The organism is Aliiglaciecola sp., assembly GCF_039982535.1.
Classification (GTDB): domain Bacteria; phylum Pseudomonadota; class Gammaproteobacteria; order Enterobacterales; family Alteromonadaceae; genus Aliiglaciecola.
On the sequence record NZ_JBDWYG010000046.1, the window covers coordinates 57,672 to 152,266 of the forward strand.

General features: G+C 41.3%; 83 protein-coding genes and 4 tRNA genes (1 of these 87 only partly in view). 29 read left to right on the forward strand and 58 right to left on the reverse strand.

Annotation, left to right across the window (positions count from 1 at the left end; translation table 11 throughout):
- Positions 1-1,834: the 3' portion of a sigma 54-interacting transcriptional regulator gene (locus ABJV04_RS15575; protein ID WP_348492497.1), read on the forward strand. The gene continues 1,106 nt to the left of window position 1, outside the view; only the last 1,834 of its 2,940 coding nucleotides appear in the window; its start codon lies off the left edge, out of view; the stop codon is at positions 1,832-1,834.
- A 116-nt stretch (positions 1,835-1,950) separates the two neighbouring features.
- Here ABJV04_RS15575 and ABJV04_RS15580 read toward each other — a convergent pair whose 3' ends face one another.
- Positions 1,951-5,232 (reverse strand): two-component regulator propeller domain-containing protein, encoded by a 3,282-nt coding sequence (locus ABJV04_RS15580; RefSeq protein WP_348492498.1) that lies wholly within the window; start codon positions 5,230-5,232, stop codon positions 1,951-1,953.
- A gap of 145 nt (positions 5,233-5,377) precedes the next feature.
- Positions 5,378-7,465 carry a S8 family serine peptidase gene (locus ABJV04_RS15585; RefSeq protein WP_348492499.1) on the reverse strand — a complete coding sequence of 696 codons (2,088 nt, stop codon included), beginning with the start codon at positions 7,463-7,465 and terminating at the stop codon, positions 5,378-5,380.
- A gap of 364 nt (positions 7,466-7,829) precedes the next feature.
- Between ABJV04_RS15585 and ABJV04_RS15590 the strand changes: the two genes are divergently transcribed.
- A complete protein-coding gene (locus ABJV04_RS15590; RefSeq protein ID WP_348492500.1) occupies positions 7,830-8,759 on the forward strand; it encodes a type II secretion system protein N in 930 nt (309 codons plus the stop codon).
- A gap of 119 nt (positions 8,760-8,878) precedes the next feature.
- On the opposite strand, the gene ABJV04_RS15595 is transcribed toward ABJV04_RS15590, so the two are convergent.
- The 6 genes from ABJV04_RS15595 to ABJV04_RS15620 all read right to left on the reverse strand — a co-directional run bounded on the left by ABJV04_RS15595 (position 8,879) and on the right by ABJV04_RS15620 (position 10,499).
- Positions 8,879-8,963 (reverse strand) — tRNA-Leu (locus ABJV04_RS15595).
- A 3-nt stretch (positions 8,964-8,966) separates the two neighbouring features.
- Positions 8,967-9,042, reverse strand: a tRNA-His gene (locus tag ABJV04_RS15600).
- A 136-nt stretch (positions 9,043-9,178) separates the two neighbouring features.
- Positions 9,179-9,255, reverse strand: a tRNA-Arg gene (locus ABJV04_RS15605).
- 26 nt (positions 9,256-9,281) lie between these two features.
- Positions 9,282-9,358 (reverse strand) — tRNA-Pro (locus ABJV04_RS15610).
- Positions 9,359-9,545: 187 nt separating this feature from the next.
- The gene (locus tag ABJV04_RS15615) at positions 9,546-9,806 is read right to left on the reverse strand and encodes a DUF5062 family protein (protein ID WP_303474429.1); all 261 of its coding nucleotides are present in this window, start codon (positions 9,804-9,806) and stop codon (positions 9,546-9,548) included.
- A 51-nt stretch (positions 9,807-9,857) separates the two neighbouring features.
- The gene (locus tag ABJV04_RS15620) at positions 9,858-10,499 is read right to left on the reverse strand and encodes a hypothetical protein (RefSeq protein ID WP_348492501.1); all 642 of its coding nucleotides are present in this window, start codon (positions 10,497-10,499) and stop codon (positions 9,858-9,860) included.
- 208 nt (positions 10,500-10,707) lie between these two features.
- Here ABJV04_RS15620 and folD point away from each other — a divergent pair, with 208 nt between their 5' ends.
- On the forward strand, positions 10,708-11,562 hold the full coding sequence (gene folD, locus ABJV04_RS15625) for a bifunctional methylenetetrahydrofolate dehydrogenase/methenyltetrahydrofolate cyclohydrolase FolD (protein ID WP_348492502.1): 855 nt from the start codon (positions 10,708-10,710) through the stop codon (positions 11,560-11,562).
- The gene (locus ABJV04_RS15630) at positions 11,562-12,125 is read left to right on the forward strand and encodes a DUF1415 domain-containing protein (protein WP_348492503.1); all 564 of its coding nucleotides are present in this window, start codon (positions 11,562-11,564) and stop codon (positions 12,123-12,125) included. Before folD ends, ABJV04_RS15630 begins: the two co-directional genes overlap by 1 nt.
- A gap of 117 nt (positions 12,126-12,242) precedes the next feature.
- On the opposite strand, the gene ABJV04_RS15635 is transcribed toward ABJV04_RS15630, so the two are convergent.
- From ABJV04_RS15635 to ABJV04_RS15650, 4 genes are read right to left on the reverse strand one after another with little or no spacing between them, the layout of a single operon-like run.
- A complete protein-coding gene (locus tag ABJV04_RS15635) occupies positions 12,243-13,265 on the reverse strand; it encodes a DUF4340 domain-containing protein (RefSeq protein WP_348492504.1) in 1,023 nt (340 codons plus the stop codon).
- Entirely contained in the window at positions 13,258-15,123 is a 1,866-nt protein-coding gene (locus ABJV04_RS15640; protein ID WP_348492505.1) for a Gldg family protein, read from the reverse strand. Before ABJV04_RS15640 ends, ABJV04_RS15635 begins: the two co-directional genes overlap by 8 nt.
- Positions 15,124-15,127: 4 nt before the next feature.
- Positions 15,128-15,856, reverse strand: coding sequence for an ABC transporter permease subunit (locus tag ABJV04_RS15645; protein WP_348492507.1), 729 nt, complete (start codon positions 15,854-15,856; stop codon positions 15,128-15,130).
- 5 nt (positions 15,857-15,861) lie between these two features.
- Entirely contained in the window at positions 15,862-16,785 is a 924-nt protein-coding gene (locus tag ABJV04_RS15650; protein ID WP_348492509.1) for an ABC transporter ATP-binding protein, read from the reverse strand.
- Positions 16,786-17,171: 386 nt separating this feature from the next.
- Here ABJV04_RS15650 and tsaA point away from each other — a divergent pair, with 386 nt between their 5' ends.
- The 3 genes from tsaA to ABJV04_RS15665 all read left to right on the forward strand — a co-directional run bounded on the left by tsaA (position 17,172) and on the right by ABJV04_RS15665 (position 20,789).
- Positions 17,172-17,876 carry a tRNA (N6-threonylcarbamoyladenosine(37)-N6)-methyltransferase TrmO gene (gene tsaA, locus ABJV04_RS15655; RefSeq protein ID WP_348492511.1) on the forward strand — a complete coding sequence of 235 codons (705 nt, stop codon included), beginning with the start codon at positions 17,172-17,174 and terminating at the stop codon, positions 17,874-17,876.
- Positions 17,877-18,053: 177 nt separating this feature from the next.
- Positions 18,054-19,769 carry a proline--tRNA ligase gene (locus tag ABJV04_RS15660; protein ID WP_348492512.1) on the forward strand — a complete coding sequence of 572 codons (1,716 nt, stop codon included), beginning with the start codon at positions 18,054-18,056 and terminating at the stop codon, positions 19,767-19,769.
- 180 nt (positions 19,770-19,949) lie between these two features.
- Complete coding sequence (locus ABJV04_RS15665) at positions 19,950-20,789, forward strand: MBL fold metallo-hydrolase (protein WP_348492513.1); 840 nt, start codon at positions 19,950-19,952, stop codon at positions 20,787-20,789.
- Positions 20,790-20,792: 3 nt separating this feature from the next.
- Here ABJV04_RS15665 and ABJV04_RS15670 read toward each other — a convergent pair whose 3' ends face one another.
- Complete coding sequence (locus ABJV04_RS15670; protein ID WP_348492514.1) at positions 20,793-21,821, reverse strand: GGDEF domain-containing protein; 1,029 nt, start codon at positions 21,819-21,821, stop codon at positions 20,793-20,795.
- Between the two features lie 217 nt (positions 21,822-22,038).
- Complete coding sequence (locus ABJV04_RS15675) at positions 22,039-22,923, reverse strand: GGDEF domain-containing protein (protein ID WP_348492582.1); 885 nt, start codon at positions 22,921-22,923, stop codon at positions 22,039-22,041.
- Positions 22,924-23,145: 222 nt separating this feature from the next.
- On the opposite strand from ABJV04_RS15675, the gene ABJV04_RS15680 reads away from it, so the two are divergent.
- On the forward strand, positions 23,146-25,116 hold the full coding sequence (locus tag ABJV04_RS15680; RefSeq protein WP_348492515.1) for a monovalent cation:proton antiporter-2 (CPA2) family protein: 1,971 nt from the start codon (positions 23,146-23,148) through the stop codon (positions 25,114-25,116).
- A 161-nt stretch (positions 25,117-25,277) separates the two neighbouring features.
- On the opposite strand, the gene ABJV04_RS15685 is transcribed toward ABJV04_RS15680, so the two are convergent.
- From ABJV04_RS15685 to rpsB, 19 genes are all read right to left on the reverse strand, one after another.
- Positions 25,278-26,273, reverse strand: coding sequence for a branched-chain amino acid aminotransferase (locus ABJV04_RS15685; protein ID WP_348492516.1), 996 nt, complete (start codon positions 26,271-26,273; stop codon positions 25,278-25,280).
- 195 nt (positions 26,274-26,468) lie between these two features.
- Positions 26,469-27,776, reverse strand: a complete 1,308-nt coding sequence (gene tilS / locus ABJV04_RS15690; RefSeq protein WP_348492517.1) for a tRNA lysidine(34) synthetase TilS — start codon at positions 27,774-27,776, stop codon at positions 26,469-26,471.
- A gap of 57 nt (positions 27,777-27,833) precedes the next feature.
- Positions 27,834-28,790, reverse strand: a complete 957-nt coding sequence (gene accA, locus ABJV04_RS15695) for an acetyl-CoA carboxylase carboxyl transferase subunit alpha (RefSeq protein ID WP_348492518.1) — start codon at positions 28,788-28,790, stop codon at positions 27,834-27,836.
- 38 nt (positions 28,791-28,828) lie between these two features.
- Positions 28,829-32,314 carry a DNA polymerase III subunit alpha gene (gene dnaE, locus ABJV04_RS15700; protein WP_348492519.1) on the reverse strand — a complete coding sequence of 1,162 codons (3,486 nt, stop codon included), beginning with the start codon at positions 32,312-32,314 and terminating at the stop codon, positions 28,829-28,831.
- On the reverse strand, positions 32,304-32,903 hold the full coding sequence (gene rnhB / locus ABJV04_RS15705) for a ribonuclease HII (RefSeq protein ID WP_348492521.1): 600 nt from the start codon (positions 32,901-32,903) through the stop codon (positions 32,304-32,306). Before rnhB ends, dnaE begins: the two co-directional genes overlap by 11 nt.
- Positions 32,896-34,074, reverse strand: a complete 1,179-nt coding sequence (gene lpxB / locus ABJV04_RS15710; protein ID WP_348492522.1) for a lipid-A-disaccharide synthase — start codon at positions 34,072-34,074, stop codon at positions 32,896-32,898. The genes rnhB and lpxB overlap by 8 nt, the downstream gene beginning before the upstream one ends.
- A gap of 54 nt (positions 34,075-34,128) precedes the next feature.
- Positions 34,129-34,899: an acyl-ACP--UDP-N-acetylglucosamine O-acyltransferase gene (gene lpxA / locus ABJV04_RS15715; protein ID WP_348492523.1), complete on the reverse strand. Its 771-nt coding sequence runs from the start codon at positions 34,897-34,899 to the stop codon at positions 34,129-34,131.
- A 3-nt stretch (positions 34,900-34,902) separates the two neighbouring features.
- Positions 34,903-35,349 (reverse strand): 3-hydroxyacyl-ACP dehydratase FabZ, encoded by a 447-nt coding sequence (gene fabZ, locus ABJV04_RS15720; RefSeq protein WP_348492524.1) that lies wholly within the window; start codon positions 35,347-35,349, stop codon positions 34,903-34,905.
- A 39-nt stretch (positions 35,350-35,388) separates the two neighbouring features.
- A complete protein-coding gene (lpxD, locus tag ABJV04_RS15725; RefSeq protein ID WP_348492525.1) occupies positions 35,389-36,423 on the reverse strand; it encodes a UDP-3-O-(3-hydroxymyristoyl)glucosamine N-acyltransferase in 1,035 nt (344 codons plus the stop codon).
- A gap of 14 nt (positions 36,424-36,437) precedes the next feature.
- A complete protein-coding gene (locus ABJV04_RS15730) occupies positions 36,438-36,953 on the reverse strand; it encodes an OmpH family outer membrane protein (RefSeq protein WP_348492526.1) in 516 nt (171 codons plus the stop codon).
- 67 nt (positions 36,954-37,020) lie between these two features.
- Positions 37,021-39,486 carry an outer membrane protein assembly factor BamA gene (gene bamA, locus ABJV04_RS15735; protein WP_348492527.1) on the reverse strand — a complete coding sequence of 822 codons (2,466 nt, stop codon included), beginning with the start codon at positions 39,484-39,486 and terminating at the stop codon, positions 37,021-37,023.
- A 62-nt stretch (positions 39,487-39,548) separates the two neighbouring features.
- Positions 39,549-40,895, reverse strand: coding sequence for a sigma E protease regulator RseP (gene rseP, locus ABJV04_RS15740; protein WP_348492584.1), 1,347 nt, complete (start codon positions 40,893-40,895; stop codon positions 39,549-39,551).
- Entirely contained in the window at positions 40,895-42,076 is a 1,182-nt protein-coding gene (gene ispC / locus ABJV04_RS15745) for a 1-deoxy-D-xylulose-5-phosphate reductoisomerase (protein WP_348492528.1), read from the reverse strand. The genes rseP and ispC overlap by 1 nt, the downstream gene beginning before the upstream one ends.
- A complete protein-coding gene (locus ABJV04_RS15750; protein ID WP_348492529.1) occupies positions 42,076-42,939 on the reverse strand; it encodes a phosphatidate cytidylyltransferase in 864 nt (287 codons plus the stop codon). Before ABJV04_RS15750 ends, ispC begins: the two co-directional genes overlap by 1 nt.
- Positions 42,940-42,970: 31 nt before the next feature.
- A complete protein-coding gene (gene uppS, locus ABJV04_RS15755) occupies positions 42,971-43,699 on the reverse strand; it encodes a polyprenyl diphosphate synthase (protein ID WP_348492530.1) in 729 nt (242 codons plus the stop codon).
- Positions 43,700-43,726: 27 nt separating this feature from the next.
- Positions 43,727-44,284: a ribosome recycling factor gene (gene frr / locus ABJV04_RS15760; RefSeq protein WP_348492531.1), complete on the reverse strand. Its 558-nt coding sequence runs from the start codon at positions 44,282-44,284 to the stop codon at positions 43,727-43,729.
- Between the two features lie 47 nt (positions 44,285-44,331).
- A complete protein-coding gene (pyrH, locus tag ABJV04_RS15765) occupies positions 44,332-45,075 on the reverse strand; it encodes a UMP kinase (RefSeq protein ID WP_303474457.1) in 744 nt (247 codons plus the stop codon).
- Positions 45,076-45,219: 144 nt separating this feature from the next.
- Entirely contained in the window at positions 45,220-46,092 is an 873-nt protein-coding gene (gene tsf / locus ABJV04_RS15770) for a translation elongation factor Ts (RefSeq protein WP_348492532.1), read from the reverse strand.
- A gap of 149 nt (positions 46,093-46,241) precedes the next feature.
- Complete coding sequence (gene rpsB / locus ABJV04_RS15775) at positions 46,242-46,973, reverse strand: 30S ribosomal protein S2 (RefSeq protein WP_303474459.1); 732 nt, start codon at positions 46,971-46,973, stop codon at positions 46,242-46,244.
- A gap of 338 nt (positions 46,974-47,311) precedes the next feature.
- Here rpsB and map point away from each other — a divergent pair, with 338 nt between their 5' ends.
- The 3 genes from map (at position 47,312) to dapD (ending at position 51,724) form a co-directional block, all read left to right on the forward strand.
- Positions 47,312-48,103, forward strand: coding sequence for a type I methionyl aminopeptidase (gene map / locus ABJV04_RS15780; RefSeq protein WP_348492533.1), 792 nt, complete (start codon positions 47,312-47,314; stop codon positions 48,101-48,103).
- Between the two features lie 163 nt (positions 48,104-48,266).
- On the forward strand, positions 48,267-50,912 hold the full coding sequence (gene glnD, locus ABJV04_RS15785) for a [protein-PII] uridylyltransferase (RefSeq protein WP_348492534.1): 2,646 nt from the start codon (positions 48,267-48,269) through the stop codon (positions 50,910-50,912).
- Positions 50,900-51,724, forward strand: coding sequence for a 2,3,4,5-tetrahydropyridine-2,6-dicarboxylate N-succinyltransferase (dapD, locus tag ABJV04_RS15790; RefSeq protein WP_348492535.1), 825 nt, complete (start codon positions 50,900-50,902; stop codon positions 51,722-51,724). The genes glnD and dapD overlap by 13 nt, the downstream gene beginning before the upstream one ends.
- A gap of 325 nt (positions 51,725-52,049) precedes the next feature.
- On the opposite strand, the gene ABJV04_RS15795 is transcribed toward dapD, so the two are convergent.
- The 4 genes from ABJV04_RS15795 to ABJV04_RS15810 form a co-directional block, all read right to left on the reverse strand.
- Positions 52,050-52,559: an HD domain-containing protein gene (locus tag ABJV04_RS15795; protein WP_348492536.1), complete on the reverse strand. Its 510-nt coding sequence runs from the start codon at positions 52,557-52,559 to the stop codon at positions 52,050-52,052.
- A 244-nt stretch (positions 52,560-52,803) separates the two neighbouring features.
- The gene (locus ABJV04_RS15800; RefSeq protein ID WP_348492537.1) at positions 52,804-53,253 is read right to left on the reverse strand and encodes a flavodoxin domain-containing protein; all 450 of its coding nucleotides are present in this window, start codon (positions 53,251-53,253) and stop codon (positions 52,804-52,806) included.
- A 22-nt stretch (positions 53,254-53,275) separates the two neighbouring features.
- Positions 53,276-54,031, reverse strand: coding sequence for a tRNA pseudouridine(65) synthase TruC (gene truC / locus ABJV04_RS15805; protein WP_348492538.1), 756 nt, complete (start codon positions 54,029-54,031; stop codon positions 53,276-53,278).
- Positions 54,028-54,360, reverse strand: a complete 333-nt coding sequence (locus ABJV04_RS15810) for a YqcC family protein (RefSeq protein WP_348492539.1) — start codon at positions 54,358-54,360, stop codon at positions 54,028-54,030. The genes truC and ABJV04_RS15810 overlap by 4 nt, the downstream gene beginning before the upstream one ends.
- A gap of 141 nt (positions 54,361-54,501) precedes the next feature.
- Here ABJV04_RS15810 and ABJV04_RS15815 point away from each other — a divergent pair, with 141 nt between their 5' ends.
- On the forward strand, positions 54,502-55,548 hold the full coding sequence (locus ABJV04_RS15815) for a DUF3549 family protein (RefSeq protein ID WP_348492540.1): 1,047 nt from the start codon (positions 54,502-54,504) through the stop codon (positions 55,546-55,548).
- On the forward strand, positions 55,549-55,860 hold the full coding sequence (locus ABJV04_RS15820) for a DUF3301 domain-containing protein (RefSeq protein ID WP_348492541.1): 312 nt from the start codon (positions 55,549-55,551) through the stop codon (positions 55,858-55,860). It begins immediately after the preceding gene.
- A 12-nt stretch (positions 55,861-55,872) separates the two neighbouring features.
- Here the strand turns inward: ABJV04_RS15820 and ABJV04_RS15825 are convergent, their stop codons facing one another.
- Entirely contained in the window at positions 55,873-57,021 is a 1,149-nt protein-coding gene (locus tag ABJV04_RS15825; RefSeq protein ID WP_348492542.1) for a DNA alkylation repair protein, read from the reverse strand.
- A gap of 20 nt (positions 57,022-57,041) precedes the next feature.
- On the reverse strand, positions 57,042-57,911 hold the full coding sequence (locus ABJV04_RS15830) for a LysR family transcriptional regulator (RefSeq protein WP_348492543.1): 870 nt from the start codon (positions 57,909-57,911) through the stop codon (positions 57,042-57,044).
- 183 nt (positions 57,912-58,094) lie between these two features.
- Here ABJV04_RS15830 and ABJV04_RS15835 point away from each other — a divergent pair, with 183 nt between their 5' ends.
- The 3 genes from ABJV04_RS15835 to ABJV04_RS15845 all read left to right on the forward strand — a co-directional run bounded on the left by ABJV04_RS15835 (position 58,095) and on the right by ABJV04_RS15845 (position 60,922).
- Positions 58,095-59,321: an acyl-CoA dehydrogenase family protein gene (locus tag ABJV04_RS15835; protein WP_348492544.1), complete on the forward strand. Its 1,227-nt coding sequence runs from the start codon at positions 58,095-58,097 to the stop codon at positions 59,319-59,321.
- Between the two features lie 112 nt (positions 59,322-59,433).
- Positions 59,434-60,135: a histidine phosphatase family protein gene (locus ABJV04_RS15840; protein ID WP_348492545.1), complete on the forward strand. Its 702-nt coding sequence runs from the start codon at positions 59,434-59,436 to the stop codon at positions 60,133-60,135.
- Positions 60,136-60,172: 37 nt separating this feature from the next.
- Positions 60,173-60,922 (forward strand): SDR family oxidoreductase, encoded by a 750-nt coding sequence (locus ABJV04_RS15845; protein ID WP_348492546.1) that lies wholly within the window; start codon positions 60,173-60,175, stop codon positions 60,920-60,922.
- Between the two features lie 133 nt (positions 60,923-61,055).
- Here the strand turns inward: ABJV04_RS15845 and ABJV04_RS15850 are convergent, their stop codons facing one another.
- The gene (locus ABJV04_RS15850; RefSeq protein WP_348492547.1) at positions 61,056-64,997 is read right to left on the reverse strand and encodes a DUF4157 domain-containing protein; all 3,942 of its coding nucleotides are present in this window, start codon (positions 64,995-64,997) and stop codon (positions 61,056-61,058) included.
- A 329-nt stretch (positions 64,998-65,326) separates the two neighbouring features.
- Between ABJV04_RS15850 and frdA the strand changes: the two genes are divergently transcribed.
- From frdA to frdD, 4 genes are read left to right on the forward strand one after another with little or no spacing between them, the layout of a single operon-like run.
- On the forward strand, positions 65,327-67,120 hold the full coding sequence (gene frdA / locus ABJV04_RS15855) for a fumarate reductase (quinol) flavoprotein subunit (protein WP_348492548.1): 1,794 nt from the start codon (positions 65,327-65,329) through the stop codon (positions 67,118-67,120).
- Positions 67,107-67,826, forward strand: a complete 720-nt coding sequence (locus tag ABJV04_RS15860) for a succinate dehydrogenase/fumarate reductase iron-sulfur subunit (protein WP_348492549.1) — start codon at positions 67,107-67,109, stop codon at positions 67,824-67,826. Before frdA ends, ABJV04_RS15860 begins: the two co-directional genes overlap by 14 nt.
- Complete coding sequence (locus ABJV04_RS15865; RefSeq protein ID WP_348492550.1) at positions 67,823-68,206, forward strand: fumarate reductase subunit C; 384 nt, start codon at positions 67,823-67,825, stop codon at positions 68,204-68,206. Before ABJV04_RS15860 ends, ABJV04_RS15865 begins: the two co-directional genes overlap by 4 nt.
- Positions 68,203-68,595, forward strand: coding sequence for a fumarate reductase subunit FrdD (frdD, locus tag ABJV04_RS15870; RefSeq protein WP_348492551.1), 393 nt, complete (start codon positions 68,203-68,205; stop codon positions 68,593-68,595). Before ABJV04_RS15865 ends, frdD begins: the two co-directional genes overlap by 4 nt.
- A gap of 22 nt (positions 68,596-68,617) precedes the next feature.
- Here the strand turns inward: frdD and ABJV04_RS15875 are convergent, their stop codons facing one another.
- Together ABJV04_RS15875 and ABJV04_RS15880 are read right to left on the reverse strand one after the other, a co-directional pair.
- Complete coding sequence (locus ABJV04_RS15875) at positions 68,618-69,619, reverse strand: prenyltransferase (protein ID WP_348492553.1); 1,002 nt, start codon at positions 69,617-69,619, stop codon at positions 68,618-68,620.
- 149 nt (positions 69,620-69,768) lie between these two features.
- Positions 69,769-70,506 carry a dienelactone hydrolase family protein gene (locus ABJV04_RS15880; RefSeq protein WP_348492554.1) on the reverse strand — a complete coding sequence of 246 codons (738 nt, stop codon included), beginning with the start codon at positions 70,504-70,506 and terminating at the stop codon, positions 69,769-69,771.
- Between the two features lie 227 nt (positions 70,507-70,733).
- Between ABJV04_RS15880 and ABJV04_RS15885 the strand changes: the two genes are divergently transcribed.
- Together ABJV04_RS15885 and ABJV04_RS15890 are read left to right on the forward strand one after the other, a co-directional pair.
- The gene (locus ABJV04_RS15885; protein WP_348492555.1) at positions 70,734-71,903 is read left to right on the forward strand and encodes a benzoate/H(+) symporter BenE family transporter; all 1,170 of its coding nucleotides are present in this window, start codon (positions 70,734-70,736) and stop codon (positions 71,901-71,903) included.
- Positions 71,904-71,908: 5 nt separating this feature from the next.
- A complete protein-coding gene (locus ABJV04_RS15890) occupies positions 71,909-72,586 on the forward strand; it encodes a GntR family transcriptional regulator (protein ID WP_348492556.1) in 678 nt (225 codons plus the stop codon).
- Positions 72,587-72,718: 132 nt separating this feature from the next.
- On the opposite strand, the gene ABJV04_RS15895 is transcribed toward ABJV04_RS15890, so the two are convergent.
- From ABJV04_RS15895 to ABJV04_RS15910, 4 genes are all read right to left on the reverse strand, one after another.
- Positions 72,719-73,012, reverse strand: a complete 294-nt coding sequence (locus tag ABJV04_RS15895; protein WP_348492557.1) for a HigA family addiction module antitoxin — start codon at positions 73,010-73,012, stop codon at positions 72,719-72,721.
- Entirely contained in the window at positions 73,012-73,290 is a 279-nt protein-coding gene (locus ABJV04_RS15900) for a type II toxin-antitoxin system RelE/ParE family toxin (protein WP_348492585.1), read from the reverse strand. Before ABJV04_RS15900 ends, ABJV04_RS15895 begins: the two co-directional genes overlap by 1 nt.
- A gap of 272 nt (positions 73,291-73,562) precedes the next feature.
- A complete protein-coding gene (locus tag ABJV04_RS15905; RefSeq protein WP_348492558.1) occupies positions 73,563-74,228 on the reverse strand; it encodes a hypothetical protein in 666 nt (221 codons plus the stop codon).
- A 102-nt stretch (positions 74,229-74,330) separates the two neighbouring features.
- Complete coding sequence (locus tag ABJV04_RS15910; protein ID WP_348492559.1) at positions 74,331-74,747, reverse strand: hypothetical protein; 417 nt, start codon at positions 74,745-74,747, stop codon at positions 74,331-74,333.
- A 377-nt stretch (positions 74,748-75,124) separates the two neighbouring features.
- On the opposite strand from ABJV04_RS15910, the gene ABJV04_RS15915 reads away from it, so the two are divergent.
- On the forward strand, positions 75,125-76,117 hold the full coding sequence (locus ABJV04_RS15915) for an alpha/beta hydrolase (protein WP_348492560.1): 993 nt from the start codon (positions 75,125-75,127) through the stop codon (positions 76,115-76,117).
- 74 nt (positions 76,118-76,191) lie between these two features.
- Here ABJV04_RS15915 and ABJV04_RS15920 read toward each other — a convergent pair whose 3' ends face one another.
- Positions 76,192-76,710, reverse strand: coding sequence for a TetR/AcrR family transcriptional regulator (locus ABJV04_RS15920; RefSeq protein ID WP_348492562.1), 519 nt, complete (start codon positions 76,708-76,710; stop codon positions 76,192-76,194).
- Between the two features lie 434 nt (positions 76,711-77,144).
- On the opposite strand from ABJV04_RS15920, the gene ABJV04_RS15925 reads away from it, so the two are divergent.
- Complete coding sequence (locus ABJV04_RS15925) at positions 77,145-77,513, forward strand: VOC family protein (protein WP_348492564.1); 369 nt, start codon at positions 77,145-77,147, stop codon at positions 77,511-77,513.
- Positions 77,514-77,641: 128 nt separating this feature from the next.
- A complete protein-coding gene (locus tag ABJV04_RS15930) occupies positions 77,642-78,349 on the forward strand; it encodes a cupin domain-containing protein (protein ID WP_348492566.1) in 708 nt (235 codons plus the stop codon).
- 234 nt (positions 78,350-78,583) lie between these two features.
- Here ABJV04_RS15930 and ABJV04_RS15935 read toward each other — a convergent pair whose 3' ends face one another.
- Together ABJV04_RS15935 and ABJV04_RS15940 are read right to left on the reverse strand one after the other, a co-directional pair.
- Positions 78,584-78,820, reverse strand: coding sequence for a PEP-CTERM sorting domain-containing protein (locus ABJV04_RS15935; RefSeq protein WP_348492567.1), 237 nt, complete (start codon positions 78,818-78,820; stop codon positions 78,584-78,586).
- Between the two features lie 390 nt (positions 78,821-79,210).
- Positions 79,211-79,393 (reverse strand): hypothetical protein, encoded by a 183-nt coding sequence (locus ABJV04_RS15940; RefSeq protein ID WP_348492568.1) that lies wholly within the window; start codon positions 79,391-79,393, stop codon positions 79,211-79,213.
- A 543-nt stretch (positions 79,394-79,936) separates the two neighbouring features.
- On the opposite strand from ABJV04_RS15940, the gene ABJV04_RS15945 reads away from it, so the two are divergent.
- Together ABJV04_RS15945 and ABJV04_RS15950 are read left to right on the forward strand one after the other, a co-directional pair.
- On the forward strand, positions 79,937-80,233 hold the full coding sequence (locus ABJV04_RS15945; RefSeq protein ID WP_348492569.1) for a hypothetical protein: 297 nt from the start codon (positions 79,937-79,939) through the stop codon (positions 80,231-80,233).
- A gap of 112 nt (positions 80,234-80,345) precedes the next feature.
- Complete coding sequence (locus tag ABJV04_RS15950) at positions 80,346-81,023, forward strand: hypothetical protein (RefSeq protein WP_348492570.1); 678 nt, start codon at positions 80,346-80,348, stop codon at positions 81,021-81,023.
- Between the two features lie 138 nt (positions 81,024-81,161).
- Here ABJV04_RS15950 and ABJV04_RS15955 read toward each other — a convergent pair whose 3' ends face one another.
- Both ABJV04_RS15955 and ABJV04_RS15960 read right to left on the reverse strand, forming a co-directional pair.
- Positions 81,162-82,664, reverse strand: a complete 1,503-nt coding sequence (locus ABJV04_RS15955) for a methyl-accepting chemotaxis protein (RefSeq protein ID WP_348492571.1) — start codon at positions 82,662-82,664, stop codon at positions 81,162-81,164.
- A 347-nt stretch (positions 82,665-83,011) separates the two neighbouring features.
- Entirely contained in the window at positions 83,012-84,775 is a 1,764-nt protein-coding gene (locus tag ABJV04_RS15960) for a monovalent cation:proton antiporter-2 (CPA2) family protein (RefSeq protein WP_348492572.1), read from the reverse strand.
- Positions 84,776-84,966: 191 nt separating this feature from the next.
- Between ABJV04_RS15960 and ABJV04_RS15965 the strand changes: the two genes are divergently transcribed.
- Positions 84,967-85,524: an NAD/FAD-utilizing enzyme gene (locus ABJV04_RS15965; RefSeq protein WP_348492573.1), complete on the forward strand. Its 558-nt coding sequence runs from the start codon at positions 84,967-84,969 to the stop codon at positions 85,522-85,524.
- Positions 85,525-85,604: 80 nt separating this feature from the next.
- On the opposite strand, the gene ABJV04_RS15970 is transcribed toward ABJV04_RS15965, so the two are convergent.
- The 3 genes from ABJV04_RS15970 to ABJV04_RS15980 are packed head-to-tail and all read right to left on the reverse strand — an operon-like array spanning position 85,605 to position 91,155.
- Entirely contained in the window at positions 85,605-86,825 is a 1,221-nt protein-coding gene (locus tag ABJV04_RS15970) for a phosphoenolpyruvate carboxylase (RefSeq protein WP_348492574.1), read from the reverse strand.
- The gene (locus ABJV04_RS15975; RefSeq protein WP_348492575.1) at positions 86,822-87,457 is read right to left on the reverse strand and encodes a hypothetical protein; all 636 of its coding nucleotides are present in this window, start codon (positions 87,455-87,457) and stop codon (positions 86,822-86,824) included. Before ABJV04_RS15975 ends, ABJV04_RS15970 begins: the two co-directional genes overlap by 4 nt.
- The gene (locus ABJV04_RS15980) at positions 87,454-91,155 is read right to left on the reverse strand and encodes an ATP-binding protein (protein ID WP_348492576.1); all 3,702 of its coding nucleotides are present in this window, start codon (positions 91,153-91,155) and stop codon (positions 87,454-87,456) included. Before ABJV04_RS15980 ends, ABJV04_RS15975 begins: the two co-directional genes overlap by 4 nt.
- A gap of 372 nt (positions 91,156-91,527) precedes the next feature.
- On the opposite strand from ABJV04_RS15980, the gene ABJV04_RS15985 reads away from it, so the two are divergent.
- Positions 91,528-91,710, forward strand: coding sequence for a DUF6435 family protein (locus tag ABJV04_RS15985; RefSeq protein WP_348492577.1), 183 nt, complete (start codon positions 91,528-91,530; stop codon positions 91,708-91,710).
- Between the two features lie 264 nt (positions 91,711-91,974).
- Here the strand turns inward: ABJV04_RS15985 and ABJV04_RS15990 are convergent, their stop codons facing one another.
- From ABJV04_RS15990 to ABJV04_RS16005, 4 genes are all read right to left on the reverse strand, one after another.
- Positions 91,975-92,286 (reverse strand): hypothetical protein, encoded by a 312-nt coding sequence (locus ABJV04_RS15990; RefSeq protein WP_348492578.1) that lies wholly within the window; start codon positions 92,284-92,286, stop codon positions 91,975-91,977.
- Between the two features lie 276 nt (positions 92,287-92,562).
- Positions 92,563-93,150, reverse strand: coding sequence for a cytochrome b (locus ABJV04_RS15995; protein ID WP_348492579.1), 588 nt, complete (start codon positions 93,148-93,150; stop codon positions 92,563-92,565).
- A 132-nt stretch (positions 93,151-93,282) separates the two neighbouring features.
- Positions 93,283-93,876 (reverse strand): class I SAM-dependent methyltransferase, encoded by a 594-nt coding sequence (locus ABJV04_RS16000; protein ID WP_348492580.1) that lies wholly within the window; start codon positions 93,874-93,876, stop codon positions 93,283-93,285.
- A gap of 94 nt (positions 93,877-93,970) precedes the next feature.
- Positions 93,971-94,441, reverse strand: coding sequence for a hypothetical protein (locus tag ABJV04_RS16005; protein WP_348492581.1), 471 nt, complete (start codon positions 94,439-94,441; stop codon positions 93,971-93,973).
- Between the last annotated feature and the right edge of the window lie 154 nt (positions 94,442-94,595).

Sequence of the window (94,595 nt, forward strand, 5' to 3'; positions counted from 1 at the left end):
CCAAACCTTCGATTTTATGTGTGCCGGGATAGTGAGCAATGAAGAGAAGAACCAAAGTGAATTTAAATATTCAATAGATTCTGATGATAACGCAATATCCTTGACGAATAAGGACCGTGCATTTTTAGCTGAAATCAAGCAAATGCAAAAAGTAGCGATAGAAAGTCGAAAGCCCTCAGAGCGATATATGGGCAATGCACTTCTGTTAGTTTTGCCCCTAGAAATTGAAACCCAAGATTGCTTTTTCATTTGTGGGAATGCAGAACGATTTGAAGTGAAGCACGATACCAAGGTTCTTCTGTCCGGTTTGACTCGACAACTCGGTAAAGCGCTGCGCAGAAGTCGTTTAGAAGAGGAGTTGAATCGAAAATTAGAAAGTCAAAACGAACAACTGCAAATTGAATTGGCGCAATTAAAAGAAGGTCTACAAGTCAGCAGTATTATTTATCGCTCTCAGGCTATGGAAAACTTAATGCGCCATGCTAAACGTGCAGCGCTAACCGATACAACCGTGTTAGTAACAGGTGAAAGTGGCACGGGTAAAGAACGATTAATCAATGCGTTACACCAAATGGGAAACCGCAAAGATAAAGCCTTGGTGATAGTAGATTGCGGATCTATTCCAGAAACCTTAATTGAGTCTGAGTTATTTGGGCACGTTAAAGGAGCGTTTACCGGAGCCCAAAATACAACGTCAGGAAAAGTGTTAGATGCCAATGGCGGCGTTTTGGTTTTAGATGAAATTGGCGAACTGCCCCTTAATATGCAAACTAAACTGTTGCGCTTTGTTCAAGAAAAACACTTTACCCCCGTAGGCGGAAATAAAGTCATCAATGTTGATGTGAAAATTATTGCGGTTACCAATCGCGATTTGGCGCAAGAAGTAGATTTGGGTCACTTTCGTAAAGATTTATACTACCGATTGAATGTTCTGACCCTACATAATCCGCCTTTACGGGAAAGAGTCGAAGATATTGCTTTATTGGCAACTCACTTTTTGAAGAAGTTTGCTGAACAATTTAAAGTTGAAAAGCGCACTTTAGCACCAGCAACACTTGAAAAAATGATGCATTATCCGTGGCCCGGAAATATTCGTGAGCTAGAAAATCGTTTGATGCAAGCGACACTGCTTAGTGAGAGCAATACTATCGATTGGGAGCTATTGAATATTCATGATAATGGTTTCGAAAACTCAACGACTCATAACGTCACTTCCCAACCTGAAAAGATTGACCAACCCCAAAATACGTCGTTGACTTCTCACCACCAGAGTAAAACATCCATAAAACCGGCCGCCCTTGAACAGCCTAGTTTTACGCCAGCTCAATCTTCAGAAATTGCGCAGCCAAATGAACAGTATTCTGCAAAAACCCTCAATCCCGAGCTGTATTTTTCTGAGTTGTTAGACGTATTCAAACAGATGTTGGCCACCTCAGGACAACATCCTAAGTTCTTTAATGCTCCCTTTGGCATCTGGATTGAAGATGAATTAATTTTAAAAACCTATTTAGCGACTGACCGCAAGATGCGACTAACCGCTGCTAGATTATCCATATCGCAAAGTACAGCCCGCAGAAAGGTCGATAAAATCCTAAAGGACATAGATGATGGTTCATTAGAACGCCCTGCGGATTGGAGTCAATTTAGTGAAGTATTGATGCCCATTGCTACCGGAGATGTTCACATAGCCAATTGTGTGGCCAAGATAAAATTACTTGTTCTAGAAGCAATTTTACATACTCCGGTTTATAGCATGGCTCAAGCGGCTGAAATGTTAGGCGTGAGCGAACCTACGTTTTATAAGCTAAAACGTGAACTAGATAATGCTGATTGAGAACCTTTGAACCTAAAAATCGCAGCTAACGATACCCCGCAAAAAATGCACGGCTTGTAATATGCAGGTAACGCCTAGCTAGTTTAAATTGAAACACAATTTAGCTTCAAATAATCTTATCGACGGCGCGATTTAATATCTAGAATTTTAGAATCTTTAGTTAGGTTTGCTTGTACAATTCGTACATAACCTTCATCAATGACGTTATCGATATTCTGGGTCAATGTATTCATGATACCTACAGGTGGCATTTCTTTTGATTGTATAATTCCAGTCCATTGATTACGCCCAGATTCTTTGGACTTATACAAAGCATTATCTGCCAATAGATGCACCTGCTCCCAACCTAGCGAGTCGGGGTAATGATGAGAAAACGGATAAATACTATAGCCAATTGAACAAGAAAGATGCATTTTTTGCTTGAGGTCTATGTCAAAACCGTAACCGGCTATTTTGCTTCTTAAACGCTCAGCTAAAAGCTCAATTTCCTTAACTTCCTCAACTCTGCCCATCACTAAAAATTCGTCCCCACCCCATCGTATTACGGTATCAGACTTGCGGCATACCGCTTTCAACAAATCACTTACCTGACAAATTACTTTATCACCAGCATCGTGACCATAGGTATCGTTAATGGGTTTGAAGCCGTCTAAATCAAACATCAGGAAAAACAGTCTTGGTCCGCTGTCCGCGTCGAACTTCCCGGAGCTGAGAGATTGTTCAAAATCACGGAAAACACTCGCACACTGCTGCTCTACAATACTGTTTAAATAGCGTCTGTTATGCAGCCCAGTTAATTGATCGGTGACACTTGCGTTGAGTAACTGCTCATTCACTTCGCGTAACTCTGTCGTTCTACTTTTCACTTCCAGCTCAAGTTCATGACGATAGTTTGCTTCTTTCGCCAACTTGTTAATATAAGAGCGATAGACTAAATACACAGCGCCCAGAATCAATAAACCATAAATAGTATAAGCCCACCATGAATACCAAGGTGCGGGCAGCACGGTAAGGGCCACATCTGCACCTTGTTCATTCCAAATACCGTCGTTGTTTGATGCTTTCACTCTAAATAAGTAATTTCCTGCCGGCAGGTTGGTGTACGTAGCCTTACGAATATCCCCTGCTTCAATCCAGTCATTATCAAAACCTTCCAATTTATATAAATAACGATTATTGGTTGGTGAAGCAAAATCTAACCCGGCAAATTCAAAAGCAATTAAATAATCTTTATGGGAAATTTGAATGTGGTTACTTTTTTGTCCAGAAGAGTCCAATGCAAAGACTTCATTCAACTTTTGAAATTTGGTTAGAACAACCGGAGGAACATGTTGATTAGGCGCAATTTGTGAAGGATAAAATGAGGTTGCCCCGTTGGTTCCACCAAAATAAAGTTTGCCACTTTTTGAGCGGTAATAGGCCCCATTGTTAAACTCATTACCTTGTAAACCATGGGAGCTATCATAATTTAGAAGTTCAAAGGTATCAGGGTCCAGCTTACTAATACCTCGATTAGTGCTCAACCATAGAAACCCAGACTCATCTTCTAGAATGCCAAAAACACTGCTACTCGGTAGACCTTCATAACGAGAAATCCGTTCGAACTCAAATTTACCCAACTTTCGATTCTCAGCGGAAAGTTTTGCAACACCAGCGCCTCGAGTACCAATCCAAATATTTTCCTTTGAGTCTTCAAAAATCGTCCAGACTTCTTGACTACCTAAAGAGGTTGGATCGTCCACATTATTTGGGATCCGCATAGCTGTGCCCGTGGTAGGGTTGAATATATTTAAGCCGGCTCCCCAAGTACCAATCCACAATAGACCATTTTTGGCCTTGTAAAGGGTCATTAACCTGTTGCTGCCTAAAGTCTGCAAGTCGGTGTCATCGGATAAATACCGTGTAAACGTTTGGCTTTTAATATCGAACAGATTCAACCCACCACCAAAAGTAGTGAGCCAAAGCTTGTTATTCCCAGCTGATTTAATCGATGTGACACCAGGTGCGGACAAAGCCTGAGGGTTTGTTTTATCGGCTGCATAATGAGTAAAGGTCATTGTTCGAGTATCAAGTTTACTCATACCCTGATCTTGATAACCGATATAAAGCTGATCACCATTTTCAGAAAACAGCGACATAACAGTATTGCTACGTAACGTATTATTGTCATTTTCATCGGCTACAAAATGTTGAATATCGCCGGTTTCCACATTTAAGCGATCTAAACCGCCTATTGAACCAATCCAGACATCATTATCTTTACCATCAAAAAACGTATTGATGTAACTTCCACTTAAGCTTTTCGACTTATCAGCTCCCTCTCGGATATGATCAAAGTTCGAAGTTGCCGTATTCCATTTGTTCAAACCTTTAATACTACCGACCCAAAACACATTGCCTCGGTCTTGAAATAAATAGTTTAGCTTGCCATCAGAAAGGCTGTAGGGATTTTGCTTTTCAGGCTTAATATGCAAAAAAGTCTGGTTGTCGTTTTCCAACCTGAACAGACCATCTGAGGTTGCAAACCAAATTCGGTCACTGCGATCTTGGTATATATGACTGACTTTTTGATCAACCAAGGCCTCAGGTCGCCATACCTTTGGAGCATCATCCCCTTCTGGCGAAAACCTAATAACTGTTACACCATTGTCGCCACCTAACCAAAGCCTTTGCTGGTTATCTACCGTTAGGGTTTTTATTTGTTCAGATTGAATACCAGTAAGACTATTCATATCGACAGCATCGACGAGAACCTGGTTGGTACTGGTATCAAGTTTGATAACTCCTAGCCCCGAAGCAGCTACCCACAAATTGCCTTGATGATCTTCGGCAATACTTTGAATGATAAATTGCTTTGATTCATCAGCGGTAATTGGCACATTTGTAAAATCATCGGTTGCTGGATTATATATATTTAATCCTTTGTCACTGCCTAACCAAATTTGGTTTTTCGACGAGTGGAACAATACTCTGACCGTATCGGAATTTATACTGCTGCTATCATTCGCCTGAAATCGATAGTGCTTGAAGGTTTGTGTACCTTTATCAAAAACGTTGACGCCATTGCGTGTACCAATCCATAGCACGTTTTCTTGGGGTTCGATGATTGAGTACACCCAATCTGAGCTTAAGGAATCTTTACTTCTTGAACTGTAAGTGAATACTTTAAATTGATAACCATCATAGCGGTTCAGTCCCTCTTGAGTACCAAACCACATGTAACCTTCGGAATCTTGAAATGCAGTTAATATGTTTTCTTGGGATAGCCCCTGATCTAGGGTAATCCGTTGAAATTTAATATTTTCATTGTCTGCTATCGCGTTAAAAGCACTAATTATTGCTACTAAAGCAAGGACTAGTTGCAATGTTAAATGTTTAACTGGCATCAATGACTTCATAAATCCATTTTATCCTAAATGTTGAATGCCGGAGCATCTTAGATGCCCCATAAGGCTTGAGCAACTAAATTTAACACGCTTTTATCAAAAACAGCCAAGCTGCATTCAATGAATGCAGCTTGATTTCCTAGTAACTCGTTGTTGATTAATCTAAATCAATATCTAGCAATTTATTGGTTTCTTGATCATCGTTTACAACGGATTCGTCTAATAAGGTTTGATCGACAGTCTCAATCGACATGTTGCCGTCCCATATAGAACCCTCTATGGAAGATAACGCGTCCCAAATTGAACCTTCAATTGCAGATAAACCATCCCAGATTGAACCTTCCAGTCTATTGGTGCCATCCCAGATGGAGCCCTCAAGACTTGATAAACCGTCCCAAAGTGATCCTTCAAGTGCGGTCGAACCATCCCAAATTGAACCTTCTAGTACAGAAAACCCATCCCAGATAGACCCTTCAAGTATTGTAGAACCATCCCAGATTGAACCTTCAATGGCAGTAGACCCGTCCCAAATTGATCCTTGAATAGTTGTAGAACCATCCCAGATTGAGCCTTGTAGAGCAGTAGTCCCGTCCCAGATAGATCCTTCAATAGAACTTAAACCATCCCAAATTGAACCTTCAAGTCTACTAGTTCCATCCCAAATAGAACCTTCAAGTCTATTAGTACCATCCCAAATAGAGCCTTCAGCTACAAAACCACCATTACCAAGGGCTAGTAGTAATTGACCTTCCTCAGTTACGCGAGCTGGACCTTTAAAGTGAGCAACTCCGTTCAAGTCAGCCTCAATATCTAAACCAACGTTAGCACAACCGTAGGCGTCACTTGTTACTGCGGCATAGGCATTAATTAGACCAGCACCTTGAGTAAATGGACCGTAATACTCACCTGTAGAAGGATCTTTAACTGCCGTTGCAGAATCAATTAAGCGACACTTCACATCATCTGGCGACAAGCTAGAGTTGTACTGCAGCATAAGAGCTATTGTGCCAGTTACCACAGCTGCGGCTTGCGATGTACCAGAAACTAAGTGGTAGTCTTCGCCTGTTTCAGATTCAACAAAGTTTTTATTTTTAAGTAAGTTTTTGTTCATTTTAGAAGCGATGTGGCCACCAAAAGCGACGATCTCAGGTTTAACAAATCCTTCTACCGATGGTCCTTTCGACGAGAAGGTTGTCATACGGTCATCGCTTGCATCGTCAGGTGTATAACTATCAGTCAATGCGCCAACGCTGATAATGTAAGGATTATTTCCAGGCACAGTTACAGTCGCATAATCAGAGCCTGTATTACCTACTGAGGTTACCACTACAATACCGGCATCCCATAACCGCATTACAGCTTGGTTAATCGGGTCGCTCCAATAATTCGATTGTACACTAGCGCCCATAGACAAATTCAACACACGAATACGATAACGGTTACGGTTCTGGTAGATATAATTTAATCCATCTAACACGTCTGTGTAGCTGCCATTACCTGATGCATCAAACGCCTTAACTGAAAGTAAATAAACATCCGGAGCAATACCGTTAAATTTACCTTCATCCGTTTTAAGGCTACTAGCGATAATGCCGGCAACGTGGCTACCATGACCATTTTGGTCATCGTTTAAAACTCGATTCTTCCTACTTTTGATTGCATCATATTTATAAAACGCACGTGAGCGTTCATATTGATTTTGCAATAAGTATTTACCCTGATCTCCGCCCATTAATGTGCCACTGTCTAATACGGCTACAGTTATGCCTTTTCCAGTAATGCCCTTTTCATGCAACAAATCTGCTTGGGTTTGAGTAGCAATATTATTGTCGATAGCGAACTTTTTAACTTGGCCTGCAGCATCTGCTGATTTACCGTTGCTATTAGCCATAGTCATCACATTTCTATCTGCAGTGACGTTCAGTCCGGAAATATTGGCCAGCTCATCTACTTGTGAAGTAGTTAAGTAGGCACTAATTGCGTTAATAATAGGGAATTCTCTAGCCACAGCTCCGCCAACGCGTTCTACCGCAGAAACTAAAGCATCGCGACCTAAACCTTGAAGTATATAAGATTGCTCTTTTGCTACATTCTGGTTAACCACCATTTGTGGGGTATTGCCCGACTCAGTGAAGAAAGGTACGCTGCTACTGTTGGCTTGAGTTGTCAGCATCACTGCTGAAACACTGCTAAAGAAGGAAAGGGCTCCAACTAACAATGTTCTCTTATCTGTAAAAAAACTCATTTTATCACTCCACTTCGGATAAATTTTAATCTCTAGCCATGTAAGTGCACAAGCTATGCCAACTTCAAAATAAATCGTAAAACACTGTTTTTAAAGTACATATTAATTCGACCCATCTTCTAGACTTAAAATATGAATCGTAAACTTAAATTTTGAATTAATATAAAAACAAAGGTTCAATTTTTAAGTCACATCTATCAGTCTAATTAAATTACCTTCTAATTGGGTTTCCAGCACTTAGCTAAATGATATTTAGGTAAATGGGCACGCAGATTTTTTAGTATTGAATTAATGCGCTATTGGCTTACGATAAAAATATCGAGGTTTTTAAGCTAAGGTATTTTGACAAACAGTCAGAAATGGCGTGAAGCTGATTAAATGGAGTATTAAATTAGGCATTGAGAACCAAGCCAGTGATGGGTATCCTGCCTATACGACAATAACATCCCACTCACGAGTTGTTTCCATGAGTAATAGCAAACTTATTCTCTCTTTCCTGTTTATCGCTATAGCCGCGTTGTGCTATATCATGTTTGGTCCATCCAATCACCAACCCGTTGAGCTTTCGGATGAGGTCAAAGATGAGCTGTTAAATACCTCTGAGCAGTTAGTAAATCAACAAACGAGTAGCCCTAATGTTCAAGGCGGAGTTAGCGAAGTAGATCTGGAAGGGTTACCCCCTAGCTCGTTGAATATTTCATTAATAGGTGTAGTGGCAAGTGATGTGGATATGGAAGCTTCAGCAACCATTGAATCTCGCTTACAAGTTCGCACTTACTTTATTGATGATCAAATCGCTTACACCAACGCGGTTATTCAAGAAATCAAAAATGATAGAGTGATATTGTTAAATGAAGGTCAACGGCAAGTTTTATTACTCAGAGGGACAACGTCAGGGGATAACAATTCAGCAACAGCAAACGCTACTAATAATCTAACCGAAGATTATGATAACAATACCAATAACCAAGACACAGCCAGATCAATTGGTAACCGTCCTAAGCGATTAGAGCACATTATCACTATTTCACCTTTCGACAACAATGACATATCTGCAGGTTTCAATGTGCTTCCAGGGATGAACCCCAAACTCTATCGAAGCGCAAAATTCAAACCAGGAGATGTTTTACAAAAAATTAATGGTAACGATATTACCACTGAAGAAGGTCTTGAAGCCGTTCAAACATTACTTCCCACTGCACAAACTCTGATGTTCAGCGTATTGCGAGGTGGTCAGGTAATTAGTTTGTATTTGGATATTCCGTCTGAAAACCTAAATATTCAAAGAAATTAGAATTTGGATGATAAACAAGGATGTTTAACAATTAACATTGTAAAGATACAGAAGATAAAAAAAGGGAATAATTACGATTTAACAGTATTTGAATAATACTAAAAGATAGAAACTAACAATGGTGCGGAAGGAGAGACTTGAACTCTCACGCCGTGAAGCACTGGAACCTAAATCCAGCGTGTCTACCAATTCCACCACTTCCGCAAGTGGGGTGGACGATGGGGTTTGAACCCACGACCACCGGAATCACAATCCGGGGCTCTACCAACTGAGCTACGTCCACCACTGTGTTACTCTTTTTACACTACTTTATTTTTACTTGCCAGACAAATAACTATCTGTTCACTCTTTTCACTTTCGTCAAAAATAAATTATCAAAAAGTGTCACTAGATATCAAATTCATATCCAACCGTTCCGCTGGCGCGTCCGGCAGGATTCGAACCTGCGACCACCCGCTTAGAAGGCGGGTGCTCTATCCAGCTGAGCTACGGACGCTCTACGAATCTGAACAAGCAAAAAAATGGTCGGTGAGACAGGATTCGAACCTGCGACCCCTTGGACCCAAACCAAGTGCGCTACCAAGCTGCGCTACTCACCGAACAATCGTTGCGATAAAAACCTCATCGCTTCGAGGGGGCGCATATTACCCACTTGCCCTAACCTCGTCAAATACTTTTTTATAGATTTTTTCTAACTGGCTAATTATGAAACAATTAGTCTATAAAATATGCTTTTTATATGCTCACTTACTAGAAAAAGGGCGATTTAGCATAAAACCGAAAAAATCATTTTAACAAAGCATGATCAGCGGGTAGTTTATTTTTTATCCATATCGCTAATCTATGTTTCATACTGAGCAAATCTTCAGAATCCTCTCCCAAGGACGCTATTAATTTATCGTTCACTAACAATCGATAGATAATTTCAACTTTCTCTTTTTGTCCCATGGTTTCACTGAAACCGTCAAACCCACGATTCTTCGCATAGGTTTCGCCAACACTAATCGCCATTTTTAGTAATTGCTGCTCATTTTTTATTTTCTTCAAAGTAATTCCTTACATCAGAAATAGACACTGTGTTTATTTGGGTTAGTAAATTTAAACACTTTTATTTGAATCAGGATAAAACCATATACCATTCTTCTTTGGGGAAAAACCCAACTGCACCAAATAGTTTTCATGTTTCAAGCTGTCAGCTTTTGCATAAACATCAGCATAGTCAAACTGAGTCTTTAAACGCTGTCCTTGTCCCAGCACAAAGTGCCCTATTCGACAATCTCGATAGGCTGGAATGACAAAATCAAAATCAACAATAAAGTGATTATTTTCGTCTGGGTAACCAGAAAGTAACCCTGCCACTTCTGTATTTTCCATCATAAAGTAAAAGCGACGATTCTCCTGCTGCATTTTTTTGAAAAAACGAGGAAAGTGAAATTCAATGTCTTGACGATGATAATCAAGGAAAAAATCCACATAGTTAGAGGGCATACTCACCTCTAAGACAGAGAAGTGTTGCTCGGCTTGCATTAGCATTTTACGTAAATAAACAATATTGGTGATTGCAATAAAACCATTCAGAAAGGCCACAGGCGAAGCGCCAATAATAATTCCATAGATGCAAAATGAAGATGCACCAAATAGGTTATACCAACGAAGCCGTACAATTGAGTCTCGAGTTAACGAAAACGCGATTAAAGCAGATGCACAATAGCCAAAAATTTCTACACCAGTAAGTTGCAAAGGAAATACCCTATTCTAATATTGGTTATTTAAACCATTTCAGTTAAACATAATTGGATTATACGTGAGTTCTATGGCAAATCCTGCTTATCCCCAGAATAATTACTGTCTACCTAACAACTAGGCATAATTAATATCAACTCACGATTGCTTGGCCAAGCAAGGTTATGGGACAATAACCGCATCTGAAGATTTAAAAGCTAAACACATGACAGCACAACTGATAAACGGAAAATCAATTGCCAAGCAGGTAAGAGAAAACGTCGCTTCTCAAGTAGAAGCCATTACGGCCGCGGGAAAAAGACCACCCGGTCTTGCAGTCATCAAGGTGGGGCACGATCCAGCCTCGGGCGTGTATGTTGCAAATAAACGTAAAGCCTGTGATGAAGTTGGTTTTGTTGATAAAGCCCATGATTTACCAGCGAATATTACTCAGCAACAGCTGTTGGAATTAGTTGATACACTCAACCAGGATGCTGAAGTCGACGGTATCCTGGTGCAATTACCTTTACCTGCTGGTTTAAATGCTGAAGAGGTACTAGAACGCATTCGTCCTGATAAAGATGTAGACGGTTTCCACCCTTACAATATTGGACGTTTAGTGCAACGTATGCCTGCTCTACGCCCTTGCACACCAAAAGGTATAATGACCCTAATCGAATCAACAAAACGGCCAGCAAAAGGCTTAGACGCAGTCATAGTTGGTGCTTCGAATATCGTCGGTCGTCCCATGTCCCTTGAGTTATTGTTAGCCGGATGTACCGTCACCACTTGTCATAAATTTACCCAAGATTTAAAAAGTCACGTGCAAAGGGCCGATATTTTGGTGGTCGCCGTTGGCAAAGCCGAATTCATCCCTGGCGATTGGATTAAGCCCGGTGCAATCGTTATTGATGTGGGAATTAATCGTCAAGCAGACGGCACTCTAGTTGGCGATGTAGAATTCGACGTTGCGAAGGAACGTGCTGGATGGATCACTCCGGTTCCTGGCGGTGTAGGTCCAATGACTGTGGCCAGTTTGATTGAAAACACCTTAGAAGCCTATGTGAAGTACCGCAGCTAGTGACGAGCGCAAATGAACAACTGGGTAACCAAGCTATTGAAGAGACCAAAGCTTGGTTAGATCAGGTAGTTATCGGCTTAAATTTTTGTCCATTTGCCAAACGAGAAGTGCAACGCAACGCCATTCGTTATGCCTATAGTGAGTCGAAAAAAAGCAAAGATGTGCTCAAGCTATTTGCTCAAGAAGTCCAGTTATTAGATGAAAATGCGGAGATTGAAACCTCACTCATTATACTCACCAACGGCTTTAAATCATTTTTTGGTTATTTAGACGTACTTGATTTAGCCCAATATTGGTTAGAAGAAAATGACTATTTAGGGGTTTACCAGGTGGCGAGTTTCCACCCTGAATATGTGTTTGATGGAGAGCCGGAAGATTCTGCAGCAAATTATACCAATCGATCCCCCTACCCGACCATCCACCTGTTACGAGAAGCCAGTTTAGAAAAAGCAATTAAGGCTTATAAACACCCTGAACAAATTCCCCAAGACAATATTCGTAAAGCGCAAAGTATGGGTACAAACGCACTTAACGCCCTACTGCTTTCTTGTATGAAAAATTAAAGGTGTGAAAAACTAATTAAAGTGACGAAAGTGTTGGAGCACCGAAAAAGAGCTTTAAGACATGTTAGGTGGTGTGTTCACTCACCTAACATTTAAATGAAGTACAACGTAAATTGCTTATTGTGGCGATTCACCTTCATCAATTGGAAATTCTTGCGGTAGCTGAATTTGCGAGCTCTTATCTTGAATAAAATCAGCGTAAACTTTATCTATTTGCCCTGCAGAAAAGCTAGATAACTGATAATTAACATCATACCAATACTTACCGAAATCACCTTCAAAGCGAACATAATCGGCATCTGCGTGTTCCCACAGCCACATATTTAGAATACGGCCATCTTCTAGACCCACTTCAAAAGTGGCGGTCACTGATTGCGGATCAAATCCGGATTCTCCAGCATCTACAATTTTGTCAAATTTCAGATTAACTAGATTATCGACAAAAGCACTTAAAATACTTTGGTATTTGAGCTCTTCACTTTCGCCTAAACCTTTTAACGTAAATCCATCTTCTTGTTCAAAATCTTTTTGAATTTCAAAACCTGCATTGCCTTCACGGCGCAGGTAACTCACTTGCTCTTTTAAGACATCCAAAATAGGTTGTTTTAACCACGCGTATTGATCCGTTGGTAAGTTAATGATGCGGTCCAACAGCCAGGTTTGTTTCTCGCCGATTAAGCGCGCAAATGATCCTTGGCCTAGACTCGCACGAGCACCAATTAACACCTGATAATCTTTAGTACCAATGCGTATTTTTATGAGTGTGCCTTGACTGTCTACCTGGTCAATATCCTGCAAACCTAAACGCGCAAAGTTTTCGCTTTTGGCCGTTTTAGCTTCGAATAAGACCGCTTTTGATAAACCATCCACCAGCTCCGACAATGCTTTTTGCTGCATCGGATACTCACGCTCACTCACGGGTAATACGGTTATCCATTGACCTTGCGATTGACGAGCATCAATTAAGCTTCCATTTGCATTGGAAACCTGTATTTGTTGAATCTTTTGAGCTTGTTCAGCAAGTTCAGGAAACAATTTCAGTTTTTCATCAGACGCTTGATTAGCGCCTATAGTTAGAAAGTAAATAGCCGCCGCTAACGCAGCGATAATAACGACTAACGAAACCAATTGTTTATTCATAGGGTAACCCCTCATCACCTTTAGAGCGTGTTCTCAATAGTCTTGCAAGTAACATAAGAACAAGCATTAATACGATAGGGGCGATGGCAATATTAATAAACTTCAACCAATTTCCCAGTTCCTCAATATCTTTATCCAATTGATGCCTTACTTCACGCAAGGCTTTTCGAATTTCTGTACGCTTTTCAACAAACTCATCTAATGCTTGCTGTTGTTCCGGCGTCATAACCAAACCAGCGCCTTCCACTTGCTGGTTTTGCAATTGCGCAAGTTGCTGTTCGGTTTCATCTAATTGCTGCTGTAAAAGTTGTTCTTGTTCGCGAAACTTGCGCTCTGCTTCAACTTTCAATGCATCCACGGTATTAAATGGACGTGCGAATGTACCGCGACTGCGAATACTAATAAGCGCATCACTGCCACTTAAATTCTCTACGGCATTGGTAACAAAATCGCCATTATTGGCAAAAGGCGTGTAAACAATTTCACCAAAGAAATTCGCCTGCTGCACCCAAAATCGGTCAGCCAATAGATCTGTATCTCCCACCACAATAACGTTTAATTGATTAGTGGAGGACATATGAGCACTTTCAACGACGCTATCATCTGGGGCTTGTTTATAAGCTGAAGAAGCCCTTCCTTGTAATCTAGCCGCCAGTACATGTTGTCTATTTTGGTTAGTAAATTCCCGAGCCAGTGCATTGGGGTCTTGCAAAGAAGAATAGGTAAACACGTCCATAAATCCGGAGTTAGCCGAAGATCGCATCAACGGAGTCCATCGTAAGTTGCTGCTATTAGACTTACTAAAGGCCCCAAACGACGCGCCATTAATAATCTCTAAGTTGGCAGTGGTAACGTCGTCACGGTCGAGTTGTTGAGATTGAATCCCGACAAAACCAAAGTGTCTAGCCACACCACCATCAGCAGTGCGTATGTCTAAGCCAAGCTCAGCATCAAGCAATACCTGACTATCATCAAACTGCAACCCCCAGGCATCGAATAAAGGAGTTAGGTTAGAATTATTGTCATCCGAAGCAGCCATACCGGCCATCATTGCCATTGGATCGGATTCATTTTTTGGGTCCACAAAAACAATCAACTTTCCACCTTGCATAACGTATTGATCTACTGCGTACAACAGCTTTTCATTTAACGATTGAGGATGGATTAACATCAGCACATCTGTATTGTCCGGTATGGTTTCAGCACTATTCGAAACCTGCTCCACTTCGTACAGTTGTTGTAACTGAGTATAAAACGTCCAAGCTGGGTCAAACTGACCTGTCATTGGATTTTGTCCACCTGCTAGAGGCAAGTCAGTTACCAAGGTTATTTTGACCGATTCAGGTTGTGATAGTTTGTGGATTAATTTACTGATTTCATATTCAAGAAACTTTTCTTTTTGAGGGTCAAAGAAACCAATGATTTCTTGGTCATCCAAAGCGTTAGTCGCCGCTAACCCCAAATATATGGCGTCTCCCATATTACCGAGGGTTGCAGCGGTAAGTCCAAACTCGTTAGCTTGGTCTTCAGCTTCTGAAAACGGTTCCGGATCAACAACATGTAAATTAATTTTACCATCAGCTGCTTTAGCGTATTCACGCAACATGGTTTCTACACGAGTCGCATAATTGCGCAGTGAAGTCATGCTTTTAGATGACTTATCCGAAAAAAAGAAATATAAATTAATGGGTTCATCAATATTCGAGACAATTTCCTTACTGCCATCCGATAGAGAATAAACTTGGTTTTCGGTTAAATCGAGACGAAGTGGACTCAACAACTGATTGTTCAGCACCGTTAACGCAAAAAATAAAACCGCTAACAAAATTAAAATAATAGAGGTGGAAAATTTACTCATCTTATTAATCCGCCTTTTTACGTTCAATAATCAATAAACTGGCGTACAACCAAATTACAATTGAAATGCAGAAGTAGCCCACGTCATTAAGGGCAATAACACCTTTGGCAAGTGACTCATAGTGAGTTAAAAAGCTGAATGAAGCCACCGTATCAATTAACATTGATGGCGCCCAATTTTTAAATGCATCCAATACAATATTGCTACCACTGACCACAAACAAAAAGCACACAACCACCGCTAGAATAAAGGCCACCACCTGGTTTTTAGTCATCGCTGACATACACATTCCAATTGCTAAAAATGCTCCGGCCATTAACCAACTACCTAAATAAGCTGCAACCACAACACCATTATCCGGTTCGCCTAGGTAATTGATGGTTAGCCACAATGGGAAAGTTAACAATAGTGACAAGCCAAGCACCGCCCAAGACGCTAGAAATTTTGCAATAACCGCCTGCAAGCTACTAATTGGTAAGGTCATCAATAGCTCGATACTTCCGCTTTTACGCTCTTCAGACCAAGTGCGCATAGCGATTGCTGGTACCAAAAATAAATATAACCAAGGGTGGAAATTGAAAAAGGGTAATAAGTCTGCTTGCTCACGCTCGTACAAACTACCAATAAAAAATGCAAAAACTGCAGACAGAATCAAAAATATAGTAATAAAAACGTACGCGACTGGTGTAGCAAAAAAGCTCGCTATCTCGCGTTTAAATAGTGTCGTAATCATCCCCATTATTGCTTCGCTCCCTGTGTCAATTCTCTAAACACCTGATCAAGACGGCCCGGCTCAACATACAAGGTATCTACGGGTAACCGACGTTCATGAATATGTTGGTTTACGTCATGCAATACATCACTGCCAGGCTCTGTTAACAAGGTCACTTTACCTGTGGCGCGATCTGGCAGAATATCAACTATCCCTGGCACATCTAGAAAACCAGAGGTATCAGATGGATAGCTCAAATGCAGCGTAATGGCATTATGGTATTTGGATTTCTGGATGAGTTCTTGGGGTGTGCCATTAAACTTCATTTGACCCGCAGCTATAATCATCACCCGGTTACATAGCGCCGAAACTTCTTCGAGTATATGGGTGGAAATAATTACAATTTTGTCTTTTGCAAGATTTTGAATGAGTTCGCGAACCTGATGTTTCTGATTAGGATCAAGTCCGTCTGTGGGTTCATCTAAAATCAATATCTGTGGATCATGCAATAATGCTTGGGCTAATCCGACGCGACGCTTAAATCCCTTAGATAAATTATCAATGGGTTTATCTAACACCGATTGTAAATCAATCTTATTAATCACATGACTAATTCGTTGCCGTTTCAAGTCTCCTTTTAAGCCTCGAATCGCGGCAATAAAATTCAAGAATTGCAAGGGTGTCATATCGCCATATGCGGGCGCCCCTTCAGGCAAATAACCTATTTTTTGCTTTATTTTTTTCGCGTCTTCGTAAATTGATAAGTCATCAATTAATATTTCACCATCATCCGGTGTAATAAAACCTGTGAGCATTTTCATAGTTGTGGACTTACCCGCACCATTTGGCCCTAGGAAGCCAACAACATCACCAGGTTGGATATCGAAACTAAGATGATTAACGGCGACAAAATCGCCAAAAATCTTCGTTAAATTTTTTACATAGATCATGTTATTCCCATTATGATCAGTGAGTTGTCCAAATTCTTAGTGAATATGGTACTCAGAAAAAAGAAATCAAGAATTTACGCGAACAATTAAGAAAATTTTTATTATTAATAAGACGTCAGAATGTCGCACTTTCAATGCAAAAAAGTGTATTAAAAATGCAACCTGATGCCAATATCTTTTAGAGTATCAAAAAAAGAGACCTAAACTCGGTAAAATGTTAATTTGTTCCAAGTTTAAGTCTAAGGTTGGTTCGGGAAGTGAACAATCAAATTGTAACAGATTAGCTTTTATATAAAGGTTTCAATCTAATGTCATTGTGTTGCAAAATGTGTCTTCTCATTCTCAACCATAAATTAAAATAAAAGATAACGTTTACAAAGGCCTACATGCCCATTGAAATAAGCCCCATTGGGCATATCAACACCCCATACAAAGAAAAATTTACCATTCCCAGGCAGCCTGGTTTAGTGACTGCTGCTATGGGTCAAATAACCTTTGCCCCAGGATTTAATTCTGCTGATTTTATTCGTGGTATCGAACAGTTCAGTCATTTATGGTTAGTTTTTCAATTTCATCAAACTGCCAATAAATCCACTTCGCCATTGGTGCGTCCACCTCGTCTTGGCGGCAATGAAAAAGTAGGTGTATTTGCGTCACGCAGCACACATCGCCCTAATAACTTAGGTATTAGTGCAGTTAAGTTCGAAGAGGTTATATTAGTCAATTCTCAATCCCGTATTGTGGTTTCTGGAATGGATTTACTCGACAACACGCCGATTATCGATATTAAACCTTATATTCCCTATTCAGACAGTATTCCCTATGCAGAAGCGGGATATGGACAAACTAAACCACAAGAGACGCTCGCGGTAACGTTCTCCCAAAGCGCACGTGAGCAATTGGCTATTTACCAACAACAACATCCACGTTTAGATATTTTGATCGAACAAATATTAAGTCAAGACCCTCGTCCGGCATATCACAAAACCAAAACCAGTGATCGCCTATATGGGGTCGCCTTGTATGACCTGAATATCCAATGGCGAGTGCTACAAAATGCCTGTGTTGTAGAGCAAATAAGTAAGTTATAAGACTAGGTCCCGTCTTTTCTGTTGAATCTGCGGTTCATCCCTCAGTTGAACTAACCTTTTGTCGCCTAACTAAACCTTTTTCGGCAACTAGAAGAATATCTCTTTTGCCTTTTAAAGGGTGCTGGTAGAATGTCGTCCGTTTACGATTTAAGAGCAAAATAAGGACCTACTAAGCTGATGCGTACCAGCCAATATCTATTATCTACCCAAAAAGAAACTCCTGCTGATGCGGAAGTAATTAGTCACAAATTAATGTTACGGGCAGGTATGGTTCGTAAACTTGCTTCTGGTTTGTATACTTGGCTGCCCAGTGGTTTGCGAGTGCTGAATAAAGTGGCTGATATTGTTCGTCAAGAAATGAACAAAGCCGGGGCAATAGAAATGTTAATGCCAGTGGTGCAACCTGCAGATCTTTGGCAAGAAAGTGGACGTTGGGATGAGTATGGTCCGGAGTTATTGCGCATCAAAGATCGACATAACCGCGATTTTGTTTTAGGTCCAACTCACGAAGAAGTTGTTACTGCATTAGTGAAAAATGAAATTAGCAGTTACAAACAATTACCCATAAACCTTTATCAAATCCAAACTAAATTTCGTGATGAGGTTCGTCCTCGCTTTGGCATAATGCGCGGTCGCGAATTTACCATGAAAGATGCTTACTCATTCCATACTTCAGAACAGTCATTACAACAGACTTACGACGGAATGTTTCAGGCTTACTGCAATATTTTTGAACGATTGGGACTTGAATATCGCCCAGTAATAGCAGATTCAGGTTCAATTGGTGGTGCTGTTTCCCATGAATTCCATGTTCTAGCAGAGTCCGGTGAAGATGCTATTGCCTTCAGCAATGGGTCAGATTACGCGGCTAATATTGAAATGGCAGAAGCTATTTCACCCGTTACCGAAAAAGCACCTATCATGGCGGTTAAAACACAAGTCGCTACGCCTAATGTGAAAACCATTGAACAAGTATGCGAGCATTTTGATATTAGTGCCGACAAAACTGTCAAAACGATTATCGTATTAGGTGAACAAGATGATAAAGGTCAGCAAGGTTTAGTAGCACTTGTACTGCGCGGCGATCACACTTTAAATGACATTAAAGCCGAAAAACTAGATTCCGTATATGCTCCCCTAACAATGGCAAGCGAGCAGCAAATTTTGCAATCTTTAAATTGTGAGATTGGTTCAATTGGGCCAATGGAGCTATCTATTCCTGTGGTTGTGGATCGAAGTGCCGCCCACTTAACTGATTTTGTTTGCGGTGCAAATAAAACAGGATTCCATTTTACAGGTGCAAATTGGGAAAAAGACATTGTCGATTATCAAGTTGCCGATTTACGCAATGTAGAAGCTGGTGACCCTTCTCCTGATGGACAAGGCTCACTGGAAATTAAGCGAGGCATTGAAGTTGGGCATATCTTCCAGTTAGGCGATAAATATTCCGAAGCCATGGGCTGTGGTGTGCTTAATGAACAAGGCAAGCATCAAGTACTAACTATGGGATGTTATGGAATTGGAGTGTCACGAATTGTGGCTGCTGCCATTGAACAAAATCACGATAAGTACGGCATTATTTGGCCTGAAGCAATTGCTCCTTTCAAAGTTGCTTTGATCCCAATGAACATGCACAAATCTCACCGCATTCAACAGGTTGCAGAATCACTTTACGAACAACTAGTGGCAGCGGGAGTAGATGTGTTGTTTGATGATCGTAAAGAACGCCCAGGTGTCATGTTCAACGATATGGAATTAATCGGTATTCCTCACACCATTGTTATCGGTGAACGCAACCTAGATGAAAACAACGTTGAATATAAAAATAGACGGTCTGGTGAAAAACAGATAGTTAGCATCGAAGATGTCTTATCCCTTTTACAAAATCAGTAGTCAGTAAGTCACAATACCAACCCTGTGGTTGGTATTGTGTCTCCTACATCCTATATCCATATACTTTTCAATAACTTTGAATAACTTTACATCTTATTTGTTGAATTGGTCAGTGATACGCTATGCTAATATCTGCGAATAATAGGTTCGTGCGGACAAACTGAAACTAAGAGATGGATTATGCAATTAACGTTTTACGGTGTAAGAGGTTCAATACCAGCACCGGGTCCGGAATATGTAAAATACGGTGGTAATACAGCCTGTGTGCACATTGAATTAGATGATGGCACAGACATTATTCTAGATGCAGGTACAGGGATTAAAAACCTCGGTCAGAAATTAATTACCAAACAAACCGATGTACATTTGTTACTTACCCATAATCATTGGGATCACATTCAAGGTTTCCCGTTCTTCGCGCCTATATACCAGCCTGGCAGAAACATATTTATCACCCCTGGTATGACGACACTAGAAGAAAATAACGCTATTTTAAATCAGATGTCTGGTAGTTACTTTCCTGTTCATCACGATACATTACAATCCAATATCGAACTCAAACCGATTCCAGAAGGGATAAATAGTTGGCAAATTGGCAGTGCTAAAATTCATCGCCATCCAATGAATCATCCCGGCAGTGGGAGTTCTTACGTGATAGAAGCCGATGGCGCTAAAGTTGCCTATATTACCGACAATGAGCTTTATCCTCCCTACCGCAAAGAAACAGACTTTTTACAATGGGTAGAATTCGCGATGAGTGCGGATATTATTATCCATGATGCTCAATATATGTTGTCTGATATGCCAGGAAAATCAGGCTGGGGACATTCAGTAGCAGAAGAAGCGGTAAAGTTAGCCTTAGGATGCAGAGCTAAACGTTTAGCACTTTACAGCCATGATCATATTAGAACAGATGATGATATTGCTGCCATTGAATCCCATTGTCAGGAAGTTATTGCAATTGCAGAAGATGATCTTCAAGTGTTTGCCGCTGCAGAAGGTCTGGCAATTAAGTTTTAACGATTAATCCTTCAAGTTATGGTCGACAACACAGTTGCGCCCTTTTTCTTTAGCAAGGTATAAACGTTCATCAGCTTTAACAAGTAAATCGTCTAGATTGACTCCATCAGCACCGTAATGGGAAATGCCTGCACTGAAAGTTATATTGACGGTTTGTTTATTGTATATAAACGGGGTTTCTAATAGCTTCTTACGCAAAGAATCAATTTGTTGAAAACTGTCCTTTGGTTTAGAGCCTTGCATGACTAAAGCGAACTCTTCTCCTCCAAAACGAGCGAGTAAATCGCTTTTTCGCGTATGCTTTTTCAGAAAATCGGCCACAAAACACAGTGCAGCATCGCCACCATGATGACCGTGCAAGTCATTTATATTTTTAAAAAAGTCCAAATCAAATAGCACGACAGACATATCAAGGTTATGCCGTTTAGCATACTCACTAGTTGCAGCAAACGAATCAATAAGCTTCATTCTATTGGCTAGCCCCGTCAATTTATCGGTACCGGCCAATTCCAATAACCGCTCTTCATTAGTCTCGCGATTACGCTCGTAAACATGGGCTAGGGCTATCATTAGTACCCCACTCAATATCACATTCAAAGATACAGTAACATTTAGTGGAATATCGTCCGTTAGAAACTTTAAATGAAATATACAAATTCCGAGAGTCATAAAAACAATGGAAAAATAAAGTCCAGGCTTTCTTCCCATTAATAGATAAGAAATGACAGGAATAGTCAAAATCCAAACATAGATAGACTGAGAAGAGTTAGGCACTGACAAGGCGAACATCATTATGGAGAAAAAAGGTAAAAGGTAAGCCGTTACCCAGAATTGAAAACGTGTTGTATTCATTATTCGTCGCCACACTAGAAAGGAAAAAATTCCGTATCCCATCTCTAATCCAGCTAAAATGTATAATCCTCGATAAATATTGATCAAACCGAAAACAAAACCACCTACAAAGGTGATCACTAGCAATACTTGTAAAACCTTGCGTCGGTATTGGGTGTTGTGGTCAAAATCACTATGCATAAATAGTCTCATACAACATAAATAAGCCTACAGATATACCAGTATAGGGGCAGCCAATCCATTTGCCATTTATTACTAAAAGAAATAAAAATAAACTTGTTATAAGTGACAGTCTAGTATTTTTGAAGGTAAAAAGGTACGTAATCCTTAAAGAATCCGCATTAATATTGCCACAATCGAAGATCAGACTGCAGATTTTTGCCGCGAGGTGACTAAGTTAGGCCGCTTTATAGCAATTTTTTCCATTTTGCTTTGCCGCATATAAGGCTTTATCCGCTCGATTAAACAATGTTTCTTGATTATCGCCGAATTGATACATCGTACTGCCAATACTGCAGGAAATATTGTACTTAGCTAAAACCACATTCTTACTCATAAGCCTTTGAATACGTTCAGCTATCTTACTATTTACAAGTGCATCACTACCAGGTAAAAGACAGCAAAACTCATCCCCACCAAAACGAAAAGCGTAATCACTATTTCGCAATGATTGATTTAGTACAGTTGCTACAGCAATCAAAACTTGATCGCCTTCATGATGACCAAAGGTATCATTTACTGATTTAAACTTATCTAAATCGATGACCAGTAAACCAAAGCTTTCGCTGGCACGTTTAGCATGACTAAGCAGTCTTATTAACGATTCTTGATAATGTACTCTATTGCCTAAAGACGTTAGGTGGTCTTTAAGAGCAAGTTGTTTAATTCTCTGAAAATCAAGGGCATTTTTTAAAGGAAACTTAAACAAACGATGCAAATCGCTGAGTATCGCGCTTTCCCGCAAGCTTAGTACATTAGAGAAAGAGTAGATTAGGGTCGCAAAAATGGAGTGCCGACTTACTTGGTCTAATGTTTTGTTATGTATCGATTTTTCTGTATTACCAAAGGTTAAAAAACCATCAGGATAATTAATTGTTAAGCCTTTTAGATTGATTTTTGCTTTCAACAGGCGATAGAAAAGTTGAGATAACTCCTGTAAATCAATACTCGTAGACAGTTTCAACATGACTTGATGGGACTCAGTATGACTCAAGCCACTTTTATGAGAATCTGCGCCAAACAAATTGTTGTCAGTCAATCCAGCGTCAAAAACCTGTGTCATATGCTCCAAAACGAGTGCTCCTGCCAATTTTTTGGCGAATTCGTAGCTAAATAGCCAATGAGTTAATTAGAAATGTCTTATATTTGGTTATTTAGCAATCACTGTGCCATTGATCGCTGCTAAGATTAAAGTAGTCGTGTTGCTATAGCTGGGCACTGAAGTTAATCCTCTTTAGTTAAACCAACACAACAACAAAATTAGCGAAATAAAGAGAATAGATTTATGCATGTGGGTTTCGCCAACATTTTAATATTGATGACCGTAGCGGTTTTAATTGTGTGGGGTTTTAGGCGTATAAACTTGCCGCCAATACTCGCATATTTAGCCTGTGGCGTGGCTGCTGGGCCACATATGTTAGCCATCATCGACCACCCAGAAGAAATCCACTTTTTTGCCGAATTAGGCATTGTCTTTCTGCTATTTTCCTTAGGCTTGGAGTTTTCTCTTCCTAAAGTTATGGCGATGCGACACTTGGTATTCGGCATTGGTTTAGCACAAATGATAATCACAACGCTGTTTTTTATGGGCGTAGCCAGTGTATTCGGGTTTGATTTAAAAGCTGGATTAATAATTGGAGGGATGATCGCCCTTTCCTCCACAGCCATAGTCATTAAACAAATGAGTGAAAGGGGAACCCTAAATACCACACGAGCGCAAATGGTCGTTAGTATTTTACTATTTCAAGATTTAGCTGTGGTTCCCTTACTTATTTTAGTGCCACTGCTATCAGATCAATCTCATACCAGCCTATGGTTTGCCATAGTAATGGCGTTATTAAAAGGCACAGTGGTAGTCGCTATTTTAATGTCCGTGGGTAAATGGTTGTTACCCAAGATATTCAATGAAGTGGCTCGGACTCGCACCGATGAACTCTTTGTACTTACCACAATATTAGTTGCCCTTGCCGCTGCAGGTCTAACCTATTCCTTTGGCTTATCCATGGCCTTAGGAGCATTCTTAGCAGGCATGATGCTAAGTGAAAGTCAGTACAGGCACCAACTAGAGGCTGATATTCGACCTTTTAGAGATATTCTCATGGGGTTGTTTTTCATAACCGTTGGCATGCGTTTGGAAATGCAAACATTGGCATCACAACTACATTGGGTGTTGCTTGGCCTAATCATAATCATGCTATTTAAAACCTTAATCATTGCTGTTTGTGGAAAGCTATTTAAGGCCGATAAGCTCGATGCTTGGTCAACGGCCTTAAAGCTTTGTCAGATAGGCGAATTTAGCTTTATCATTGCCGCACTGGCAGTCAACCATCAAATACTCAGTGCTGAGCAAGGCTCTCTTCTCATGGCTATCGGGGTGTTAAGCATGGCAATGACCCCTTGGCTGATTGAAAATAGCCTTTTAATGGCGAAATATATTATCGGAAAACCCCACTTACAATTAGCCCCTGGGGATGAAGATAATTACCACCCTAATATGCAAGATCATGTTCTTATTCTGGGGTTTGGCCGTGTAGGCCAATCTGTCAGCCGATTACTAACAATCGAAAAAATTCCCTATTTGGTGGTGGATTTTGACCCCGTTCGTGTCAATGAAAGCCGCAGTGCTGGACAAACTGTGGTATTTGGAGATGTCTGCCAACCAGATATTTTAAAGGCCGCAGGAATAGATACGGCTAAACTAGTATTGATCACCTTCGATGAGCATCAAAAAGCTCTGGATGTGATCAAGATAATAGCGGAAATGCATCCTCAACTGCCCATAGTGGTGAGAACTAGAAAAGATTATCATTTAGAAGAACTGTATGCCGCAGGTGCTAGCCAAGTTGTACCCGAAATTCTCGAAGGGAGTTTAATGTTGGTATCACAGATCCTACATTTATCAGGCATCCCCATGGCTCGGATATTAAAACGGGTGCGTTCTGAACGAAAAGACCATTATCGGCATATGCACGGTTTCTTTCCCGGAGAAACCACTGAAATTAGTCAAGGTACCAAGGATAAGCTCGAATTTATGCACGCGGTACAACTAACCGATGGAGCTTTTGCCGTTGGTAAATCAATTGCTCAACTCGAGTTGAGTAAACGTAAAATTAGTGTTCATGGATTACGCCGTAACCACCATGAAATCACTGAACCCGACATGACTCAACCACTGCAAGCAGACGATGTTATCGTTATTTCGGGCAAACCACGACGAGTAGAGCGTACAGAACACTTTTTATTAGAGGGAAGTTAAACGTCTATTTCATCCCGCTTTCTAAAGCGCTCACTGACCAAGCTATACAGCTATAGAAAGCCAAGTTTTATAGTTACAAACAAAAATGCAGCCATGTTGGCTGCATTTGGGAATTTGCTATTAGCTGAGGAAGTCAGACTAATTGCATCACTTGTTTTAGCTTAGACTTTCGTTAACCAATTATGGGTATCAGGTGCTTCGCCCCATTGGATTTGATTAAGCGCCTGACGCAACTTAATAGCCTTAGGACCAGCTTCACCACTGCCCACTTGAATATCTTTGCCGTTGTGGATTAAAGTGCCAACCGAAGTCAGAACCGCGGCGGTACCAGAAAGAGCAGCTTCAGTACCCGGCTTGGCTACGCGCTCCAATAATTCATCAACCGAAAGGTTACGCTCACTCACTTTCATCCCTAAGTCGGCTGCTAAGGTCAGTAGAGTCGCCCGAGTAATACCATGTAAAAATGAACTATCTAAGGCTTTTGTAATGATTTCATCGCCATCTATCAAGATAAAGTTGGCAGCACCGGTTTCTTGCACATCACCATCAGGACAAAACAGAATTTGGTCAGCATTAAATTTCGCTTTGCCTTCCAATATTGGCCCTAGAGCACTAGCATAATTTCCACCACTTTTAATCATGCCCATATGCGGCGCACAACGCATACCGTCTTCGGCTAGAAGTAGTCGTAAAGGACGAGCACCACCAGCAAAGTAGTCTCCCACTGGTGATAACAAAACATACAGCATTGAGGTCGCCGATGGTGCAGCGGCTTTGCCAATAGATGGCTCAGTACCAATATGAGTGGGTCTGATATACATCGAACCTGGAGGCTGAGGTACTTCGTCAGCGTATTTTTTTACCATATCAATAATCATTTGCGACAACTGGTTTTCATCAAAGTCTGGTAAAAACAGTAATTTAGAGCTTTGCGCCATACGTTTAATATTTTCTTCCATACGAAAAATATTAACGCTGCCATCTTTATGTCGAAATGCTTTCAGTCCTTCGAAACAGGTACTGGAGTAATGCAAGACGTGGGCTCCAGGATGCATCTGTATACTTTCAGCGCTGACATATTCAGCCTTACTCCAGTGATTATTTTCAAAGGTAGCAAGTGCCATTTCAGGCATAAAAACAGTTCCAAATGCAGCCATAACAGTCTCAATTCTCCAATATTTGAATAAGGTCAATTAACCGACAGAATTTAAAATTAAACCCAGCATGTAATATCTTACTGATTTTACGCTAGAAGCAGGGGCAAACACTAGCGTTGAAGAGATAAAAATGTATTTTAGTGCTCATGATTGGCTACGAGTAAGCGTGAAAACCCAAAATCGTCGAAAATTGAATCAAAGTTGCGGTGGGTTTGGTCGAAAATGAAGCATTGTTCTAAGTTCACAGGGAATTTCGCTGGCAAAAGTAATGTGTTGTTCACATAACACGGCAATGACGTTGTCTTGCCAATATAACATCAAGCTCCGCTCTCTTTCCCAAACGGGCACATCCCATTGTTTAAACCATTGTTTTAATAACTTCGAATGAGGCGAGCCAAGTGGTTTGAATTTCAGGTTGTTGGCGCGAGAGACTATGAGTAGTTGGCCAATATATTTTTCGTCAATATGTAAATGCCCCAAATCATTAGGCAAGCGGGTGTTACTGGTAGTTAAGGTAAGTTTGACATCAAGCTCTGGTTTTCGTTTTTTTATACAATACAGATGTTCTCTAAAGCGTCGCAACTGGTATAGACCGATATCAATGATGGGGTTGCCATCCGGTTTGGCACCAAGAAGCTTAGGTAATTCGCCTAACACCGATTGAGAGGGCATTTCAACCTTCTGTTCAGCCAACCAGAATCGTACTATTTGGTTCTGCCAAGCCTCAGAAAGCCTTTGTAATTTCCCGATATGGATGGCAAATCGTTGATTAACCATGGCTTGTAAATGTTTGGCATTTACCTCATCAAGCAACTGTTGTTGCTCTGCACACAACTGCGCAGAGCGATTGGCGGCAGATGCTAGATTTGGCCAGCGTTCTAATAAGGATGGAATTATTTGGCTACGCAAAAAGTTACGATCGAATCGGGTATCTTGATTCGACTCATCCTCGATCCATTGCAAGCCTTTTTGCTGAGCTAGTTGCACAATATCCTGTTTTTCTAATCCCAGAAAAGGCCGGGCAAGGGTAATGCTATTTTCATTTACTGATGATTGCGCCATGGCAGATAACCCTTTGGGACCAGCTCCACGTTTTAATTGCAGTAAAATCGTTTCTAATTGATCTTGTACATGCTGCCCTAACAAAATCACACCATGGTGTTCAGTCATGGCTTCTAGGGCCTGATAGCGAACTTTCCTGGCAGCGGCTTCAAGCCCGCCGTTGGCACTAGCATCGACTTTTACCTGTTGAACTTTAAACTGAATATTAAGTTCGGCACACACTTGTTGGCAGTGCTTTTGCCACTGATCAGCATTGGGGCTTAAGCCGTGATTAACGTGCACTGCAAGATAATGATGTGCAGGGTATTTACTTACCAGTTCGGCAACTGTGACCAATAACAAGTGGGAGTCAACGCCACCGCTATAGGCAATTACAATTTGTTTGGGGGAGCCTTCTAGAAATTGAGAAACTAGCTCAGTAGTGCGGTTTTGCAGGTTCATAAGGCAAAAACCGTCTTGTAAACACAAGACGGTTTGTGAATCGCTGTAGTATCTAGGTTAACAATAACCAAAAGACATAATTCGCTCATAGCGCTGTTCGAGCAGTTCGTCTTTGGACAAGCTCAACAATTGTGACAATTGTTGCTTAAGAGTCGCTTTAAGGTTCGCAGCCATGGCGTCATGATTACGATGAGCTCCACCTAAAGGTTCCTCAACGATGTTGTTAATCAGACCTAAGTCTTTAATTTGTCCTGCGCTGACTCCCATAGCTTCAGCAGCTAGTGGCGCTTTTTCTGCACTTTTCCATAAAATAGACGCACAACCTTCAGGAGAAATCACCGAGTAAGTACTGTATTGCAGCATGTTAACTCTGTCGCCAACACCAATGGCAAGTGCCCCACCTGAACCACCTTCACCAATCACCGTACAGATAATAGGTACACTTAAATCGGCCATTTCTTTCAGGTTACGAGCTATTGCTTCACTTTGACCACGCTCTTCAGCGCCTACCCCTGGATAGGCTCCTGGAGTATCAATGAAGGTAACAATAGGTAAGTTGAAGCGTTCGGCCATGTGCATTAAACGCAAGGCTTTACGATAGCCTTCTGGTTTAGGCATACCAAAGTTACGACGAATTTTTTCGTGGGTATCACGGCCTTTTTGATGACCAATAACCATCACTGGTTGACCGTCAAAATCGGCTAATCCACCGACTATTGCCTTATCGTCAGCAAAGGCACGATCACCGGCTAATTCGTCAAACTCTTCAAACAAACGCGGAATATAATCCAATGTATAAGGTCGCATTGGGTGTCTAGCAATTTGTGAAACTTGCCACGCTCCCAAATCGGAAAATATTTTGGCAGTCAATTCTGCACTTTTTTCCCGCAACTTAGTGATCGATTCTTCAATACCGACATCAAACTCACCGCCTTGATTGACTAACCGTAGTTCTTCAATTTTTGCTTCTAGATCAGCGATAGGTTTTTCGAAATCAAGATAATTCAAACTCATTCCAAACCTTATATTTGTTTACAAACACACTATTGGTGTTAACTAAATTGCAGCTCTACCGCCTGTTTTGGTAGCATTTGCTGCAATTCATAAATTAATTGGTCTTCTGGTGTCACATACCACTGTGCACCAAACGCTAAAACCATTTCTGCATCGGGATGAACAACCCGCATATTTACCGGGCAACTTCCACCTTGATAATTTTGCAGAATTGCTTGCAGTTTAGCCACTCTTTCATCGTTACACCAGTCAGATTCTACTTCTAACCCTAAGCATTTTACATTTTTCTCTCGAGCCTGAACGATATCCATAGCGTCACGACCCGATATTGTATTGCCACCTGAGAAATCATCAAAGCTGACCTGTCCGGAAATCAGCAGAATTCTGTCAGGTTGTAACAATTCTTCGTACTTCTCGAACATATCAGGGAAAAAGCGCGCATCCATTCGAGCACTTTTATCATCTAAAGTAACAATCGCCCAACGACGCCCTTTTTTGTTAGTCATCACACGCACACCGATGACTAAACCAACTGCAACAGAAGTCGTATCTTTGTTGGTGGGTTTTAAGTCCACCAAACGAGCTGAACTGTAATGTTTTAACTCTTTTTCATACTGATTTATTGGGTGACCTGTTAAGTATAGGCCAAGAGTTTCTTTTTCTCCGTCTAACCATATTTTTTCTGGCCATTCAGGAACATTAGCAAATGCTTGTTTCACCTGATCCGGTTCGGTGGTTAATAAACCAAACATATCAGATTGACCATGGGATTCCGCTTTAGCATGCTGATCGGCAGCAGCTATGGCTTCAGGAAGCGTCGCCATGATACAGGCTCGATGTGGCCCTAAATTATCCATAGCGCCAGCCATCACTAGCTTCTCAAGCACCCGCTTATTGATCTTCTTTAAATCCACTTTAGCACAAAAATCAAACAGGTCAGAAAACTTAGTATGTTCTTTACGGGCAGCAATAATAGCTTCGATAGGACCTTCCCCTACCCCTTTTATCGCTCCAATCCCATAAACAATACGACCTTGTTCATCTACCGTAAACTTATATTGTCCGGCATTCAAGTCAGGTGGCAATATGGTTAAGCCCATACGGTTACATTCATCCACCAAGGTGACGATTTTATCGGTATTGTCCATATCCGCTGACATTACCGCGGCCATAAACTCAGCAGGATAATGGGCTTTTAACCACAAGGTTTGATAAGACACCAATGCATAAGCAGCTGAGTGTGATTTGTTAAAACCATATCCGGCGAATTTTTCCACCAGATCGAATATTTTCATCGCAAGATCAGGGTCGATATTATTGCCTTTCGAGCCTTCGGCAAACACACTACGTTGTTTGGCCATCTCTTCTGGCTTTTTCTTACCCATCGCCCGGCGTAGCATATCTGCTCCACCAAGGCTGTAACCCGCCATGGCTTGCGCAATTTGCATTACTTGTTCTTGATACAAAATAATGCCGTATGTGGGCTCTAATATTTCTTTTAAACACTCGTGTTGATATTCAGCATCCGGATAAGAAATTTCTTCTCGGCCGTGCTTTCTATCAATGAAGTTATCTACCATCCCCGACTGCAATGGACCCGGTCTAAAGAGTGCCACCAAAGCGATAATATCTTCAAAGCAGTCAGGTTTAAGACGCTTAATCAAATCCTTCATACCGCGGGATTCCAATTGGAATACAGCCGTGGTTTCTGAATTGAGTAGGGTTCTAAAACTTTTTGGGTCTTCTAGGGGAATGGCCGTAATATCGATTTGTTTGCCACGCCCCTCGGCAATCATATCTATGGCCCATTGAATAATGGTTAGCGTACGTAGCCCTAAGAAATCGAACTTCACCAATCCCGCAGTTTCAACATCATTTTTATCGAATTGGGTAACCGGATTTTTACCTTCATCGTCGCAATATAATGGCGCAAAGTCGGTAATCTCAGTTGGGGAGATAACCACCCCTCCAGCATGTTTTCCGGCATTACGGGTAACACCTTCTAGGATACGCGCCATATCGATGAGGTCTTTAACCTCTTCATCTTCTTGATAAAGCTCTGGCAATCTGGATTCGACGGCAAAGGCTTTTTCTAAGGTCATGCCCGGATCAGAGGGTATTAATTTGGAAATGCGATCCACAAAACCATAGGGATGCCCTAACACTCGGCCCACATCACGGACAACTGCTTTAGCTGCCATGGTACCGAAGGTAATAATTTGTGACACCGCCTGACGACCATACATCTCGGCAACGTGGTCAATTACCTCATCCCGTCTATCCATACAAAAGTCGACGTCGAAATCAGGCATGGAAACCCGCTCGGGGTTAAGGAAACGTTCGAATAACAAATCGAACTCCAAGGGATCCAAATCGGTAATATCCAAGGCATATGCCACCAATGAACCTGCACCTGACCCCCGGCCTGGCCCCACTGGAATACCGTGATCTTTACTCCATTGAATAAATTCCATTACGATCAAGAAATAACCGGGAAAACCCATTTGGTTAATTACGGTTAATTCAATTTCCAAACGTTCGTCGTATTCGGGTCTTTTTTCCGCCCGTTCTTGTTCATCTGGGAACAAGAATTTTAAGCGTCGTTCTAATCCTTCCCAAGACACTTTCACCAGATAATCGGCATCTGACATGCCGCCGGTGGGGAATTTAGGCAAAAAGTATTCGCCCAAGGTTACTGTCACGTTGCAACGCTTAGCTATTTCAACGGTATTTTGCAAAGCTTCTGGAATATCTGAAAACAGCTCACACATTTCCTCGGGACTGCGCAAATACTGTTGTTCACTGTAAAGTTTAGGACGACGTTTGTCGTCTAGGGTATAACCATCGTGAATACACACTCTAATTTCATGAGCGGCAAAACCTTCTTTAGCGATGAAACACACTTCGTTGGTAGCCACCACCGGCAGGTCATGCTCCAACGCCCAATCAGTCGCTCGTTGAATATATTCTTGCTCGCCAGGTCGGCCAGTACGAGTTAATTCTAGGTAATAACAGTCTTCAAAGTGAGTTTCATAAAACTGGGAAATTTGTGCAGCTAAGGGCATATTACCTTTGGTTAAAACTTGCCCCAAATCACCGGACACCCCACCAGATAAAATAATCACCCCTTCTTTATGCTCAACCAACCATTGTTTATCAATAACGGCTCTGTTTTGCACGTGACCACGTTGATAAGCTTTGGAAATCAACAGGGTAATATTTTTATAGCCTTGATTATTGCTTGCCAACAAGGTCAGTCTAAATAACTCGTCACCTAACTCTTCGCTTTGCACCCAAAAGTCAGCGCCAATTATGGGTTTGATCCCATTTGCATGAGCGGCATCGTAATACTTTACCAACCCGCACATATTCATCTGGTCGGTAATTGCCACAGCAGGCATGCCCATTTCTTTTACTTTCCCAAGGATAGGCTTGATCTTATTCAGGCCGTCCATCATCGAGTAATCAGAATGAACCCGCAAATGTATAAAATTCACAGCGTCTTGAGTAACTTCAGACTGCATGGATAACTCCATTTTTTTGTATCAAAACCTGTTGCACTGGTTTAAAACTCATACGGTATTCTTTGGTGGGTCCAAGTTCAGCCAAGCGCAGCAAATGTGCTTTGGTTGGATAGCCCTTGTGTTGGTTAAAACCATACTCTGGATATTGTAAATGTAATTCTGCCATTTCCCTATCCCGGGTCACTTTGGCAACAATAGATGCGGCTGAAATCTCAGCAACACTGCCATCGCCTTTAACAATAGCTTCACTCGAATAGTGCCAATCTGGACATCGATTTCCATCTACTTTGACGAAATCAGGTTGAATTGACAAGCCTTCTACGGCGCGTTTCATTGCTAACATAGTGGCATGTAATATATTGAGTTGATCAATTTCTTTTGGGTTTGCCCGTCCTACCGACCAAGACAATGCATTTTCAATAATTTCGTCAAACAGTAAATTGCGTTTTTTTTCACTTAACTTTTTAGAATCATTTAATCCTAGAATGGGCTTGTTAGGATCCAATATTACTGCAGCGGTGACAACATCGCCCACTAAAGGACCACGGCCAACTTCGTCAACACCGGCTATCAAATAGTTATCACTCATATTGAGCACCGATTAATTTTAAAACTGCCTTAGCGGCTTGTTTATCCGCATCTTGTTTTAACATTTTATGTAAACCCACAAATTCCTCGGGTATTTTCAGGCTATCACCTGCAAACATTGGGATAAGGTATTCGGAGATGGTCTCTGGATTAACGTCTTCTTGCAACAATTCAGGGACTATGGGTTTATCAGCTAATACATTTGGTAGCGAAAAATAATTGGGTTTATACATGACTTTCATTATTTGATGGGTAAGCCATTTTAAACGATAGGCAACCACCATAGGGCGCTTACATAACATTGCTTCAAGAGATGCTGTACCTGAAGCAAGTAAAATCCCATCGGCAGCAATCATAACGTTACGAGATTGCCTCATAAGCACAGAAATATGCATGTTCTTAGGATAATCAGGCGAATTCTTAAATGCAGATACGATGTCTTCTATTTGATTTTTACGAAGTTCGTTAACCGCTGGAATAACCACATGTAAATCGTCTAATGTTGCACACACTTTACTGGCACTTTGCAAAAAGACCTCAAGCAACATGTTCACTTCACCCGCGCGACTACCCGGTAACAACGCCAGTACTTTCGCGTCTTTATTTAAGACAACGCCATCTAATTGCTCACGAGCGAGAGTCTGACTAGGATAAATGTCAATGTCGTCAGCCATAGTGTGACCAACATATTGGCAGGGAAACCCATGTTTGTCATAAACGGCTTTCTCAAATGGGAAAATACTGAGCACCAAATTGGTGGCCTCAGCGATGCCGTAAATTCTGTTTTCACGCCAAGCCCAAACCGTCGGGCTCACATAATGAACTGTTTTCACGCCTATCTTTTTGAGTTTCTTTTCTAAGGGAAGATTAAAATCTGGTGCATCAACACCAATAAAAACATCAGGCGGGTTATCTGTAAAATGTTGCAGTACAGTTTTTCGAATAAATAACAGACGACGAATGCGAGACAGTACTTCCACTATCCCCATTACAGAAAGCTCTTCCATTTCAAACAAAGTAGAACAACCTTGCTCGAGCATATTCGGCCCAGCAATTCCTTCAAACTGTGCATCTGGATGAATAGCTAAGATCTGTTTTATCATACCGGCAGCTAATACGTCACCGGAGGCTTCTCCGGCAACGATAGCAATTTTTAATGGACGCTTAGACATATCAGGTTGGCTCGCAGTTAGCGATAAAACTAAACTCTAGAATGTAAACTAGGATTAGCGGATGATTCCTCGATTGGAGTTTGCAACAAACTCTGCCATTAATCCCACTTCTTTAGTGGTTTCGGCCATTTTGCGTAACTCTTGTACGGCTTCTTCAGCTCGGTTGCCATTGCGATAAAGCACTTTATAAGCACGTTTAATACTCATTATTACCTCTTTATCAAACCCTCGGCGACGTAAGCCTTCAGAGTTAATCCCTGCCGGTGTATTGTCGATTCCGTTGATCATCACATAAGGAGGAATATCGCGCAATATTATCCCACCGCCTCCGGTAAAACTATTAGAACCAATTTTGCAGAACTGATGCACAGCTGTGTTACCACCTAAGATAACTGCGCTGCCAACATGCACATGACCAGCTAAAGTTGCATTATTAGCAAAGATATTATCATCGCCAATAACACAATCATGGGCGACATGGGCATAAGCCATAAATAGATTATTGGAACCTATTTTGGTTAGGGATTTGTCTTGAACAGTTCCTCGGTGAATAGTAACTGATTCTCGAAAAACATTGTTATCACCGATTTCAAGTCGTGTTTTCTCGCCAGCATACTTTTTATCCTGACATTCTTCACCGATGGAACCGAATTGGAAAAAACGATTATTTTTACCAATAGTACATGGGCCTTTAATGACCACATGTGACTCAACAACCGTTCCACTTCCTATCTCGACATCTTCACCAATAAGGGAATATGGACCAATTTCAACGTCTGATGCCAATTTAGCAGACGGATGCACAATAGCTGTATCATGGATCACAGGTTACATCTTCCTCATTGCACACATAAATTCAGCAACGCATGCTTCTTGACCATCTACGCTGGCTACGCCTTTGAATTTCCAAATACCACGCTTTTCTTTGACCACACATACATCGAAATCTAATCTGTCACCAGGAACAACTGGGCGTTTAAAGCGAGCGTTATCTATACCTGCGTAGAGGTATAACTCATCACTATTCCCTGCAGTCTTAAACCCTAATATGCCAGCAGCTTGCGCCATGGCTTCAAGAATTAACACACCAGGAAATATGGGTTTTCCGGGGAAATGACCGGTAAAACAAGGTTCATTAAAGGTAACATTTTTATAGGCTTTAATGGTTTCACCTAATACGTACTCAGTCACCCTATCAATCAATAGAAAAGGATACCTATGGGGTAAAAGTTCCATGATTTCTTCGATTTCGATAGCGTTCAAATTGTCGGCCAAAGGCTGATCTCCTTTAAGAAGTAATGGGTGTCTACCCAATTACTTTGTAGTTTGTTGTTTTTCTAAAACTTTGACACGTTGAGCAATAGACGAAATTTTCTTGAGTTGAACCGCATTTTTGCGCCACTCTAGATTTGGCACCGCTGGCATACCAGAGGAATACAAGCCAGGTTCAGTTACACTTTTCGTAACCATACTCATTCCAGTAAAGTGTGAGTTATCACAGATTTCAATATGCCCGTTAAAGCCACATAACCCTGCAACACTACAATTCTTGCCCACTTTTGTGCTACCGGCGATAACTGAACATGCTGCCATAGCCGTGTTTTCGCCTATTTCTACATTGTGGGCAATTTGTATTTGATTATCAATTATCACACCATCTGCGATAATCGTGTCTTCTAGAGCACCGCGGTCGATTGTAGTACTTGCCCCAATCTCTACACGATCCCCAATAACTACACGTCCCAATTGAGGGATTTTAATCCATTTGCCCTTATCATTGGCATAACCAAAACCATCACTACCAATAACAGTAGCGGATTGCACTAAACAGTTTTCGCCCATTATCGTGTTGTGATAAAGGGTGACATTAGCCCAAATCTTGGTTTGGCTACCTAAACGGCAATTTTTACCAACAAAGCTACCCGCGCCTATTTGAACATTGTCGCCTAGCACAACCCCAGTTTCGATAACGGCCTGGGCTCCCACGCTCACATTCTCACCCAATATGACGTCATCTGCGATAACAGCTGATGGGTGAATACCTGATGCGGCATCGGGAGTCGAATCAAGAGCCTGTGCAACTAACGCGAATCCTACATATGGATTTGCATGAACCAGCGCTGTACATGGGCAATTGGATAACTCATCTGGATGTAAAATAACAGCCTGTGCTCTAGTGTCAGCCAGATCACTACGATACTTGCTATTCGACAAAAAGGAAATCTGACCAATGCCCGCATTTGCCAAGGTACTCAAACTATTAATCTGGGTATCTTCAGTATCATTGCCAGATAAATGGATGGTAGCACCAATAAGATCTGCCAATTGTTTTAAACTGAGTGACTGCATACAGGCTCCGGTAGTTACTTCATTTGACTAACTTTTTTCAATACTTTTTCTGAAATATCGTATTGAGGAGTTGCAAAAACTACGGCTTGTCTATCTAAAACCATATCAATTTTTTCTTCTGTAACAACGGCTTGGATAGCTTGTTGAAGAATAGTCACAATTTTAGTGTTTTCTTCTTGTCTACGTTGTTGAAGTTTTTCTTGTAAAGGTTTTGCAAGTGCTTCAAATTCAGCGTTTGCAGCTTGTAAACGCTCTTGTTCTGCTTTGATTTGCGCTTCACTCATTGTGGGTGCGTTTTTCTTAAGTGAATCAAGATCTGTAGCGATCTTCTGACGCATAGCATCCACTTTTGAACCTTCGTCTTTAAATTCAATTTGTAACGCTTGCTGACTAGCAATTGCTTGCGGCATTTGCTGAATCACAGCTTCACGACTTACAACAGCAATCTTCTGCTCTGCGAAAGCAACTGAACTTAATAAAGCACTACTTAAAAGTGCAGTAACAACTAAGGTTTTAAATATTTGTTTCAAGGGAAACTCCTTCCTGGTTTAAATTACGTTCTTAGCTCAAGCTAAGTATTTGATTAATAATCTTGGTTTAAAATGTTTGACCAATGTTGAAAGAGAAGAATTTTACATCGTCCCCAACACGTTCTTGTAAAGCTCTAGAGAAACTAAACACCATTGGTCCCATCGGTGAAAGCCATTGTACAGAAACTCCATAAGAAGCTCTATAGCGAGTCCAATCACCGTAATCGGCTACTGGATCTTCACTTATCTGAGTTAAATCACGATATAAACTATAGTCGAATTCAGTATCCCACACATTACCAGCATCAAGGAATAAGCTAGAGCGAACAGAATTGTCAAACTCTTCACCAACAAAGGGTGTAGGCACAATTAATTCTACGCCACCTAGCAACATCGCGTTACCACCTAAGGAACGAGAAGATACGGCAACTTGGTCAGATTCAGGACCTAACAAGATAGTTTCGCCGTCAGGACCAATAATACTGGTTGGTGCTAACTGCACACCACGAGGTCCAACGGTGTTATTTTCGAAGCCACGTAAGGTATCGCTACCACCTGCAGTAAAGTTTTGGGTGAATGGCATTATCTGTTCGATACCATTTGTTTCACCATAACCGTTACCATAACCAGCTCGTAGTCGAGTCAATACAGACCAGCGTTGATCACGAGTAAGAGGGAAATAGAATTTGGTATCAAAAATCGATTTGAAATAATTTACATCAGAATTAGGGGTCGTAATGCTAAACGAAGCACTTTGTGACGAACCAGCCGTTGGGAAAATACCACGGTTTAAGGTACTACGAGTCCAAGATACTGATGCTAAGAAACTAGAGTAGTCAATAGGTGCATCTGGATCCTCTTCATCCACAAATTGATTGTAGAAACGATCCGTTTGTTCGTAGTTACTTTGACGCGATAATTCAACGTCACTGAAACTCAGACCAAAGTTAATTCGGTTGAATTCGTTAATTGGATAACCCGCATTAATACCAATTGTGTATTGTTTACTGTTGTATTGAACGAGGTTTGCACTACCAGCATCAAACTCACTGTAGGAGATGTTGCCACCCAGACTGATCCCATCAATGGTGAAATAAGGGTCTGTGTAAGATAACTGAATACTCTTTTGATAGGAAACCGTGCTCACATTAAATGCTAAGCGCTTACCCGTTCCTAAGAAGTTATCCTGCTGAATACCCGCTTGTAAGCTTAGTTTTGTTCTATCACCGTAACCCACACCGGCATTAAATGAACCTGACGCTTGTTCTTTAACTTTGTAGACCACGTCAACTTTGTCATCTTCACCTGGTAAACGAACCGTTTCGAAGTCTACCTCTTCCATATAGGTCAAACGTGATAGGTTATTTTTAGACGACTCCAAAGAACTATTAGATAACCAAGTACCTTCCATCTGACTTACAGATTGACGTAATACTTCATCAGCGGTAACGGTATTCCCTTCAAAGGTAATACGGTTCACATAAATACGTTTACCAGGATCCACCGATAAGGTTAGTTTAACGGTTTTATCTTCATCGTTTATTTCTGGAATGGTAGTAACAGTAGGATAAGCATAGCCAAAACGACCTAGATACTTACTGAAGAATTCTTCAGTGTATGTAACCTCTGCTTGGTTATACAACTCGCCAGCGGTAAGGGGTAATACTGCTCGCATATACTCTTCATTACCCAGCAAATCACCAATCAAATCCACTTCGGAGATGGTGTACTGCTCACCTTCAGAGATATTCATTGTAACGTAAATACCGTCTTTTTCAGGGGTCATAGAAACTTGTGTTGAATCTACCTGATAACGTAAATATCCGCGATCTAAATAGTAACTTCTTAAGGTTTCCATATCGCCAGATAAGGTTTGCTTTTGGTAGCGCGTTTCAGATAAAAAGTCCCACCATGGCGTATCGAATTTTAATTCCATCTGCTTAAGCAGCTCAGCATCAGAGAACACTTCATTACCGACGATATTAATTTGTTGAATTTTTGCAGAGTCGCCTTCTTCAAACAGTAACTTCAAATCAACTCGGTTACGAGGCAATGGGGTTACGATGGCACTCACGTCAGCATTGTATTTACCAATACTGTAGAAAAAGTCTTTCAAGCCGTTTTCTATTCCAGTTAAAACGGTTTTGTCTAATGGCTCACCAACACGGATATTATTACCGTCCAAGCTTTCTTGTAATTGCTCATCTTTTATATCGTCATTGCCGTCAAAGATAATATTACTGATAGTAGGACGCTCTTTAACCTTAACCACCAAAGTGTTGCCATCACGAAGAATTTCGATACTTTCAAAGTGAGTAGATGAATACAGGCTGCGAATCAACTGAGCCGAGCGGAAGCTATTCATGGTATCACCTACTTGCACAGGCAAATAGGTCAGTGCGGCTCCCAAAGCAACCCTTTGTAAACCTTCAACTTTGATGTCGGATACGACAAACTCTTGGTCTGTAGCAGCTAATGCAAAGCTAGCACTGGACCATATTAATCCGGCTACAACTAACTGTTTAAACTTCATTTATTAATATTCTTCCTAAGCACTCATAGCCTACTTCGGCAATGTAGTTTGTGTCATCCACACTATAAACGCGCAATGTCATTATAAAAAGCTACTGTCATTAACAGTAACAAGATGATCCCGCCAATTTTAAATCCAACTTCCTGCACGGATTCCGGAACCGGTCGCCCAGTTAAAAGCTCTATAAAATAATAGAGTAAGTGCCCACCATCAAGCACTGGAAGAGGGAAAAGGTTAATAATTCCCAAATTCACACTAATTAGCGCTAAAAAGCTCAAAAATGCAACAATCCCAGCACTGGCAGTCATACCCGCACCTTGAGCTATCGATATAGGGCCACTTAGGCTTTTAACCGAAACATCACCGGTAAAAAGCTTACCAATCATGTTAAAACTCAATGTTACAAGTCGCCAGGTTTCACTTATTCCTTCAGATAGACCTTCAATTGGACCGTATTGTTTGTGAAATAAATATTCTTCAGGATAAGGTTCTAAATAGGTTATTACCCCTAATAAACCTGTATCAGGATCATCTGGTTTCACACCAATAGTCGCTGCTACCTGCTGTTCAATGCCATTTCTATCTATGGTGATAGTAACATTTTGTTTTGGGTGCTGCTCTATCAGCTCAACTATTTGTTCCCAATTTGCCACAGTAGTTCCATTAAACTTGAGAATAATGTCATTCACTTGCAATCCAGCTTGTGCAGCTGGCGAAGATTCGCTGACTAAAGCCAGCTGTTTCGTGGGGTTGGTTCGAAATGGAGCAAATCCTAAACTCGCCATTGGAGATGTGGTTTCTGGATCAAATTGCCAGTTTGTTAAGTCTAAATCTAATACTTTACTGTAACCATCTTTGCTGATTACTTGCACTTGAGTGTCAGAATCACCAATAAGCCGCATAACTTCATAGTTTACTGCTTGCCAATCGCTAGTTTCATGCCCAGAGATGTGGGTAATTTGATCTCGCTCTTCGAAGCCTGCTTCAGCGGCAATAGAATTAGGCTCAATATTGCCAACAATGGGTTTAACGGATTGTTCGCCAATCAACAACATCAAATAAAGCGCAAAAACCGCAAAGATAAAATTGACCATTGGACCGGCGGCAACAATGGCTATACGTTTAAGTACATGTTGTCGGTTAAATGCGTGAGGTAAATCAGCTTCACTGACCTGCTCTACCCGCTCGTCAACCATTTTAACGTAACCACCTAAGGGAATAGCGGCAATAACATACTCTGTCCCAAGTTTATCGGTACGTGACCATAGCGCTTTACCAAAACCAATGGAAAACCGCTCCACTTTCACGCCACATCGACGCGCAACCCAAAAATGTCCCCATTCATGGACGGCAACAAGTATCCCAAGGGCAACAACAAATGCGGAAAGGTTACGAATAAACTCAAAAATCAAACTATGCTTCCTATAAATTGTTTTGCAAGGGTCCTAACTTCTTTATCTACCGCCAAAACCCCTTCAATGTCGTGCAATTGTTGCTGTTCGATGCGCTGCAGCATTTCTTCATTTACTTGCGCAATTTGAGTAAAACCTATTTGCTGGGACAAAAATGCCTCTACAGCCACTTCATTGGCAGCATTTAATGCGGTTGTTGCATGCTGTCCTGCATCACAGGCGTCAATTGCCAATTTCAAGTTTGGATAGCGCTGAAAGTCAGGAACCTGAAAACTAAAATCAGCTAACGTAGAAAAATCTAAGGGTTTGACCCCAGCATCAATACGGTTAGGAAAGGCTAAACAGTGGGCAATTGGTGTTTTCATATCCGGGTTGCCCATTTGTGCCAACACTGAGCCATCGGCATATTGCACCATGGAATGAATAATACTTTGCGGATGCAATACTATTTGAATATCAGAAGAGTTTAGGCCAAATAGCCATTTTGCTTCGATAAACTCTAATCCCTTATTCATCATAGTGGCCGAGTCTACAGATATTTTTCGCCCCATATCCCAATTAGGATGGGCACAAGCCTGGTCTGGGGTAATATCTTGAAAGCTATCTAAAGCACGATTTAAGAATGGGCCACCAGAACCGGTTAACAATATTTTGGCGATACCTGATGTAGCTAAATCTCCATATTCGAAATCTCTGGGGAGACATTGGAAGATAGCATTATGTTCACTGTCAATTGGCAACAATTGCGCGCCGCTTTTATTCACTTCTTGAATAAAAATATCGCCACACATTACCAATGCTTCTTTGTTCGCTAACATAACTTTTTTACCCGACTTAACCGCCGCTAATGTGGGTAATAAACCTGCTGCACCAACAATTGCAGCCATGACACTATCAACGTTAGAAGCAGACGCAACTTGACACAAGCCTTCCTCACCTACTAACAACTCGCAGGTTAACTGGGCGTTTTTCACTGCCTGTTGAGCAGCCCCGTAAGACTTAGTATCTGAAATAACCAGATAATCGGGCTGAAACTGAGTTGCTTGAGAAATGAGTTTGTCAATATTGGAGTGGGCAGTTAATGCAACCACGTTATACTTTTCTGGGTGGAGTTGAACAACATCTAACGTGCTTTGACCTATAGAGCCTGTAGCCCCCAAAATCGCGATATTCTGCATTATGCCATCCACAAAACGTAGCAGTAAGCAAACACCGGAAATGCAGCAGTAAGACTATCAATTCGGTCTAAAATCCCACCATGACCTGGCAGAATTTTACCGCTATCTTTTATTCCTGCGCAGCGTTTAAACATACTTTCATTTAAATCACCTAATGCGGAAACGCCTACCGTCAAGCCACCAATTAAAACATGCATCCAGATTCTACCTGGATCTACTTGGTAGTGCAGAGCAGCAAAAGCAATAATTGCCGTAGAGGCTGCGATACCGCCAGCTAAACCTTCAAGGGTTTTTCCTGGGGAAACATTAGGACGCAATTTGTGACGACCAAATTTCACGCCAACAAAAAATGCACCAATATCAGCGGCCCAAACAATTCCTAACACGTAAAAAATAAGCGACACGCCATACAATGGGTCGATGTCGTACATGTGTGAACGTAGGGAAACGACGGCAACAAAGGTAGGGATTAGTGTAAATACGCCGAATAAGCAGCGTATGGCCTTGCTGGTTCGCCATATTGATGAAAAGCGCGGATACGCAATTATCATGAGTAAGGAAACAAACCACCAAATTGCAGCTACACCTAGAATATATACGTACAGGCTATTTAGTGCACCTTGATACCAAATATTTTGTGTTGGTACCCAGTAAACTAAGAAAAGGCAGCAAAAAAGAATGAAAAACGCATAAATTGCTTTTTGAGGTCTAGGCTTAATACTCGACATATTAGCCCATTCATATCCACCTAAACCGACCACTAGGGCTATAAATAACTCAAAGCCCAGTAATGGTAGAAATAAAATACAAATTAACGCTAGAGGAGCTAAAATAACTGCTGTAATTATTCGCTGTTTTAACATAATTAGCCTTTGAGCTTGGAGGAAAACACGATCATTTCGTTTCCACCTGCTCTCCTGTCATACCAAAACGCCTTTGACGTTCGGAATAATCATTTACAGCAAGCTGAAATGCCTGCTCATCAAAATCTGGCCAAAGGGTATCAGTAAAATAAAGTTCAGCATAAGCACATTGCCACATTAAAAAATTACTGATCCTGTGTTCGCCACCAGTACGAATGAGCAAATCAAGTTCAGGTTGATCAGCTAAAGACATAAACTGGTTAAAATCAGCTTCTTCAGCATTGTCTACATTCAAACCTTGATCTGCGGCTTGTTTAGCAAATGCTTTAGCGGCATTTAAAATATCCCAACGGCCACCGTAATTGGCTGCAATATTGAGAGTTAATGCACTATTATGCTCTGTGAGTTTTTCGGCCTTTCTAATTTTTTCAACAAGTTTGTTATCGAAGCGCGATGTGTCGCCGATCACTTTTAATCGAACATCGTTTTTATTTAGCTTTTTGGCTTCGCTATTTAGCACAAAATTGAATAAATCCATTAATACACCCACTTCTTCAGCGGGACGATTCCAATTTTCACTGCTAAATGCAAACAAGGTAAGGGACTCTATGCCATTTTGACGGGCAAAACGAACGGCAGATCGCACAGACTCAACACCGGCTTTGTGACCGAAAGTGCGGATCTTACCTTTCTTTTTAGCCCAACGGCCGTTGCCATCCATAATAATGGCAACGTGTTTTGGGGTATTTAGATTACTCATAAGGGAATAGGAATTAACCTTAAAAGGTTATATTTCCATCAACTCTTTTTCTTTATCTTGCAAAGCGCCATCGATGGTTTTTACAAATTCGTCGGTTAATTTTTGAATTAACTCTTCACCTCTGCGGCCTTCATCTTCGCTCAGTTCTTTTTCTTTCACCAATTCTTTAAGATCGGCGTTGGCATCGCGGCGAATATTACGAACAGCAATACGCCCCTGCTCAGCTTCGTTTCTAACCACTTTGATTAAATCTTTACGACGCTCTTCTGTTAACGGTGGTAAAGGAATTCGAATAGCAGCTCCTGAACTCATTGGATTTAATCCAAGGTCAGATTGCATAATCGCTTTTTCCACAGCCGCAGCTGCACTTTTATCAAATACCGTTAAAGCTAGTGTTCTTGCATCTTCGGCAAAAATATTAGCTAATTGTTTAAGTGGTGTATCGGCACCGTAATATGGCACCATAATGCTATCTAAGAGCGCTGGATGAGCGCGGCCAGTTCTAATTTTACTTAATTGGCTTTTCAGTGCACTGATGCTTTTTTCCATGCGTTGTTTTGCATCATCATGAATTTCATTTATCACTGCAATCTCCCTAATTCTTATAATTCTAATCGTTTGTTAGATCGTTGTTATTGATTATCTGTGCCTTGATGGGAAATTGTCGTCCCTTCATCTTCACCTAAAACAACACGACGTAACACGCCTGGTTTGTTCATATTGTAGACGCGAATAGGCAAGCTATGGTCGCGAGCCAAGGTAAAGGCTGCTAAGTCCATGACTTTTAATTCTTTTTCTAAAACTTCTTGGTAACTTACGTTTTTAAGCAATACGGCTTCTGGATTCGTCACTGGGTCATCATTGTATACCCCGTCGACCTTAGTACCTTTAAGTACTGCATCCGCCTCTATTTCTATGCCTCGTAAGCAGGCCGCTGAATCAGTGGTAAAAAATGGATTACCTGTGCCAGCAGAAAAAATTACCACACGTCCAGATTTTAAAAGGCTAATGGCCTCAGTCCAGTTGTATGCATCACATACACCGTTAAGGGGTATCGCTGACATTAAACGGGCATTTACAAATGCTCGATGAAGAGCATCACGCATGGCTAAACCGTTCATTACTGTGGCCAACATACCCATGTGGTCACCAACGACACGATTCATCCCAGCTTTCGCTAACCCCTCACCGCGAAATAAATTTCCGCCGCCAATTACTAATCCTACTTGCACACCCATTTCAACTAATTCTTTGATTTCTTGGGCCATTCTATCTAGAACTTTGGCGTCGATACCGAATCCTTCGTCACCCATAAGGGCTTCACCACTTAACTTTAGCAGAATTCTTCGATATGCAGATTTTGGTGCGATACTCATTTATTGGCAATTCCTTAGTTAATTGGATAAGGGGTGCAAACCCACTAAATTTATCCGCGTAAATAGTACATATAAAAAGGCACCTCATATTGAGGTGCCGATAGTTTATATGACATTGGCTTTTCGCAAAAGCGAAAGGCTCAATTATTTCTTTGCGGCTTCCATTTGCGCTGCTACTTCAGCTGCAAAATCTTCTTCTTTCTTCTCGATACCTTCACCAACTTCAAAACGTACGAAGTTGATAACGTCAGCACCTTTAGCTTTCAAAAGTTGGCCAACAGTGTTTGAAGGATCTTTAACGAAAGGCTGACCAGTCAAGCTAACTTCGCCAGTGAATTTCTTCATGCGACCGATAACCATTTTTTCAGCGATTTCAGCAGGCTTGCCAGATTGCATAGCGATTTCAAGCTGAATTTCTTTCTCTTTCGCTACAACTTCAGCTGGAACATCTTCAGGTTTAACAAACTGAGGACTAGCCGCTGCAATGTGCATTGCGATGTCTTTTGCCAAATCTTCGTCACCGCCATTCAAAATAGCGATTACGCCGATACGACCACCGTGCACGTATGCACCAAGGTTGTCGCCTTCAACAGAAATAACACGACGAGGAGAAATGTTTTCGCCAATCTTTGCTACTAGAGTGTCACGTGCATCAGAAACAGTTACGCCATCGATTTCGCTGTTATTAAGCGTATCCATGTCGTTGATTTTATTTGCAGAAGCAACATCAACTAATTTGTTAGCAAAGGCTAAGAAACCATCATCGCGAGCAACGAAGTCAGTTTCACTGTTGATTTCCATCATAGTTGCTACACCATTAGCAACTTTAGTCATGATCACGCCTTCGGCTGCAATACGGCCAGCTTTTTTAGCGGCTTTTGCTTGACCAGATTTACGCATATTTTCAATTGCTAGCTCGACATCACCGTCGGTTTCTACCAATGCTTTTTTACAATCCAACATGCCGGCGCCGGTGCGCTCGCGAAGTTCTTTTACTAGGGCTGCTGTCACTGCCATTTTGGTTTCCTCAGCATTTATAAATGGTTCTTAACTTAAGAAACAGGGGCCGTAAATAATTACCGCCCCTGATGAGATGTTTGTCATTTTACTGTACTTACGTCACAGAAAAATGACACGTTCACGACAAGCAAGTCGTGACGTTTTAATTACTCAGCTGCTTCAACGAAATCGTCTTGCTCAGCTTGTACTTCAAGGTTTTGTTCGCGACCTTGGCTTACAGCGTCAGCTGCAGCGTTTAAGTACAATTGAACAGCACGAATTGCATCGTCGTTACCAGGAATGATGTAATCAACACCATCTGGGTTAGAGTTAGTATCAACTACTGAAATAACTGGGATACCCAAGTTACGTGCTTCAGTGATTGCAATGTGCTCGTGATCAGCATCAACAACGAATAAACAGTCAGGAAGACCGCCCATGTCTTTGATACCACCTAAGCTGCTTTCTAGCTTAGTCATTTCGCGTTGAAGCATTAATACTTCTTTTTTGGTCAACTTTTCGAAAGTGCCGTCTTGAGACTGTTGCTCTAGCTCTTTCAAACGCTTGATTGATTGACGTACTGTTTTCCAGTTAGTCAACATTCCACCTAACCAACGCTTGTTAACGTAGAATTGGTCACATTTCTGTGCTGCTTCTTTAACTGCGTCGCTAGCTGCGCGTTTAGTACCTACAAAAAGAACTTTACCTTTTTTAGCAGAAACACCGCTAATGTAGTTCAATGCTTCATTGAACAAAGGTACTGTTTTTTCAAGGTTGATGATATGAACTTTGTTACGAGCACCAAAGATGAAAGGTTTCATTTTTGGGTTCCAGTAACGAGTCTGGTGACCGAAGTGCACGCCCGCCTGGAGCATGTCACGCATAGATACGTTTGCCATTATTAATTTCCTCAAATTGGGGTTAGGCCTCCATACATCCCATCTATCGATCCGTTCAGGCGGCAAACCCGAAACAGACACCCCGACAAATGTGTCGATGTATGTGTGTTATTAGTTAATTTCGCAATTATTCAGAGCACAAAAATGATGCTATTGAATTTGCGGTGCGCTTTATACCATGCTGCACCCTGTCACGCAAGTAAAAAGCGATAGGCGGGCCATGGGAAACAACATAAATAAACTAAACTTGCATTTCCTCTACTCATCTATACATTTTTGAGCTGAAAAGATACAATTCAGCCCATTATTGCAATGAGTTATTTTTTTAGGACGCAAAATTGACAATCACGATTAAAACACCAGATGAAATTGAAAAGATGCGTGTGGCAGGCAGATTAGCCGCTGACGTATTACAGATGATTGGCCCCTATGTTAAAAAGGGCGTAACAACTAATGAACTCAATCAAATCTGTCATGATTATATTGTCAATGAACAGAAATGTATTCCTGCGCCTTTAAATTATGGGCATCCCCCTTTCCCTAAATCTATTTGTACGTCAGTTAACCATGTTATTTGTCACGGCATTCCTTCAGACAAAAAACTAAAAGACGGCGATTCCATCAATATTGATGTCACCGTTATTAAAGATGGTTACCACGGCGATACTTCAAAAATGTTTGTTGTAGGTAAGCCTAGTATTTTGGCTGAGCGATTAATTAGAGTCACCCAAGAGTGCTTATATAAAGGTATTGAACTGGTCAAACCCGGCGCTCGTTTAGGCGATATTGGCCACGTAATTCAGCAATATGCCGAAAAACATAATTACTCCATCGTGCGCGAATATTGTGGTCATGGCATAGGTGCTAACTTCCATGAGGAACCACAAGTGGTTCATTACGGACGACCGAATACCGGTGTTGAGTTGCAAGAAGGCATGTGTTTGACCATTGAACCTATGGTAAATGCCGGCAAACGTTATTCAAAAATATTGCCTGATCAATGGACTGTGGTAACTAAAGATCGCAGTTTAAGTGCCCAGTGGGAACATACCTTATTGGTTACTAAAAACGGGGTAGAAATTCTGACTCTTAGAGACGACGAAACCATTGATAGAGTGATAAGTCATTAATTCAGAGTATTTTTTTACTTATTATTAATGATTATGACTAACGTAAATTAGTTATTTGCTATACAACTTAGGTTAATGGACACTTTGATTTACAGATTGAAATTTTTTAGTCTGTTTATATTTGGCGTACTGTCGTCTTATCCAGCTTTTTGAGGTACTAACATTGTCACTAGATCAGCTTATTGAAAACATTCAGAAAATCACTGATATTAATGACATTAGCAGCTTCAAAAAGTGCGTAACAGACAGCGTAGAATGGTTGACTCAGGAATTCACTAAAGTTCCGGTGGATCAGTTAGTCCACGAGAGAGCTGTTTTCATCGATGCATTGCTGTTGCGCGCTTGGAGATTAGTAGATTTAGATAATCAAAAAGGCCTAGCCCTAGTCGCCGTTGGCGGATATGGTCGAGGCCAACTGCAACCTCACTCTGATGTCGATTTGCTGATTCTAAGCGATAAAACCATCAATGCTAAACTCCAGGAAAAGATTAGTACCTTCATCACCTTCTTGTGGGACATTAAATTAGATGTAGGTCAGTCTGTTCGCACAATCAAAGAAACCTTCAATTTAGCCAAAGCAGACACCACCATCGCCACAAATTTGGTGGAATCAAGATTATTAATAGGCAGTGAATCTAGCTTTGATGCACTGCAAAAAAAACTAAAAGGCAAAGGGTATTGGTCCAGCAAAGACTTTTTCACGGCTAAATATGAAGAACAAATAGAACGCCATAGAAAATTTAACGATACCTCTTATAACCTTGAACCAAACGTCAAAGAAAACCCAGGCTGTTTGCGGGACATCCAGTCCATTGGTTGGGTAGCTAAACAACACTTTAACGTTTGGAATGGCCATGAATTGGTTGAACACGGTTATTTTACCGAAAGAGAATGGGCAGAGTTAATAGAGTCTCGTTCTCACCTTTGGCAAATACGCTTTGCCTTGCATTTAATTTCCGGCCGCAGCGAAAACCGCTTACTGTTCGATTATCAGACTGATGTAGCTGAACGACTTGGATATGGTGAAGGAAAACAAGCAGTAGAGAGAATGATGAAATCATTCTTTCGAACCGTACGCCGCGTGTCTGAACTTAACGGCATGTTACTGCAATATTTCAAGCAGGATATTCTAGAGTTAAAAGTTAAAAACCATCGCATTATCGATGATAATTTTGAATTGTTAGATGGCTTAATTAGTCCCCTTCAAGACGATGTTTTTACCGCTCCTGAAGATATTCTTTCATTCTTATTATTAATTGCTAACACCCCTGATTGCACCGGCTTACACTCAAGTTGTTTACGCCAACTTCGTAATGCACGAAGAAAATTAAATGGTCAATACTACTGTGAAATCCCTAAATGTCGTGAGTTGTTTATGCAGCTTATGCGACACCCTGACTTTTTTGGTTTAGGCTGGGATTTAATGCATAAACACGGCATCCTGCAAGCTTACTTGCCCCAATGGGACAACATCGTGGGCATGATGCAATTTGACCTATTCCACGCTTACACAGTAGATGAACATACCCATAGATTGGTTAAACATGTTTATAGTTATCACAGTGACGAAAACCGAGATTTTCCCCGCTGTAAAAAGATCGTTAGAGAAACAGATAAACCAGAATTATTATATTTAGCTGCTATTTTCCATGATATTGGAAAAGGCAGAAATGGCGATCATTCAGTTTTAGGTGCGGCAGATGTGGTCACCTTTTGCCAATCCCACGGCATCGATGGCGATGATGCTGAACTAATTAGATGGTTAGTAGAAAATCACTTGCTAATGTCTGTGGTTGCCCAGCGCAGAGACATATATGACCCAGAAATCATTGGTGATTTCGCCCGAGCTGTTAAGAGCCAAAATCATTTAAAACACTTATACGCCCTAACTCTAGCGGATATCCGAGCGACCAATAATAATCTTTGGAATGATTGGAAAGCATCATTAATCAGAGAATTGTACTTATTAACCCAAAAGGCCTTAGATAATGGCCTTCAGTGCGGCATAACCTTACTTGAAAGAGTTAATAAACATCAGGTAGAAGCCAGAGAAATGTTGAACAAACAAGGGGTGACTGGCGCACAAATAGACCAATTTTGGCATCGCTTAAGTAATGACTATTTTGCCAGATTCAGCCCGATGCAATTGGCATGGCATGCCACAGAAGTAGCAAAAGCCGAAAGCAAAGACGAGAATAACCTCACCATAGCGCTAAATGATTCCACAGCAAAAGCTGGCACTGAGCTATTAGTTTATGGTAAAAACCGTCCCGCACTTTTTGCACAAATTGCCTCGGTGTTAGATAGCCGAAATTGTTCGATACACGATGCACAAATTACCATTACCGACGATGGTTATGTTTTCGATAGCTTTATTTTGTTAGAACAAGATGGCTCTCGTATATCCTCCCCTAGCCGTTTAAAAAGCTTAGTGGAAGCGATAGAAGACCAACTTGCTAAACCTGGCAGAGAACATAACAACAGACGTAAAATGTCCCGTCGGATGAAACAATTGGACGTTGCTACCAAAGTTCGCTTTTACCAAGGTAACAGCGACGTCACTATGGTGGAGTTAGAAGCATTGGATGCACCAGGCTTACTCGCTAAAGTAGGCCACTTATTTGTCGAGCTAAAATTAACCTTACACGTGGCAAAAATATCGACCATTGGTGAGCGGGCAGAAGATTTGTTTATTATTGCCAATGAACAAGAACAAGCCCTCACCACTGAGCAACAAGTTCAACTTAAAAAACGATTAACCCAATTATTAGATCAACCCTCAACTAGCGGTGAAGCATGTCAGAGTTAAAAAACCAAATAGAAGCAGCGTTTGAAAATAGAGCTTCGATTACAGCAGCGTCTGTAGATGACGCAACCAAGCAAGCGGTCATTAGTGCCATAGATTTATTGAATTCTGGTGAAGCCAGAGTTGCAGAAAAGATAGGCGGAGAATGGGTTGTTCACCAGTGGCTGAAAAAAGCGGTGCTTTTATATTTTCGCATCAATGATAACGATGTTATGGAAGGCGCAGAAAGTCGCTTCTTCGATAAAGTACCATTAAAATATACCGACTATACAAAAGCACAATTTGAAGCCGAAGGTGTACGCATTGTTCCACCAGCAGCGGTAAGAACCGGTTCTTTCGTGGGCAAAAACGTAGTAGTAATGCCTTCATATGTAAACATAGGCGCTTTTGTTGACGAAGGCACTATGGTTGACACTTGGGCTACTGTTGGTTCTTGTGCACAAATCGGTAAAAACGTGCATTTGTCGGGCGGCGTTGGAATCGGTGGTGTTTTAGAGCCGTTACAAGCCAACCCAACCATTATTGAAGACAATTGTTTTATCGGCGCACGTTCAGAAATTGTTGAAGGTGTGGTGGTTGAAGAAGGCAGTGTTATTTCCATGGGTGTATACATCGGCCAAAGCACGCGCATCTATGATCGCGAAACTGGCGAAGTCCACTACGGTCGTGTTCCAGCAGGTTCAGTTGTAGTATCGGGCAGCCTACCTAGCAAAGATGGCAAATATAGCCTCTACGCTGCGGTAATCGTCAAAAAAGTAGACGCACAAACACGCTCAAAAGTTGGCATCAACGCACTTCTACGCGCTGCAGAATAGCCTACTCATAACCTTTAACGGGTTATAAAAAAACACAAACCAACCCTGTAAAATAATTCCTTTTACAGGGTTTTTTATATCCCCCACACAACTGTGTACAGCAGACTCCTAACCTAGACACCCATGTTTAATTACATGGACACCCACCATAAACCACTTAAACCCAATATCGTGGACAGGCATGTTTTAACTACGTGGACAGGCTCACTTTTCTTAACTAGACACCCATGATAATTACATGGACACCCATGTTTAATTACATGGACACCCATATTTAATTGCATGGACCCCCATGTCTAGCTGCTAGGAAATTTTCGTGAGGAAATTAGTTTTGCTTAGAGGTTGCGATGAGTTTGTCTAGTTCTTGCCACAATTCATCACACAACCCTTGGCGGTATGCAGATGTGCGAAATACATCGTGTTCGCGGCAATACATACTAAACATTTTTGAATTTTGGTCTTTCACACTAGTTTTTACATTTGATAGGCGGTCACACACTTTTACGATTAGCGCCAACTCTGTTTCGCCAGTCACTTTTGCCATTTTTTGGTAGGTTTTCTTTTTGCGCTCTTGTCGAGTAGCGCCTTTTTCGTCGGTTACAACGGCCACACAATCAGCAACTAATTTGCCAAACTGATGTTCAATATCCTCAATCGTTGCAGAGGTATCTTCCACCACATCGTGGAGGTAAGCGATCACTTCGGCATCTTGTCCAAATGCCTTTGCTTTAGCGGCTACATCATCCAAATGATAGGAGTAAGGATGTTTTCCATACTTTTGGTCAGCATGTAATTTTACTGCAAATTCCCTGGCTTTCACTTGCTCCTTGGCCATTAAAACGTTCTCCGGTTGAAGGTTAGGAATGCAATAGCGATGGACTTAGGAATGACCCTAAAGCCCGTTGAAAATTAGTATAAAGCTATTTCTCGTCAAAAAGATAGCCCTGTTAAAAAGGGCTACTTGTTGTAGGACAGAGTGGTTTTGCTAGATGGAAAAGTAAGGATACCACTGCAAGAATTGATTTAACCTCGCAGTTATCCTTGTTGAGCTTTTCAGCCAATAGATGTTGATCGAATTTTTAAGCCGTTAGTTTAGGCAAAAGACTTTCAACCCAAGGCACCACTTCTAATTCTGGCTCTAAGGTTTCAATGGCATCAACAATTAAAAGATCTGCAACGGGTTGCCCTTGAAGCTCAAGAAGTACTTCAAATATTTGTTTGCCAGCACCACAAAAACTATCGCCGTAACTGCTATCACCAAGCCCCGCGACTGCGAAAGGTTTTTGGTCCATCAATGGCATAGTGTCTTTCATGTCCATAATTAGAAACTCTAGGTTCGGAGGTACGTCCCCTTGTCCCGTTGTTGAGCTAATAAAAAGAACCGATTTGGTCTCTTTAAAGTTATCCAAGGTGCCATCAATAAAAAGTTCTACGCTGTGCCCTTTTTCAGCAATCATCTCCTCAACTTGTTCTGCAACATGCTGGGCGTTACCGTATACAGAGCCCACAAAAATTCCCACATCTACCATCGTAAAACGTTCCTTAGATTGTTTAACTAGCGGTTGGGCCAGTTAGTTGTTTTAGTTCATCGAGGCCAAGGCCCCATTGTTCAATTAACGCTGACATTCTTATATCAAATTGACAACGAATTTTCAGCGTATTTTGTGTGATTGGATGACTGAGAGTCATTTCACTGCAGGTTAGCCCTAATCCAACAAGGCCACATTGATCCCGTATAAATGCATTTTGTTTGCCGTCTCCGTGTGTGGTATCTCCCACAATTGGATGTCGAATATGCGCCATGTGTCTTCGCAACTGATGTTTACGACCGGTCAACGGATGCAATTTAACAAGTGAATAGCGAGCAGTTTGATAACGACCTACGGCAAAAGGTAACTCGAATTGCTGCAAACACTCGTAATCAGTCACTGCGTCTTGAGGGGGTTTATCTTGACGTGCCTTTTTGTCAGCAATCTTATCCAGCTTCTCTTTCAGCGGGTAATCAATTCTGCCGCTATCAGGACAATACCCACGCACAATTGCGAAGTAGGTTTTGGCAATATGTTTGTTGGTGAATTGCTCGGTTAAGGCTCTAGCCACTTCAGACGACAAAGCAAATAACAACACACCCGAGGTGGGTTTATCGAGGCGGTGAACAGGAAAAACATGCTGCCCCAACTGATCACGCAGAATTTGCATTGCAAACTGGGTTTCATGACGATCGATCATACTGCGATGAACTAATAAACCGGCGGGTTTATCGATTGCGACTACATATTCATCTTGATATAAAATGGTTAACGTCATGACTTGGGGTTACCTGCATTAAATAATAAATCGATTTCATTGATAGCTTTATATACCAACGGATAATCCTCTTCCCGCAACGAGTTTTGTACCGCGGGTAAAATCACCATTGAGTTAGGCAACGCCAAACCTCGGTTAATTAATTCTGTCATCTTGGGAATAAACACAAACTGTAGCCACTGTTCAATGCTCAGAGTGTCAAAGGCAAAAGGGAGTTCACTTTTTAATGCATCTTGTGAAGGAGCCTGAGCCGCCCACAATTTTTCCCTTCGCATTACAACTTCCAAATTGCTTAGCCGGTTTAGTATTTCAGTACGGGAGATTGTCATGACACTTTATTTATTTTTACCTTAGACGGGTGTTCATTTTGAGATGGTTATTTATCTGTGATTTCTTTTTAATCGCCACACAAAAAGATATACTCTGCCACTTCACATTTAGCACACTCAACATATTACCCTAAACTGATTATGAGCAAGCACGAAATTTCTTCTATTAGTGAATTTTTACTCCACGCAGGTACTGATTATCGCGTGTTCGATATGGGTCGAACCATTCGAGAAATTCCAAGCCAAGAATTCTTAGAACAAGAAAATGGCCAAATTAAACCCGCTTTCACCAGAGCACAACATGGGTGGTTTGGCATTGTCTTTTGGGATAAAACTCGCTCCGAACAACAATATATTTGGTTTGTGAAGCTTCCTACTGATGAAAATGGTTTTATCGTCTCTGCCTGCCGCAATCACTTTTTACAGATCATTGTTGATGCTTTAGGTGCGGAATTAGAAAACGCAGATAAAAAGAATGGGCAACTTCCTGAAAACCCTTACTCTTTTGTGCCGAATCAAAATCAAATTGCTGATTTTAACAGTAAAAGTAAAAAGGTTTTAAGCTTAGGGAAATCCCAATACTTTGACGCAGCCAAAGCTTATATTCAATCACCCATGGTAATTGATTGGCAGAGTATCGCACTGCAAGGGTTAAGCGATTTAGTGGCAGAGATACACTCCGTAGAAATATACAACGCCATTTGCCGCCACTTTTCACAGTTTCCAGAACAAGTGCAGTATCAGCTACTTATTAGCATGGAAAATTACCCTTTACCGGATGCCTGCGTGCAAACCATAGTGACTTGGTTAAACCAACATCCAGAAGATGAAGTTAAATGGCAGCATGGTTTACGAGCTTTGTCCCAAACCAGCGACTCAGAAAAGGTAGTAGCGATCCTGAATCAAACCTTACAAAGCCAGTTGTCGAATAAACACAATATATTAGTGATTATTTCAGGACGCCTTTGGCATCACCTAGCCACACCAGAGTTATTACTTAACTTTTTCGAAAAAGTTGCTGAAGCCGATGCTAATTTCGATTTATTTATGGGGATTTTCCAAGACTTGGTGCAGCTGCCAGATATACGTGAGCAAGTATTATCGATGTTGCGCACCCCCAATAAATCCAACAGTTTATCCGCCGCCGTTGGCCATTTATTTTCAGCTCATCAACGCCAGGACTCGTGAATGAATTTTAATCTTACCGATATACTGGTTCTTTTTATTATTGCAGCAATTGTATTTCAGTTTTGGCGGATTCGTGACATATCGGAACAAGCGAAAGTGTATTTGGAAAAGTATTGTGAAACAAACGGCCTGCAATTAATCAGTATTGCCCGCAGCAAAACCAAAGTGATTTTTTTCAAAGCCAAGCTAGATTGGTACACCGAATTTTCCTTTGAATTTTCCAGCACCGGCGAAGAGCGTTATTTAGGGTTACTTAAAATGCGCGGGAATAGCGTTCAAGGTGTCGATTTACCTGCCTATAGAATAAATTAAATATCCAAACTTCTATTCTACATCCATTTTTAGCTCAAAGCTTTTAAGAGCAACGCTCACCCCGTTAATGAGCACCTCTAACTTATGAACGCCTGGATAGTAGCGTCGAGTTGTGATTGCTTTAAAGGGATGAGATTTGGTGAGTAACAATGGCTGTCCATATTCTAGGGTGATAGTTTTCCACTTAAAAACTTTTGCTGTTAACTCGCCATTGGCTTTCAAATGATGGATAGCAAAGTCCACCATTAATAACTGCTTTTTCATAGAACTTGCTTCTATCTGCAACGAAAATGGCAATTTTGAACCAAATTCAACCACTTCTTCAATATTTAATATCACATTCTTTAATTGCGCAGGAAAGTAGCCAAAACTCTGCAACACTTTAGGGTGCCCCTGTTTGAGCAAGGTTCTGCCTGCATGACGTAACAATTTTTTGCGCTCAGGACTCGCCCCTTTTCCCCATAGTTGTAACGTATCGGCCACTAAGTCTGGGTGATCTTTGGCAATATCATTTAAATTATTCGCCACAGAACGACGCACATATTCTTCGTTATCGTCTTTTAACTTTTCCAGCAGTTCAATAATGGGCTGGGGGTTCTGAATATAAATAGGTAACTGCATGCCCCATGGCAAACGCGGACGACAACCTTCAGATGCTAAGCGTCTTACATGGTGGTTGTCATCGTCACACCACTTGAGCATGGTGTTGAGGGTCTTTTGTGGGCTGCTTAACAAGAAGTGACGTATGCCAAACTCTGCGGTAAATCGTTGGGTAAAGGCGTAAAACAAAGTCATTGCAGTATTAAACTCATCTTGCCCATAAACTCCAACATATTCAGCCATGGGCATAATTGCCCAGCCGTTTAAACCCAACGTCAAGTCAGCATGTTGCGATAAATCACTGTTATGCTCAGGGGCTAGGCTTTTTAACATGATGTCTGCGGCAAGGTTAAAGTTATCAGGTAAGCAATGTTTCATTGCCTGCATAATTTGCGCTGAACGTTGTTTCAGCTCTAAGCTCTCTAAATTATTCGACGCAATCTCGATAAAAGCCGCTGCATCAAAACCTTCACCACAACTGGCATTAGCATGGCTGGAAAAATGCTTGGCCATATGGCGAATAACATCATGGTTAAAAAGATTTTTAAGTGGTTCAGGCATGATTATTCCGAGCTAAATGGTTAAATTAGCGGTTGATGGTTATCTACCATTATTTTATGTAATGCTTCCCTAAACCAACTCAGGGCCGAGTCTTCTTCGGTGTTTTGATGCCAATACATGTGCGTTGAGATAAGCGGCATATCGAAGGGCACAGCCACTGAGATTAATTCCTTATCCAATAAATGGGCACCTAATGAACTGGGTAAGGTTAATAAAAACGGCGAGCCTTTCAAAATTTCTTTTGCTGCATAGTAGTTTTGACAGCGCACCGACACCTTGCGGGTGAAGCCCTGCTCTTGCAGCATAAAATCTTCTAACACCGCCCCAGTTGGGCGATGGGAAACACTAATATGTTCTGCTGCAAAATACTGCCCATGGGCAATTGGCTGTTTTGATGATTTGGCATTTTTCAGCAACGGATGATGCCTGTCCATTAAAATCATAAATTTATCATTGCGCACATTTTCGTGACGAATAGGTGGTTTAAGGGGCATAGCAATATCAAACGCCAAATCAAACTGCCCTGAAGTTAGTCCCTTAGCAAGTTGATTTCGCTCTACTTTCACACTCGCAAAGGTGATATTCGGTGCTTTCTCAAACAGTATCTTAGCAATGCTTGGCAAAATGGTGGGCTCAAGGGCATCGTGCATAGCAATGCGAAAGTGGTTTTTACTGGTTAGGGGATCAAACTCGCCCCACTGTTGCAAAATTTGCCGAAGGCGACTCAGATTATCGATAATTAGTGGTGCCATGCGTTTACAAGCTGGGGTTGGCACCATCTTATTTTTGCTGCGTTCAAACAATGGATCTTGCAGACAATCCCTTAGTCGTTTTACCGCATGGCTCACTGCAGAAGGGGTGATATTCAGCCGCTCAGCGGTTCTTGTCATATTTTGTTCCAGATATAGACTCTCAAATACTTTTAATAAATTTAAATCTAATCTTTGAATTTGTTTTATTTCCGCCACAACCCACCATGAATTAAATTCACATAACTAATTAAGTATATTTCATTTCATTCAGATGGCAACAGTGTTTATGCTAGTCAGCAAGTTAATTATTCGGAGACGATTATGCATTTCGAGCACAGTCAAAAAGCACAAGATTACCTTTCTCGCCTAAAAACCTTTATGCAAGAAAATGTTTACCCCATTGAAAGTAAAATCTACGCTGAAATGGAAGAAATGAATCCCGGTGGTGACTGGAAAAACTGGACACTGCATCCTGATGTAGAACGCTTGAAAGTAAAAGCCCGTGAACAAGGATTGTGGAATTTATTTTTGCCCGACGACGAACTGGGCAAAGGACTAAGTTGTTTAGAATACGCACCTTTGGCCGAAGAAATGGGCCGCGTCCCCTTCTCCCCAGAAATTTTTAACTGTAATGCGCCAGACACAGGCAATATGGAAGTGCTTTATCACTTTGGCTCAGAAGCACAAAAACAACAATGGTTAACGCCTTTATTAGCTGGCGAAATCCGTTCTGTGTTCGGCATGACTGAACCCGAAGTTGCGTCCTCAGATGCAACCAACATGGCAGCTACAATAGAGTTAGACGGTGATGAAGCCGTGATTAATGGCAAAAAATGGTGGAGTACAGGGCTAGGTCACCCTAACGCCAAAGTTACCGTTTTTATGGGCTTATCTAACCCCGAAAATGACCGACATGCACAACACAGCATGGTGCTAGTCCCTCTTGATAGCGAAGGTATTGAAATTAAACGTATGTTAACCGCCTATGGTGATTACGATGCCCCGTATGGCCATGGTGAAATGCACTTTACTAATGTGCGTGTGCCTAAAGAAAACATCATTATGGGTATGGGCAAAGGGTTTGCTATTGCTCAAGGCCGACTTGGTCCTGGCCGTATTCACCACTGTATGCGCGCTATCGGTATGGCAGAAAAAGCCCTTGAATTAGCTATTTTACGTGGACAGGCACGTGAAGCATTCGGCAAACCTATCATTAAATTGGGTGGTAATCAGGAACGTATTGCTGAAGCTCGCATGGCGATAGATCAAGCTCGACTACTAACCTTAAGTGCCGCCTGGAAAATTGATGCAGTCGGTGTTAAAAATGCCATGACAGAAATCTCGGCGATCAAAGTGGTTGTGCCTAGAATGTTGCAAAATGTGGTAGACATGGCTATCCAGTTCCATGGTGGCGCTGGAATGTGCAGTGACTTCCCCCTTGCACGATTTGCCGCATCAGCTCGCTCTTTGAGACTAGCCGATGGTCCAGATGAAGTTCACCAAGGTATGGTCACCCGTATTGAGCTGAAAAAGTATTTAAATAAGTAAGCGCAATGGCCGTAACACGGTTAATACGCTAAGCCAATACAGTCAATAATAAGCTTGTTGAACCCCATCAAGCTTATTTTATGGCGATAACAACAACTGAATAGGAAAAACTTTGACGGCTATTTATTTGATTCGGCATGGTCAAGCATCTTTTGGCCAACAAAATTACGATAAACTGTCCGATATAGGGCACCAGCAAGCTAAGGTATTAGGCGGTGCATTGCAAAGTCGGATAGGCAGTTTCGATAAAGTATTTTTAGGCAGTATGCTACGGCATAAACAGACCTTACAAAATTGTTTATCTGGTATGGATTCACAGCTAGACGAGGCGAACTGGAATATTGATGCCAGTTGGAATGAATACGATCATAACGACATCATTGCCCAAATGGGGCCAGAGTTCGCTGATGCGCCCTCGGTTAAAAGCTGGTTATTAAAACAAGATCATCCCAAACAGGCTTTTGAAAAACTGTTTAACGATGCCATGAATCGCTGGATGTCTGGTCAGCACTGTGGGCAATATGTGGAATCTTGGGATTGCTACCAGAAACGTGTCATCAACGCCTTAAACAATGTCACTAAAAACGCAAACGGCGCCAAAAAAGTAGCGGTTTTCACCTCTGGTGGGCCTATATCTGTGGTCAGCCAGTATTTGTTAGGGGTGCCTGCGGAAAAAGTCATGCAGGTAAATTGGACCCTAGTTAATTGCGGTATAACCAAATTAGTGAATACTCCTTCTAGAGTATTTTTGTCTACCTTAAACGAACACAGCCATTTCGAAGGTGAAAATAGAGCATTAATCACCTATAAATAACCCTTAACCCTTAACCCTTAACAAGCGTAGTCTAACAATGAGCAGAAAAAATATATTAATTACCGGTGCCAGCTCTGGTCTTGGTAAAGGCATGGCCATCGAGTTTGCCAAAATGGACAGAAACCTAGCCTTGTGTGCTCGCCGTATTGAGCGCTTGGAAGAGTTAAAACAAGAACTACTCAGCATCAATCCTAATATTAAGGTGTCAATTAAATCTTTAGACGTCGACAACCATGATCAAGTGTTTGAAGTATTTGACCAATTCCATCAAGAATTTGGCCAACTCGACAGAGTAATTGTAAATGCAGGCATGGGAAAAGGTGCGCCTATTGGTACAGGATATTTTTACGCCAATAAGCAGACAGCCATCACCAACTTTGTTTCAGCAATTGCCCAGTGTGAGGCCGCCATGGCCATATTCAGACAACAAAATGCGGGTCACTTAGTCACAATTTCCTCCATTAGTGCCATTCGTGGCGCACGCAGAGCAATGAACGTTTATGCTGCCACAAAAGCTGGGTTAAGCTCCCTCACGGAAGGCATGAGAATTGATGTATTAGACACACCAATTAAAGTATCCACAGTGCATCCTGGTTTTATCAAAAGTGAAATTAACGAAAAAGTTAAAAAAGTTCCCTTTATTGTAGATACAGAAACAGGCTGTAAAGCCATGGTTAAGGCTATCGAAAAAGAAGGTGCAAACAGCTATGTACCAGCATGGCCTTGGGCGGTCTTTCGACCCATTTTGAGTATAGCCCCCCTGAGTTGGCTAAAGAAAATGAGTTAAACAAGATATAAACAGAGCAAGTTAAGGCTTGCTTTGGTGTATTTCAACTTAAAACGAAACTTCAGGGCGAGTTCAATTACATCATATATCGTCTAAAAGGCTAGCCAATTCCTTTCTATTCTCATCAACACTTTTAGAGGGGATTTTCATCACCAAGCACAGGAACCCGTTCTACTTGTTGACCTGCTCTAGCCATAGAAGCACCACCAAGATGAGGCACGTTACCGTGCAATGCTCTAGGTACTAATGACATGGTCTCTAAATCGGGTTCATGATGCCATGTCAGTTGCTGTTCTATGCGCCAACTAGCTACAGCGGTCTGATTACGCCATCTTCCAGGGTATTGTCGTAACAAGCCTCTATCTGCTGCTGCAAAATCAGAATCATTAATTCCGGTCATTCTGTTAAGAATAACCTGTTCTTGCGCCCACTGTGTTAAAACAGGCTCGCCATTACGATATGGAACTGCACTAAAACCTGTTATTGAATTAACACCTTCGTGATCTGAAAACCATTGAGAATGACCTCGTTGACCTCCCCAAAAGCCACCGCTTATATTTCTATCAGCGACCTCAGTTGCTCTAGGAAGTCGATGTCCTCTAGGTACCTGGCCAACATCTGCTTGCCCTATTCCAAGGCCCTCTGGTGAATCAGGAGCAATATCACTTTCCCTTACTCGTCCATTGGGATGCCGCTGTGCTGTGGAATGCACTCGTGCAATATCTGCATACGAACTCAGCTGTTCACGGATACTATTGCTATTGACTTCGATATGCTGTGGTGACATTTGCAATAAACGATTAATACTGGGTTCAAACGCGGCTTGCCGCCCTAAAGCCGCAGCAAACTCTGTAGCTTTAACATCAGCCTCAGCAGCAGTCAGGTTACCTGAGCGTAATCGCCCATTTGCATGGCGAACTTGGTTGCGCAGACCAACATAAATATCTCTACCAGGAAAGTTGGGAGGTAATACATCTACAATACTGTTCAACTTTTGCAACAAAAGTGCACATTGGTTACTACAAAAGTAAAATCCCTTCGCATTACCTTCTCCTGCGGGTGCTATGCCGTGCGAACCATCACCTAAATGGAATTCAGCCCTATTTTGGTGCGCCCGCTGATGCACACTCGTTTCTAACTCCCTTGGGTGAACACGTCCACCTGAGGTCAAATCGTCGCTAATAACAGATTGGTTAGGGGGTATGCTCCCCCTACCGACTCCTTCATCTGCATAACCCGCTGGTAAGTTTGCGTTATCGGGGTGAATACCTAAACGAATAGTATCGCCAACCTGTAAATCTCGGGCTCCGGTATAAACGGGAATGAAAGATAGGCCACCGCTAATTACGCCCGACATAGTCAATTGGCGAAGTGCTCTTTGTTCCTGCTCTGGCGTCATGTTGGCATTTTTAATAGCATAGTACTGACCAGCTAATTCCGCACCAATAATTCCAACATTAGTGACATTCATACCCAATTCTACACGCTGTAGGGCAAACCAATATTTAGATGTTCGCGCAGCCCTAGCCATTCTTCCAGCCTGCACCGCCCCTGTCATCACCCGGCCCATACCCAATGAGAGAGCTGAAACTATGTCCATAGATAAGTCCCAATAAAACATATTTACATCTGCGTCTGTCAATACACCATGTTCACTGCGCTCATTGTAGTCTCCAACTCTGCCCGCAATTGTCAAACCAGTACCTAACATTACAGACGCTAACATAGGGGTGCTAAACGGCGCAAAGACCAAACTTCCCAGTAAAGCAGCAGCCATACCAATACCTGTTATCCAGTCCCAAAATGTTGCTGACGCTGTGGTCTCAATTGAATCAGTTTGTCGCGAGTGTGGATAATTCCAGTAAAGATGCCCTTTGGAGAAAAAATTTTTATGATCCAGTTGTTCAAACAAAGATCTTGGTGGATCTTGTCTTTCGATTGCATTTAAATCGCCTCGAAAAATTCGTTCGATATTGCTTAATCTATGGCGAACTTTGACCGTCCTCGCGCTGCTTTGTGGAGAACTAAGATCATGTAACTTCCACTCGAAATTCTCCGGAATCACGTTTGAACCATCATTGCTAGGTGTATGGGTTAGATAGAACAGCCACGGTAAACCGTTGGCGGCATCTTCCTTAATCCCTTGGGCATTTTCAACTTGACCAAGTTGATCAACTTCTTCAGGTTTTGGATAAAAAATAGCTTGAATTTTAACTGCATCCGAGTACAAATTGAAAAATTCCCTTTGTCTGTGTAGGCGTTGCTGACTATAATTGAATTGTTCAACAATGGCTGTTGAGTGTTGATTTTGCGGAACTGCAGCCGTTAGCAGTTCATCCATTATTTGTGAAGTGCTTCGAAACTCAGCGATCAATGCTCTGAACTGTGCCGGGGTATTAGCTTCTCGAGCTTGTGTTCTGGCGTCTAACAAGCGCGTTTCATGCCCCCCAATTGGGCCCACTTCCTCTGCGGTTTGCTGGCTATCAGTGTTAGTATCAGATTCCATATTTTCTAGCCAGTTGGCAGTAACTTGGTTCTGCAACTGAGAAGGCATCTGAAACAGAGCACTTCTTTCCACGTCGAAACTATCTAACTCGAAAACAGGGGAACTAGGCTGTGCTGAACTATGGCAATTTGGGCAAGGTCCTCTATCATTTATAAAGTGCAATCGTTCACGCTGTTGACTATCTCGATCCCGCAAGCTTAGGGTCATTGCATTAAAATAATTAACGAATGAGAGTCGAATCTCTTGTATCAGTTCAGGCATTAAAGCAAAGGACTCTATCTGCAACACCCCCTCTAAAAACAGGCTCGACTGCTGAGCCTTAGCCCATGAATCTCGCATATTTTCAGTGATAAAATTGTCACTTCCGATAGCCAAATCAAACAGTTGTAATCTCAATTGAGAAGTCTGAAACTCGCCTTGAGTAATATCCTCACTCAAACTTTCAGATTGCTGCTCAAGCTCTGCACCGTGTTGTTGTCCATGTAAAGTTGACCAAGCCGCTAATCGCGCTCGTCTTTGTTGTGCAGCCATTCGCTGATAAGAGTCAGCTTGATGAGATAGGTTAATGGAATGACATGCACCAGGGCAAAAATAGCGTGATGGCAGATGATCTTGGTCAATTCGATAACCTGGTTCCCCGCTATTAGATAACATAAGCGGAAGATTGTTCGGCCATGCATCGAATATAGGGGATGCATCTTGTTCAGAACGTACGCTATTGTCTGAATTAGAGTTCGCCATAAACATCCACGCCCAATTAACCTCAGGTTGAGCATGATGATCGTCATGTTCAGGGTTGTTGATTTGTGCCTCATAAAATGAAGTATCACTGCTGTTAGGTTGCGGATTACGCTGTATTATCGAACTTGTGTGCCCCTGTTGAATTGTATGGGTTACCTCGTGTGCCATTAATTTTAGGTCAGTGGGTGATTCGTTTTTGCTGAGAAATATATTGTTTTGATTCGCAAATGCTCTGGAATGAATGGCTAAGTTTGCTTTGTCAGCTTGTTCATTTTGATGCACTCGAATAGTACCTAAATCTTCACCCAGGGAATTTTCGAGGGTATTTTTTAGATCCGCACTTAGCCCATTTCCCGAACTGGACGTATTAACCGCAGCTCGTACGTCTTTAAATTCACTTTTTAATTCGTGTGGTGAATCATTATTTGCCGATTTTGTTTGTATCGAATTGTTTTCACATTCGTCTTCTTGCGAACATTCACAAGTTTTGCACTTCGTTTGAATACCATCTGATGCCATTCGCGATATTGGCGAAATTGAGCGTGTCGGTTTTTTATCAATAAGATCCTGAGCAACGCGATCGGCTTCCTGTTCATAAATATCACACTCCCTGCCCAGACGGATGTTAGCAAAGCGAGAATGTTCAACTCCTACTTTGTAACCTTGCGGTTGAATTTTAACAGTATTAGAAGGCAAAAAAGCGAGATGCTGCCAGCGGCGATTACTAGCCGCAGATGTTTGAACTTGCTGATTCTTCGAATCTCGGGCCTTGGCCTGAGATTGCGTAGCACTTGATGAGCTCTCATTTGGCGCTTTACGTTGTATCATTAATGCCTCCATACTTTAACTCATTCAAATCGCTTCTTTCACGGCCTCAAAGTTTACGGATACGAGGAAGATGTTTACAGAAATGTAATATTCATCATCGTATTAATTATTAGTGTAGGTCACTTTTTAACCAGAAACGTAATTATATATAACCGATGTAAGCTGATAACTGTAAATTCTTTTGATCAAGGTCATTATTTGTTCGTTTAACAGTATTAACCTCATTTATTTTATGGTTATATTATCTACCCAAGGCTAGCACCTGTTTACAAAGGCGGGGTTTAAATTGAGTCAAGTTGGATAAAACACCGTTAGGGAAATAGGACGAAATGAAATACAAAGATTATGACGTACTTATTGTTGGAGGTGGTGGAGCGGGATTACGAGCCAGCATTGCAGCAGCCGAGCAGGCGCAAAAAAACGGCTGTGATTTACGTATTGGTTTAGTATCTAAGGTGTATCCTATGCGCTCCCACACAGTGGCGGCAGAAGGCGGTGCAGCAGCAGTAACCCGTGACGATGATAGTTTTGATGCCCACATTGAAGACACGGTTGCTGGGGGTGACTGGTTAGCGGAGCAATCTGTAGTCGATTATTTTGTGCGCCACGCCCATCAAGAATTAGTGCAAATGGAACATTGGGGCTGCCCTTGGAGCCGCAAAAAAGATGGTTCCGTGCAAGTCCGGCGGTTTGGCGGCATGAAAATAGAACGCACTTGGTTTGCCGCAGATAAAACCGGCTTTCATTTGTTACATACGCTGTTTCAAACCTCCTTGCGTTATGGTCAGATCCAGCGTCTTGATGAATTTTTTGTACTCGACTTAGTGGTAAACGAAGAGCAAATCGCAGGCATTGTCGCCTTAGAAATTGCCACCGGTGAGTTGCACCTCATTCGCGCCAAATCGGTTATTTTAGCCACAGGTGGCGCGGGCAGATTATTCCGCTTTAACACCAACGGTGGCATTGTTACCGGTGATGGTATGGCGCTAGCTTATCGACACGGCGTAGCGCTGCGAGACATGGAATTTGTGCAGTATCATCCCACTGGCCTACCGGGTTCTGGCATTTTAATCACCGAAGCCTCTCGGGGGGAAGGTGGTTTAATGCTAAATAAGCAGGGCTATCGTTACCTGCAAGATTACGGCTTAGGCCCAGAAACGCCCATTGGCGAGCCGAAAAACAAATACATGGAGTTGGGCCCTAGAGATAAATTGTCTCAAGCGTTTTGGCACGAACAACAAGCAGGACGGACAGGCCGTTATGGCGATAGTGACGTTGTCTATTTGGATTTACGCCATTTAGGAAAAGCCTATTTAAATGAACGCCTTCCCTTTATTTGTGAGTTAGCCAAATCCTATGTCAACGTGGATCCAGTTAAACAGCCTATTCCAGTGCGTCCGGCGGTGCATTACACCATGGGCGGGATCACCACCAATGCCAAGTGTGAAACGACCATTAACGGCCTGTTTGCCGTTGGTGAATGTGCTTCAGTGGGTTTACATGGCGCTAACCGATTAGGGTCCAATTCACTCAGTGAGTTGTTGGTATTTGGTCGTTTAGCCGGTGAACAAGCGGCAGATTTTAGTCAACAACAAGCACTCACCCCAGCGGCGACCTTAGAAGCTCAATTTCATCTTCAACAACAACGCATCAACGACTTACGTAACCAACAAGGTTCAGAAAGCTGGGTAGCCATTAAACGAGAGTTAGTGAAAACCATGGAAGAAGGCTGCGGAATATATCGCGATGAAGCTGGCATGCAGCAAACCCTCACTACCCTGCGGGCGCTAAAAGCTCGCTATCAACAAATAAGCATCAGTGATAAAAGCCTCGGCTATAACACGGAATTATTACAATGCATTGAAGTGGGTTTTGGCATAGATGTGGCCGAAGCAACCTGCTTGGCCGCACTCCAACGGCGTGAATCTAGAGGTGCTCACCAGCGCCTTGATGAAGGTTGCACCACCCGTGACGATGAGCACTTTTTACAACATAGTTTGGTGTACTACCAAGCCAATAATGATGCACAGTTAGCTTGGCAACCAGTTGACACTTCACTGTTACCACCAGCAACACGGGCATACGGTGACGCAGGTAAGGAGGCCAAAAATGAAAACCATTAATATCAGTCGTTATTTGCCAGAAACCTCAGAAACGCCTTTTGTGCAACAATTTGATATTCCCTGTGATGACAGCACCTCGGTACTCGACGCACTGAATTATATTAAAGAAGAGTTAGATCCCTCATTGAGTTATCGCTGGTCTTGCAGAATGGCAATTTGTGGTTCTTGCGGCCTTATGGTCAATGGTATCCCGAAACTAGGCTGTAGAACCTTTTTGCGTGACTACCCCGACACTATATTCCTCGAACCTTTAGCCCACTTACCCGTAGAGCGGGATTTAATTGTGGATATGGATGCGTTTTTAACTCATCTGGAAGCGGTAAAACCCTATTTGATCAGTGATGAGAAAAACATCACAGAAGCACATAAACAAACCCCTGCGCAAATGGCGAAATACCAACAATTTTCCGACTGTATCAACTGTGGACTTTGTTATTCTGCTTGCCCGCAGTTTGGCTTAAACCCTGAATTTTTAGGCCCGGCGGCTATCACCCTAGCCCATCGTTACAACTTGGATAACCGTGATCACGGCAATGCCCAACGCATGCCGTTGTTGAATACCGAAGAAGGTGCGTGGAGCTGCACTTTTGTGGGATTTTGCTCAAAAGTATGCCCCAAGAATGTAGATCCCGCTGCGGCAGTTAATCAATCTAAAGTCGAATCCGCTCAAGACATGATTATCCAATTATTTAAGGGGAATTTATGACTTATCACACAAGCCTGTCTCGCACCTGGTGGTTAAAACACAATGCCTTTAAAGCCTATATGTTGCGAGAAGCGACGGTATTGCCCCTCACATTTTTTATCTTGTGTTTAGTCTCTGGCATTTTCAGTTTATGGCAAGGTGAAAGTCAATGGCTCAACTGGCAAGTCGCCATGGCTCAACCTTGGGTGTTGGTCATTAACCTAATCGCCCTAATGGCCAGTCTATTTCACGCATGGACCTTTTTCGTGTTGTTTCCAAGAGTGATGCCAATTCGAATTGGGGAAATTACAGTGCCAGCCAATCTGCTCGTAGCAGGACAATGGGCCGGCGTATTCTCGGTGATCATCTTATTTTTCTGGTTATTTTGGGGGAACTTATGAATTCGCTAACAACAAAAAACAACGACCAGACTTCAACTAAACCCCAGCGCAGTATTGAACCGGTATGGTGGGCATTATTCAGCGCTGGCGGCGTGTGTTTTGCGGTTTTTATTCCCGCCGCTGTGTTATTTTTAGGCTTACTGCACCCCTTGGGATTGATGGAGTTTAACTATGCCCAAGCCCACAGTTGGTTTTTTAGTTTTTGGGGACTGATGTTCAGTGGGGCTTTTATTATTCTGCCCATATTTCATGCTGCTCACCGTATTCGCCATGGTCTACACGACTTAAAGGTACAACACCATGGGATAGTCAAACTGATATGTTATGGACTCGCCGCTGTGATCAGTTTGCTAACCTTAGGCATTTGGTTAGCGGGTATTATCAGCTAACCAAATGGCTTTTATCCTAGGGTTATACGCCTATGGCAGAGATAATATTTTCTAGGATTAACATCAGCAAAAACAGCAAACTGAAACGCCGTGTATATTGAAAAGCATTGGGCGCAAACCACAACGGCCAAACTTCTTTACGAAAGCCCTGTGGCATCTCTGTTGGCCGTTCCTTATTGAACACTTTAAGTGTTTGAATAAGCGTGGGTAAGGTGAATAATAAAATTAAAATGCTAAAACCAATGTAGCCGTTTACATAAATGTAGGCGGCCAAAACATACTGAGATAACAGCATAACTTGTACCGCTTTTCGTGAATTACTGGCACCAAGCAATACCGGTAGGGAATAAATCCCTTTGCTCCTATCCATCTCAATTTTATCGATATGTTTACCAAAAATAACCGCTGTGGGTGCCAAAGCGTATAAAGTACCAATTAACATGGCAGCGTTACTCCATTGCCCGCTGCTAACATAATAAGCTCCGCCTACCATTAGTGGCCCCCACACAACTAAAACTGACACTTCTCCTAGGGCAAGTTTCTTCAACGGCCAGGTGTAAAACAACACAAAAAATGCCCCGGCTAACATTAACCACAACACTTCAATACCGCGGAGGTAAATAATACTGGCTCCACATATAATCGCTAAGCCCCCTGTTGCGACTATATACTTCATCAACTGTGATTTAGTGAGCAGTCCGCTTTCCAGAACATGGGTACCGTATTGGGTGCGGAAGTAATTTCCTTTATCTACCCCTCTTGCCGAGTCGGTATAATCATTCAGCAAGTTATTGGTGGCATGGGCTAATACCAAACCGATGATGCACAAAGCCGCAAGGATTAAATCGACACTAGCTGTGCTTAACGCCAGTAATATGCCAATAATTGCCGAAGTAAAACTCATGATCGTGACTGAAAAGCGACTCGCCACCAGCCATTTAGTCAAAATGTTTAAACTATCCCAAGATGTTTTATCAATCTGGGGCACAGTCTTAAGTGCCTGAATCCATATGGCCTGTGACATTGTCACCTCTTCTATGTTGTGAGTTCAAAAAATTGACGTAGTGCAGTGAATATATAATTAAAAACCGAGAAGCACGCGTACTCCACGGCCCTTAAAACTTCTCTTTGAGTATCTAAAGTTTACGCCCAAAAAACAACTCTAAAAAATGATCAACGCAGCACTCGCTGAAATAAAGCGACCGCCTGTTGATACATTTGCAAGGCTAAAGCACCGTCGTAACGCTCCCCTTCATCTCGCATAAATGCATGTACACCATTCACTTCACACCATTGATAATTAATGCCCGTTGCCAGGCATTGCTGATAAACAGTTAATCTACCCTCTTTAGGCACATGGGGATCTTGTTTACCCCACACAAAATGAATCTCCCCTTGAATATCGGCCATTCTGGCTAAGCTTTGTTGCTCTGGCGCTGCACTCAAAGCGTTATTGTGGATATCTGTTGCATATAAACAAAAAGCACCTTTAATGGCAGGGTTAAGGGCCGCGCGATAAGCCAAGTGCCCGCCAATACAAACCCCCATAGCTCCCACTTCACCTGAACAATAAGAAGCAGAATTCACAAAATCCAGCATGGCCACAGTATCGGTGTCATGGTCAATTAAGGGCTTTTGGCTCTTATCTGCATTACCTTTATCTTTGCCAACATCGTCGTAGGCTAAAACGGTGCCAAGGGCATTCAGCTCATGGAAAATTTCAGGAACAATCACCACAAAACCATGGCAAGCCATGATGGCGGCAGAGCGACTAATGGGCGCAGTTTGTTGAAAAATTTCTGAATAAAAAATAATGGACGGGTAAACGCCCTCATCCACAGGGCGATAAATATAACAACGCATTGGTCCTGTGGCGGTATTTAAATCGATGGTGTCTTTTTGAATTTGCATGAATGATTACAACCTTATTTTTGGCCCAATTGGTTTAGTTGCCTTGATGGCCAGCTTGTTTGCCTAGCCTGTAAAAGCGGCTTTTAATTTTACTGCCAAATACCCAAAGCTGAGTCCTTAAATTCATTTAATCATAACGCTATTTTTTCTAAAAGTGCTAAATACGACTTCCATTATCAATAATTTCCACGTATAAAATGTATACATTTTTAAATTTGTATACAATTATGTTTCAAAAAATCATTCAAGACAGTTCATTATCCGCCTTTATAGCCGGTTTTATTGCCGTGTTAGTTGGTTTTGCCAGTGCCATGGCAATAGTGTTTCAAGGGGCTATTGCCTCAGGAGCGAATAGTCAACAACTTGAATCTTGGGTATGGGCACTAGGATTAGGCATGGGGATCAGTACCCTAGGTTTGTCACTATGGTACAAACGCCCGCTTATTATTGCCTGGTCTACCCCTGGAGCGGCGCTGCTAGCAACAGGCGTTAACGACAGTGATTTAGCCACCGCAACAGGCACATTTATTATGGTGGGAGTGTTGATTACTTTAGTGGGTGTGACTGGCATTTTTAATAAGCTGGTTAAACTCATTCCCCTTTCCATCGCATCTGCCATGCTGGCGGGTATTTTAGTGCAGTTTGGACTTGGATTGTTTGGTGCGATGAACGAACAACCAAGCTTAATCATAACCATGATAGTGGTGTATTTGCTGGCCAAACGATTTCTGCCAAGATACGCCATTCCCCTAGTACTGTTAACAGGCCTAGGCATTTGTATGCTTAATCAAACAATTCAAACTCAAAGCCTAGCCTTTGAATTTGCCACGCCTGTGTGGGTATCACCGTCTTTTTCATTAGCATCTATTTTAGGCATCGGGTTACCTCTGTTTATCGTTACCATGACATCTCAAAATCTACCCGGGGTGGCAATACTCAAGAGCAGCGGATACGAACAACAACCTATCTCACCCATTATCAGTACAACGGGGATCACCACCCTATTGTTTGCCCCTTTTGGTGGTTTTACCTTTAGTTTGGCGGCAATTACCGCCGCGATTTGTACCAATGAAGAGGCTCACCCTTCGCCAGATAAACGATATATTGCTGGCGTATCTGTGGGTCTATTTAATATTCTTGCAGGCATTTTAGGTACTGCGGTAGTAAGCTTATTTGCAGCATTTCCCCATGCCTTAATTGCCGGATTAGCGGGCTTAGCCCTACTCACCACTATAGGTGCGAGTCTAAAAACCGCTCTCGATTATGACCGCGACAGAGAAGCGGCGATTTTGACCTTTTTAATGTCAGCATCAGGTATCAGCTTCTTCGGCATAGCCTCTGCATTTTGGGGAATAGTCGTGGGAATGTTAGCCTTGTACCTAAGTAAAAGAGGGTAATTGAGATGTCAAAACAAGCCGCAGAAATGCTCTACAAGCAAATAAAATTGGATATTCGTCATAACCGTTTGCCAGTTGCTCAGGCACTCAAACAAGAAGAGCTTTCCCAGCGCTACAATATCAGTCGCATCCCCATTAGAGATGTGTTGCAACGCTTAAAAAATGAAGGTTGGCTTACCACCTGCGGCAAACGAGGCGTTATGATCCCCGAGTTAAATGCCACTGAGGCCGAAGATTTATACCTCATGCGTAAATACCTCGAACCGCTCATTTTGGGCTATGCCATACCCAACCTCAACCAACAAACCATCGGTAAAGCCACGGATTATTTGCAAACCATTGATGCGCAGACAGATGACCCAAATCAACATATGAGCATTGAAGAACACGGAGAACTGAATTGGCAATTTCACGCCTGCCTCTACCAACAAGCCAACCGCCCTACACTATTTAATACCATCGCAAGTTTGCACCAACTATGCGGTCGATACATTGGTTTTCACAACCAACAACTAGATTACCTAGCAACCAGTCAACAAGACCACTACAACCTACTCAAAGCAATAGAAAACAAAGACATCCCCCACGCAAAAAGCTTATTAGAAGCCCACATAAGTGATGCCGGAGAAACCCTAGTGGCATTTTTGGTGGATGAATCGAAAGATAGTGCAGAGATGGAATGATTGGATGTTAGTGAAGTTGACAATTTCAGATTCGAACCGAGGAATAGGCTTTCTCTAGACAGAGCACCACTTTTTAAGATTAGTGTGACTGCTTTGATTTTAAAAGTTAATAAGGTAGAGCCATGTCCTTTGTTAAGCGGCATGTAAGTCTATTGGTTGAACATTGTCGAGATTGATTTTTAGCTTTGCTTGCCAAAGATCAAAGTTATCTTGCATGCTAAGCCAGCTTTCTGGACTTCTACCCAATACTTTAGACAGACGTAATGCCATTTCAGGAGATATTGCACTTTTACCTTTAACGACTCGATTAAGTGTAGATGCAGCTACACCGAGATGAGTTGCAAGTGCTCTGCAACTAATTCCGTGAGGCTCCATGTAAATAGACTCAATAAATTCACCAGGGTGTGGCGGGTTATACATATTCATTAGTGATAATCCTCGTAATTTAAGATGTAAGCATTACCATCCTTGAATTCGAAAGTGACTCTCCAGTTTCCGTTAACCGAGATAGACCAAACATTCGCCCTTTCACCTTTCAGTTGATGGAGTGAAAAACCAGGAAGGTTTACATCATCTATGTCCTGAGCGGTATGGATAGCGGCTAACTGCATACGTAGTTTTTTCGCATGCTTTGCTTGGATGCCTGATATTTTCCCTTTTTCGAAAAACAGTTTCAGACCTTTATGCTTAAATGATTTAATCATATCCACAAAGTGTAGCGCATTGCGCAACACCGGTCAATTTGACGCTTAACGATACTGTTAGACCAAATAGCTTAGCTTTTATGAATTATCGAAATATTAAGACGAAACCTTCATTTCAACGTTTTTGCCTCTTTGATTTCAATAACCCTCACTGAATTCTCCGTGTCGTTTAACATCTGTGGCAGTAGCATTTACGGAGGTACTTTTTGCATACCAGAGCAGCATTCAGCATGCAAAAAGCGCCGGAATAAATATCAACCTGACAACGTTTGTTAGCCATCGTTATTTCTTAACCTGGCACCATGATGGTAAGCTTTTTTAAATTTTAAGCCGAAGTTTGTTATTTCAAAAAGAGATGAAAAGGTATTTTCTTTCCAGCCATCATTAATTAAGTCTTCCGGTGTAGACTTGTCAAAGCCTATCAAAGGCGATCCAATTAAGTGGTGCAATCCATCATTTTCTAAATCTTCGACTGACCTTCTCTTAAATCCAAAATCTCCTGGGCTACCAACAAATTTATTAATATCATCCAGAAAATAAGACCCCGTAATATCAAGCGCCCTTCTAAATTCAGACTCACCCATGACCCCATCAAGGTAGGAAACAAAAAAATTAGCAATAATTTGAGACTTATCTATATCAGTTTGAGTCTCAATAACTAATATTATTTTTTGAATGAGATTTTCAACCTCATGCTTACGCTTTTTGACTTCAGATATAAATTCTTCTTTCTTTTCCGAAGGTACTTCATTTAATGCGTAAATAAATGAGTGTAACTTTTCAATGTACAGCGAGTCTCGAATCGATTGCCCGATACTCAAAAACTTGACGAGACTCCCGACAACTGGAATATCTTTGAGAACCCCTTCGTCTATGATTTTTTTTAACGCTATTTCTGCGCCCTCAGCACTAAGCTCTATTATTTTTCTTTTTGGCATGACGATTTTCCTAGTGGCTAACGCTTTGAATATGTGAAAATGTGAGTATTTTGGCCAAATGCCAGCGCGTATTTGTCCCAGTGAGTTTACGAACTACATTATTCACTTGCTAATAGTCTTTTTATGCTTTTCAGTATGATTTATTATAAATTTAGCTAAGTAAAAAACAAAAAATGGTGATGCTAAACCTAAAGTTATTACCACAAGAATTATCCAAATAATTAAAAAAATAAGGACATCGGAAAAATCTACATCTAATGTATATTTAAAATATTCTTTATCTTTAGCAAATTGAATTCCTATGGGGGAATCAGCATCGAAATATACAATCTTAGCGTTATTCTTTTTGAATATAACAGCTTGAATTCGTTCGTTTGTCGATTTTACTTTTTCTAAAATAGCCAAAAAGTGAAATTCATTTCTAATCTCTTCCCCGTTAACTTCATAAATATAATCATCAACTTCAACTCCACTAGTATGGCTTTGGCTATTTTCTTTTACATTATTAATTCTAAGCACCAGAACTCCTTTAATATACTGATAACTAGCAATATTAATAAGCCGAATAATTCCGCATTTTATCTCGGGCTTTCCACATATCAGCATTCTGAAGTTTTAACACAACTCATAACTTATTGTACAACTTAACTTTATTGTCTATTGCTACTTTGTGACTTGTGGAAATAGAGAGGATTTTTAAGCTTTTGTAAGTTGCCAAAACTTCAAGATTAAGCCTTCATTTCAACGTATCTGACCCCTTTGATTTTTAAGTTTTTGAATGAAAAATCGAAATAGCGGGTCTTTATCAATTGGTTTGTTATTCATTTAAGGTATTCATGGCATTGTTTAATCATTTTCTTTGTAATTCTTCAGGCAACAAATGTAAGTCTCACTCTTTGAGTTCTAGTGTCATTTGTGCTTTTTTGTTGGTTTTCGCGGTTTCCATACTGACGAATAAAGCCATTGGGGCAGATGCTGTTGCTAGTGAGGTTGGCGTTAAGGCTGTGTGGCCTGCAAAAACCTCTTATCGCTATGCAAATGTTGATGGAAAACGCATTTTTTATCGGGAAGCTGGAGAGCAGCATAATCAAACCATTGTTCTGTTACATGGTTACCCCTCGTCGTCACATACCTATCGTGAGTTGATCCCTTTATTGTCTGGCCGTTATCACGTAATTGCTCCAGATTATTTAGGTTCAGGTTACAGTGATCGTCCCGACCCCGCTCAACATAAATATACCTTTGATGTACTAGCAAAGTATGTGGATGGTTTGCTGACTACCCTTAATCTTGATAAATACTCGTTATACATTCAGGACTTTGGTGCACCCGTTGGTTATAGAATGTTATTGAACAATCCTGATAAGTTAGAAGTCCTGATTGTGCAAAATGGCAATGCTTATTTAGAGGGTTTAACGGCACCAAGACAGGCGTTTTTCAAACAAGCTAACCAAGATAAATCCTTAGCCCAATCTGATAAAATTTATTCCTTTACCTCAGAGCAGGCGATTATCAATAAGCAGTATTTGCGGGACGTACAGGATAATACCGAGATCATGAGCCCTGATAGCTGGACACACGATTTACACTTCTTACAAACTGAAAAAGATCGGCTAATTCAGGTTCAATTATTACAAGACTATTATAATAATTTGCTGGATTACCGTAAATGGCAAGCTTACTTACGACAGAAACAACCGCCAACGTTAATAGTCTGGGGTAAAAAAGATCCAGCCTTTATCGCCGCAGGCGCAACAGCCTATTTAAAAGATGTGCCTAACGCAGAGTTACATTTATTGGATTCAGGACATTTTAGTGTGGAAGAAAAATCAGTAGAAATTGCACAATATATCGTTAAATTTATGGAAAAAAACTTCAACCATAAATAACCTGTCGATATACACTGCCTTAGCTTACCCAGAGCAATAATAGGGCTTGCAAAAAGCCCTAAATCACCGACTCGTTACTGGGTCGCTAAGGTAAAATAACTATGGTCATTGAGGGCTTTGCTGATCATCATCGCCCCTTCGAGCAAACTCACCGTAGTTATGGCTGCCCGTGCAGGGTTTTCTTCACCATTAGCTGCGTGAGCGGCAGATAGCCACTCTAAGTTTTTATCAAAAAAACGTTTTACTTCTACTTGAACTTTTTCCGGTAGGCTTTCGTTTTGCGCACCCAATAATCCGCACAAACACATTTTGTCGTCGGTTATTAACGCACCTCTGAAAATCGCGGTATACACATCAATGGGGTTTTCCCCTCTAGCCTTTATGTCATCGACACTGCCCAACGCAGCTAAGAATGCGTCTGTGTATTGATGAGCTAATGCAGCTCCCAAATCAGCTTTGGTTGGAAAATGATAATGCACACTAGCGCTTTTAATGCCGACGTCATTGGCAATTTCTCTGAAACTAAAATTGCTGTAACCCCCTTGGCGAACTTTGTCTTCGGCAACCTTTAAAAGCTCTTCTTTTTTGTTCATATTCATTGTCCTACTAGTAGATAGGCAATTATCTAACAGCACCTATAGCATTACAAGGCTTAGGCAATTTCCCCCTTATGCCATTGTTAACCTGCGATTGAGTTACGTCTTTTTGTTGTAGGCAATTTTATTCGGAATGACTACCTAGTGATAGGTAGACTATTCACGATTTTACCTAAAGTCAACGAAATAAAAGCTGAAGAAAGGCTAGGAGTTGGCGGTTAAAATTTTTTTATGAAATTAAATCATTATAAATCAATGCATTAGATGTCGATGAAATGGTTAAACGAATTTTATTGGAAAGTTACAGTTGACTACCTATCGGTAGGTAGTCAATAATGAAAACCGTTCAACACAGACAATATTTATTTTTCTGAACAATTTCATCAGCTCAAAAAAATATTAGATTAGTAAAAATAACAGAGGTAATAAAAATGATTGGTTACACAACTATAGGCTCAAAGAACTTAGCTAAGGCCGTGCCTTTTTACGATGCACTTCTTGAGTTAGTCGGTGGTAAAAGAGTAATGGAAATGGATCGCATTAAATTTTATGGAACAGAAGCAGGTGGCGCTATGCTAGCCGTATGTACTCCATATGATAACAACGAGCAAAGCAGTGGTAATGGGCAGCAAGTTGCAATTCCAGGTGGTTCTATTGAAGGCGCACAAGCACTTTACAACAAAGCCATTGAATTAGGCGCAACAGATGCTGGTGAGCCAGGTCAACGTTTTGACTTCTTTTATGGCTCTTACGTATTTGATTTAGATGGAAACAAACTTTGTTTCTACCACATGACCTAACTAACCCCTTAATATCAAGGTCAGTGAAGTCACTGGCCTTTTTGTTTTGCCAGAAAGTGCTTAAGATAAGTATCTATCTTAGGTAATTATCTTAAGTACTTAAGTCGCTAATTTACTGAGGGTCACAAATGAAAATCGCTGCCAATTTTGAACAACGTATTGTTGTGCATAGTGTATCACTTCCTTGGGTTGAATCGCCTATGCCGGGTGTGGACAGAAGAGCCCTCGATAGAGTTGGTGATGAAGTCGCGCGAGCAACAACCATTGTAAGGTATGCGCCCAATAGCGCATTTTCTGAACATGTGCATACTGGCGGAGAAGAGTTTGTAGTTTTAGAGGGGGTATTCCAAGATGAGCATGGTGACTTCCCTGCTGACTCCTATGTCAGAAATCCACCTCAATCAAAACATAAACCTCGCTCAGATAAAGGTTGCATTATTTTTGTTAAATTATGGCAATTCCAACCAGATGACAGAACCCATGTGCGATTACAAACCAGCTTAATGGAAAGCCACCAGCATCCTAGTATTGTTGGCCTCAATGTAACGGCTTTATACAAAGATGAATATGAAGAAGTTAGCCTATTGCACTTTGAACCCAATGTGGAATTTACATTCAATGGCAAAGGCGGTGCCGAGTTACTGGTATTGGAGGGCGCTTTAACTGAACACTCAGATACATTGGTTAAACATAGTTGGTTACGCAGCCCAGTAAATAGCATAATCAAAGGCAAAGCAGGAAAAGACGGCGCGAAAGTGTGGATGAAAACCGGACATTTAACCGACGTCCAAAACCAAATCACACGTGTTAACCACCAACGCAATCAGCACAACTAAAAAACCTGCGGGGTCAGATCCCTTGAAATATCACAGCCCAACCTTGAATGAATAGGTTTAATCTTCATCGCTAAAAGTTAATATTATTATGGCAGGCATATTTTGTTTGCTTGTGGTAGGCGCAGGTTTCTGGAGAGTTATTGATATTAAAAGATGACACATCAACAGAAATATCGATGTGTCATACTGGAGAAGATAGAGTATTAATTACTAACTTTTGTACTAGTCGAGAGCCTATTTGATGCGGCGCATGCCTAAACAAAGCATACCAAATAGAGCCAAAAAGATTGTGCTTGGTTCTGGTATTTCTGTTGCTTCCGTTGCTTCTGATACGCCTAGAGTTTCTGTAGTGAAACCATCAAAACTTAAATCGTTAGCATCAAATACTAAGTTACGGTTACCTTTGCTAAATGTATTGACTATTGTGTAATCAAATAAAACTGTAGAGGTATCTGCGAAACTAAAAGACACCGCAACGTCAGCTTGTACTTGATTGAAAGTTTCTAATCCATTTTGGCCAGCTACGCCATTAGTATTTTGGCCAGAAGCGGTGATAGAGCCATCTGTATTTTGTGTAACAGTTAATGCTGTTGTAGATGTAAATTCAGCAATTGACGGCGTGTATACAGTTACTACATCGTAATATTGATCACCTTGGGTATTATGCCCGTCGATGTCATAAAAGAATAAATCAAAACCAAAACCAGTAGACGGAGAGTATATTTCACTTAAGCCCGCATCTTGATAAAGCGTAAATTCATATGTAGTTGTAGTGTTACGTTTTTGGTTAATTCTTACGTCACCTTCAACTGAACCACTTGTGGTGCTTCCACCATCTTTGTAGTCAGTTAATGCAACAAGTTATGCATAAATAAAGGTTTCACCATCAGATCCAATAGGGTCAGTAAAACTTAATGTACCCGTTGAGGTGATTTCAGATTCTAAGTTTTGAGTTCCAAAATCTAAATCTAATACCGGAACTAAAGTGGCATTCGCAAAAGAGCTAGTGAAAGCAACTAAAGCAGCTAAAATTATTTTTTTCATGTTATTCCTACAGCGTTTTTAAGACTTAATAAGTCTTGAGTAAATCAACTTCATTCGGCGACTCTAAGCACACATCATACTAGTTTGCAAGCCACTGTTATTTATACTTATTTTCAACTTTTATTATGATTTATTTTCACTTTGCAAATAAAGCTGACACGAAAAATGACGGCTTTATACTTTAGTATAATGCGGTTTTTGAGCCTTCATAAAAGGGTGTAATTTGAAAATAAAATGGTAAAGAAAAGGATCGGAATTAAAGTGGATAAGTAAGTTGTTTTTACGTGAGGGAACTAAAATAGACACCCATTTTTAAAATGTAACAAAGTAGAATTTATGCAAGATTAAGGATTATTGCCGTATTTTCACAAAGAGGATAGCAGATATCCGAAAAAACCTGTGTGTTGTAATAAATTACACTCTGTGATTAGAATAGGTTAATTTTCATACAGTAAAAGTCCGTATTCAAACACGAGCTTTTGCGACTTATTAATACTGTTATCTTCATTTCGTTTCTGACTAAAACATTTTCGGGAGGGCAATATGTCCAAGGAAATAACTTCAACAACATCCGCCGAAGGATGGTTTTTCTTTCAAAAAAATAAAAGTGACAGAGAGCCTTACAGTTTTTATCGACTAGCTGTTTGGGCTACTTATGAAAATGGTGAAACCATAGGATTGCTTTCAATGCATAAAAAAGGCACATTTTTTCTCGATGCTCCTCCGTCTGGAGTGGAGGGAGGTTATATTCATTGGAATGAGCTGAATCCTGAACAACAAAAAGAAGCTATTTTACAAGGAAAAATTGTGGGAACGAGTAACCCCTTAAATTGCAAATAATTAACGTTAACAAGTCACTGCAGCATCGCCACTTCGTGGCTGGACACGTTAACGGGCGCCGCTGCTTGAGGCTTTAGCCGTCATGGGGTTCTTTTTCAGCATGGATGTAATATTGAATATTCTGTTCTTTGTTTTAGGTGCTCTTGCTATTTACCTGACCGCATATTTAAAAGTTAAGGGAAAGAACCGAGCTTTAATTGAAGACAATCGCCAGCTTGAAGAAGATAAGCAGAAAATCGTCGCAAAGTATCGTGCTGAAACAGAGGAAATTAAAAAACAGCACTCTTTAGATATTGAAAAAAGAAAATATCAATATGAGGAAAAAAGACTTCAGTTCTCTAAATACTTTGCGTTACTTGATGAGTTTCATGGAAAGTGCAATTCAATCTTTTTGGAGAAGTTTCAACCTATTATGACTGAATTCTTATCTGATTGTTTAAATGAAGACGAAGTAATTAAAAATCAAGCAATCGTAAAGTACAATCAAGACGTTCAAGCCCTTGTGTTCGAATTAAATGAGGAGCATCTGAAAGTCAAAACCGAACAAAATAGTATTAGGCTTATAGCTTCTGAAAAAGTGGATGTATTGCTAGATAAATTAGAAGTGGCTGTAAAAAATGCTACAGATGCATCTACCGAAATGCTTAGATTTATGTCAACTCAGGAATTTTGGGCAGACCAATCTTTGATCGTTCCATATCAGGAAAAAGCGACCTTATTTGGGCAAGATGTTCAAAGGTGTCATAACGCTCTGAAAGAACAAATGAAACAAGAATTGAAAGAGATATGACGGCTAACAAACAACTGTAGTCATTCGCTAGCGTTCACTAAGACGAATACCCGCTCTACGCTCATAACACCTTGTTCATAGCTTCTCTTTTTAACAATCATAAAACCCCGGTTAACCAAGGCTTTATGATTTTGGCCACTAAGGTTTCGTTTTAAAATCTTCCGTGGCGAGGTGAATACTTTCGAAAATAGATGATAGGACTTTTGATGCGTCTTCCATTCGGTTTACTTGAATCTGGGAGCTTTCGCTTAAGCCAACGATTTCTGAAATGTCATTGCTTACATTGGTGTTTTGCCCTTGCTGCAAGCCTACGGCATCTTGTACTTGTAGGTTCAAGTCATGAATTTTACTGAAGGATTGACTTAAAGCATCAATAATATCTAAAGAAGATTTAGCTTGTTGCAGGCCATCCGCGGCTTGGGTTTTGCCTTGATCCATAGCTGAAACGGCTTCATCTGCGGCATTTTGTAGCTTTTGCACATTTTGTGAGATCAGTTGGGTGGATTGCTGGGTTTTCGTTGCCAAGGTACGCACTTCGTCTGCCACAACCGCAAAGCCCCTACCCGCACCACCAGCTCTCGCTGCTTCGATGGCGGCGTTCAATGCTAAAAGGTTAGTTTGATCGGCAATACTGTTGATCACATTAACCACATCGCCTATGTCGTCGGAGTCTTTCTTCAAAGTCGATATAATTTCAGAGGCATGATTGGTGGCATCCATCACACTTTGGCTGATCAACACATTTTGTTTAAAAACCACTTGTCCTTGAGCAGCCTCCTCGGTGGATGAAGCAACAAATTCCGACGCCTTTTTAATTGCGCTATCAATATCACTTCCAGTTTGGGTGAGTTGCTCAACACGTTCATTGGTGTTTTGGGTTAAATCAACTTGGCTTTTTAGCCCTTGTTTGACGGTTTGAAAGGCTTCAACCAAATTATTGATTATCTCTCCCAGCTCTTTCAATTCGCCAAGAATGCGGCTGAGCATTTTACTCAGATCATTTTGAATAAGCTTCACGTTATCCGTCACCAAGCCAATTTGATCTCTGGTGGTGCTTTCAATCTGTCCGGTAAAATCCCCTGCTGCAATTTGTTTAGAGACCTCGGTTAAGCGGTTTAGGGGCGTTAAAACTGTCACGTTAATAAACCAAGACACAGCTAAAATACAAAGCAAAATAGTCAGGATAATAATCACATTGGTATACACAAACACCGAACTTGCTCGGGATTCAATCTGCTGTTTTAACCCTAATACGTACTGATTGGTTGCTTCAACCGCTCGATTTAAGCTCTCTGTGGGTGCCCTATCAATGCCTTTAACGCTTTTATCCGCCAACTCAATATTGAAACCTGAGCTTAAAAACACCTCATACCCTGCCTCATAGGCACGCAGCATTTTAGGGTAGCTAAGGGAAAAATCTCTCACATGGCTGTATGCAGGATGTTGCACAGACATATTGTTTAAAATGGTGTTGTATTCAGAGACTATGGTTTGCCCGTTTTGAGTAAATCGTCCCCAATATTTTTTCAGTTGCTCGGGATCTCGACCTCGTATTAAGGTATTTTTCCATTCTTGAACTTGGGTCTTAAAACGCACATTTAACGCAGAAACTTCGGTGATATTGGTCACTTCTTGATTCACAGTGGCTGAATATTCCTGCGTCACTGAGTTTATGGAAGATAGCCCTATGTACACGGCGACCAAAATAACCAACAAAATAGAACAAATAAGGAAAAGTAGCTTATTTCGTATATTTAAATAGAAAAATTCAAGCACTGTGAATACCTTGAGCTGTCAGATGAAGAAATGCATGGCGAAATGCCACAACTAAGCGAATATATCTGACGATAAGCCTATGCTTTTAAGATGACGTTTTTGTTACAGCTTTTTATTGGGCTATTTTATTTCTCTCTATTTACCGAATTTAGTGGGATAAATGCCCATTTTAGAACCTTAGAGGTCGTCATAAGGGAAATATTCGCCTTTAACTATTTAGCACCAATCTTTTCAATATCGTTGGCAAACAAGGTTTCTAAATCAGCCCGGCCCTTTTTACTTACTTCAATAAGCTCGCTCAAATCGGAATCGGCTTCAAGCACCTCTTTTAGAATTTTTTCATCGTGCTTTTCAAAAATGTCACACATGTGCTCAGCTTGTTTTTTGTCAAAGCCAAAATCTTCTAACACAAATTCAGCTGCCCGCAATCCTGACCAAAATAGTTCTCTCACAAAACGTAAATTTTCGACCTTCGACAAACGCATTACTGCATCACGGTTACGCGCTCTAACCACCATTTTTACATGGGGAAACTGCTCGCTCACCAAGGCCACAATTTTGAAGGTATCTTCGATATTATCTACGGCAATTAATAAAATAGAGGCCTTTTCGATGCCCGATACCTTCAATAAATCTAATCGAGTGGCATCCCCATAGAACACTTTATTACCGAACTTTTTCACAAAGGCAATGTGTTCGGCATCTTTATCCAGCGCAGTGAAAGGAATTTTATTCGCTGCCAAAATACGCCCAGTCACTTGCCCAAAACGGCCAAAACCTGCGATTAACACTCGCGGCTCATCGGTGTCTGTTTGCGAGTCGTAAACCGCTGGACAGTTGTGACTGTTAAACCAAATACTATGCAATATCACCAAGGGAGAAGTTAGCGCCATGGATACCCCAACAACCAAAGTCACTTGGCTAGCTAAGGTCGGTTCAAGAATATTGGCCACCCCAGCCGCGCCCATGACCACAAAAGCAAACTCACCACCTTGAGATAGCATCAGGGCAATGCGCATTGAATCAGTATTGGTTTGTTTCGATACCTTAAGTATGCTGAAAATTATCAGGGTTTTAATTGCAATAAGGGTTAGTGCAGCAGCCACTATTATTACCGGGTTGGCTAAAAACAATGCGATATCTAAGTTCATTCCAATGGCAATAAAGAATAAACCTAACAATAATCCTTTAAAGGGTTCAATTTCCGCTTCCAATTGATGTTTAAAGCTCGAATTAGCTAACAGCATGCCAGCCACAAATGCGCCCATTCCCATTGATAGCCCAGCCTCTTGCATACCAAGGGCCGTAGCAATGACAATTAATAGTGCCGCAGAGGTCATGATTTCAGAGTTACCATAATGGGAAATCAGTCGTAAAAACGGATTGATCAAGAACTTTCCAATAATCAGTACCGTAATAATCGCTGACACACTCATCCACCACGCCGGGGAGTCCACTTCAGCAACAGTGGAAAAGCTTTGTACTAATAGTAATATGGGTATCACCGCTAAATCTTGCATCAATAAGATTGAAAAGCCTTTTTGACCTGGTGGAGTCTTCAGAATATTTTGATTTTCCATTAACTGAATCGCAAAGGCCGTAGAAGATAATGCCACCGCTAAACCAATCACTATGGCAGCTAGCCAATCGGTAGCAAGCAGATACTTCACCGCCAAGGCAATAATGCTGGCACTGAGAAATAACTGTCCTCCGCCGGTAAAGACTATCTGGTCGCGCATTTTTAAAAGCTTTTTGGGCTCTAATTCTAAGCCGATGATGAAGAGTAAAAACACAACGCCGAGTTCTGCAAAATGCAAAATGGTTTCCGGTGTCGATACCCAATCCATAATGGACGGACCGATTACCATACCTGCCACCAAATAACCTAATATTGCTCCCAATTTCAAGCGTTTGAAAATAGGTACGGCGACCACAGCGGCTGCCAGAAAAATCATTGTAGACCCTAACAAACTCATAATTACTCTCTCTTGGTTTTGATCTTCACCTAGGTTTTTGTCTTTCTAGCAACAACGTCATTTAGTAAACAGCTGATAATGAGATGGGATCAACAACGCCAAGCTGCACAAAAAATAAACAATAGTGGCTTTTTATGTACTAAAATTATCTGGTACTTCAGAAATAACCCAACTCTAAAAGGTTACTTGAGATGAAAAGACAATACTACATAAGTGATGACTTGAATGACTTAAAAGTCATGCAAAATGAGCTTGAAGACAAAGGATTGAGTACCCCCCAATTGCACGTATTAAGTGAAAACGATGCCGAGGTTGAAAAACACCACTTACATGCCATTGAATCAGTACTAAAAAAAGACGTAGTTCGCTCCACCGAAATGGGCGCAGTTGTGGGTGCGGTTGCCGCAGCCTTGGTTTTAATCCTAGCCTATAGCATGCAATGGCATCTCACGGCGGCGGGCTGGATCCCATTTGGTTTTCTAGCAGCGGCGATATTAGGGTTTTGTACTTGGGAGGGAGGACTTATTGGTATTCAACGCCCCAATTATCAATTTAAACAATTTCAGAAATTGCTTAACCAAGGGAAACACGTATTTTTTGTGGATGCCACCGAACAACAAATGGAGATTGTAGAACAGGTTGCAAGTCAACATCCCAACCTGAAATTAGCTGGAAACGGTGAATCGCCCCCAGAATGGGTGGTGAAAAGCCAAGATAAATTTAATGACTTTATGAAAGTCATGCCCTAAGGTTTTGCCTTAAAACCTTAACCTAAGTTTTTATCTAAATAGTCTTCACATGTCCCAGTAAACAGCGACATGTGAAGGCATTAGCGTAATCCTAACTCCACATCACGAATGATAAAGTTACCATTGTAAACGGGGTGCAGCTCACCACTTTGTTCAATGGCAAAATAGGATTGTTCTTCTGAGGTCAAACCCTGATAGCCACCAATCACCTGATATAGCCAAGCTTCGGTATCAAATTCCAATTGATGCTGCTGATAATAATCTAGGGCAGTTAAACGCTCACCGGTATCGATCACCTGACAGAAATAACCTTCTACCGCTTTTTTGAGCTTGTCTTCGGCAAATTCCACTTCACTTTGTTTTTCAACATGAATTTGATGAGCCGCTCGCTCTGGTTGATAGGCTTTTTGTGGACGATTTAAGGTTTTAATGGCACTTACTAACTGTTGCAATACTTGTTCGTGTTCCACCCGAGTAACATCCACAGCAGCAGGTTTAATCACAGCTTCAGCCTGATTAAACAACATGGGGACTTGGGTTAATCCACAATAGTTCACCGGCACAAAACTAGGTGAATGTTCCATGTGCAATAAGAAGCCCTTGAGTAATCGTGTACGGCCACGCAATTCTCTGAATCGGCCTAACAACGACAACAATCGAGCTTGTACAATTGACAACTCTTGGGTCACCCGAGAGAAACTGTGTTGCAAGGTAACCACTAATAAATGGCGTAACTCTCGATTACTGGCGGCTATTTCACTTAGCTCATCGAATTGGAACATTTCCAACTCGCCTAATAATTCCGAGACTTGGGATTGTGCCAATTGGTTTTCACGGATTTTCGCGTCAATAGAAGATACATAACCAAACTCATTATTGATTCGGCTAAACAACACCCGCACGTTATTTTCCAAAGACTCAGTTAACGCATAAACATGTTCGGTTAAATCCGACAGGTGCGCGTTTGCTTCGGTAAACCGCTGGTGCTGCAACGCTTCTTTATAATGATCAGCTAAGGTTTTCAGGCCTTTCAACGCTGAGCCAATATTGGCATCTATCTGACGATTGCGTTCGTCATGTAAACTGCCTTCGAGCAATTGGCGAACCACATTTTTCAAACGCAAATCGGCGTCTGCATCTGGCCGCCATAAAATTCCCATTTGCACTAAGCTGTCGATAACTTTGGGGCTGAATTTAGTTTCATCCACCGTGCCTGACAAATACACCTGCATCAGAAGATCAGCGTGTCGACTTAACGCATTAAGCAGCTTAACTCCGGCTTGATGTAGATTCTGATTCATATCAGACTTCCCTGCTGTACTGCGCTATCGGCCTGTTCAGACAAAGACAATGACTCGGTTTCATCAATAAACTTAATCACTTCGTAAAGGTATTCCACTTTACCGGTGGCAATAAATATCTGTTTATCTTGGTTGGGACGCAACATATAACCTAGGTCAGTTAGGCGTTTAAATACCTGCTTAATCTGCCCGTCTACAGAAACACTGGTGGAACCAAAAAGTTTGTAGTGGGAAATTTTCGCCAGTTGTTCTGCAAATGCTGGGGTATCTTCAATGGTCAGCTGAATTTCCGCCAAGCGCAAGGCCGTGCCTTGGGTAACAGGGACATCTGTGCCGCTGGCCTGCTGGACCAACAACAACCATTCCACTAAGGGCACCAAATGACTAGAGATATCCTGAAATTGACCAGTTAATACCTTACGCTCGTTGTCGCCAAGGGTTTGATAGGCTGCATAATACACCTCCCCTTCTGCAGCACTTGCCAAAGTACGGTTTAACATATTCAACTGCGCTTCAATTTTGTCACTATTGCCGGAGGTTTTTAAGAAACGCCAACCGTCTTCATCACTAATTTGACAGATAAACGCACCAGATAACAAACTCTCTAAAATACGACCTTGTTCACTAATCATGAGTTAACTCCTTGCTCAGCTTGTTTGCGTTTTTGCAGATGCTCGGCAATGGCACTAATTTTAGGTTGAACAACCTGCAATTTACGTGTGGTTTTATCAATCAAATAGCGATTATCAAACAAAGTTAATACTTCAGACTCAGGATTAGGGAAAGCTCCCACCACACTGATATTGTTATTCTGGCAAGCATCGAAAATTTTCTTCACGTTGCTCTGGTGCAGTGTACCCAATTCATCAATGGGCCAATGAATAGTAGCGTCTGCATCGCCGCGCAATAAACGGGTAAATGCCAACAAAAACTTACATAAAATCAGGTACGCCATACCATGACTGGATGACTCATTTAACTGGCGATCTGTGCGGATCACCAGATTCGAATTACCTTCTTTAATGTGCAGTTCAATGTCTAATAATTTGCTGATGCCACCACTTAGGGCCGCTCGTCCTAGAATATCCAATACTTTACGCATGCTCTGGGCATATTCATCGTCTGGTAATTCTACAGCACCGCTTTTCATCCAGCCTTGATACAGTTTATTGAACTGGGCTAGTTCAGGCCAAAACTCCAACTCGGAAATACGTGAGCGAATTTTTACCGCCGAATCAGATACACCATCGAGGAAGAGTTCTTCATCAACTTCTTTACTGATCCTTTTACTTTGGCTGGCAATACGTTTGTCGATATCTTCCAAAACGTTATAGTATTGGGTTAAATCAGCACCAAAAATACGCCCTTGCTCTCGTAACCCATGGAGTTTTTGTGGCACCACTTCGTTTAATAATTGCGCCAAATGCACCACCATTCTGCGGTGATCGATATTACGAATACCTTGGTCATTCACCACCGCACATTCATCTCTGGAACGTTCCCAAATATCGGCTAAACCAGTACCTGACTGGGCAGCAATAAGCTGGTCAAAGTGTTCCACATAAACTTTAATATCCCCTAACAAACGATCACGGGTTTGCAGTAACTCTTGTCCTTCCGATATGCGCTGGGCAATATTCACTGTATCCGGTTTAGCCGCACCACTGGTTTGACTGCTTACCTCGGTTTTGGCCAATCTAAGTTTGCCTAAGCTACGGTTGATACTCAGCACATCGGTATGCTGCTCTCGCGCCGTACGGAGATCTTGCTCTAGCTGGATTTGCTGATCTTTACTTTTCTGACGCTGTTCTTTGAAGTCAGCTTGTTTTTGATTCAACAAACGTTCCGCTTTACTTGCCGCTTTTTTAGCGGCGGTTAAGCTTTGCTGCCAAGTAACTTTGTAACCAACAAAATAGGTGTCATACCAACGCTGATAATCTTTCACCTTATGGCGATGGGTGTCTGTGTAAGTGATATCTTTTTGCAATTGTTTTATGCGTTTTTGCAATGTGCCGATATCGTCGACATCCACCCCACGGTTATTCAGCTCGTCTTCTTTCCATTGCTCGATTTTTTGTTTGTCTTCCGTTGCAATATCTTTGGCTTTTTTGATATGGCTGTCCACTATCGCAATGTTAGATTGGATATCTTGAATCAGCTGTTGCCAATGGAATTGATGTTCTGTTTCGGCTTCCCGTTGCTGATCTTTAACCTCGGCAATGGCCTCAGCCTGTTGTGCTTTACACTTAGCTTGTTCAGATTGAATACTGCTCAAACGCTTTTTATTCTGCTGTTTACGTTGAGACAAAGCATGGGCATATTCTTGTTGCACTTGATCTTTGTCTTGCTGTGCCCGTCTGCGGCTCGCTTCGGCGGTTTTGCAGGCACTTTCGGTTTTTGCTTGCGCCAGCTCTTTGTTGCGTACTTCTTCACTGGCTTTGGCCAAATCAAGTTCGGCTTCATTCTGTTTAGCAATGGCTTTATCAAGAAGTAGTTGTACATCACTGAGTTTTTGCTGGAGCTGATTTTCAGTTTCTGCAAATTCCGACATATCAACTGCATGCAAATCCAGTTTCACTCCGAATATGCTGCTGGCGTCTTTGTCTAATGTGGGTTTAAGGTCTTTGCGCTTGAACAATTCAGGATGTAAGACCTTGCCAATGTTGTCTTGCCAATCCGGACGTTCTTTGCGTAAAAACTCCAGTAAACTATTCTCACCTGGGTACAGAATCCCTTCGATTTTGTCTAACTGATGCTGGGCGTCTAATTGACTGCGACGAGCTTCTTCAAGGATACCATTGGCTTTATTGCGTTCTTGGCTTGCCAGCACAAATTCTTGCTGTGCTTTGCGATGTTTTTCCCGCGCTGCATCTTCAGCAATACCCGCCTCTTTTAATGTGGCATCGAGAATATCTAACTGACTTTGCTCAAACTCATCGAAGCCAGCGTTTTTAAGAGCAGCGGTTACTTCTGTATGTTGGGTTTTAAGCTCATCCGAGCGTTGGCGATACTCAGACTCTACGCTACGTAATTGGCCTTGATAGTCATCTCGGATCTGCTGTAGTTTTTGCTGTTCCTGACTCTTTTGTTCTGACAGTTTGTCTTGTAACTGACTTTTTTCTTCAGAATAACCTTCAAGCTCTTCATTTAATTTTTCACTGATCTGGGCGATGCGTTTATTGAAACTGGCTTCAACATCTTGGTGCTTTTCAGTGAGCAAGGTGTATCGCGTTGATGAGGTCTCTAATTCACTTTCCCACTGGGGTAATTGTTGTAAATTATTTTGTAGAGTTTCAATATCCTGAGATTGCCAATCATCGTATTCGTTTTCGATTTGCTCTAAATCTGACTCTAACTTTTCCGAGTCGGCTCTGGCCACTGACAGGTTCTGATTCAACTCGTCTCTTTCTTGTGTCCAATCTGATTCGCGCTTCTTGCTCGCCAGTTGAAGTTCATCTAACTCACGCTCAAACTCCACCACGTTGGCCGCCAATGCACTGCTGTCTACGGCAAATTGTTGTTGCAGCTCAGAAAGACGATATTCCGTTTGATTGAGTTGGTGATCCGCTTGTTCTAATTTGGCGAACTCTGGACGTATAGCATCAAACTCTTTAATTAGATGACACTCTTTAATCCAATCTTCTACCCTGTTTCTGCTTAAACTGGAACTCGGCGGTTGCACACCGTCTTCTTCTAGAATAGCGGCAATCATGGCTTTAATGGTTTCCATTTTGCCTTCTTTAGAATGTACCGCTTTAGCTAGTTTTTCGATGTGTCTAAGGTGATTAGCTTGCTCACATAAACTAAATATTCTGGCGTAGCCTAACAATTCTCGACTATTGGTACTGTCGTTTAAAACCCCCCTATCGTTTTGTAAAACTGCTTTAAATTCTTTGGTATTAAGCAGGTTGGTAACCAAAATATTAGCCCGCTTTAAACTACGCGCCAGTTCATTCATGGTCACGCTGCTGTGCTCGCCCGCTTTATTTTTGTATAAATAATCGTTGAGCTCAAAAGGTTTACCGATAAACCGATAGTTCACCCCATTGCCTGACGACGCCAGAACCACTTGGCACAAATCCCCTTCATTACGGGCGTACTCATAAACAATAAAACTCGATTCTCGGGGCAAATACCATTTTTCGAAACTATCTCGCGTAGAGGGTACAACCCGACTTGGATACTCTCCGTAAAAAACCGGAATAAGTCGTTGTAAGGTAGTTTTACCAGAAGCGTTGGTTCCACAGATATTGGTGTGGCCGTTTAATTTTAATTCCACTACACCTGGCAGGTGCGTGTCGATGAGAATAATGCGATGTAACCCAGGCATAAACATCCTAATTTATTATTATGATTGAGACAGCTAACTCGGGATTCAAATGCTTAAATGAAGGTAACATGGAGAAGCAGGTGTAGAATTCCGTACAACCGCTGATTTTAGCGAGGTTTAATGCAATTTAACACCCTAAATATCAGTATTTATAGCCCAAGCAAGGGTTAAAATAAGTGGATACCCGCAACTCTATTGTAAGTATTTGATTTAGCGTCGTGATTCAGTGCTTTTTAAGGTTTTTTCGATAAAAAATTAACCTTAAGGGACAAAAAAGGAATTATTTTTAAATTTTTGAACGAAAAAAGGTGAAAACTGGTTCTTATCTTCTACGATTAAAGGAACCATAATTAAAAGGATTTAAATTTAACTATGTTTGGATTATTTAAAACAAATCCGATTAAAAAGCTGCGTAAACAATACGATCAAAAGTTAACCCAAGCTATGCAGGCACAGCACGATGGTAACATGCGAGACTATGCAAAATTCAATAGCGAAGCAGAAGACTTGTTTGACAAAATTGAGCAATTCGAGACGAATTCAAACCAGCGATAAGTTCAGAGCAAAAGGTACTTTACCGAAACACCCTAGTTATCACATAGAGTCATCACCCAGAGATGTAAAAGCAAGGACAAGTAATAGATAGGATTTATATACAGGGACATTGGGAATATACAGCTTATGATTGAACTACAGCGCTAAAGCAGACATTAAGGCTTCACATACCGGCCGCAGGCTTGTTTGCTATGCTTACCAAGAATCAGGCGAGCCAGCGAGTAAAATTCCCAGTGAGCTCAGCAAAAGAGCTGAATCGGTTTGTTATACGCTGTTTTTTACTGTGTGTTTTTTAAGAGATTCGTCAAGTGCCTTTTGTTTCTTTGCTTGTTCAATTTTACATCTATTTTTTTCATACTCATAAGAATGATGACAGTTTTCATCTGCTCCCAATCCTATTGATAACTTATATTCTCTATCCTTACACTTTTTCTCTTGAGCTGGGTTCATATTTACACATAAAGATGCTTTTCGTTTGAGACCATACTCGCCATAATCTTCAGTGCCATAAGAAATACAACCGCTAACTAGAATAATAGTCAATGTAGATAATATTAACTTAAACTGTAAATTCATATGCAAAATTTCCTAGTACATACATCGCCGCAACACGACTTAAGACTGTTGACTAAAATTAGCGACGAACCAGCAAAAGCCGAACGGCGCAAAGAAATAATTATTTAAAACTGTTAGATAATACTTTCCATCAATTAGCAGCCAAAGCAACCCTTAGGTTGCCCGTGGAGGCCACGTTTTTTTTAGTGGCCGGAGCTAAATAGAGCACCAATAATTTTGGATATATTCAATATCATCTAGTCACTTTATACTCTAGGCTGCTATTTTAAATTTAATTTATTTATCTAATTTCTCTGGCAGCATACGTCTTAGGGTATCGTCTTTTTGTACGAAGTGATGGTAAAGAGCTGCGCCAGCATGCATAACAATTAGCAGCCATAGTACCCAAGCTCCACTAATGTCTTTATGGAAAAAATCCCATTTCTTCTCCCAGACATCCCATTCAGTATTGAACAACTCTAAAATCCACTGTCCAATCCCGGTTTCGCGAAATGTGGGGATCTGAAAAATTCCATAGTCAATTGAACCACCGAAGCCAAACCACCCTGAAATTGGCATTGCAAACATAAAGAAATAAAGAACCCAATGCATCCCGTGGGCAGTAAGAAGTTGCCATTTTGGCATTGCTGGCATTTTGGGTTGAGTGTTCATCAACCTCCACCCAATACGAAAAGAAGCCCAAAGAATTACGCTAAAACCTATGGCCACATGTATATTCAGACTAGGACGAAATAGTGAATCATCTTTATCTAAAAACCAAATTTTATAATATACGACCACATAAGCAGCCAAAAAACAAAAGGCTACCCACCAGTGAAACCATTTAGCAATACTGCCATACGTTCTTTCAGTATTTCTAATCATAATATTCTAATCCAACATGTAAATTATAAGGCTTTGCAATATTCCATCAACGTCACTTTTTGTCTCATGACATAACCTTGCCATATTTTACCGAGCGAAGTGCAGCATGAGACTGTCAATTTAATGGACTTGTTAAGGCTTAGTGGCAATTGTATAGACATGTTTTTCTGGGTACTGATCCAGCTCAAGATGCAAAATAGACAAGCCATTGTTTATAAGTAACTGCATATTTTCATTTATACCAATGGAGCTGTAATAAAAAGTATCGTTCTGCCATTGATCAGTATGTTCTCCCTGAGCATTGCCAAATGTATATATCAATATACCGCCTTTTGCTAAAAGATTGCATAACTTAACAACAACAGGCTTTTGCATCATGAGCGGCAAGTGAAAAAGACTATCCCAAGCAACAATAAAATCGAACTTTTCTTCTGTTTCCCATGAGCAAATATCTTGATGGATAAATTTGTGTTCTGGGTGATTACGCTCAGCTAACTTAACCATTTCTTTCGATACATCAAGGCCAGTAACCAAGTAGCCGTGATTTTGCAATATACGAACAAATCTACCTCCAGCACCACAACCTACATCAAGCGCTTTTCCCCCACCAGAAGTATACTCAATAGCCCGCTCGAATTGACTTACACCATAGGAAGACTGCTCGTGTTGGTTATGCCACCACTGAGCGATTTTGTCGTATTTTGTTCCTAATTCTGAAGGTTTCATTTGGGACCCTTAGTGCTTTGCATATGGGAAAATGTGATCTCTTTGGCTTAAGGCCAGTAAGTATTTGTCCCAGTGAGTTTACGAACGACATTATTCACTTGTTAGGTTTTACCCGCTCTTCAATTCGACACGTCCAAATTTTATCCCCGCGAGTAACCTTACACCAATCCTTTTTTAGATTACGCTTTTTATTAATAGGAATAACTACAACACCATTAAGATTAGTTGTAACCAATTTATCAAAGTAAACCTTTGTGCGTTTGAACATCAACTCTGAATAAAGCTGTAATTCAAAGTTTTCGTTTACATAAGGTTCGCCAAGCGGATTTTTTAGATACACCTCAACCACATCAGAGTTATTAATAAATTTAACTTTTGGTGAAGGTAGCCAATCATTTCGTAACCCAGCTTTAAATTCTTCTTTAAGCTGTTTAATAGCGTATTCAACACCCATATCAGCTTCTATTTCACCAATACATCCCCAACAATCACCACCACAATCGGAGGAGAGAGGATCATTTTCTTGAATTAATTTTCTGCCACAAATGCTGCAATTGGTGCCCATCTTTTGTAAAACCTAACGCTTAACATATGGGGATTTTACGAGTGTTTTTGGCCGAAGGCCAGCGAGTAAAATTCCCACCATGATGTTTTTGTTATGTGCCATCAAAGCCCCCATATTTGATTGGTGATGGCTAAAAGGTAAAAACAAAAATATA

Excerpts from the sequence above, each read along its gene's own strand:
- ABJV04_RS15665 (WP_348492513.1), top strand. The coding sequence starts at position 19,950 with ATGCAATTAACGTTTTACGGTGTAAGAGGTTCAATACCAGCACCGGGT.
- truC (WP_348492538.1), bottom strand. The coding sequence starts at position 54,031 with ATGACGTTAACCATTTTATATCAAGATGAATATGTAGTCGCAATCGAT.
- ABJV04_RS15980 (WP_348492576.1), bottom strand. The coding sequence starts at position 91,155 with ATGCCTGGGTTACATCGCATTATTCTCATCGACACGCACCTGCCAGGT.
- tsf (WP_348492532.1), bottom strand. The coding sequence starts at position 46,092 with ATGGCAGTGACAGCAGCCCTAGTAAAAGAACTTCGCGAGCGCACCGGC.
- ABJV04_RS15675 (WP_348492582.1), bottom strand. The coding sequence starts at position 22,923 with ATGACACAGGTTTTTGACGCTGGATTGACTGACAACAATTTGTTTGGC.
- dnaE (WP_348492519.1), bottom strand. The coding sequence starts at position 32,314 with ATGCAGTCTGAAGTTACTCAAGACGCTGTGAATTTTATACATTTGCGG.
- ABJV04_RS15920 (WP_348492562.1), bottom strand. The coding sequence starts at position 76,710 with ATGAACAAAAAAGAAGAGCTTTTAAAGGTTGCCGAAGACAAAGTTCGC.
- lpxD (WP_348492525.1), bottom strand. The coding sequence starts at position 36,423 with ATGCAGTCACTCAGTTTAAAACAATTGGCAGATCTTATTGGTGCTACC.
- ABJV04_RS15825 (WP_348492542.1), bottom strand. The coding sequence starts at position 57,021 with ATGCCTGAACCACTTAAAAATCTTTTTAACCATGATGTTATTCGCCAT.
- ABJV04_RS15645 (WP_348492507.1), bottom strand. The coding sequence starts at position 15,856 with ATGATTACGACACTATTTAAACGCGAGATAGCGAGCTTTTTTGCTACA.
- ABJV04_RS15830 (WP_348492543.1), bottom strand. The coding sequence starts at position 57,911 with ATGACAAGAACCGCTGAGCGGCTGAATATCACCCCTTCTGCAGTGAGC.
- ABJV04_RS15940 (WP_348492568.1), bottom strand. The coding sequence starts at position 79,393 with ATGAAAAAAATAATTTTAGCTGCTTTAGTTGCTTTCACTAGCTCTTTT.
- tsaA (WP_348492511.1), top strand. The coding sequence starts at position 17,172 with ATGCCCATTGAAATAAGCCCCATTGGGCATATCAACACCCCATACAAA.
- ABJV04_RS15810 (WP_348492539.1), bottom strand. The coding sequence starts at position 54,360 with ATGACAATCTCCCGTACTGAAATACTAAACCGGCTAAGCAATTTGGAA.
- ABJV04_RS15970 (WP_348492574.1), bottom strand. The coding sequence starts at position 86,825 with ATGAATCAGAATCTACATCAAGCCGGAGTTAAGCTGCTTAATGCGTTA.
- bamA (WP_348492527.1), bottom strand. The coding sequence starts at position 39,486 with ATGAAGTTTAAACAGTTAGTTGTAGCCGGATTAATATGGTCCAGTGCT.
- ABJV04_RS15890 (WP_348492556.1), top strand. The coding sequence starts at position 71,909 with ATGTCAAAACAAGCCGCAGAAATGCTCTACAAGCAAATAAAATTGGAT.
- ispC (WP_348492528.1), bottom strand. The coding sequence starts at position 42,076 with ATGCAGAATATCGCGATTTTGGGGGCTACAGGCTCTATAGGTCAAAGC.
- ABJV04_RS15580 (WP_348492498.1), bottom strand. The coding sequence starts at position 5,232 with ATGAAGTCATTGATGCCAGTTAAACATTTAACATTGCAACTAGTCCTT.
- ABJV04_RS15650 (WP_348492509.1), bottom strand. The coding sequence starts at position 16,785 with ATGATCTATGTAAAAAATTTAACGAAGATTTTTGGCGATTTTGTCGCC.
- pyrH (WP_303474457.1), bottom strand. The coding sequence starts at position 45,075 with ATGAGTATCGCACCAAAATCTGCATATCGAAGAATTCTGCTAAAGTTA.
- ABJV04_RS15640 (WP_348492505.1), bottom strand. The coding sequence starts at position 15,123 with ATGAGTAAATTTTCCACCTCTATTATTTTAATTTTGTTAGCGGTTTTA.
- ABJV04_RS15680 (WP_348492515.1), top strand. The coding sequence starts at position 23,146 with ATGCATGTGGGTTTCGCCAACATTTTAATATTGATGACCGTAGCGGTT.
- ABJV04_RS15815 (WP_348492540.1), top strand. The coding sequence starts at position 54,502 with ATGAGCAAGCACGAAATTTCTTCTATTAGTGAATTTTTACTCCACGCA.
- ABJV04_RS15945 (WP_348492569.1), top strand. The coding sequence starts at position 79,937 with ATGTCCAAGGAAATAACTTCAACAACATCCGCCGAAGGATGGTTTTTC.
- ABJV04_RS15660 (WP_348492512.1), top strand. The coding sequence starts at position 18,054 with ATGCGTACCAGCCAATATCTATTATCTACCCAAAAAGAAACTCCTGCT.
- ABJV04_RS15965 (WP_348492573.1), top strand. The coding sequence starts at position 84,967 with ATGAAAAGACAATACTACATAAGTGATGACTTGAATGACTTAAAAGTC.
- ABJV04_RS15865 (WP_348492550.1), top strand. The coding sequence starts at position 67,823 with ATGACTTATCACACAAGCCTGTCTCGCACCTGGTGGTTAAAACACAAT.
- ABJV04_RS15845 (WP_348492546.1), top strand. The coding sequence starts at position 60,173 with ATGAGCAGAAAAAATATATTAATTACCGGTGCCAGCTCTGGTCTTGGT.
- ABJV04_RS15885 (WP_348492555.1), top strand. The coding sequence starts at position 70,734 with ATGTTTCAAAAAATCATTCAAGACAGTTCATTATCCGCCTTTATAGCC.
- ABJV04_RS15900 (WP_348492585.1), bottom strand. The coding sequence starts at position 73,290 with ATGATTAAATCATTTAAGCATAAAGGTCTGAAACTGTTTTTCGAAAAA.
- ABJV04_RS15930 (WP_348492566.1), top strand. The coding sequence starts at position 77,642 with ATGAAAATCGCTGCCAATTTTGAACAACGTATTGTTGTGCATAGTGTA.
- lpxB (WP_348492522.1), bottom strand. The coding sequence starts at position 34,074 with ATGTCTAAGCGTCCATTAAAAATTGCTATCGTTGCCGGAGAAGCCTCC.
- ABJV04_RS15995 (WP_348492579.1), bottom strand. The coding sequence starts at position 93,150 with ATGATTAGAAATACTGAAAGAACGTATGGCAGTATTGCTAAATGGTTT.
- folD (WP_348492502.1), top strand. The coding sequence starts at position 10,708 with ATGACAGCACAACTGATAAACGGAAAATCAATTGCCAAGCAGGTAAGA.
- ABJV04_RS15895 (WP_348492557.1), bottom strand. The coding sequence starts at position 73,012 with ATGAATATGTATAACCCGCCACACCCTGGTGAATTTATTGAGTCTATT.
- ABJV04_RS15990 (WP_348492578.1), bottom strand. The coding sequence starts at position 92,286 with ATGAATTTACAGTTTAAGTTAATATTATCTACATTGACTATTATTCTA.
- ABJV04_RS15670 (WP_348492514.1), bottom strand. The coding sequence starts at position 21,821 with ATGCATAGTGATTTTGACCACAACACCCAATACCGACGCAAGGTTTTA.
- ABJV04_RS15635 (WP_348492504.1), bottom strand. The coding sequence starts at position 13,265 with ATGAATAAACAATTGGTTTCGTTAGTCGTTATTATCGCTGCGTTAGCG.
- ABJV04_RS15585 (WP_348492499.1), bottom strand. The coding sequence starts at position 7,465 with ATGAGTTTTTTTACAGATAAGAGAACATTGTTAGTTGGAGCCCTTTCC.
- ABJV04_RS15985 (WP_348492577.1), top strand. The coding sequence starts at position 91,528 with ATGTTTGGATTATTTAAAACAAATCCGATTAAAAAGCTGCGTAAACAA.
- ABJV04_RS15960 (WP_348492572.1), bottom strand. The coding sequence starts at position 84,775 with ATGAGTTTGTTAGGGTCTACAATGATTTTTCTGGCAGCCGCTGTGGTC.
- ABJV04_RS15905 (WP_348492558.1), bottom strand. The coding sequence starts at position 74,228 with ATGCCAAAAAGAAAAATAATAGAGCTTAGTGCTGAGGGCGCAGAAATA.
- ABJV04_RS16005 (WP_348492581.1), bottom strand. The coding sequence starts at position 94,441 with ATGGGCACCAATTGCAGCATTTGTGGCAGAAAATTAATTCAAGAAAAT.
- ABJV04_RS15850 (WP_348492547.1), bottom strand. The coding sequence starts at position 64,997 with ATGATACAACGTAAAGCGCCAAATGAGAGCTCATCAAGTGCTACGCAA.
- ABJV04_RS15875 (WP_348492553.1), bottom strand. The coding sequence starts at position 69,619 with ATGTCACAGGCCATATGGATTCAGGCACTTAAGACTGTGCCCCAGATT.
- frdD (WP_348492551.1), top strand. The coding sequence starts at position 68,203 with ATGAATTCGCTAACAACAAAAAACAACGACCAGACTTCAACTAAACCC.
- ABJV04_RS15685 (WP_348492516.1), bottom strand. The coding sequence starts at position 26,273 with ATGGCTGCATTTGGAACTGTTTTTATGCCTGAAATGGCACTTGCTACC.
- ABJV04_RS15800 (WP_348492537.1), bottom strand. The coding sequence starts at position 53,253 with ATGGTAGATGTGGGAATTTTTGTGGGCTCTGTATACGGTAACGCCCAG.
- ABJV04_RS15975 (WP_348492575.1), bottom strand. The coding sequence starts at position 87,457 with ATGATTAGTGAACAAGGTCGTATTTTAGAGAGTTTGTTATCTGGTGCG.
- uppS (WP_348492530.1), bottom strand. The coding sequence starts at position 43,699 with ATGAGTAATCTAAATACCCCAAAACACGTTGCCATTATTATGGATGGC.
- ABJV04_RS15835 (WP_348492544.1), top strand. The coding sequence starts at position 58,095 with ATGCATTTCGAGCACAGTCAAAAAGCACAAGATTACCTTTCTCGCCTA.
- ABJV04_RS16000 (WP_348492580.1), bottom strand. The coding sequence starts at position 93,876 with ATGAAACCTTCAGAATTAGGAACAAAATACGACAAAATCGCTCAGTGG.
- ABJV04_RS15750 (WP_348492529.1), bottom strand. The coding sequence starts at position 42,939 with ATGTTAAAACAGCGAATAATTACAGCAGTTATTTTAGCTCCTCTAGCG.
- rpsB (WP_303474459.1), bottom strand. The coding sequence starts at position 46,973 with ATGGCAAACGTATCTATGCGTGACATGCTCCAGGCGGGCGTGCACTTC.
- ABJV04_RS15880 (WP_348492554.1), bottom strand. The coding sequence starts at position 70,506 with ATGCAAATTCAAAAAGACACCATCGATTTAAATACCGCCACAGGACCA.
- ABJV04_RS15820 (WP_348492541.1), top strand. The coding sequence starts at position 55,549 with ATGAATTTTAATCTTACCGATATACTGGTTCTTTTTATTATTGCAGCA.
- frdA (WP_348492548.1), top strand. The coding sequence starts at position 65,327 with ATGAAATACAAAGATTATGACGTACTTATTGTTGGAGGTGGTGGAGCG.
- ABJV04_RS15860 (WP_348492549.1), top strand. The coding sequence starts at position 67,107 with ATGAAAACCATTAATATCAGTCGTTATTTGCCAGAAACCTCAGAAACG.
- tilS (WP_348492517.1), bottom strand. The coding sequence starts at position 27,776 with ATGAACCTGCAAAACCGCACTACTGAGCTAGTTTCTCAATTTCTAGAA.
- rnhB (WP_348492521.1), bottom strand. The coding sequence starts at position 32,903 with ATGAGTGATAACTATTTGATAGCCGGTGTTGACGAAGTTGGCCGTGGT.
- ABJV04_RS15795 (WP_348492536.1), bottom strand. The coding sequence starts at position 52,559 with ATGGCCAAGGAGCAAGTGAAAGCCAGGGAATTTGCAGTAAAATTACAT.
- accA (WP_348492518.1), bottom strand. The coding sequence starts at position 28,790 with ATGAGTTTGAATTATCTTGATTTCGAAAAACCTATCGCTGATCTAGAA.
- ABJV04_RS15925 (WP_348492564.1), top strand. The coding sequence starts at position 77,145 with ATGATTGGTTACACAACTATAGGCTCAAAGAACTTAGCTAAGGCCGTG.
- dapD (WP_348492535.1), top strand. The coding sequence starts at position 50,900 with ATGTCAGAGTTAAAAAACCAAATAGAAGCAGCGTTTGAAAATAGAGCT.